This is a genomic window from Nocardioides sp. W7 (genome assembly GCF_022919075.1).
Classification (GTDB): domain Bacteria; phylum Actinomycetota; class Actinomycetes; order Propionibacteriales; family Nocardioidaceae; genus Nocardioides.
This window is the reverse complement of sequence record NZ_CP095078.1, coordinates 3,458,312-3,570,465: the sequence shown is the minus strand read 5'-3', so window position 1 is coordinate 3,570,465 and position 112,154 is coordinate 3,458,312. Positions and strand designations below refer to the sequence as shown.

Annotated in this window: 112 protein-coding genes and 1 riboswitch (2 of these 113 running past the window's edge); of the genes, 56 read left to right on the top strand and 56 right to left on the bottom strand. The window is 72.4% G+C overall.

Going from position 1 to position 112,154, the window contains the following annotated elements; genetic code table 11:
• Window positions 1–118 carry the final stretch of an alkaline phosphatase D family protein gene (locus MUB56_RS16915; protein ID WP_244928185.1) on the top strand. The gene continues 1,559 nt to the left of window position 1, outside the view, so the window shows 118 of its 1,677 coding nt (coding positions 1,560–1,677); its start codon lies off the left edge, out of view; its stop codon occupies window positions 116–118.
• Window positions 119–486: 368 nt separating this feature from the next.
• Here the strand turns inward: MUB56_RS16915 and MUB56_RS16910 are convergent, their stop codons facing one another.
• On the bottom strand, window positions 487–885 hold the full coding sequence (locus tag MUB56_RS16910; protein WP_244928184.1) for a hypothetical protein: 399 nt from the start codon (window positions 883–885) through the stop codon (window positions 487–489).
• Window positions 886–995: 110 nt separating this feature from the next.
• Here MUB56_RS16910 and MUB56_RS16905 point away from each other — a divergent pair, with 110 nt between their 5' ends.
• From MUB56_RS16905 to MUB56_RS16890, 4 genes are all read left to right on the top strand, one after another.
• Window positions 996–1,565: a hypothetical protein gene (locus tag MUB56_RS16905; RefSeq protein ID WP_244928183.1), complete on the top strand. Its 570-nt coding sequence runs from the start codon at window positions 996–998 to the stop codon at window positions 1,563–1,565.
• 214 nt (window positions 1,566–1,779) lie between these two features.
• The gene (locus MUB56_RS16900) at window positions 1,780–2,025 is read left to right on the top strand and encodes a type II toxin-antitoxin system prevent-host-death family antitoxin (RefSeq protein ID WP_244928182.1); all 246 of its coding nucleotides are present in this window, start codon (window positions 1,780–1,782) and stop codon (window positions 2,023–2,025) included.
• The gene (locus tag MUB56_RS16895) at window positions 2,022–2,279 is read left to right on the top strand and encodes a Txe/YoeB family addiction module toxin (protein ID WP_244928181.1); all 258 of its coding nucleotides are present in this window, start codon (window positions 2,022–2,024) and stop codon (window positions 2,277–2,279) included. The genes MUB56_RS16900 and MUB56_RS16895 overlap by 4 nt, the downstream gene beginning before the upstream one ends.
• Before the next feature lie 113 nt (window positions 2,280–2,392).
• A complete protein-coding gene (locus tag MUB56_RS16890) occupies window positions 2,393–2,926 on the top strand; it encodes a GNAT family N-acetyltransferase (protein WP_244928180.1) in 534 nt (177 codons plus the stop codon).
• A 187-nt stretch (window positions 2,927–3,113) separates the two neighbouring features.
• Here the strand turns inward: MUB56_RS16890 and MUB56_RS16885 are convergent, their stop codons facing one another.
• The 6 genes from MUB56_RS16885 to MUB56_RS16860 all read right to left on the bottom strand — a co-directional run bounded on the left by MUB56_RS16885 (window position 3,114) and on the right by MUB56_RS16860 (window position 6,079).
• Window positions 3,114–3,374 carry a type II toxin-antitoxin system RelE/ParE family toxin gene (locus MUB56_RS16885; RefSeq protein WP_244928179.1) on the bottom strand — a complete coding sequence of 87 codons (261 nt, stop codon included), beginning with the start codon at window positions 3,372–3,374 and terminating at the stop codon, window positions 3,114–3,116.
• 47 nt (window positions 3,375–3,421) lie between these two features.
• Window positions 3,422–3,688 carry a type II toxin-antitoxin system Phd/YefM family antitoxin gene (locus tag MUB56_RS16880; RefSeq protein WP_244928178.1) on the bottom strand — a complete coding sequence of 89 codons (267 nt, stop codon included), beginning with the start codon at window positions 3,686–3,688 and terminating at the stop codon, window positions 3,422–3,424.
• A 102-nt stretch (window positions 3,689–3,790) separates the two neighbouring features.
• Complete coding sequence (locus MUB56_RS16875) at window positions 3,791–4,240, bottom strand: TA system VapC family ribonuclease toxin (RefSeq protein ID WP_244928177.1); 450 nt, start codon at window positions 4,238–4,240, stop codon at window positions 3,791–3,793.
• The gene (locus MUB56_RS16870; RefSeq protein ID WP_244928176.1) at window positions 4,218–4,442 is read right to left on the bottom strand and encodes a DUF2191 domain-containing protein; all 225 of its coding nucleotides are present in this window, start codon (window positions 4,440–4,442) and stop codon (window positions 4,218–4,220) included. The genes MUB56_RS16875 and MUB56_RS16870 overlap by 23 nt, the downstream gene beginning before the upstream one ends.
• A 52-nt stretch (window positions 4,443–4,494) precedes the next feature.
• Window positions 4,495–4,992 carry a sortase gene (locus tag MUB56_RS16865; protein ID WP_244928175.1) on the bottom strand — a complete coding sequence of 166 codons (498 nt, stop codon included), beginning with the start codon at window positions 4,990–4,992 and terminating at the stop codon, window positions 4,495–4,497.
• Between the two features lie 217 nt (window positions 4,993–5,209).
• A complete protein-coding gene (locus tag MUB56_RS16860) occupies window positions 5,210–6,079 on the bottom strand; it encodes an LLM class F420-dependent oxidoreductase (RefSeq protein ID WP_244928174.1) in 870 nt (289 codons plus the stop codon).
• 43 nt (window positions 6,080–6,122) lie between these two features.
• On the opposite strand from MUB56_RS16860, the gene MUB56_RS16855 reads away from it, so the two are divergent.
• Window positions 6,123–6,344 (top strand): hypothetical protein, encoded by a 222-nt coding sequence (locus MUB56_RS16855; RefSeq protein ID WP_244928173.1) that lies wholly within the window; start codon window positions 6,123–6,125, stop codon window positions 6,342–6,344.
• Window positions 6,341–6,784 carry a hypothetical protein gene (locus MUB56_RS16850; RefSeq protein WP_244928172.1) on the top strand — a complete coding sequence of 148 codons (444 nt, stop codon included), beginning with the start codon at window positions 6,341–6,343 and terminating at the stop codon, window positions 6,782–6,784. Before MUB56_RS16855 ends, MUB56_RS16850 begins: the two co-directional genes overlap by 4 nt.
• On the opposite strand, the gene MUB56_RS16845 is transcribed toward MUB56_RS16850, so the two are convergent.
• Window positions 6,781–7,551, bottom strand: coding sequence for a pentapeptide repeat-containing protein (locus MUB56_RS16845; protein ID WP_244928171.1), 771 nt, complete (start codon window positions 7,549–7,551; stop codon window positions 6,781–6,783). The two genes, MUB56_RS16850 and MUB56_RS16845, sit on opposite strands and share 4 nt — an antisense overlap.
• A gap of 28 nt (window positions 7,552–7,579) precedes the next feature.
• Between MUB56_RS16845 and MUB56_RS16840 the strand changes: the two genes are divergently transcribed.
• Genes MUB56_RS16840 through MUB56_RS16830 form a run of 3 tightly spaced genes read left to right on the top strand, consistent with a single transcriptional unit; the run spans window position 7,580 to window position 10,210 of the window.
• Entirely contained in the window at window positions 7,580–8,416 is an 837-nt protein-coding gene (locus tag MUB56_RS16840; protein ID WP_244928170.1) for an aldo/keto reductase, read from the top strand.
• Window positions 8,413–9,471 carry an alanine racemase gene (locus MUB56_RS16835; protein ID WP_244928169.1) on the top strand — a complete coding sequence of 353 codons (1,059 nt, stop codon included), beginning with the start codon at window positions 8,413–8,415 and terminating at the stop codon, window positions 9,469–9,471. Before MUB56_RS16840 ends, MUB56_RS16835 begins: the two co-directional genes overlap by 4 nt.
• Window positions 9,472–9,493: 22 nt before the next feature.
• Entirely contained in the window at window positions 9,494–10,210 is a 717-nt protein-coding gene (locus MUB56_RS16830; protein ID WP_244928168.1) for a peptidylprolyl isomerase, read from the top strand.
• A 12-nt stretch (window positions 10,211–10,222) separates the two neighbouring features.
• Here the strand turns inward: MUB56_RS16830 and MUB56_RS16825 are convergent, their stop codons facing one another.
• The gene (locus MUB56_RS16825; RefSeq protein ID WP_244928167.1) at window positions 10,223–11,101 is read right to left on the bottom strand and encodes an oxidoreductase; all 879 of its coding nucleotides are present in this window, start codon (window positions 11,099–11,101) and stop codon (window positions 10,223–10,225) included.
• Window positions 11,101–11,541, bottom strand: coding sequence for an OsmC family protein (locus MUB56_RS16820; protein WP_244928166.1), 441 nt, complete (start codon window positions 11,539–11,541; stop codon window positions 11,101–11,103). The genes MUB56_RS16825 and MUB56_RS16820 overlap by 1 nt, the downstream gene beginning before the upstream one ends.
• A gap of 110 nt (window positions 11,542–11,651) precedes the next feature.
• Between MUB56_RS16820 and MUB56_RS16815 the strand changes: the two genes are divergently transcribed.
• Window positions 11,652–11,930, top strand: coding sequence for a Fe-S cluster assembly protein HesB (locus MUB56_RS16815; RefSeq protein ID WP_244928165.1), 279 nt, complete (start codon window positions 11,652–11,654; stop codon window positions 11,928–11,930).
• Between the two features lie 131 nt (window positions 11,931–12,061).
• On the top strand, window positions 12,062–13,060 hold the full coding sequence (locus MUB56_RS16810; RefSeq protein ID WP_244928164.1) for an NADP-dependent oxidoreductase: 999 nt from the start codon (window positions 12,062–12,064) through the stop codon (window positions 13,058–13,060).
• A gap of 52 nt (window positions 13,061–13,112) precedes the next feature.
• Here MUB56_RS16810 and MUB56_RS16805 read toward each other — a convergent pair whose 3' ends face one another.
• Both MUB56_RS16805 and MUB56_RS16800 read right to left on the bottom strand, forming a co-directional pair.
• The gene (locus MUB56_RS16805; RefSeq protein WP_244928163.1) at window positions 13,113–14,897 is read right to left on the bottom strand and encodes an aminotransferase class V-fold PLP-dependent enzyme; all 1,785 of its coding nucleotides are present in this window, start codon (window positions 14,895–14,897) and stop codon (window positions 13,113–13,115) included.
• A gap of 75 nt (window positions 14,898–14,972) precedes the next feature.
• The gene (locus tag MUB56_RS16800) at window positions 14,973–16,763 is read right to left on the bottom strand and encodes a SpoIVB peptidase S55 domain-containing protein (RefSeq protein ID WP_244928162.1); all 1,791 of its coding nucleotides are present in this window, start codon (window positions 16,761–16,763) and stop codon (window positions 14,973–14,975) included.
• A gap of 131 nt (window positions 16,764–16,894) precedes the next feature.
• Here MUB56_RS16800 and pepN point away from each other — a divergent pair, with 131 nt between their 5' ends.
• From pepN to MUB56_RS16760, 8 genes are all read left to right on the top strand, one after another.
• Complete coding sequence (gene pepN / locus MUB56_RS16795) at window positions 16,895–19,351, top strand: aminopeptidase N (protein ID WP_244928161.1); 2,457 nt, start codon at window positions 16,895–16,897, stop codon at window positions 19,349–19,351.
• Window positions 19,348–20,175 carry a formate dehydrogenase accessory sulfurtransferase FdhD gene (locus MUB56_RS16790; RefSeq protein ID WP_244928160.1) on the top strand — a complete coding sequence of 276 codons (828 nt, stop codon included), beginning with the start codon at window positions 19,348–19,350 and terminating at the stop codon, window positions 20,173–20,175. The genes pepN and MUB56_RS16790 overlap by 4 nt, the downstream gene beginning before the upstream one ends.
• Window positions 20,176–20,234: 59 nt before the next feature.
• Window positions 20,235–21,401, top strand: coding sequence for an exonuclease SbcCD subunit D (locus MUB56_RS16785; protein WP_244928159.1), 1,167 nt, complete (start codon window positions 20,235–20,237; stop codon window positions 21,399–21,401).
• Window positions 21,401–24,322, top strand: coding sequence for an SMC family ATPase (locus tag MUB56_RS16780; RefSeq protein ID WP_244928158.1), 2,922 nt, complete (start codon window positions 21,401–21,403; stop codon window positions 24,320–24,322). Before MUB56_RS16785 ends, MUB56_RS16780 begins: the two co-directional genes overlap by 1 nt.
• Before the next feature lie 25 nt (window positions 24,323–24,347).
• A complete protein-coding gene (locus tag MUB56_RS16775) occupies window positions 24,348–25,016 on the top strand; it encodes a DUF4440 domain-containing protein (RefSeq protein ID WP_244928157.1) in 669 nt (222 codons plus the stop codon).
• Window positions 25,017–25,178: 162 nt separating this feature from the next.
• The gene (locus MUB56_RS16770; RefSeq protein ID WP_244928156.1) at window positions 25,179–26,717 is read left to right on the top strand and encodes a TldD/PmbA family protein; all 1,539 of its coding nucleotides are present in this window, start codon (window positions 25,179–25,181) and stop codon (window positions 26,715–26,717) included.
• Window positions 26,717–28,108 carry a TldD/PmbA family protein gene (locus tag MUB56_RS16765; protein ID WP_244928155.1) on the top strand — a complete coding sequence of 464 codons (1,392 nt, stop codon included), beginning with the start codon at window positions 26,717–26,719 and terminating at the stop codon, window positions 28,106–28,108. Before MUB56_RS16770 ends, MUB56_RS16765 begins: the two co-directional genes overlap by 1 nt.
• Window positions 28,109–28,207: 99 nt before the next feature.
• Window positions 28,208–28,723: a hypothetical protein gene (locus tag MUB56_RS16760; RefSeq protein WP_244928154.1), complete on the top strand. Its 516-nt coding sequence runs from the start codon at window positions 28,208–28,210 to the stop codon at window positions 28,721–28,723.
• 77 nt (window positions 28,724–28,800) lie between these two features.
• Here MUB56_RS16760 and gcvP read toward each other — a convergent pair whose 3' ends face one another.
• The 14 genes from gcvP to MUB56_RS16690 form a co-directional block, all read right to left on the bottom strand.
• On the bottom strand, window positions 28,801–31,692 hold the full coding sequence (gene gcvP, locus MUB56_RS16755) for an aminomethyl-transferring glycine dehydrogenase (protein WP_280637295.1): 2,892 nt from the start codon (window positions 31,690–31,692) through the stop codon (window positions 28,801–28,803).
• 75 nt (window positions 31,693–31,767) lie between these two features.
• Window positions 31,768–31,867: riboswitch (glycine riboswitch) on the bottom strand.
• A gap of 88 nt (window positions 31,868–31,955) precedes the next feature.
• Window positions 31,956–32,528 (bottom strand): MerR family transcriptional regulator, encoded by a 573-nt coding sequence (locus tag MUB56_RS16750; protein WP_348536730.1) that lies wholly within the window; start codon window positions 32,526–32,528, stop codon window positions 31,956–31,958.
• A gap of 217 nt (window positions 32,529–32,745) precedes the next feature.
• Window positions 32,746–33,213, bottom strand: a complete 468-nt coding sequence (locus tag MUB56_RS16745; protein ID WP_090860844.1) for a bifunctional nuclease family protein — start codon at window positions 33,211–33,213, stop codon at window positions 32,746–32,748.
• Window positions 33,214–33,254: 41 nt separating this feature from the next.
• Entirely contained in the window at window positions 33,255–34,004 is a 750-nt protein-coding gene (locus tag MUB56_RS16740; protein WP_244928152.1) for a MerR family transcriptional regulator, read from the bottom strand.
• 4 nt (window positions 34,005–34,008) lie between these two features.
• Window positions 34,009–34,545, bottom strand: a complete 537-nt coding sequence (locus MUB56_RS16735; protein ID WP_244928151.1) for an FHA domain-containing protein — start codon at window positions 34,543–34,545, stop codon at window positions 34,009–34,011.
• A 127-nt stretch (window positions 34,546–34,672) separates the two neighbouring features.
• Window positions 34,673–35,059 carry a glycine cleavage system protein GcvH gene (gene gcvH / locus MUB56_RS16730; RefSeq protein ID WP_244928150.1) on the bottom strand — a complete coding sequence of 129 codons (387 nt, stop codon included), beginning with the start codon at window positions 35,057–35,059 and terminating at the stop codon, window positions 34,673–34,675.
• Between the two features lie 51 nt (window positions 35,060–35,110).
• Window positions 35,111–35,863, bottom strand: coding sequence for a DUF881 domain-containing protein (locus MUB56_RS16725; RefSeq protein ID WP_244928149.1), 753 nt, complete (start codon window positions 35,861–35,863; stop codon window positions 35,111–35,113).
• Window positions 35,856–36,188, bottom strand: coding sequence for a DUF1290 domain-containing protein (locus MUB56_RS16720; protein ID WP_244928148.1), 333 nt, complete (start codon window positions 36,186–36,188; stop codon window positions 35,856–35,858). The genes MUB56_RS16725 and MUB56_RS16720 overlap by 8 nt, the downstream gene beginning before the upstream one ends.
• A complete protein-coding gene (locus MUB56_RS16715; RefSeq protein ID WP_244928147.1) occupies window positions 36,185–37,057 on the bottom strand; it encodes a DUF881 domain-containing protein in 873 nt (290 codons plus the stop codon). Before MUB56_RS16715 ends, MUB56_RS16720 begins: the two co-directional genes overlap by 4 nt.
• Window positions 37,050–37,652, bottom strand: coding sequence for a CDP-alcohol phosphatidyltransferase family protein (locus MUB56_RS16710; RefSeq protein WP_280637294.1), 603 nt, complete (start codon window positions 37,650–37,652; stop codon window positions 37,050–37,052). Before MUB56_RS16710 ends, MUB56_RS16715 begins: the two co-directional genes overlap by 8 nt.
• 58 nt (window positions 37,653–37,710) lie before the next feature.
• Window positions 37,711–38,760 carry a hemolysin family protein gene (locus MUB56_RS16705; protein ID WP_244928145.1) on the bottom strand — a complete coding sequence of 350 codons (1,050 nt, stop codon included), beginning with the start codon at window positions 38,758–38,760 and terminating at the stop codon, window positions 37,711–37,713.
• The gene (locus MUB56_RS16700) at window positions 38,757–40,169 is read right to left on the bottom strand and encodes a hemolysin family protein (protein WP_244928144.1); all 1,413 of its coding nucleotides are present in this window, start codon (window positions 40,167–40,169) and stop codon (window positions 38,757–38,759) included. Before MUB56_RS16700 ends, MUB56_RS16705 begins: the two co-directional genes overlap by 4 nt.
• A gap of 205 nt (window positions 40,170–40,374) precedes the next feature.
• Complete coding sequence (locus MUB56_RS16695) at window positions 40,375–40,875, bottom strand: hypothetical protein (protein WP_244928143.1); 501 nt, start codon at window positions 40,873–40,875, stop codon at window positions 40,375–40,377.
• A 128-nt stretch (window positions 40,876–41,003) separates the two neighbouring features.
• Entirely contained in the window at window positions 41,004–41,855 is an 852-nt protein-coding gene (locus MUB56_RS16690) for a hypothetical protein (protein WP_244928142.1), read from the bottom strand.
• Window positions 41,856–41,920: 65 nt separating this feature from the next.
• Here MUB56_RS16690 and MUB56_RS16685 point away from each other — a divergent pair, with 65 nt between their 5' ends.
• Window positions 41,921–43,072 carry a CDP-glycerol glycerophosphotransferase family protein gene (locus MUB56_RS16685; RefSeq protein WP_244928141.1) on the top strand — a complete coding sequence of 384 codons (1,152 nt, stop codon included), beginning with the start codon at window positions 41,921–41,923 and terminating at the stop codon, window positions 43,070–43,072.
• A 163-nt stretch (window positions 43,073–43,235) separates the two neighbouring features.
• Here the strand turns inward: MUB56_RS16685 and MUB56_RS16680 are convergent, their stop codons facing one another.
• From MUB56_RS16680 to MUB56_RS16665, 4 genes are all read right to left on the bottom strand, one after another.
• Window positions 43,236–43,697 carry a GreA/GreB family elongation factor gene (locus tag MUB56_RS16680; protein ID WP_244928140.1) on the bottom strand — a complete coding sequence of 154 codons (462 nt, stop codon included), beginning with the start codon at window positions 43,695–43,697 and terminating at the stop codon, window positions 43,236–43,238.
• A 214-nt stretch (window positions 43,698–43,911) separates the two neighbouring features.
• Entirely contained in the window at window positions 43,912–44,946 is a 1,035-nt protein-coding gene (locus MUB56_RS16675; protein ID WP_244928139.1) for a PP2C family protein-serine/threonine phosphatase, read from the bottom strand.
• A gap of 92 nt (window positions 44,947–45,038) precedes the next feature.
• Entirely contained in the window at window positions 45,039–46,220 is a 1,182-nt protein-coding gene (locus MUB56_RS16670) for an alcohol dehydrogenase catalytic domain-containing protein (RefSeq protein WP_244928138.1), read from the bottom strand.
• A gap of 85 nt (window positions 46,221–46,305) precedes the next feature.
• Entirely contained in the window at window positions 46,306–47,088 is a 783-nt protein-coding gene (locus MUB56_RS16665; RefSeq protein WP_244928137.1) for a sulfite exporter TauE/SafE family protein, read from the bottom strand.
• A 131-nt stretch (window positions 47,089–47,219) separates the two neighbouring features.
• Here MUB56_RS16665 and MUB56_RS16660 point away from each other — a divergent pair, with 131 nt between their 5' ends.
• Genes MUB56_RS16660 through MUB56_RS16645 form a run of 4 tightly spaced genes read left to right on the top strand, consistent with a single transcriptional unit; the run spans window position 47,220 to window position 51,269 of the window.
• Window positions 47,220–48,347, top strand: a complete 1,128-nt coding sequence (locus tag MUB56_RS16660; protein ID WP_244928136.1) for a glycosyltransferase family 1 protein — start codon at window positions 47,220–47,222, stop codon at window positions 48,345–48,347.
• Window positions 48,344–49,426, top strand: coding sequence for a glycosyltransferase family 4 protein (locus MUB56_RS16655; protein WP_244928135.1), 1,083 nt, complete (start codon window positions 48,344–48,346; stop codon window positions 49,424–49,426). The genes MUB56_RS16660 and MUB56_RS16655 overlap by 4 nt, the downstream gene beginning before the upstream one ends.
• Window positions 49,423–50,433, top strand: coding sequence for a glycosyltransferase (locus MUB56_RS16650; protein ID WP_244928134.1), 1,011 nt, complete (start codon window positions 49,423–49,425; stop codon window positions 50,431–50,433). The genes MUB56_RS16655 and MUB56_RS16650 overlap by 4 nt, the downstream gene beginning before the upstream one ends.
• Window positions 50,430–51,269, top strand: a complete 840-nt coding sequence (locus MUB56_RS16645; RefSeq protein ID WP_244928133.1) for a galactosyltransferase-related protein — start codon at window positions 50,430–50,432, stop codon at window positions 51,267–51,269. The genes MUB56_RS16650 and MUB56_RS16645 overlap by 4 nt, the downstream gene beginning before the upstream one ends.
• Here MUB56_RS16645 and MUB56_RS16640 read toward each other — a convergent pair.
• Window positions 51,266–53,860, bottom strand: a complete 2,595-nt coding sequence (locus MUB56_RS16640) for a SpoIIE family protein phosphatase (protein WP_244928132.1) — start codon at window positions 53,858–53,860, stop codon at window positions 51,266–51,268. The two genes, MUB56_RS16645 and MUB56_RS16640, sit on opposite strands and share 4 nt — an antisense overlap.
• A gap of 218 nt (window positions 53,861–54,078) precedes the next feature.
• On the opposite strand from MUB56_RS16640, the gene MUB56_RS16635 reads away from it, so the two are divergent.
• The 4 genes from MUB56_RS16635 (at window position 54,079) to MUB56_RS16620 (ending at window position 57,861) form a co-directional block, all read left to right on the top strand.
• A complete protein-coding gene (locus MUB56_RS16635) occupies window positions 54,079–54,447 on the top strand; it encodes a phage holin family protein (RefSeq protein ID WP_244928131.1) in 369 nt (122 codons plus the stop codon).
• Window positions 54,448–54,555: 108 nt separating this feature from the next.
• Window positions 54,556–54,945, top strand: coding sequence for an SHOCT domain-containing protein (locus MUB56_RS16630; protein ID WP_244928130.1), 390 nt, complete (start codon window positions 54,556–54,558; stop codon window positions 54,943–54,945).
• 16 nt (window positions 54,946–54,961) lie between these two features.
• Window positions 54,962–56,926: a phage holin family protein gene (locus MUB56_RS16625; RefSeq protein ID WP_244928129.1), complete on the top strand. Its 1,965-nt coding sequence runs from the start codon at window positions 54,962–54,964 to the stop codon at window positions 56,924–56,926.
• A complete protein-coding gene (locus MUB56_RS16620; RefSeq protein WP_244928128.1) occupies window positions 56,923–57,861 on the top strand; it encodes an AI-2E family transporter in 939 nt (312 codons plus the stop codon). The genes MUB56_RS16625 and MUB56_RS16620 overlap by 4 nt, the downstream gene beginning before the upstream one ends.
• A 93-nt stretch (window positions 57,862–57,954) precedes the next feature.
• Here MUB56_RS16620 and cls read toward each other — a convergent pair whose 3' ends face one another.
• Together cls and MUB56_RS16610 are read right to left on the bottom strand one after the other, a co-directional pair.
• A complete protein-coding gene (cls, locus tag MUB56_RS16615; RefSeq protein WP_244928127.1) occupies window positions 57,955–59,412 on the bottom strand; it encodes a cardiolipin synthase in 1,458 nt (485 codons plus the stop codon).
• A gap of 98 nt (window positions 59,413–59,510) precedes the next feature.
• Entirely contained in the window at window positions 59,511–60,959 is a 1,449-nt protein-coding gene (locus MUB56_RS16610) for a DUF2804 domain-containing protein (RefSeq protein WP_244928126.1), read from the bottom strand.
• A gap of 155 nt (window positions 60,960–61,114) precedes the next feature.
• Here MUB56_RS16610 and MUB56_RS16605 point away from each other — a divergent pair, with 155 nt between their 5' ends.
• The gene (locus MUB56_RS16605; RefSeq protein ID WP_244928125.1) at window positions 61,115–62,479 is read left to right on the top strand and encodes a hypothetical protein; all 1,365 of its coding nucleotides are present in this window, start codon (window positions 61,115–61,117) and stop codon (window positions 62,477–62,479) included.
• Window positions 62,480–62,844: 365 nt separating this feature from the next.
• Here the strand turns inward: MUB56_RS16605 and MUB56_RS16600 are convergent, their stop codons facing one another.
• Together MUB56_RS16600 and MUB56_RS16595 are read right to left on the bottom strand one after the other, a co-directional pair.
• On the bottom strand, window positions 62,845–64,491 hold the full coding sequence (locus tag MUB56_RS16600) for a HAMP domain-containing sensor histidine kinase (RefSeq protein ID WP_244928124.1): 1,647 nt from the start codon (window positions 64,489–64,491) through the stop codon (window positions 62,845–62,847).
• Window positions 64,492–64,597: 106 nt separating this feature from the next.
• The gene (locus tag MUB56_RS16595) at window positions 64,598–65,341 is read right to left on the bottom strand and encodes a hypothetical protein (protein WP_244928123.1); all 744 of its coding nucleotides are present in this window, start codon (window positions 65,339–65,341) and stop codon (window positions 64,598–64,600) included.
• A gap of 120 nt (window positions 65,342–65,461) precedes the next feature.
• On the opposite strand from MUB56_RS16595, the gene MUB56_RS16590 reads away from it, so the two are divergent.
• The 3 genes from MUB56_RS16590 to MUB56_RS16580 all read left to right on the top strand — a co-directional run bounded on the left by MUB56_RS16590 (window position 65,462) and on the right by MUB56_RS16580 (window position 67,255).
• Window positions 65,462–65,902, top strand: a complete 441-nt coding sequence (locus MUB56_RS16590; RefSeq protein WP_244928122.1) for a pyridoxamine 5'-phosphate oxidase family protein — start codon at window positions 65,462–65,464, stop codon at window positions 65,900–65,902.
• 9 nt (window positions 65,903–65,911) lie between these two features.
• Window positions 65,912–66,352, top strand: coding sequence for a hypothetical protein (locus tag MUB56_RS16585; protein WP_244928121.1), 441 nt, complete (start codon window positions 65,912–65,914; stop codon window positions 66,350–66,352).
• A 126-nt stretch (window positions 66,353–66,478) separates the two neighbouring features.
• Window positions 66,479–67,255 (top strand): hypothetical protein, encoded by a 777-nt coding sequence (locus MUB56_RS16580; protein ID WP_244928120.1) that lies wholly within the window; start codon window positions 66,479–66,481, stop codon window positions 67,253–67,255.
• Between the two features lie 82 nt (window positions 67,256–67,337).
• Here the strand turns inward: MUB56_RS16580 and MUB56_RS16575 are convergent, their stop codons facing one another.
• From MUB56_RS16575 to MUB56_RS16540, 8 genes are all read right to left on the bottom strand, one after another.
• Window positions 67,338–68,054, bottom strand: a complete 717-nt coding sequence (locus MUB56_RS16575; protein ID WP_244928119.1) for a class I SAM-dependent methyltransferase — start codon at window positions 68,052–68,054, stop codon at window positions 67,338–67,340.
• Window positions 68,051–68,854, bottom strand: a complete 804-nt coding sequence (locus tag MUB56_RS16570) for an ABC transporter ATP-binding protein (protein WP_244928118.1) — start codon at window positions 68,852–68,854, stop codon at window positions 68,051–68,053. The genes MUB56_RS16575 and MUB56_RS16570 overlap by 4 nt, the downstream gene beginning before the upstream one ends.
• Window positions 68,851–69,846, bottom strand: coding sequence for an ABC transporter substrate-binding protein (locus tag MUB56_RS16565; protein ID WP_244928117.1), 996 nt, complete (start codon window positions 69,844–69,846; stop codon window positions 68,851–68,853). The genes MUB56_RS16570 and MUB56_RS16565 overlap by 4 nt, the downstream gene beginning before the upstream one ends.
• Before the next feature lie 19 nt (window positions 69,847–69,865).
• Window positions 69,866–70,948: an iron ABC transporter permease gene (locus MUB56_RS16560; RefSeq protein ID WP_244928116.1), complete on the bottom strand. Its 1,083-nt coding sequence runs from the start codon at window positions 70,946–70,948 to the stop codon at window positions 69,866–69,868.
• A gap of 83 nt (window positions 70,949–71,031) precedes the next feature.
• Window positions 71,032–72,189, bottom strand: coding sequence for a SpoIIE family protein phosphatase (locus MUB56_RS16555; protein ID WP_244928115.1), 1,158 nt, complete (start codon window positions 72,187–72,189; stop codon window positions 71,032–71,034).
• Entirely contained in the window at window positions 72,173–72,976 is an 804-nt protein-coding gene (locus tag MUB56_RS16550; RefSeq protein WP_244928114.1) for an alpha/beta hydrolase, read from the bottom strand. The genes MUB56_RS16555 and MUB56_RS16550 overlap by 17 nt, the downstream gene beginning before the upstream one ends.
• A 97-nt stretch (window positions 72,977–73,073) precedes the next feature.
• Window positions 73,074–73,370 carry a DUF4193 domain-containing protein gene (locus MUB56_RS16545; RefSeq protein ID WP_244928113.1) on the bottom strand — a complete coding sequence of 99 codons (297 nt, stop codon included), beginning with the start codon at window positions 73,368–73,370 and terminating at the stop codon, window positions 73,074–73,076.
• Window positions 73,371–73,454: 84 nt separating this feature from the next.
• Window positions 73,455–74,948, bottom strand: a complete 1,494-nt coding sequence (locus MUB56_RS16540; RefSeq protein WP_244928112.1) for an MFS transporter — start codon at window positions 74,946–74,948, stop codon at window positions 73,455–73,457.
• A gap of 99 nt (window positions 74,949–75,047) precedes the next feature.
• Here MUB56_RS16540 and MUB56_RS16535 point away from each other — a divergent pair, with 99 nt between their 5' ends.
• Window positions 75,048–75,512, top strand: coding sequence for a MarR family transcriptional regulator (locus MUB56_RS16535; RefSeq protein ID WP_244928111.1), 465 nt, complete (start codon window positions 75,048–75,050; stop codon window positions 75,510–75,512).
• A 70-nt stretch (window positions 75,513–75,582) separates the two neighbouring features.
• Here the strand turns inward: MUB56_RS16535 and MUB56_RS16530 are convergent, their stop codons facing one another.
• Window positions 75,583–76,857 carry a serine hydrolase gene (locus tag MUB56_RS16530; protein ID WP_244928110.1) on the bottom strand — a complete coding sequence of 425 codons (1,275 nt, stop codon included), beginning with the start codon at window positions 76,855–76,857 and terminating at the stop codon, window positions 75,583–75,585.
• Window positions 76,858–77,009: 152 nt separating this feature from the next.
• Here MUB56_RS16530 and MUB56_RS16525 point away from each other — a divergent pair, with 152 nt between their 5' ends.
• The 7 genes from MUB56_RS16525 (at window position 77,010) to MUB56_RS16495 (ending at window position 89,202) form a co-directional block, all read left to right on the top strand.
• Window positions 77,010–77,786: an SDR family oxidoreductase gene (locus MUB56_RS16525; protein ID WP_244928109.1), complete on the top strand. Its 777-nt coding sequence runs from the start codon at window positions 77,010–77,012 to the stop codon at window positions 77,784–77,786.
• The gene (locus MUB56_RS16520; RefSeq protein WP_244928108.1) at window positions 77,783–78,949 is read left to right on the top strand and encodes a chorismate-binding protein; all 1,167 of its coding nucleotides are present in this window, start codon (window positions 77,783–77,785) and stop codon (window positions 78,947–78,949) included. Before MUB56_RS16525 ends, MUB56_RS16520 begins: the two co-directional genes overlap by 4 nt.
• A complete protein-coding gene (locus MUB56_RS16515) occupies window positions 78,946–80,586 on the top strand; it encodes an AMP-binding protein (RefSeq protein WP_244928107.1) in 1,641 nt (546 codons plus the stop codon). The genes MUB56_RS16520 and MUB56_RS16515 overlap by 4 nt, the downstream gene beginning before the upstream one ends.
• Before the next feature lie 33 nt (window positions 80,587–80,619).
• Window positions 80,620–81,507 (top strand): isochorismatase family protein, encoded by an 888-nt coding sequence (locus MUB56_RS16510; protein WP_244928106.1) that lies wholly within the window; start codon window positions 80,620–80,622, stop codon window positions 81,505–81,507.
• Window positions 81,504–85,409: an amino acid adenylation domain-containing protein gene (locus MUB56_RS16505; RefSeq protein ID WP_244928105.1), complete on the top strand. Its 3,906-nt coding sequence runs from the start codon at window positions 81,504–81,506 to the stop codon at window positions 85,407–85,409. The genes MUB56_RS16510 and MUB56_RS16505 overlap by 4 nt, the downstream gene beginning before the upstream one ends.
• Window positions 85,382–86,005 (top strand): hypothetical protein, encoded by a 624-nt coding sequence (locus MUB56_RS16500; RefSeq protein WP_244928104.1) that lies wholly within the window; start codon window positions 85,382–85,384, stop codon window positions 86,003–86,005. The genes MUB56_RS16505 and MUB56_RS16500 overlap by 28 nt, the downstream gene beginning before the upstream one ends.
• A gap of 89 nt (window positions 86,006–86,094) precedes the next feature.
• A complete protein-coding gene (locus MUB56_RS16495) occupies window positions 86,095–89,202 on the top strand; it encodes a M14 family metallopeptidase (RefSeq protein ID WP_244928103.1) in 3,108 nt (1,035 codons plus the stop codon).
• Between the two features lie 15 nt (window positions 89,203–89,217).
• On the opposite strand, the gene MUB56_RS16490 is transcribed toward MUB56_RS16495, so the two are convergent.
• Window positions 89,218–89,874: a class F sortase gene (locus tag MUB56_RS16490; RefSeq protein ID WP_244928102.1), complete on the bottom strand. Its 657-nt coding sequence runs from the start codon at window positions 89,872–89,874 to the stop codon at window positions 89,218–89,220.
• Window positions 89,871–90,911, bottom strand: coding sequence for an ice-binding family protein (locus MUB56_RS16485; RefSeq protein WP_244928101.1), 1,041 nt, complete (start codon window positions 90,909–90,911; stop codon window positions 89,871–89,873). Before MUB56_RS16485 ends, MUB56_RS16490 begins: the two co-directional genes overlap by 4 nt.
• Window positions 90,912–91,152: 241 nt before the next feature.
• On the opposite strand from MUB56_RS16485, the gene MUB56_RS16480 reads away from it, so the two are divergent.
• Together MUB56_RS16480 and MUB56_RS16475 are read left to right on the top strand one after the other, a co-directional pair.
• Window positions 91,153–91,557, top strand: a complete 405-nt coding sequence (locus tag MUB56_RS16480; protein WP_244928100.1) for a BLUF domain-containing protein — start codon at window positions 91,153–91,155, stop codon at window positions 91,555–91,557.
• Between the two features lie 50 nt (window positions 91,558–91,607).
• Window positions 91,608–92,012, top strand: a complete 405-nt coding sequence (locus tag MUB56_RS16475; protein WP_244928099.1) for a nuclear transport factor 2 family protein — start codon at window positions 91,608–91,610, stop codon at window positions 92,010–92,012.
• 1 nt (window position 92,013) lies between these two features.
• On the opposite strand, the gene MUB56_RS16470 is transcribed toward MUB56_RS16475, so the two are convergent.
• Window positions 92,014–92,835 (bottom strand): hypothetical protein, encoded by an 822-nt coding sequence (locus tag MUB56_RS16470; RefSeq protein WP_244928098.1) that lies wholly within the window; start codon window positions 92,833–92,835, stop codon window positions 92,014–92,016.
• Between the two features lie 10 nt (window positions 92,836–92,845).
• Window positions 92,846–94,540: an FAD-dependent oxidoreductase gene (locus MUB56_RS16465; protein ID WP_244928097.1), complete on the bottom strand. Its 1,695-nt coding sequence runs from the start codon at window positions 94,538–94,540 to the stop codon at window positions 92,846–92,848.
• 178 nt (window positions 94,541–94,718) lie between these two features.
• Here MUB56_RS16465 and MUB56_RS16460 point away from each other — a divergent pair, with 178 nt between their 5' ends.
• Window positions 94,719–95,198 (top strand): universal stress protein, encoded by a 480-nt coding sequence (locus tag MUB56_RS16460; RefSeq protein WP_244928096.1) that lies wholly within the window; start codon window positions 94,719–94,721, stop codon window positions 95,196–95,198.
• A 28-nt stretch (window positions 95,199–95,226) separates the two neighbouring features.
• On the opposite strand, the gene MUB56_RS16455 is transcribed toward MUB56_RS16460, so the two are convergent.
• Window positions 95,227–95,421 carry a hypothetical protein gene (locus MUB56_RS16455; RefSeq protein ID WP_244928095.1) on the bottom strand — a complete coding sequence of 65 codons (195 nt, stop codon included), beginning with the start codon at window positions 95,419–95,421 and terminating at the stop codon, window positions 95,227–95,229.
• 57 nt (window positions 95,422–95,478) lie between these two features.
• Window positions 95,479–96,150 carry a GAP family protein gene (locus tag MUB56_RS16450; protein WP_244928094.1) on the bottom strand — a complete coding sequence of 224 codons (672 nt, stop codon included), beginning with the start codon at window positions 96,148–96,150 and terminating at the stop codon, window positions 95,479–95,481.
• Between the two features lie 243 nt (window positions 96,151–96,393).
• On the opposite strand from MUB56_RS16450, the gene MUB56_RS16445 reads away from it, so the two are divergent.
• The 5 genes from MUB56_RS16445 (at window position 96,394) to MUB56_RS16425 (ending at window position 101,514) form a co-directional block, all read left to right on the top strand.
• Window positions 96,394–96,891 carry a DUF1269 domain-containing protein gene (locus tag MUB56_RS16445; RefSeq protein WP_244928093.1) on the top strand — a complete coding sequence of 166 codons (498 nt, stop codon included), beginning with the start codon at window positions 96,394–96,396 and terminating at the stop codon, window positions 96,889–96,891.
• A gap of 38 nt (window positions 96,892–96,929) precedes the next feature.
• A complete protein-coding gene (locus tag MUB56_RS16440) occupies window positions 96,930–97,364 on the top strand; it encodes a hypothetical protein (RefSeq protein WP_244928092.1) in 435 nt (144 codons plus the stop codon).
• A 219-nt stretch (window positions 97,365–97,583) separates the two neighbouring features.
• Window positions 97,584–100,250, top strand: coding sequence for a LuxR C-terminal-related transcriptional regulator (locus tag MUB56_RS16435; protein WP_244928091.1), 2,667 nt, complete (start codon window positions 97,584–97,586; stop codon window positions 100,248–100,250).
• 87 nt (window positions 100,251–100,337) lie between these two features.
• Window positions 100,338–100,988, top strand: coding sequence for a DUF308 domain-containing protein (locus MUB56_RS16430; protein ID WP_244928090.1), 651 nt, complete (start codon window positions 100,338–100,340; stop codon window positions 100,986–100,988).
• Between the two features lie 10 nt (window positions 100,989–100,998).
• Complete coding sequence (locus tag MUB56_RS16425) at window positions 100,999–101,514, top strand: potassium channel family protein (protein WP_244928089.1); 516 nt, start codon at window positions 100,999–101,001, stop codon at window positions 101,512–101,514.
• Here MUB56_RS16425 and MUB56_RS16420 read toward each other — a convergent pair.
• Complete coding sequence (locus MUB56_RS16420; protein WP_244928088.1) at window positions 101,511–101,873, bottom strand: DUF1622 domain-containing protein; 363 nt, start codon at window positions 101,871–101,873, stop codon at window positions 101,511–101,513. The two genes, MUB56_RS16425 and MUB56_RS16420, sit on opposite strands and share 4 nt — an antisense overlap.
• Window positions 101,874–101,951: 78 nt before the next feature.
• Window positions 101,952–103,292 (bottom strand): hypothetical protein, encoded by a 1,341-nt coding sequence (locus MUB56_RS16415; protein WP_244928087.1) that lies wholly within the window; start codon window positions 103,290–103,292, stop codon window positions 101,952–101,954.
• A gap of 216 nt (window positions 103,293–103,508) precedes the next feature.
• Between MUB56_RS16415 and MUB56_RS16410 the strand changes: the two genes are divergently transcribed.
• From MUB56_RS16410 to MUB56_RS16400, 3 genes are read left to right on the top strand one after another with little or no spacing between them, the layout of a single operon-like run.
• Window positions 103,509–103,748 carry a hypothetical protein gene (locus MUB56_RS16410; RefSeq protein ID WP_244928086.1) on the top strand — a complete coding sequence of 80 codons (240 nt, stop codon included), beginning with the start codon at window positions 103,509–103,511 and terminating at the stop codon, window positions 103,746–103,748.
• A complete protein-coding gene (locus tag MUB56_RS16405; RefSeq protein ID WP_244928085.1) occupies window positions 103,745–103,990 on the top strand; it encodes a hypothetical protein in 246 nt (81 codons plus the stop codon). The genes MUB56_RS16410 and MUB56_RS16405 overlap by 4 nt, the downstream gene beginning before the upstream one ends.
• Before the next feature lie 51 nt (window positions 103,991–104,041).
• Window positions 104,042–105,469: a LuxR family transcriptional regulator gene (locus MUB56_RS16400; protein WP_244928084.1), complete on the top strand. Its 1,428-nt coding sequence runs from the start codon at window positions 104,042–104,044 to the stop codon at window positions 105,467–105,469.
• Here MUB56_RS16400 and MUB56_RS16395 read toward each other — a convergent pair whose 3' ends face one another.
• The 4 genes from MUB56_RS16395 to MUB56_RS16380 all read right to left on the bottom strand — a co-directional run bounded on the left by MUB56_RS16395 (window position 105,470) and on the right by MUB56_RS16380 (window position 108,780).
• A complete protein-coding gene (locus MUB56_RS16395) occupies window positions 105,470–105,919 on the bottom strand; it encodes a hypothetical protein (protein ID WP_244928083.1) in 450 nt (149 codons plus the stop codon). It lies immediately after the preceding gene.
• A gap of 42 nt (window positions 105,920–105,961) precedes the next feature.
• On the bottom strand, window positions 105,962–106,516 hold the full coding sequence (locus MUB56_RS16390; protein WP_244928082.1) for an LURP-one-related family protein: 555 nt from the start codon (window positions 106,514–106,516) through the stop codon (window positions 105,962–105,964).
• 105 nt (window positions 106,517–106,621) lie between these two features.
• Window positions 106,622–107,743, bottom strand: a complete 1,122-nt coding sequence (locus MUB56_RS16385; protein WP_244928081.1) for a class II histone deacetylase — start codon at window positions 107,741–107,743, stop codon at window positions 106,622–106,624.
• Entirely contained in the window at window positions 107,740–108,780 is a 1,041-nt protein-coding gene (locus MUB56_RS16380; protein WP_244928080.1) for an AbrB family transcriptional regulator, read from the bottom strand. The genes MUB56_RS16385 and MUB56_RS16380 overlap by 4 nt, the downstream gene beginning before the upstream one ends.
• A gap of 176 nt (window positions 108,781–108,956) precedes the next feature.
• Here MUB56_RS16380 and MUB56_RS16375 point away from each other — a divergent pair, with 176 nt between their 5' ends.
• The 4 genes in view from MUB56_RS16375 to MUB56_RS16360 are tightly spaced (each overlapping or abutting the next) and all read left to right on the top strand, a layout consistent with a single transcriptional unit that may run on beyond the window.
• Complete coding sequence (locus tag MUB56_RS16375) at window positions 108,957–109,820, top strand: carbon-nitrogen hydrolase family protein (protein ID WP_244928079.1); 864 nt, start codon at window positions 108,957–108,959, stop codon at window positions 109,818–109,820.
• A complete protein-coding gene (locus MUB56_RS16370; RefSeq protein WP_244928078.1) occupies window positions 109,817–111,163 on the top strand; it encodes an amidohydrolase in 1,347 nt (448 codons plus the stop codon). Before MUB56_RS16375 ends, MUB56_RS16370 begins: the two co-directional genes overlap by 4 nt.
• The gene (locus tag MUB56_RS16365) at window positions 111,163–112,089 is read left to right on the top strand and encodes a winged helix-turn-helix domain-containing protein (protein WP_244928077.1); all 927 of its coding nucleotides are present in this window, start codon (window positions 111,163–111,165) and stop codon (window positions 112,087–112,089) included. Before MUB56_RS16370 ends, MUB56_RS16365 begins: the two co-directional genes overlap by 1 nt.
• On the top strand, window positions 112,086–112,154 hold the start of the coding sequence (locus tag MUB56_RS16360; protein ID WP_244928076.1) for a hypothetical protein. 909 nt of this gene lie beyond the right edge of the window; only the first 69 of its 978 coding nucleotides appear in the window; the start codon lies at window positions 112,086–112,088; the stop codon falls past the right edge of the window. The genes MUB56_RS16365 and MUB56_RS16360 overlap by 4 nt, the downstream gene beginning before the upstream one ends.

Genomic DNA, 112,154 nt, shown 5'->3' with positions numbered 1-112,154 from the left:
GGTGCTGGAGGTGCTGCCGGACGGACTGCGGGTCCGCTGGTGGTGCGGCGAGGTCGACGGGGACGACGTACGACGACCCCGGCTGCGGATGGTCGCCGACATCGACGGGATCGGCTGACCGGACGCCCGGCTCAGCCGGCCCTCAGGCGGCCCGGCGCTCCGGGCCCGGCTGTGGGGCCGGCTGGCAGCTGCAGCCGTCGCCGCAGGCCAGGAACGTGTGCATCCCGTGCCCGCAGCGCGGGCAGGGGCGATCGTGCGACAGGTGCTCGTCGCTCGACTGGACGGTGTCCCACATGGCTCGACCTCCCCTCGCGTGCGCTCCGTCGGCTCTCACCCGAACGTACGGACAACGCACCCCAGATCGTCGGAGAACGCACCGGTAACGCGCAGGTGGGTCACCAGACTGACCCGAGCGGACGTCGCCGGCATGACCCGGACGGGCCAGACCGGCGCTGTGCGGACGGGCCGCGGTCGAGCGTCGGGCGCTCAGGCCTCGCGGCGACCGGAGGCGCAGAGCAGCGCGCCGAGCAGGATCAGCACGCCGCCGCCGAGCTCGGTGACGAAGATGCTCGTGGTGTCGTCGTACACCAGCGCGAAGAGGATGAGCAGCGCGCCGCCGAGGCCGATGACGGCGATCGCCGGTGCGTGGTTGACCCGGGTGCGCAGCACGAAGGACGCCACGACGACCACGGTCGCGACCATGCCGCCGCGGTAGCCGGCCCACATCGCCTCGGCGTCCTGCGGATAGACGTACCAGGTCGAGATCACAACCAGGAGGCCGGTGATCAGCACCAGCACCCAGCCGAGGGGAGCGAGCACGGGGACCGGCTCGTAGGCCGCGGCGGCCGGGGCGGTCACGTCGGAGGGCTTGGCAGGAGTCGTCATGGTGGCGACATCCTATTCACTCGCCGCCTCTCGAGGCGTGGTGGGCCGGTGGTTCGCCCCGGGGGTTACATTGCCCGGGTCAGTTCAACGGCCCAGCCCTGGAGGATCCGATGACCGAAGAGACCCGCACCGGGTCGTCCCGGACACCCTTCCTCGCGGCACTCGCCGTCGTGGTCGTCATCGTCGGGGCGGTCGTCATCGGGCAGCTCGTCCGCGGTGACGACGAAGGTTCGGCAGACTCGTCGCCGCCCGCCACCGGGAGCAGTGCCTCCGCGACGGGCGATGCGTCCGCGCGACCGGAACGGCTGCTGGTGCCCGCGGTCGCCGAGGCCTGGGGGACTCAGACCGTGGCGGACTGCGCGGCGTACCAGCCTGGCGAGGGGCCGGAGGTCGTCTACGTCGCCCAGGTCAGCTACGAGTGCGTGAGCAAGGTCCCCGAGGACGCGAGCGCGATCTTCTCCGCCACCGACGCCGAGACGATCGGCGGCGTCAGCTGGGAGAAGGCATCCGAGCCCTGGGTGCAGGTGCAGGGTCACCAGGTCATGAAGAAGATCGAGGGCGACGAGTTCAACCTCACCAGTCGGGTGATCCAGGGCATCTGGGTCGACGCACCGCGTGAGTACGCCGTCTTCGTCGGGCCGGAGAGCCCGGACGCGCTGGCTGCACTCGCCGCTCCCTGAGGCACTCCGCCGGCACAGCGCTCGACGCGGGACCTACCGCGTGGTCTTCCGGATCGATGAGGAGCAGCACCTGGGCACGGTCGTCGCCGTCGTCCATCGAGCTGACGCCTGTCGATGACCTTGGATTCTGGCCACCCGGTCACCGTGAGCCGGGGTCGATCGCTCGGCGATCACAGAGTGGGACCGTAAAGTCGTACCAGTCGAAGGAGATCCCATGTCCGTCACTGCGAGCGAGGCCCGCAAGCAGCTCCTCCCGCTGATCGAGATGGTCAACAACGACCGCATTGCCGTGGAGATCACCTCGCGGCGCGGCAACGCGGTCCTGATCTCGGCCGACGAGTTCGCCGCTCTCGAAGAGACGGCACACCTGCTCCGGGTGCCGGCGAACTCGAAGCGGCTCCTCGAGAGTCTCCAGCAGGCGAGGTCCGGCGATCGGCACGAGCACGATCTCGTCGAGTGAGGCTCGCCGTCACCCCGAACGGCTGGGACGACTACACGTACTGGCTGCAAGCCGACCGGCAGATCCTCAAACGGATCAACCGACTCATCGACGACGCGGTGCGGGATCCGACGCAGGGCATCGGCAAACCCGAGCCGCTCAAGCACATGCTGGCGGGCGCCTGGTCGCGACGCATCACCGATGAGCACCGGCTGGTCTATCTGGTCGACGATGACGACCTGGTGATCCTGCAGGCGCGGTTGCACTACACGTGATGGTCAGTGGGAACAGTCATCGGAGCCGGTGTTCAGGGCGGGTCCAGATGGCCGATCCGGCTAGGGGAGTGAACGCCCTGAGGGTCACGCGTGGAGCCTGCAAGAATGGCGTTGTGGAGCGTGGCGCCCGTCGGATCGAAGCCCAGCGCGAAGTCGTTCTGAGGACGCCGAGATTGACACTGACCTCGTGGGTTGTCGACGACGTCGGGGCATTGCACGAGGTGCACTCCGATCCAGAGACGATGGAGTTCGTACGCCATGGGCGTCCTGAGTCGCGCCCGGAGGTCGAGCAGCTGGTCGATCGATACATCGCCGAGCACGCGGCCCGTGGGTGGACCAAGTGGCGCTTGGCGGACCTCGATGACCGGTTGGTCGGTAGGGCAGGCTTCGGTGGAACGTCCGACAGCCGGGGACTGAGCTATCTCATTCGGCGAAGCCGTTGGGGTCGCGGTCTTGCCACGGAGATCGCCGAAGCCTTGGTGGGCTGGCACCTGTTGCACACCGTTGCTGTCCCGCTGCGGGCCATCGTCGCCGTCGGCAACGACGCGAGCGCCAGGGTGCTGGAGAAGATCGGCTTCGACGAGGACGGGAAGGAAGACTTTGACGGCACGATGTGTCGTGCGTTCGTGCACCCGGATACCGCCTAGCTTTCGCGTTACGGGAGCTCCTGGATCCCATGCCGACTCTCGGTAGATATCGCCGATAACTGACATTATGTCAAGTAGTCTAGATTTGCACCAGCTGAGCCAATGCGGCTGGAACTGATCCACTTCCCCGCTGGGTGGCCCGAGCCCGCATCGACACGAGTGTGATTCCCGACCTGCCCAACGCGGGCTACCCCCGGTAGATGTCTCGGCGGTGCCCGACAGCAACGACGAGCACCAGCAGGATCGTGTCGTGGATCTCGTAAACGATGCGGTAGTCACCGGTGCGCACGCGCCACTCGCCCTCTCCGCCGACGAGCTTCTTCGCCCCGGCGGGCCGTGGTTCGGTGCTCAGCAGCTCGAGGACGGTGACGATGCGACGACGCGCCTGCGGGTCGAGCTTGCGCAACTGCCGGGCCGCCGACGGTGAGAGATCAACGCTGTGAGTCATGGGGGCCCTATGCCGCGAGGTCCTGAATCGGCGATCGTCTCGCCGATTCAGGCCATACCGAGCTCGGCCTTGAGGTCGGCCAACGACACCGCAGACTCGCCGGAGACCGCCATCTCCTCGCGTGCCGATTGGGCGGCCCGGATGTCCGCCAGGTCCTCGGCGGCCTCCAAGAGCTGACGCAGGTCGTCGGCGTCGATCACTGCGGCGACCTGTCGTCCCCGACGTGTGAGGAAGACCGGGTCGTGCCCGACCCGAGCCTCGTCGATGACGTCGGCGAGCCGACTGCGGGCCTCGGTCAGGGACATCTCCGGCATGGTCCCACTTTAGTACGAAAGCGCCGAAACGTACATCTCGGTCAAGATTGACGGGAGAACCGCCGTCGGACATCTCCCCCGGTGCCTGAACGGGCACTCCGGTCAACCGATCGACAGGACACGGGCCGCGTCCGCCGGCATGACCGCTCGGGCGAGCCTGCGGTCGAAGGTGACCAGAGCGGCTTCGTACCGCGCCGCCAGGTTCACCAGGTGCCAGTCCGTCACCTGGCGGTAGCCGGCAAGGCCGGTGGTGTCGATCCCCGCGTCGGCGAGGCTGGTGTCGTCGGCGACGAACTCGGCACGGGCGTCGGCGCGGATGCCGGCAAGGACGGCCAGCGCCTGCTCGATCGACACGGCCTGACCAGCGACCGCCGGGTTCAGCAACATCCGGACCAGGCCGCTCTCCGTCACGGGTGTCGTTGCGAAACGCGTGACTCCCCCGAGCCAGCGGTGTGCCTCGGCATGGAAGACGTGGGACGGGTTCGTGAGCGCGACCAGGACGTTGACGTCCGGGAGGGCGAGCCTCTCGTCACTCCTCAGCGAGGGCGTCATCCACCATCTCGACCGTGATGACGTGTCCGGCCACGGGGGCGAGCATCGGGAAGCCGGCCGGTGGAGCGACCGCCGAGGTCTCGGTCTCGTAGCCGATCAGCGCCAGCTCCGAGAGTGCGTCACCCACGGAGATCCCCCGACGCTGCGCCCGGCTGCGGGCCGCGGCAAGCACCCGGTCGTCGATGGTCAGGGTCGTCCGCACGCGGCCAGGCTACCTCCGAAGACATCACGCATCAAGCATCAGCCGGGGAAACTCAGCCCGCGGGCGCGACTGCGACGAGCACACCGATCTTGTCGATGCGGTGCTCGGGGTTGTCGAACTCATCCGACCAGTAGTTCCCGGCGGCGTGGTCCTCGAGCGTCGCGCAGGTCGAGAGCGTGATCATCGCGGTGGTCGGCTCGACTCCCGGCCGCCCGGGGACGGCGGCGCGCTGCTCGCGCAGTGACCGGGGTGATCGGAACGACGTCTCGCGGGTGCCGGTGATCCGGTAGGTGTAGCGGACTCCCCCGGCCTCGACCCGCACGCGATCACCGCGGCCCAGCCGAGGCAGGAACTCGAAGGCCCGCGTGGAGGAGAGCTGGTGCGCGGTCACCTGGTAGTTGCCGACCCCGCCCGGGCCCGTCCCGCCGCGTGGGCCGTGCGGGCTGGCCGCCCGGCCGCGGTTCTGGATCTCGGTGCCGGGGGCGTCGTCGGTGAAGCCGACGTACGGAACCACCACCAGGTCCCGGATCTCCAGCGCCGGGATCGTCAATCGAGCCCGCCGTGGGGTCCCGTCACTGGGTGCCGGGCCGCTCGGGGTCTCCGCCGGTGTCCCGGTGGGCGAGGTGGGAGGCTCGCTCGGCACCGTCGGCGCGGCGCTGGATGCCGTCCGACCGGGCTCGCGAGACGAGGGCCCGGACCCGGTGTCACCGGCGGAGCACGCCACCAGCACCGGCGCGATCAGGAGCAGCGCGCGGCGAGGCAGGCGCTCAGAGCCCGGCAAGGCGGGGCAGCACCTTCTCGCAGACCGCCGTGGTCCACGCGACGGGGTCGTCTCCGGGGGGCACCAGCGTGACGAGGCCGATCCCGAGGGCGGCGTACCGCTCCAGGTCGGCGACGAAGCCGTCGACGTCGACGAGCGGGTCGACCGAGCCGATCATCGTCTTCTCGATGGTGTCGTAGTCGCGACCGACGTCGTCGCAGTGCCTGCGCAGCACGTCCAGCTTGTGGGCGACCTGCTCCGGCGACTCGCCGAACAGGTTGCAGGCGTCGGCGTACTCCGCGACCAGGCGGAGCGTCTTGCGCTCCCCCGATCCCCCGATCAGCACGGGCGGGTGCGGCCGCTGCACCGGCGGTGGGACGTTGACGGTCTCGGCGAGCCGGTAGTGGTCGCCGTCGTACGGGCCGTCGTCGTCGCTCCACATCTGCCGGCAGATCTGCAGGGTCTCCTCGAGCCGCTCGAAGCGCTCCTTCAGCGGCGGGAACGGCACGCCGAGGCCGAGGTGCTCGCGCTCGTACCAGGCCGCGCCGAGGCCGAGCATCGCCCGGCCGCGCGAGAGGACGTCGAGGGTGGTGACGGTCTTGGCCAGCAGGCCGGGGTGGCGGTACGTCGTGCCGGTGACCAGCAAGCTGAGCCTGATCCGCTCGGTGACGGCCGCGAGGTAGCCGAGGGTGGTATAGCCCTCCAGCATCGGCTCTGCCGGACCGCCGAGATCCTCCATCTGGAACCAGTGGTCCATGACCGTCAGCAGCGACACTCCGCCCTGGTCCGCGACGCGGGCGGTCTCGGTGAGGCGATCCGCGAGCCGCCGGTCCCATTCGGGGTGGGTGAAGTTCGCGTAGTGGAGGCCGAGGTCCATACGGGCGAGATTAGCCCCGGGGGCGAAGGGATACCGCCGCATCATGAGCACCGAACGCACCGAGAAGCTGGAGGCCGTGCAGGCCGTCGTCGACCGGGTCAGCTCCTGGCAGGACGGAGCCACCGAGAGCACCGTCGCCAGCGAGCTCCGCAAGGGCGCCGGTGAGGTCGGCGTCGACCTCACCGAGGCCGAGATCGAGAAGCTCGCCGACGCCATCGAGAGCCGCCACGGCGCCGTCTCGGCGACCGACGTCCTCTCCTCATGACCGTGTCGGGCCCGGATGCTGCGCACCAGCGGCCCGACGGCGTCTCGGACGCCACGATCAGCGCGCTCGGCAGGCTCTCCGAGGCATTGGAGGCGGTCGAGGTCGCCCGGGGCTTCCTCTACTCCTTCCACCGGCTCAGCGGCACAGCCGACCTGACCCTCGGCGACGCGGTCGCCGAGCTGCGCGAGGAGGGCCACACCGAACTTGCCGACCGGATCGAGCGTGAGCTGGTGGGCCGCAACGTGATCCGCGGTCGGTGGACGTTCCAGATCGTCGAGGAATACGACGACGGCTACTACTCGGTCTTCCGTGAGCTGGAGCGGGCCGCTCGCGACGAGCTGGTCGACGGCCGGCGTCACCTCTACGAAGCCGACATGAAGGAGCACCGACGCACCCACGGCGCCGAGCGCCACGCGGCAACCCCCGACGAGGGCAGCTAGACCCAGTGGCCCGGCCGGTTCAGCCGAGCCGGCAGCCGGGTCGCAGCGCTCCCCCGGGCCGCGTTCGCCTGCGGCTGGGTGAGGAAGAGCGCCGCCGACAGGTCGGCACCCGCGACGTCGGCCCCGCGGAGGTCCGCACCGAGCAGGTCGGCACGGGTGAGTACGACGGCGCGCAGGTCGGCTCCGACCAGGAGCGCCCCCCGCAGGTCGGCGTCGCGCAGGACGCGGTCCCGCAGGTCGGTGCCGGCGAGATCGGCGTGCCGCAGGTCGGCCCCCGTCCCGCGGACCTGCCGGCTCACGCGCTCCAGCACCGGGCCGACCTCGTCGCGGAGCGCGAACGGGTCGACCGCGAGCACGCCGGCGGGATCGGCGGCGGCGAGGCTCGCGACCCGCTCCCGCAGACCATCGACGTCCGGGTCGGGGACCAGCGCGGCGGCCTCGTCGAGCAGCACCAGCAGCTCGTGCAGATCGCGCACCCGCGCGAAGACCGCGAACATCTCCGACGCCGTCCCGGGCTCGTCGCGCCAGGAGACGCCGCCGTACGTCACCTGGGAGACGTGCTGCCCGGCGCCGAAGCACTCGAAGACCGTGCACCCGGTCATACCGTCCGCGCGGAGCGTCAGGTGGATCGAGCACGCGAAGCCCGCGTCGAGGTGCTGGCACGGGGTGTCGGGACGCTTGTCGAAGGCGAAGTCGGAGGAGCGCTGGAACGGCAGCGCGGTGCAGCACAGCCCGAAGCAGCGCGAGCAGTCGGAGGTCAGGTCCACGGACCCATGGTGCTCCTAGGCTGGCGCCATGACCGTCCCCACCCGCACTCTCCATGACGGCCGGGCGATCCCCGGGATCGGCTTCGGCACCTACCCGCTCACCGGCGACGACGGGATCGCGGCCGTCGTCAGCGCCCTCGAGGTCGGCTACCGGCTGATCGACACGGCGGTGAACTACGGCAACGAGAGCGAGGTAGGCGAGGCGATCCGGCGCTCGGGCGTCCCCCGGGAGGAGCTGTTCGTCACGAGCAAGCTGCCCGGCCGCGACCACGGGTACGACGACGCGATCGCCAGCGTGCACGGCTCCCTGGAGCGGCTCGGGCTCGACCACCTCGACCTGCACCTCATCCACTGGCCGAACCCGAGCGTCGACAGGTACGCCGAGGCCTGGCGCGCGCTGGTCGACCTGCGCGAGCAGGGCGTGGTGCGCTCGATCGGGGTCTCGAACTTCACCGAGGCGCACCTGGAGCGGATCATCGCGGAGACCGGCGTGACGCCCGTTGTCAACCAGATCGAGCTGCACCCGTACTTCCCCCAGCGCGAGATGCGCGCCGTCCACGACCGGCTCGGGATCCAGACCGAGTCGTGGAGCCCGCTCGGCAAGCGGCAGGCGCCGTTCACCGAGCCGCCGGTCGTCTCGGCGGCCCGGAGGTACGACGTCTCGGCGAGCCAGGTGATCCTGCGCTGGCAGCTCCAGCTGGGGTCGATCCCGATCCCCAAGTCCGCGACGCCGGAGCGGCAGCGGTCCAACCTCGACGTCTTCTCCTTCGACCTGACCGAGGCCGAGGTGGAGGCGATCACCGCACTGGGCCGGCCCGACGGGCGGCTCTTCGACGGTGACCCCGACACCCACGAGGAGCCGTGAGGAGCCCCCGCACGCCGTACCTCCGGGTCGACGTCGAGCGGCTCACCGCCAACCTGGCGCGGGTCGCGAACCGAGCGACGGCGGCGGGGGTCGCGCTGCGCCCGCACGCGAAGACGCACAAGTCTCCGGAGGTGGCGCGGCTCCAGCTCGACGCCGGGGCCGTCGGGCTGACCGTCGCGACCATCGGTGAGGCGGAGGTGTTCGTCGACGCCGGTTGCCCGGACGTGTTCGTGGCCTTCCCGCTGTGGGTCGACAGCGAAGCCGCCTCCCGGCTCCGGGCGCTCGCCGAGCGGGCAGTGGTGGCGATCGGCGTCGACTCCCTCACGGGAGCGGAGCAGGCGGCCCGGCTGCTCGCCGGCTCGGGGGTCGAGGCGCTGGTCGAGGTCGACTGCGGACACCATCGATCCGGGGTCCGTGCCAGCGACGCCGGCCCGGTGGCCCTCGCCGCAGCGCGGGCCGGGCTGGTGGTGCGCGGGGTCTTCACCTTCCCCGGCCACAGCTATGCGCCCGACGCCCTGACCTCCGCGGCCGCTGACGAGTCCGCAGCGCTGGCGGAGGCGGCCGCCTCGCTCCGCTCCGCCGGCCTCGAGGTCCGGTTGCTCAGTGGCGGGTCGACCCCGAGCCTGGACGCATCCGACCTCGGCCTGCTCACCGAGCTGCGGCCCGGCGTCTACGCCTTCGGTGACGCCCAGCAGTGGGAGCTCGGCGTGAGCGACCCGGCCGACATCGCCCTGACCTGCCGGACCACCGTCGTCAGCCACGCCGGCGGGCGACTGGTCCTCGACGCCGGGAGCAAGGCGCTCGGCGCGGACCGGGCGCCGTACGCCACCGGTTGGGGCCGGCTCCCGGCGTACGACGACGCCCGCGTCGTACTGCTGTCCGAGCACCATGCCGTGGTGGACCTGGCCGGCGCGACCCTGCCGCCGTTGGGCTCGGTGGTCGACCTGGTGCCCAACCACGTCTGCGCTGCGGTCAACCTGCACGACACCCTCTGGGCCCGCCGGAGCGGGTCGCTGGAGCCCTGGCCGATCGCGGCCCGTGGCCGGAATTCGTGACCCCTCCCCTACGATCGGCCGCATGTCGTCCTTGAAGCGTCCCTTCGCCGTACTCGCCGTCCTGGCCTCCGTGTCCCTCCTCGCCGGGTGCGGCGACGACGAGTCCAGCAGCGCCGTGGACTCCGGCAGCAGCGACTCGTCGTCGTCGCCGTCAGCGTCGTCGGAGCGGGAGGGCACCGGGGTGGCGTGCGACTACCCCGAGGACTCGGCGGGCGCCGCCAAGGAGGTCGAGCCCCCGCCGACCGAGGCCGACGTCAGCGGCGACGTGCCAATCACCATCGCCACCAGCATCGGCGACCTCCAGGCGACCCTGGACGCCGCCGCGGCCCCCTGCACGGTCAACTCGTTCGTCTCGCTGGCCGAGCAGGCCTACTTCGACTCGACCACCTGCCACCGGATCACCTCCAGCCCCGGCTTCGGCGTCCTGCAGTGCGGCGACCCGACCGGCACCGGCACCGGCGGCCCCGGCTACACCATCCCCGACGAGCTGGAGGAGACGAAGTCCTACCCGGCCGGCACCCTCGCGATGGCCAACACCGGCCAGCCCGACACCGGCGGCTCGCAGTTCTTCATCTGCTACACCGACACCCAGCTGCCGCCGTCGTACACGGTGTTCGGCACGCTCGACGAGGCGAGCAACGGGCTCGTCGCGGACGCGGCCGCGGCTGGCACGGCCGACGGCAGCGAGGACGGCGCGCCGAAGACTCCCGTCGAGATCAAGTCGGTCACCCTCGACTGATCCGCTCGCAGCTCAGAGCGGGAAGCCCACGCCGGTCAGCTCCTCCGAGCGCGCCCACAGCGCCTTCGCGAGGTCGGGATCGAGCGCGCGTCGGCTGCGCCGGACCGCGGTCGGCCAGCCGCGCAGCTCGCTGAGCCCGTGCGGGCCGATGTAGGTGTTGCCGGGCACGTCCATCGTGGCGGCGTACAGGATCGGGAGCGCCCCCCGGGTGGCCGGCATGCCGACCAGCGGGTGGCCGTAGCGGCCGACGAGGGTCTTGACCGGGCTGCCGGTGTGGGCGGTGATCTGGGTGACGGTCGAGCCCGGGTGGGCTCCGGTGACACGCAGCGTGGAGCCCGCGGCCGTGAGCCGGCGCTGCAGCTCCGCCAGGAAGAGCATGTTCGCGAGCTTGGAGGCGGCGTACGCGGCGTACGGCTGGTAGCGCCGGCGCTCCCACAGCAGGTCGTCCACGTCCAGCTCGCCGCTCAAGTGGGAGCGGGACGAGACCACCACGACTCGGTCGGTGATCCGCGGGAGCAGCAGGTCGGCCAGCGCGAAGTGGCCGAGATGGTTGGTCGCGAGGTGCAGCTCGAAGCCGTCGACGCTGCGGGAGTACGGCACGCCGAGTACGCCGGCGTTGTTGACCAGGACGTCGATCTCACCGGTGGCCTCCGCGAACGCCCGCACCGACGCGAGATCGCTGACGTCGAGCAGCCGCACCTCGACGTCCCCGGAAAGCTGCGCCGCGACCCGTTCGCCCTTGGCCACGTCGCGGACGGCGAGAGTGACCCGGGCACCGCGCGCCGCGAGCGCCCGCGCGATCTCCAGGCCGATGCCGCTGCTGGCGCCGGTGACGACGTACCGCCGGCCGTGCTGGGCGGGCACGTCGCTCCAGCGGGGTACCTCCCCCATCAGGGCTCGACCGGGCCGACGACGTAGCGGACCGGGTCACCGAGCTGGACCGTCCGACCGACCGCGCACAGCCGATCCTCGATCTGGGACAGGGCACGCGGCAGGAACTCGCGCGCCCGGTCGCCGCCCTCCCCCTCGGGGAAGGACACGTCGAAGGTCACCCGCAGGTCGACGAGGTGGTTGCCGCGCTCGTCGCGCACCTTGTGCCCGTCGCTGCGGGCGGCGAAGGAGGCGAACGGTGCGCGCTTGCCGGTCAGGTGCTCCAGGTCGATGGCCCCGCATCCCGCGAGGGCCGCCAGCAGCAGCTCGACGGGAGTGAAGGAGTCGTCCTCCCCGCTGCCCATCGGCAGCACTCCCCCACGCTCGTTGGTGGCCGCGAAGGTGAAGTCGCCGGTGCGCTCCAGCCTGACGCTGCGATAGGTCTCCGGGGTGTCGCTCATGGCGGTCAGCCTGCCAGACCGACACGCCCGGGATGCGTCTCGACTTGAACGAGCGGCCCTCGTCGGGTTGCGTGGAGGCTGACCTGCCCGCCAATCGGAAAGGCGAGTTCATGCTCACCCTCACCGAGAACGCCAGCACGATCGTCAAGGACATCTCCACCCAGCCCGGCCTCCCCGAGACCGCCGGCCTGCGCATCACCTCCGAGAGCCAGTCGGAGCTCGCCGTCAGCGCTGCCGACCAGCCTCAGCCCGGCGACCAGGTCGTCGAGCAGGCGGGGGCGACGATCTACCTCGACGAGACCGCCGCCGTCATGCTCGACGACAAGGTGCTCGACGCCGCCGTCGATTCGTCCGGGAAGGTGGAGTTCGCGGTGGGCCTCCAGGGCTGACCCGCGCAATTCTCCGTCGGCCCCGGGGGCTGCCGTTTGGTCACCAACGGCAGCCCCCGGGGCTCTTTCGGTGCGGTTGGTGACCAAACGGCACCCCCTGCGGCCCACCACCCGCCTGTCAGGATCGCCCCATGACGACCACGACCCGCGAGATCCACCTGGCCTCACGACCGCAGGGCTGGCCGACACCCGAGAACTTCCGCACCGTCGAGGTCGAGCTCCCCGATCCCGGGCCCGGCGAGGTCCTGGTTCGCAACACCGTGATGTCGGTCGACCCCTACATGCGGGGGCGGATGAACGACGTGAAGTCGTACGTCCCGCCGTTCCGGCTCGACGCCCCGCTCGACGGCGGGGCGGTCGGCGAGGTCGTCGCCTCGGGAGACGACTCGCTCCAGCCGGGCGACACCGTGCTGCACCAGCTCGGCTGGCGCGAGCACGCCCACGGGCCCGCCCGGTCGTTCCGGAAGGTCGACGTCTCCCGGGTGCCGGCCTCGGCGTACCTCGGGGTGCTCGGCATGCCGGGCTTGACGGCGTACGTCGGGCTGACCCGGATCGCGGAGGTGCGCGAGGGCGACACGGTCTTCGTCTCGGGCGCCGCCGGGGCGGTCGGCTCGATCGCCGGTCAGCTCGCGCGCAAGCTCGGGGCCGCGAAGGTGATCGGCTCGGCCGGCTCGCCCGAGAAGGTCGCCTGGCTCACCGACGAGCTGGGGTACGACGTCGGCCTCGACTACAAGGCGGCCAAGATCGGCCGCCAGCTCGCCGAGCACGCGCCGGTCGACGTGTACTTCGACAACGTCGGCGGCGACCACCTCGAGGCGGCGATCTCCTCGATGGCCGACTTCGGCCGGATCGCGGTCTGCGGGATGATCGCCGACTACAACGCCGAGGTCCCCTCGCCCGGTCCGCGGAACCTGATGATGCTGGTCAGCAAGCGACTCTCGCTGCGCGGGTTCATCGTCAGCGACCACGGCGACGTCGCCGCGGAGTTCTTCGAGCGTGCGGGCGCCTGGCTCGCCGAGGGCGAGCTGTCCTACCGCGAGACCTACGAGGACGGCCTCGACCGTGCCGTCGACGCCTTCCTGGGGGTCCTCTCCGGCGCCAACACCGGCAAGATGCTCGTCCGCCTCTGACTCGGCCCGCTACTTCTGCTGACTCGGCAAGGGTTGCGGGCGATCGGTCTGCTTAGGGATCCGTGGTCTCGATACGCCGGTCGCGAGCTCCTTCGTCGCTCGCGCGGCTACTCGACCCGACCTCCTCGTCGGCTTCTCGCAGGCTCGAAGCCGGGAGGTCGAACCAGCGCAGGTGCTCGAAGTCGGCACTGATCACCCCCGGCCGCAGGGCGGGGTGCGAGGTCAGGTCGGGGCCGGTCGCGGCGGCGAGGATCGCCTGGCCGTCGCGCAGGTGCGCGGCCAGCAGCTCCTCGCCTCCGGTGGCCCGGTTGGTGGGGAACGACGGGAGGCCGCCGGTGTACGACACGTCGTGCAGCGAGAGCGGCGGGGCCACCACCCCGTCGCGGTGCCGCCACCGGCCGGTGGAGGGGTCGAAGCGGTAGTCGCCGAGGAGCCGCCACCCGTCACGAGCCACCAGCCGCACCGCCTCGACCAGGTAGTCGACGATCGCGTCGGAGACGAAGTAGTTGAGGTTGACCCGCACCCAACCGGGCTTGATCCCCTCGCAGCCGCCGGCGATCTCGCGCTCGAACTCGTGTGAGCGCTCCAGGTCGATCCCGAGGAGCCGGTGGCCGTACGGGCCCGCACACGAGCACCCGCCCCGCGACTGGATCCCGAACAGGTCGTTGAGCAGCGCGACGACGTAGTTGTGGTGCAGGAAGCGGCCCGACGGGGAGCGGACCACGAACGAGACGATCGAGAGCCGCCGGGCCTCCAGGTTGCCGAGCAGCTCCAGGGCTGGCTCCCCGCGCCAGGCGGCGACCGCCCGCTCCAGGTGCCGGTCCTCGCGCTCCCGGATGATGTCGGTGCCGACCGCCTCTTTGAGCTGGAAGACCAGCCCGGCGCGCACCGCCTCGATGATCGCCGGCGTGCCGCCCTCCTCGCGGTGCGTGGGGTCGTCGAGGAACCGGTGGTCGTCGTCGTTGACGTAGGCCACCGTGCCGCCGCCGGGCACGTCGGGCACCCGGTTGGCGAAGAGCTCGCGGCGCGCGACCAGCACGCCGGGCGTCTGCGGGCCACCGACGAACTTGTGCGGGGAGATGAAGACGGCGTCCTTGTACGACGCGGGCCGGCCGGGCAGGGCGCGCATCGAGATGTCGACGTACGGCGCCGCCGCGGCGAAGTCCCACAGGCTGAGCGCCCCGTGCTCGTGCAGCAGCTCGGCGATCCCGGCGGTGTCGGAGATGATCCCGGTGACGTTGGAGGCCGCCGAGAAGGTGCCGATCTTCAGGGCCCGGTCGGCGTGCTTCTCCAGCTGGGCCCGCAGGTCGTCGACGTCCACTCCCCCGTCCGCGTCCTGGCGGATCACCACCACGTCGGCGATCGACTCGCGCCACGGCACCTCGTTGGAGTGGTGCTCGTAGGGGCCCAGGAACACCACCGGTCGCTGGGCCGGCGGGACCAGCGAGGACAACCCGTAGGCGTCCTCGAGCACCGAGGGCACCCGCAGCCCGAGCACGCCGATGAGCTTGGCGATCGCGCCGGTGCAGCCGGAACCCGCGAAGACCACGACCGTGTCGGCGTCACCGCCCACGGCCGCGTGGATGATCGCGCGGGCGTCCTCACGCAGCCGGGTGGTCTGCAGCCCGGTGCCGCTGGACTCGGTGTGGGTGTTCGCGTACGACGGCAGCACCTCCTCGCGGATGAAGTCCTCGAGGAAGGTCAGGGCCCGGCCGGAGGCCGTGTAGTCGGCGTACGTGACCCGGCGCGCGCCGTACGGCGTCTCCATCAGGTGGTCCTCGCCGATCACGGACTCCCGGATCAGCGCGAGCAGAGCCTGTGCGTCGTCGGCACCCATGGACCGACGATACGACCGCGCGAACGCCCGTGCGCGGGTCGCCGGTCCTGCCGGCGACCCGCGGTCAGGTCGTCGTCAGCGGACGAAGACGCTGAGGGTCTTGGAGCCGGCGACCACGTGGCCCAGGGGCGCGCTCGTCTGGGACTGCACGAACGAGGCCCGACGCCGGCCCAGCATCTCGAGCAGCTCGTCGAGGTCCGAGCCGCCGAGGTCGACCTTGTTCGGAGTCCCGACCTGCACGCGGATCTGGTCGTGGCGCAGCTGCTTCGCGAGCGCGGCGCCGACCTGGGAGGTCCGGGTGCCGGACGGGCTCGCCCACGCGCCGTCGCCGCCCTCGGCGACGAGCATGAGCACGCCCCGGGCCCGCTTCGGCAGGCTGATCGGCTTCAGCGGCACCACCTGCTTGCCTGCCCGGCCACCGACGACCGCGCGCAGCCGGATCGTCTTGCCGGCGCGACCGATCGCGGGCGCCCGCCGGGTGACTCGCACCCACTGGCCCCCGCGCCGCTGCTCCACGGCCGCGAGGGTGTGGCGCCGCAGGTCGTCGGTCAGGTTCGCCGTCGCGGTGACCGACCCGATGGTGACGTCGTCGAGCGAGCGCAGGTAGGCCACCAGCTCGGCGACCCCGAGGGCGCTCTCGAAGGACAGGTCGCTGCTGGTCCAGCGGTCGGTGTACGACAGGGAGAACGGCTTGCCGCCCTCGGCGCCGGTGACCTGCCAGGTCAGCAGCGAGGAGCCCTTCGCGGCACCGTCGACGACCCGGTCCTGGTTGGCGACGAGCTGCATCAGGGTCACGTCGGGGGCGAAGTCCTGGACCGAGACCGCCGTGCTCCCGGTGCGCGAGCGCGTCCCGTAGGTGACGTTCGAGGTGATGGCAGCCGAGGCGGGCGCTGCCCCGAAGGTTCCGGTCACGCCGGTCAGCCGGTCGTCGGTGACGGTGCCGACCGCCGGACCGATGTTGGCGACCTTGAACGGGGCCGCGACCGGGTCCGGCTGCACGTAGACCGCGTCCGCGGGGTGCAGCCCCATCGTGGTCGCGCCGAAGAGCGCCATCGGGTGCCCGAAGCCGACGACCCGGCCCGCACAGACCGAGGTCACGGTGCCGATCCCGGCCATCGTCACGTCGCCGTACGCCGCGGACACCGCGAGGTTGCCCCCGGCGACCATCGTCTCGGCGCCGGGGGCCGCAGCGGCGGCGCGACCCAGGACGTAGCTGCTCTTCTCGACCAGGGCCGGGGCCTTGGCCTGGAGGTGGGCCAGCCGCCGGGCGGAGAGGCCGGAGATGCCCATCGGCATCGGGAGCTCGCGGAAGCCGCGGGCCGCCTCCCCGGTGCTGATGCCCGCCCGAGCCGCGACGGTGCGCGCGGCGGCCTTGCCCAGGGCCACCCGCGTCGGGGCGGCAGGGGCGTCCGGGAAGTAGTCGTTCATGTGCTCGAACGGCGTGATGCCCGCGATCGGCGACGGGCCGGTCGCGAGGCCGTAGCCCACGGCGCCGAGGAGCCGGCCGTCGGCGGTGTACACCGGCGAGCCGGACATGCCCTGCCAGATCCCGCCGGTGCTCGCGAACTCGGGCATGTCGAGATCGACCATCACCATCGGGATGTCGGGCCCGATACCGTCCTCGACGACCCCGAGCACCTCGCCGGTGAAGGTCGTGGGGGTGGTGCCCCGCACGACGGTGAGGCCGTTGACGGCGTCGCCGGCCGCGATCTCGTCGACGGGGAACGGCGCCTTGCAGTCCGCGGCCGGGTCGGCCGACTGGGCCGGGCCCGCGAGGAGGGTCGCGCCGACCGCCGGGAGGCCGAGGGCCAGGGTGGCTGCGGTCGCCAAGGACACCAGCCGGTGGCGGCGGTGGAGCAGAGACATGGGGAACCCTTCCGAGGGCGAGGGCGGGGCGACGTGCGTCGCGCCGACGGGGGCCTCAGCCTAGGCACCGCGACCCCTCCTGACCGGGGAACACGCGAAGAGGTCGCGCGGTGCGTCCTACAGTTCGAGGGGTGACCGCACCCTCTCGAAGTCTTCAGCACACGGAGGCCCGGGCCCGGGCCGCCCTCCTCACCGTCGAGGGGTACGACGTCCGGCTCGACCTCGCCGCCGACGAGGCCACCTTCGGGTCGGTCACCACGATCGCCTTCACCAGCCGGGGCGGCCCGACCTTCGTCGACCTCAAGCCGGTGCGGGTCAACGCGATCCGGTTCAACGGCTCCCCGGTCGACCCCGACCTCCTCGACCGCGGCCGGCTGCCGCTGGAGTCCGTCGAGGGGTCGAACGAGCTGGTCGTCGACGCCGTGATGCCGTTCCGCAACGACGGCGAGGGCCTGCACCGCAGCGTGGACGCCGCCGACGGGCGCCACTACGTCTACGGCATGTCGTTCATGGACGCCGCCCCCACGATCTTCGCCTGCTTCGACCAGCCGGACCTGAAGGCGCCGTACACCTTCCACGTCACTGCGCCGACCGACTGGACGGTGCTCGGCAACGGCGCGGCGAACCAGGTGGAGCCGGGGGTGTGGGAGCTCGCGACGACCCACCCGCTGTCGACGTACTTCGTCACCCTGGTCGCCGGGCCGTACCACCTGATCGAGGCCGAGCACGACGGCATCCCGCTCGGCCTGAGCGCCCGGCAGAGCCTCGCCGGCGCCCTGGAGAAGGAGGCCGACGAGCTGCTGACCCTGACCCGGCAGTCGTTCGACGAGCTGCACCGGCTGTTCGGGATCCGCTACCCGTTCGGCCGCTACCACCAGGCCTTCGTGCCGGAGTTCAACGCCGGGGCGATGGAGAACCCCGGCTGCGTGACCTTCCGCGACCCGATGGTCTTCGACACCCGGGTCAGCCGCGGCCAGCGCATCACCCGGGCCACCACGGTCGCGCACGAGATGGCGCACCAGTGGTTCGGCAACATCGTGACGCCGCGCTGGTGGGACGACCTGTGGCTCAACGAGTCGGTCGCGGAGTACCTCGGCAACCGGGTCGTCGCCGACGCCACCGAGTACGCCGACGCCTGGGCGGACAACACCTACGCCCGCCGGCAGTGGGGGCTGGGCGCCGACCAGGGGCCCGGCACCCACCCCGTGGCCGGCAACGGAGCGGTCGACGCGGTCGCCGCGCTGCAGGACTTCGACGGGATCTCCTACGCCAAGGGCGCGACCATCCTGCGCCAGCTCAACACCTCGCTCGGAGACGAGGTGTTCCTCGGTGGCATCGTCGACCACCTGGAGCGGCACCGCTTCGGCAACGCGACCATGCACGACCTGCTCGGCAGCTGGGAGCGCGCCGGCGCCGGCGACCTCGGCCCGCTCACCGAGCAGTGGCTGACGACGGCCGGCGCGGACACGATCGGCCTGGACCGGCCGGCCGGCCTCCTGCGTCGTACTCCCCCGGCCGGCAGTGCCGCCGACCGCACCCACACCCTCCGGGTGGCGATCGGCGGGCCGGACGGCTGGACCGACGAGCAGGTCGTCCTCACCGGCTCGGAGACGTCGTACGACGCGGGCGCCGCGCCGCTGCTGATCGACCCGTACGGCGACACCTGGGCGGTCACCCACCCGGACGAGGTGACGATCGCGGCGCTGAAGGACAGACTCGCGGACGTCACCGACCCGCTGCTGCGCGCCGGCATCTGGGACACCGTCCGCTCCGCGGTCGTCGACGCCGTGCTCGACCCCGCCGACGCCGTCGACCTGGCGGTCGCGTCGTTCCCCGTCGAGGACACCGAGGACACGCCGCACCGCAGCAACGCCCGGCGCACCCAGCCGTGGGTCTTCCAGTTCCTGCTGCCGGTCTCCCCGGCCGGGTCGCTGGAGCGGTTGCACGGCGCGACGACCGGCCTCCTGGCATCGCTCGCCCCGGGCTCCGAGCACCAGCTCGCGGCGTTCCGCGCCGCCGTCAAGTCGGCCACCGACCCCGCGGTGCTGCGTGGCTGGCTGGCCGAGGCGCCGGCCGGCATCGAGGCCGATCTCGACGTCCGCTGGCGGGTGCTGGTCCGGCTGGCCGTCCTCGGTGGCACCGACGCCGCCGAGCTGGACGCCGAGCTCGCCTCCGACCCCACCGGCCTCGCCCGGGTCGAGCACACCCGGGCCCGGGCGTCGCTGCCGACCCCGGAGGCCAAGGAGTTCGCCTGGGCCCGGCTCACCGGTGACGTCACCGCCAGCAACTACGAGATCGAGGCGGCCGGCCTGGGGCTCTGGCAGGCCGACCAGCCCGAGCTCACCGGGCCCTACGTCGACCGTTACCTCGCCGCCGTCCCCGGGCTCGCCGCCGTGCACAAGGGCTGGGTGCTGGGCGAGGCGACCGAGGCGTTCTTCCCGATCACCGTGCTGGACGCCGGTCTCGTCGAGCGGGCGCGCGCGGCCGCCGACACGCCCGGCCTCGAGCCCGCCGTACGACGCCGGCTGCTCGACGTCACCGACCGGCTGCGGCGGATGCTCGACGTCCGCGCGGCGTACCCCTCGTGACGGCCCGCCGTCCCGGCCCGACGGTCCGCACCCGGGTCCGGGAGTTCGACGAGAAGGCCGAGCGCGAGCGCGAGGACCGGCTGGCGACCGAGGAGCCGCTCGAGATCCGGCTGGCCTGGCCGGGAGCCGCCGCGCGGCGGGTGTGGGTGACGATGCGCACCCCTGGTCACGACTTCGAGCTCGCGGCCGGCTGGCTGCGGCACGAGGGGATCGTCGAGGCGGGCGCGGCGATCCGTGGGGTCGCCTACTGCACCGACGAGGCGCTGACTGCCGAGCAGGAGTTCAACGTCGTCACGGTGACGCTCGCCGGGCCGCCCGCGCGCGACCCGGGCCACCGCCACGACGCCGCGTCCAGCGGCTCGTCCGCGTGCGGGGTCTGCGGCAAGGACAGCGTGGCCGCGGTGCTCGACGTACCTCGTGGGGAGCGCTGGGCCGGGCCGGTCCCGCCGCCCGAGGTCGTCCGGACCCTGCCCGACCGGCTGGGCGAGCAGCAGCAGGTCTTCACCCGCACCGGCGGGGTGCACGCCGCGGCCCTCGTCGACGCGGACGGCGTGGTGCTCGTGGGCCGCGAGGACATCGGCCGGCACAACGCCGTCGACAAGGTGACCGGTGCCCGGATCCTGGGGGCCGCGCCCGAGGCCGGTGCCTGCCTGGTGGTCAGCGGTCGGGCCGGGTTCGAGCTGGTGCAGAAGGCCGTCGCCGCCGGCACCGGCTCGCTGGTCGCGGTCGGGGCGCCTTCCAGCCTGTCGGTGCGCCTGGCCGAGGAGGCCGGACTGGTGCTGTACGGCTTCGTCTCCGCCGACCGCTGCGTGCGCTACGCCTGATCCGTCACGTCCCGGCGTGGGTACGCCGCCCTGTCGGTGCCGCCTCCTAGGTTCGTCCTGTGCGCATCCTCCATACCTCCGACTGGCACCTGGGCCGGTCGTTCCACCGCGAGGGGATGCTCACCCACCAGGCGAGCTACATCGACCACCTGCTGGAGGTGGTCGCGGCCGAGCGGGTCGACCTGGTCGTGGTCGCGGGCGACGTCTACGACCGGGCACTCCCCCACGTCGACGCGGTCCGGCTCGCCGACGAGACCCTGGCCCGGCTGGCCGCGTCGCGCGCGCAGGTCGTGCTGACCAGCGGCAACCACGACTCCGCCCAGCGGCTCGGGTTCAGCTCCCGGCTGATCGACGCGGCCGGTGTCTACATCCGCACCGACGCCGGCCGCGTGGGCACCCCGGTGCTGCTGGAGGACGAGCACGGTCCGGTCGCCGTCCACGGCATCCCCTACCTCGACCCCGACGCGGTCCGCGAGCCCTGGGGGCTCGCCGGGCGCTCCCACGAGGCCGCCCTGACCGAGGCGATGCGTCGGGTCCGCGCCGACCTGGCCGACCGCTCGGCCGCGACCCGGTCGGTGGTGCTCGCCCACGCGTTCGTCGCGGGCGCGCAGCCGAGCGACTCCGAGCGCGACATCAGCGTCGGTGGCGTCTCCCGGGTGCCGACCTCGGTCTTCGACGGGGTCTCCTACACCGCGCTCGGCCACCTGCACGGTCCGCATACGCTCACCGAGTCCGTCCGCTACAGCGGCTCGCCGCTGGCCTACTCCTTCTCGGAGGCCGACCAGCACAAGGGGTCCTGGCTGGTCGACCTCGGCGCGGAGGGCGTCATCTCGACGACCTTCGTCGAGGCCCCGGTGCCGCGGCCGCTCGCCCGGCTGCGCGGCGAGCTGGAGTCGCTGCTGGGCGACCCCGGCCTGGCGGCCCACGAGAGCGCCTGGTTGCAGGTCACGCTGACCGACGCAGCGCGCCCGACCGGGGCGATGGAGCGGCTGCGCAGCCGGTTCCCGCACACGCTCGTGCTCGGCTTCGAGGCGGCCGTCCCCGGGCTCGGCAGCCTGCCCGCCGAGCGCACCCACGGCCGCACCGACCACGACGTCGCCCGCGAGTTCATGACCGAGCTCCGGGGCACGGAGCCGTCCGACGACGAGACGGCACTGCTCTTCCGGGCGGTCGACGCCTGCTGCGACGACTCCGACGTCGACACGGTCCTCACGGAGGGCGACTGATGCGCCTCCACCACCTCGAGATCACCGCCTTCGGGCCGTTCGCCGACACCGTCGAGATCGACTTCGACCACCTGTCGGGCGCCGGCCTGTTCCTGCTCTCCGGTCCCACCGGCGCCGGCAAGACCAGCGTCCTCGATGCCGTCTGCTTCGCGCTGTACGGCGACGTCCCCGGCGACCGCAGCACCGCCCGGCGGCTGCGGTCCGACCGGGCCGCGCCCGGCGTCGCGCCGCGGGTCACGCTCGAGGCGACCCTGTCCGGCCGCCGGTTCCGGCTGGTCCGCTCGCCCGCCTGGGAGCGACCCAAGAAGCGGGGCGCCGGCACCACCAGCCAGCAGGCGTCGGTGACCCTCTCCGAGCGGGTCGCCGGTGGGTGGGTGCCGCTGTCCAGCCGGCTCGACGAGGCCGGCCATCTGATCAGCCGACTGGTCGGGATGAACCTCACCCAGTTCACCCAGGTCGCGATGCTGCCGCAGGGCCGGTTCCAGGCGTTCCTGCGCTCCCGGTCCGAGGAGCGCCACCAGCTGCTCCAGCAGCTCTTCCGCACCGGTCGGTTCGAGGACGTCGAGCGCTGGCTGCGTGATCGGAGGATCGACCTGCGCCGCTCCTCCGAGGGCGTCCACCAGGACGTCGCCGACCTGGTCAGCCGGTTCTCCGAGTCGGCGGACACCCCGCTCCCGGACGACTGGGACGTCCGCGACCTCACCGCCCATGCCGACGACGGGACCCTCGCGTCCTGGGCGGCCGAGCTGGTGGCCGAGGCCCGCGGCTCACTCTCCGCCGCCACCGCCGCGACCCGGGTCGTCGCCCAGGCCGAGCAGGGCGCCCGGGCCGCGCTGGACGCCGGCCGGGCGACCGCTGATCAGCAGGCCCGGGTCGAGGCCGCCGCCGCCGAGCACGGCCGGCTGCTCGCCGCGGCCGACGAGCACGCCGGCGCCCGGGTCCGGGTCGAGGCGGCCCGTCGCGCCGCCACCGTCGTACCTCTCCGGCGCGTCGCGCAGGACGCCCGACGCGCCCACGAGCAGGCGCTGACGCAGGTGCCACCGGGCACCGTCCGGGCGAGCGTCGAGTCCGACACCGCCGAGGTCGTCGAGAGCGTGGCCCGGGTCCGGGCCCTGCAGCCCCGGGCCGAGCGGCTGGCCGTGCTCGACCGGGAGCTGACCTCGCTCGAGACCCGGCGTGACCGCGTGGCCGCAGCCCTCCAGGTCTCCTGTCGGCGTGCCGACGAGCTGCCCGCGTTGGTCACCGACCTGCGCGCCCGGCTCGAGACCGCCCGGGTCGCCGCGGCCGAGGTCGACTCGGTGGCGGCGCGGCTCGCGGCGCACGAGGAGGTGGCCGCCCTCACCGTCGCCCTCGAGCGGGCGCGCGTCGTCCACGCCGAGGCGCGCGAGCTCACCCTGGACCTCCGAAGCCGGGCGCTCGACGTCCGCCAGGCCCGGCTCGAGGGCATGGCGGCCGAGATCGCGCACGGGCTCGCGGTCGGAGCCAGCTGTCCGGTGTGCGGCTCGCACGAGCATCCCCACAAGGCCGCGCGATCCGCGAGTGCGCCCGACGCCGCCGCCGAGCGGGCCGCCCAGAAGGCCGCCGACACGGCCGCGGCCGACGAGCACCTGCGCGACGTGGAGGCCCGCGACCTGGCGACCCGGCTCGGGCACGCCATGTCCCGTGCGGGCGATCCGACCGATCTCGACGACCTGCGTTCGCGTCACGCCTCCCTCGCCGACACTGCGGCCGTCGCCCCCCAGATCGAGGCGTCACTCGGCGTTGCCGAGGCCGAGCGCACCACGGTCTCCGAGGCGGTCCGTCGCCAGGAGGCCGAGGCCGCCGAGACCGCCGCCTCGCTCCGGCTGCTCGGCCAGGAGGCGACGATGCTCCGGGCTGAGGTCGACCGGGTGCTCGACGAAGCGCCCCACGGCACGCTCGCCGACCTGCTGGCCGATCTGATCGGCCGGGAGCGGTCCGGGCGGGCGCTGCTCCGCTCACTCGACGCCCGCGACGCGGCGGCCGCCGCCGCCAGCGAGGCGGACCGCCGGTCCGAGGAGGCCGCCGCCGAGGCCGGCTTCGACGACGCCGCCGCCGCAGTCGCCGCCGCCCTCCCCCGCGACGAGCTCGACCGGCTCGCAGCCCGGGTCGCCGACCACGAGCGGCGGCTGGCCAATGCGGAGGCGGTCCTCGCCGAGCCCGGTGCCGACCAGGTCGGCCTGTTCCCCGCACCCGACCTGCGGGCGCTGACCCGCGCCCACGCCCGCTCGCTGACCGCACTGACCGCGGCCCGCACCACCGAGGCCGCCTGGGCCAACCGGGTCGAGCGGCTCACCCTGCTGGCGGCCGAGCTCGCCCTCGCGCTCGAGCGCTGGGCGCCGGTGCGCTCCGAGCTGGAGCTGACCACCCGGCTGTCGAGCTTCGTCGAGGGCAAGTCCGCCGACAACCGGCTGCAGATGCGGCTCTCGGCGTACGTCCTGGCCTACCGACTCTCCCAGGTGGTCGCCGCCGCCAACGAGCGACTCGCGCGGATGAGCGACCAGCGCTACTCGTTGGAGCACACCGGCCGCAGGGGCGCCGGCGAGACCCGAGGGGGCCTCAGCCTGCTGGTCCGCGACGACTGGTCCGGCGAGTCACGCGACCCTGCGACGCTGTCGGGCGGCGAGACCTTCGTCGTCTCGCTTGCCCTGGCGCTGGGTCTGGCCGACGTGATCACCCAGGAGACCGGCGGCGCCGACCTGGACACCCTCTTCGTCGACGAGGGCTTCGGCGCGCTCGACGCCGACACCCTCGACGACGTCCTCGACACTCTCGACTCGCTGCGTGACGGCGGTCGGGTCGTCGGCGTCGTCAGCCACGTCGCGGAGATGCGCGACCGAATCCCGACGCAGCTGGTCGTCAGCAAGTTTCGCACCGGCTCGGCGGTCTCAGTGGTCGGTTGAGCGTCGGTCCGCCAGACTGAGCGCCATGGCGACCGGCAAGGTACTGGAGTGGCACGACGATGAGGGCTGGGGCGTTCTCTCGAGCGAACGGACACCCGGTGGTTGCTGGATGCACTACTCGGCCCTCGTGGAGGACGGCTACCGCCGCCTCGCTGCGGGCGAGCAGGTCCGCTTCGTCTGGGAGTCCGTCGACCAGGACGACTACTCGTTCCGGGCCGAGGCCGTGTGGCCCGCGGGCACCGAGCCGTTCGACGAGCGGTGCCCCGACCCCGATCCGCTCGTCGAGGAGGCGCCCGGCTGGTACGCCTACGTCCCGGACCCCGCCGACGCCGCGCGGCACGGCGTCCTGGCGTCGGCCGAGCAGCGATCGGCGGCCCTGGTGTCGGGCGACCCCGACAACCTGCTGCACCTGCTCCACCCGAACTTCACCTGGACCACCCACCGCGGCGACGTGCTCGACCGGGCGTCGTACGTCCGCGCCAACACCGAGGGCTCCTTGCGCTGGCTCGAGCAGCGCCTCGACGACCCCCGGGTCGTGATCGTGGGCAGCACCGGCGTGCACACCTGTGTCGTCCACGACCGGGTCGTCTGCGACGGCGTCGAGCTGACCTTCGCGATGCCGGTCACCCAGATCTGGGTGGAGGAGCAGGACCGCTGGCGCTGCGTCGCCGGCCACGCCGGGCCCGCGCGCTGAGGGACCCGGGACCCGGGCGCTGACCGACCGGGGTCCGCTGAGGCGTGCCGTTTGGTCACCAACCGCAACAAATGCGACCCCGAGCGTGCCGTTGGTGACCAAACGGCAACGCCGGGCACCGACCCCGAAATCCGCTGGCCCTGGTCCGGTAGGTTCGCGGACATGAGTGGCCAGCAGGTCGACCCCAGCTTCCTCTCGCTCCCCTACCGCCGCCTCGGCGACACCGCGTTGGCGCGGGCCCAGGAGCTCGGGGCGAGTCATGCCGACTTCCGCTTCGAGCGGGTCCGCTACCAGGACCTCGCGGTGCGAGACGCGGTGCTGCAGAGCGCCAGCGACCGCGAGGACCTCGGCTTCGCGGTCCGAGTCCTCCACGGCGGCGCCTGGGGCTTCGCCGCCGGCGTCGTGCTCACCGACGAGGAGGCCGTCCGGGTCGCCGAGACCGCCGTCGCCGTCGCCCGAGTGGCCGCGAAGATGACCCCGGTCCCGGTCGAGCTCGCACCCGAGCCGGTGCACGCCGACGTCACCTGGGTCTCGGCGTACGACCTCAACCCGCTCGACGTCCCGGTCGCCGAGAAGGCCGCGGTCCTGGTCGGCTGGACCGATCGGCTGCGCGTGGGCGCGGCGGTGGACCACGCGTCGGCGTACCTGATGCAGGTCCAGGAGAACAAGTACTACGCCGACCTGACCGGCACCCGCACCACCCAGCAGCGGGTCCGGATGCAGCCCGGCTTCGAGGCGATGGGCGCCGGCGCGGACACCTTCGACTCCATGTCGAGCATCGCGCCGCCCGTCGGCCGCGGCTGGGAGTACGTCGTCGGCGGCGCTCCGGACAGCTGGGACTGGGACGCCGAGGTCGCCGAGGTCCCCGAGCTGCTGGCCGAGAAGCTGAAGGCGCCGAGCGTCGAGGCGGGCAGCTACGACCTGGTGATCCACCCCAGCAACCTGTGGCTGACCATCCACGAGTCCATCGGCCACGCCACCGAGCTCGACCGCGCGCTCGGCTACGAGGCCAACTACGCCGGCACCTCGTTCGCGACCTACGACAAGCTCGGCAGCCTGCGCTACGGCAGCGGCGTGATGAACGTGACGGGCGACCGCACCCTCCCGCACGGCCTGGCCACGGTCGGGTACGACGACGAGGGTGTCGAGACCCAGTCGTGGGACATCGTCCGCGACGGCGTCCTGGTGGGCTATCAGCTGGACCGGGCGATGGGCCGGATGAAGCCCGAGCTCGCCGGTCCCGATCTCCCGGATGGTCGCTCCAACGGCTGCGCGTACGCCGACTCCCCCGGCCACATCCCCATCCAACGGATGGCCAACGTCAGCCTCCAGCCGGCACCCGACGGGCCGAGCACCGAGGAACTGATCGGTCGCGTCGAGCGCGGGCTGTACGTCGTCGGCGACAAGAGCTGGTCGATCGACATGCAGCGCTTCAACTTCCAGTTCACCGCCCAGCGCTTCTACCAGATCCAGGACGGCGAGCTGGTCGGCCAGGTCCGCGACGTCGCCTACCAGGCGACCACCACCGAGTTCTGGGGCTCGTTGGAGGCGGTCGGCGGACCCGAGACCTGGGTGCTGGGGGGCGCGTTCAACTGCGGCAAGGCCCAGCCCGGTCAGGTCGCCTCCGTCAGCCACGGCTGCCCGACGTCGCTGTTCCGCGGCGTCAACATCCTCAACACCACCGACGAGGCGGGCCACTGATGAGCACCCTGTCCCCGCAGTCCTTCGTCGAGCACGCCGTGGCGACCAGCATCGCCGACGACTGCGTCGTACTCGTGCACGACAAGACCGGCGCCAACCTGCGCTGGGCCAACAACACCCTGACGACCAACGGCGTGATGCACGGCGTGACGGTCACGGTCATCTCCTTCGTCCGCACGTCCGCGGGAGTGTCGACGGGGTCGGTCAGCGGAAGCGCGACGACCCAGGCCCAGGTGACCGCGCTCGTGGAGGCCGCCGATGCGGCCGCCCGGGCCGGCACCCCCGCCGAGGACGCCGCCGACCTGCCCCGCGACCGGGTCTCCCCCACGTGGGCCGAGGAGTCGGTCCCCACCGACGTGCACGTGTACGACGCGTTCGCGCCCGCGCTGGGCGAGGCGTTCGGCCGGGCCACCGCCGCCGACCGGGTGCTCTACGGCTTCGTCAACCACGAGGTCACCACGATGTACCTCGGCTCGACCACGGGCCTGCGGCTGCGCCACGTCCAGCCGACCGGCCACTACGGCTGCACCGGCAAGACCGCCGACCTCACCCAGAGCGCCTGGGTGGGCGGTGCCACCCGGGACTTCACCGACGTCGACGCGCTGACCATGGACGCCGCGCTCGAGCAGCGGCTCGGCTGGGGCGCCCGCCAGGTCGCGCTGCCCGCCGGCCGCTACGACACGATCCTGCCGCCGACCGCGGTCGCCGACCTGATGATCGACGCCTACTGGTACGCCGGCGCCCGCGTGGCCTGGGAGGGCCAGTCGGTCTACAGCCGCCGGGGCGGCGGCACCCGGATCGGCGAGCGGATCGCCCGTCCCGGCGTCGACCTGTTCTCCGACCCGGCGTACCCCGGTCTGGAGTGCGCGCCGTTCGTCGTGGCCTCCCGGTCCGGCAACGAGTCGAGCGTCTTCGACAACGGTCTGCCGCTGGAGCGGACCGACTGGATCCGCGACGGCGAGCTGACCTCGCTGCTGCAGACCCGGCACTCGGCCGCCATGACGAGCCAGCCGGTGACCCCGGCGGTCGACAACCTGGTGCTCTCGGTCGACGGCGCCGGCGGCAGCGTCGAGGACCTGGTCGCGGGCACCGAGCGCGGCCTGCTCCTGACCTGCCTGTGGTACATCCGCGAGGTCGATCCGCAGACCCTGTTGCTGACGGGCCTGACCCGCGACGGCGTGTACCTGGTCGAGAACGGCGAGATCACGGGATCCGTCAACAACTTCCGGTTCAACGAGAGCCCGGTCGACCTGCTCAACCGGTTCACCCACGCCTCCGCGACGGTGCCGAGCTTCAGCCGGGAGTGGGGCGACGACTACTTCTCCCGCACCGCCACCCCGGCGCTGCGGGTGCCGGACTTCAACATGTCGAGCGTCTCGCAGGCCCAGTAGCCGAGAACCGATGGCCGCGGTGGTGCAACCGGGAGCCGGGCAGGAGCGTATCCCTCCCGACAACCACGACCGAGCACGATCAGCAGCAGGAGCACCACCATGCACATCACCACCCGCCTCGCCCTGACCATCGCGACCCTGATCGGGATCGCCGGCCCGGTCCTCGCCTCGCCGGCCACGGCCGCCGCCGAGACCACCCGGGAGCGCGGCGTCGTCCTCGAGTGCTCCGGCACCCTCCGCGGCCAGCAGGTCCACGCGAGCGTCTACGAGAACAGTGCCTACGGCAACGTCGTCAGCGTCGTCGTCGGTGACCCGAAGCGCGGCGGCGCGGCGGGCAGCCGGCACACCGAGGCCGGCCTGTGGACCGGCCGGACGGTCGACGCTCGGGTCCGGGTCGACGGCCTGCGCGCGCGCATCACCGGCCCGGCCCGGCGCGTGGGCCCGCGCATCGCCGTCCACGAGGAGCTCGACGACGCCGGCCAGCACGTCGTCTCCGACGGCTTCCACCGCCGGCTGCGCAACGACCTGGTGCTCCGCTACCGCAGGCAGCAGACCCCACTGACCTGTGAGACCGCGTTCTTCTACGACCTCACGGTCACCAGGCGAGACGCCTGACTCCGTCCGGCCGCCGGGACGTCAGACGGCCCGGACCGCCACGGCGTACGACGTCAGCCCGCGCGCCGCGACGTGACTCACTCGGCGAAGGCCTCCGGCGGCGGGCAGGCGCAGACCAGGTTGCGGTCGCCGTACGCCTGGTCGATGCGTGCGACGGGGGGCCAGTACTTGTCCCCAGATCCGTTGGGCCCAGCGATGCCGGACGGGAAGACGGCCAGCTCGCGGGAGTACGGCCGGTCCCAGTCGCCGATCAGCGCGCGCGAGGTGTGTGGGGCACCGCGCAGCGGGGACTCCTCGGGGCTCCACTCCCCCGCGCCGACCCGGTCGATCTCGGCCTTGATCGCGATCATGGCGTCGCAGAACCGGTCGATCTCGGGCAGGTCCTCGGACTCGGTCGGCTCGACCATCAGGGTGCCCGCGACCGGGAACGACATCGTCGGTGCGTGGAAGCCGTAGTCGACGAGCCGCTTGGCGACGTCGTCGACGCTGACGCCGGTCTCCTTGGTCAGCCCGCGCACGTCGAGGATGCACTCGTGGGCGACGAGGCCGCCGTGGCCCTGGTAGAGCACCGGGAAGTGCTCGCCCAGCCGCGCGGCGATGTAGTTGGCCGACAGCACCGCGATGGCGGTCGCCCGGGTCAGCCCCTCCGCGCCCATCAGCCGGATGTAGGCCCACGAGATCGGCAGGATGCCCGCCGAGCCGTACGGCGCCGCGCTGATCGGGCCGATCCCCGCGCGCTTGTCGGCCTCGGGGTGCATCCCGTGGGTCGGGAGGTACGGCGCCAGGTGGGCGCGCACCGCGACCGGTCCGACACCGGGACCGCCGCCGCCGTGCGGGATGCAGAAGGTCTTGTGCAGGTTGAGGTGCGAGACGTCGCCGCCGAACTCGCCGGGCTTGGCGTAGCCGAGCAGCGCATTGAGGTTGGCGCCGTCGACGTAGACCTGCCCGCCGTGCCCGTGCACGATCTCGCAGAGCTCGGTGATGGTGTCCTCGTAGGCCCCGTGCGTCGACGGGTAGGTCACCATGATCGCGGCCAGGTCGTCGGCGTGCTTGTCGCACTGGGCGCGCAGGTCGTCCAGGTCGACGGTGCCGTCGGCGGCGGCCTTCACGACCACGACGCGCATGCCGGCCATCACCGCGGAGGCGGCGTTCGTGCCGTGTGCGGACGACGGGATCAGGCAGATGTCGCGGGCGACGTCGCCGTTGGCGCGGTGGTAGGCGCGGATGGCCAGCAGACCCGCGAGCTCGCCCTGCGAGCCGGCGTTGGGCTGGATGGAGACCCGGTCGTACCCGGTCACCTCGGCCAGCCAGGCCTCCAGCTCGGTGACCAGCTGCAGGTAGCCCGCGGCGTCCTCGGCCGGCGCGAACGGGTGCAGGTCGGCGAAGCCCGGCAGCGACACCGGCTCCATCTCGGTGGTGGCGTTCAGCTTCATGGTGCACGAGCCGAGCGGGATCATCCCCCGGTCGAGCGCGTAGTCGCGCGCCGAGAGGCGGCGCAGGTAGCGCAGCATCGCCGTCTCGCTGTGGTGGGTGGAGAACACCTCGTGGGTGAGGTACGGCGTGCCGCGCAGCAGCGCGTCCGGCAGCGCGTCGGCGGTGGCGGCGTCGACCGCCTCGAGGTCCACGGACCCCGCCGGGAGCGCGAAGGCCTCCAGCAGCCGGACCAGGGTGGACCGGGTCGTGCACTCCGAGGTGGAGATCCCCACCCGGTCGGCGTCGACGAGCCGCAGCTGCAGGCCGAGGTCCCGCGCCTTCGCCACGACGTCCGCGGCGCGTCCGGGGACCCGGACCTCGACGGTGTCGAAGAACTCCGCGTGGCTCAGCTCCAGACCGGCGCCGCTCAGCGCGGCGGCGAGCACCGCGGCGTACCGGTGGGTGCGGGTCGCGATCGACCTCAGCCCGTCGGGGCCGTGGTAGACGGCGTACATCGAGGCGACCACGGCGAGCAGCACCTGGGCGGTGCAGATGTTCGAGGTCGCCTTGTCGCGGCGGATGTGCTGCTCGCGGGTCTGCAGCGCGAGCCGGTACGCCGGCCGCCCCTCCGCGTCGACCGAGACCCCGACCAGCCGGCCCGGCAGGTGGCGCTCGAGCCCGGCGCCGACGGCCATGTAGCCGGCGTGCGGGCCGCCGTAGAACAGCGGGACGCCGAACCGCTGGGTGGAGCCGACCACGACGTCGGCGCCGAGCTCACCGGGCGACTCGAGCAGGGTCAGGGCGAGCAGGTCGGCGGCGACGACGGCCAGCGCGTTGCGCTCGTGGGCCGTCTCGATCACCCGCCGCGGGTCGAGGATCCGGCCCGACGCGCCGGGGTACTGCACGAGCACCCCGCACAGCTCGCCGTCCGGCAGACCGTCGGTCAGGTCGGCGACGACGACGTCGATGCCCATCGCCTCGGCGCGGGTGCGCACCACCTCGATGGTCTGCGGGAGCGCGTCCGAGTCCACGACGAACGGGCCACTCGCCTTCCGGTTGCCCCGGCGTACCAGCGTCATCGCCTCGGCGGCGGCCGTGCCCTCGTCGAGGAGCGAGGCGTTGGCGGTCGGCAGCCCGGTCAGGTCACCGACGACGGTCTGGAAGTTCAGCAGGGCCTCCAGCCGGCCCTGGGAGATCTCCGGCTGGTACGGCGTGTACGCGGTGTACCAGCTCGGGTCCTCCAGCACGTTGCGGCGGATCACCGGCGGGGTGAGCGTCGCGTGGTAGCCGAGCCCGATCATCGCCTCCCCCGGGCGGTTCGCCCCGGCCAGGGCCCGCAGCTCGCGCGCGGTGTCGTCCTCGCTGAGCGCCGGGGGCAGGTCGAGCTCGGCGGCCGTGCGGATGCCGCCCGGCACCGCCGCGGCCATCAGCGCGTCCAGTGAGTCGAACCCGAGGCGCACCAGCATGGTCTCGACGTCGGCGGGACGCAGCCCCACGTGGCGTTCGACGAACGGAAGGGCAGCATCGAGCGCGGCGAGCGATGGCACGTGGGACAAAGGGGCTCCTCGAATCCAGAAATGGGTCGATCGGCCTCCCCCTCTGTCGGAGCGCCGTCGCTCCTCCAGAGTCGCCTGCTCCACGCGGTCCGGTGGCCTGAGAGGTTCCGGGGAGGAATTGCCCCTTCGGCGCCCCGCCCGGCGAACCGGTCGAGGACTCTCCCGCGCGGGATGGTCAGCGCCGCCGAATCTACCAGCCGGCAGGCGAACGGCCCGCCACCCCTCAGGGGGTGGCGGGCCGCTCGCGAGTCGATCGGTGCGGACTACCCGGCGTTGCGGGCCGCTCGCCGCGCTGCGAGCTCGTCGCTGGCGCTCGGGGCAGGCGCCGGGTCGGCGGTGCGCTCGCTGGGCAGCTCGGCGAGCGTGCCCTCGATCTCGCGCCACACGCCGCCGATGGCGATACCGAAGACACCCTGGCCGCCCTGGAGCAGGTCGATGACCTCGTCGTTGCTGGTGCACTCGTAGACCGAGGCGCCGTCGCTCATCAGCGTGACCCGGGTCAGGTCCTCGGTGCCGCGCTCACGCAGGTGCTGCACGGCGGTGCGGATCTGCTGCAGCGAGATGCCGGCGTCGAGAAGCCGCTTGACGACCTTCAGCAGCAGGATGTCCTGGAAGGAGTAGAGCCGCTGCGACCCGGATCCCTTCGCGCCCCGGACCGTCGGCTGGATCAGGTCGGTGCGCGCCCAGTAGTCGAGCTGGCGGTAGGTGATGCCGGCGGCGGCGCACGCGGTCGGACCGCGGTAGCCGGTGTCGCTGGGCAACGGCGAGACGTCGTCGGTGAAGAGGAGCCCTTGCTCGTCGGCGACCGACGCGGCCGCGGCCGCCTCGGTGTTCAGCTCCTGCTCGTGCTCGTTCACACGGTCCTCCGGGGGTCTACTCCGTTTGCACGTAACTTCCGGGGGAAGGTCCGGTGCGGCGCACGGGACGCAAGCACAGCGGTGGAGTTACAACAGAGACAGTTCAAGGTAAGCCCCAGCGGGAGGGCGGTCAAAGAGGTGCGCGGCGTGTCGCCACCATCAACTATCAACCTCTACTTGAGGGTGAGAGTCGTCCTCACTGGGCCTCGAAGTCCTCCGGCGTGACCTGGTCGAGGAACTCGCGGAACTTCTCGACCTCGTCCTCCTGCTCGGCCGGCACCGCGAGGCCGGCCTCGTCGAGCACCTCCTCGGCGCACACGATCCGGGTGCCGGTGCGCAGGGCCAACGCGATCGAGTCCGACGGGCGGGCGCTCACCTCGGCTCCCGAGCCGAAGACCAGGGTCGCGAAGAAGACCCCGTCCTTGACGTCGGTGATCCGGACCTCGGTCAGCTCGTTGCCGGTCGCCTCCAGCACGTCCTTCATCAGGTCGTGGGTCAGCGGTCGCGGCGGCACCACGCCCTGCTGGGCGAAGGCGATCGCGGTCGCCTCGACGGCCCCGATCCAGATCGGCAGGTAACGCTCCCCCGAGACCTCCCGCAACAGCACGATGGGCTGGTTCGACGGCATCTCAACCCGGACACCCATGACATCGACTTCGCGCACGTCGCCACCCTACTCCGGCCCGCTGCGGGGTCCAGGTGGCCCTACGACGACCGCAGACCGGCCTTGACCAGGGTCGCGTGCAGCCGCACGGACAGCGCGGCGATCTCGCTGACCGCCTCCTCCGCACGGGCCTTGGCCCCGGCGTCGCGACCGCGCTTGTGCGGGGCGACGACCTGCTCGACCAGGCCGACCTCACGGTCCGCGGCGGTCTTGAAGGCGCGCAGGTGGCGTGGCTCGAAGCCGAAGTCGGCGAGCTCGCGGGCCGTCCGGGCGATCACCAGGCAGTCGGTGTCGTAGTGGCCGGTGCCCAGGCGCGGCGTGATCAGCCCGAACTGCTCCAGCTGGTCGAGCAGGTCCTCGGAGATCTCCGCGATCTTGACCAGCTCGCGCCGGGACAGCCGCAGCTGGTCGGAGCGCCGGAACGACTCCGGCGACGGCAGCCCGTCGGCGGCGAGCGCCACCTGGGGCACGGTCGGTACGACGGCGTCGATCGGCGGCGGCTCGAGTCCGCGGTCGATGGCGTCGAGGTGCTCCCCGATGACCTTCAGCGGGAGGTAGTGGTCACGCTGCATGCGCAGCACGTATCGCAACCGCTCGATGTCCTCGGCCGCGAACTTGCGGTAGCCCGACGGGGTGCGGTCGGGCTTGATCAGACCCTTGTCCTCCAGGAACCGGATCTTGGGGATCGTGATGCCCGGGTAGTCCGGGCGCAGGAGGTCGAGGACCTCCCCGATGTTCATCCGCCCCCGAGACGCCCCGGACGCGGCGCCCGCGGGCTGCGTCACGGCCATCGGGTCAGACGCTCTCGTGCCCGGAGAAGAACACCAGCCGGTACTTGCCGATCTGCACCTCGTCGCCGTCGGTCAGCTGCACGTGGTCGATCCGGTCGCGGTTGACGTAGGTGCCGTTGAGGCTGCCGACGTCGCTCACCGTGAAGGACGCGCCGTCCCGGGTGAACTCGGCATGCCGGCGGGAGACGGTCACGTCGTCGAGGAAGATCTCGCTGTCGGGGTGCCGGCCGGCCTTCACGACGTCGGCGTCGAGCAGGAACCGGCTGCCGGAGCCCGGGCCGCGCTGCACCACCAGGAGCGCGTGGCCGGTGGGTAGGGCGTCGACCGCCGCGGCGTCGACCGGGTTGAGCTGACGGTCGGAGGTCTCGGCCTTGTCACCCACGCCGATCTGGATCGTCGCCGTCGACTCACCCACGGGCTCACCGACCGTGGTGTCGTCGGTGGCGGGCGCCGGGTCCGCGCTCAGCAGGCGGGTGCCGCACTGGGAGCAGAATCGGGCGTCGTCGGGGTTCTGCCTGCCACACGCTGTGCAGAACGGCATCGGTCATCCTCCGAAGTCGGGCTTATCGATACCCCAGGTCCCTCAAGGCAGAACCCTCAAGGCCGGGCTGAGGTTGACGGTTGTCCGAACCTATCAGCCCCGGCCCGCGGCTCAAGCCGAACCGGGCTCAGGCGTCCAGGGACGCGACGTACTCCACCGCGCCCATCAGCTCGTCGAGCTGCGTGGGGTCCGAGGGGACCACTTCGAAGAGCCAGCCGGCGGCGTACGGGTCGTTGTTGACCAGCTCCGGCGTCGCGTCCAGTGTCTCGTTGCGGGCGACGACCTCGCCGGTGACCGGCGCGTAGACATCACTCACCGACTTCGTCGACTCCAGCTCGCCGCAGGTGCTGCCGGCCTCGATGGTGTCGCCGACCTCGGGGAGCGACACGTAGACGATGTCGCCGAGTGCGTCCTGGGCGAAGTGGGTGATACCGACCCGGACCGAGCCCTCCTGCTCACCGGGAGACCGCAGCCACTCGTGCTCGGAGGTGTACTGAAGGTCGTCGGGGTACAAGATGTCTCCTCTGGTGCGAGCGGTCGGGTGGTGCGGTGCTGCCCCGGCAGGTTACTGCCCGGAGGCTTGCTGGGCGTACACCGGATCCTCGGGGTCGCGGACCGCGGTGATCTCCAGCGGCCCGTCGTCCTTGAAGGTGAGCCGGCCGCCGTCGACCGTCTCGACCTGGTAGCGCGGGCCGAGCGGGAAGGTGAGCGCACCCTCCAGGCTGTGCGGGTCGCCGATGACGTCGAAGACGTACGGCGGCTCGAGCTGCTGGCCGTCGATGATGACGCCCCCGTCACCCTCGGAGAACGAGCTCTGGGCGATCAGCCGGACCCGGCCGTTGACCTGGATCGCCTCGGCACTGCCGGTGCGCAGCTCCTGCACCATGTCGAGCAGGGTCTCCGCGCTGACCTGCGAGGTGACCTCCTTGATCGTGATCCGCAGCCCGGGTCCGGTGACCGGCACCTGGCCGGCCAGGATCCGCAGGGTCTCGGCCTCCGTGCGGGCCTGGCTCAGCGCCGCCTGACGGCGGTCGGAGTCGGAGAGCAGGTCGTCGCGGGTGTCCTCGAGGCGCGAGATCTCGGCCTCGGCCCGCTGGCTGGTACCGGCCAGCCCGGTGAGCACGTCGATCAGGTCCTGCTCGCGGTAGCCCGCGAAGTCGGCCTCGTCGACCTGGGTGTCGCGGACCTGGGTGATCCCCGCGAAGGCCAGCACGCCCAGCAGGACGCCCACGATGGCCTGCCCACGGGAGGGCCGGCTCATCGCCCGGAGCAGCCGCTGGCGCCCGGACAGGGGCACGGGAGTCGGGTCCTCAGGCATGGAACAGGTGCCTCCGGATCGCGGCGGCGTTGGAGAAGATCCGGATCCCGAGGACGACGATGACGCCGGTCGAGAGCTGTCCGCCGACACCGAGCTGGTCGCCGAGGTAGACGATCGAGGCCGCGATGACGACGTTGCTGACGAACGAGACGACGAACACCTTGTCGTCGAAGATGCCGTCCAGGTAGGCGCGCAGGCCGCCGAAGACCGCGTCGAGGGCAGCCACCACCGCGATCGGCAGGTACGGCTCCAGGCTCTGGGGCACGTCGGGCTCGAACACCAGTCCGAGGACGATTCCCACGAACAACCCGAGTGCGGCGATCACGGTGTGGTCCCCTCGTTGGTGCGTCGGTCCGGTGCGATCGTCGGCAGCGAGGCGTTGCGCAGGCGCTTCGCCCGCGCCGCCGCCAGCACGATCGCGTCATCATTGTCCATGTCGAAGCCAAAGCCGTAGCGATCCTGCAGCGCGTCGAAGGTCGCGAAGCTCGACGTGTCGAGCAGGTCGGCGCCGAGGGTGCCGACGTTGCCGATCGCCTCCAGGGTGTACGGCGGCAGCAGCGCGGACGACTCGACGTTGATCGCGACGTCGGAGTTGTTGATCGAGGTCAGCACGCCCAGCCGGTGGCCGTTGAGCGAGATCGCCTCCGCACCCGACTCCCACAGGCCGTTGATCAGCAGGAACAGGTCCTCCTTGCGGATCCGCTCCTCGCCCTGGTCCGGGTCGTCGACCGTGATCCGGACCCCGGGGCCACGGACGGCGACGCGACCGGTGCGGACCTGGAGACGCTCGTTGGCGGCCTCCGCCGACTGCAGGGCGGCGTCCGTGGCGACGAGCCTCTCGTCGAGCTTTGCGTTCTGCTCGCGCAGCTCCGCGATCTGCTCCTGCTGTCTCGCGACCGACTCACGCTGGGTCCGGTTCCGCTCGATCAGGCTCGCCCGGCTGGCGTCGACGGTGTCGGCGTTGCGGTTCGTCTGCACCGCGGCGATCGTCACCAGGATCCCGAAGACGGCGGCGACCACGACCACCGCGGCCGTACGACGGGACCGGCGAGCGGGCGGCTCGACACCTCCTTGCGCGATCCGGCGCTCGGCGGCATGGAGGTAGTCCTCGTCGAGCGACTGCTGCGTGATCAGGGTCAGCAGCGGCATCGTGACCCGGGCCGGCAGCTGGTCCCGCTCGCGGGTCTCAGGCATCGCGGACCGCCGTTCGCCGCTCGGTCGTCGCCAGCAGCCGGCGTACCTGCCAGGCGTAGAGGACGCCGGCCCACCAGTAGAGGCCGATGCCCCAGAACGCGAACGCCCAGCCGAAGACCTCGGCCAGGGTGGCGACGGTGCCGTCCCCGTCGCCGAGCAGCAGGAGCGGGAAGGCGTAGAGCAGGTTGAACGTCGCGGCCTTGCCGAGGAAGTGCACGGGCAGTGCGCTGTAGCCGCGGGTGCGCAGCAGCGGCACCAGCCCCCACATCAGGAGGTCGCGCAGCGGCAGCGAGACCGCCATCCACCACGGGATGACGTCGCGCAGGGCCAGCCCGACGACGACGGCCAGGATGTAGAGCCGGTCCGCCACCGGGTCCAGGATCTGGCCCACCAGCGTCGTCTGGTTGAGGCGGCGGGCGAGCCAGCCGTCGGCGAAGTCGGTGAACCCCGAGACCATCAGCAGGGCCAGGGCCCAGCCGTCCGCCTCCGGGCCGAGGACCAGCCACAGGAAGACCGGGACACCGGCCAGACGGAGCATGCTCAAGACGTTGGGCAGCGTCCATACGCGGTTGGTACGCGTCGTCTCGTCTGCCACTTACTGCCTTCGTTCCAGGTCGGGGGTCACTGGGCGTTCACCCTAGAGCGTGCGGCGCTCAGACCTGTTCCTCGAGGTGGGCCGCGTCGCGGATCTCTCCGATCAGCTCCTCGATCACGTCCTCGAGCGTCGCCAGTCCGAGGGTCACGCCGTCCGCGTCGACGACGCGCGCCATGTGCGCGCCGCGCCGCTGGAGCTGCTCCAGGACGTCGTGCAGCGCGTCCTCGCGGGTGACCGGCGCGAACGGTCGGATCCACTTGTCCTCGATCGGGCGCTGCCGTCGCTCCTCGTCGGGCTCGAGCACGTCCTTGATGTGCAGGTAGCCCAGCAGCTCGCCGTCCTCGTCCTCGACCGGGAACCGGCTGAACCCCGTGGCGGCGCAGAGGGCCTCGACGTCGGCCGGCGACGACCCGCGAAGCACGGTGGAGAGCGTGTCGCGCGGCATCAGCACCGCCGAGACGGTCTTCTCGGTGAAGCCGAGCGCGCCGGCGAGCCGGTCGTACTCGTCGGCCTCGAGCAGCCCCTCGCCGCGCGACTCCTCGACCAGGGCGGCGACCTCCTCGCGGGTGAAGCTGGAGCTGATCTCGTCCTTCGGCTCGACCTTCAGGAGCCGCAGCGTGCCGTTGGCGATCGCGTTGAGGGCGACGATGACCGGACGCAGGACCGTGACGACGCCGAGCATCGGCGGGCCGAGCACCAGGGCCGCCCGGTCCGGGCCGGCGATCGCGATGTTCTTCGGGACCATCTCGCCGAGCACCACGTGCAGGAACACCACGACGGCGAGGGCGATCACGAACGAGATCGGGTGCACCAGTCCGTGCGGGACGTGCAGCGCCTCGAACACCGGCTCCAGCAGATGGGCGACGGCGGGCTCGCCGACCGCCCCGAGGCCGACCGAGCAGATCGTGATGCCGAGCTGGGCGCCCGCCATCATCAGCGAGACGTTCTCCATCGCGCGCAGCGTCGTGCGGGCCATCCGCGAGCCGGCGAGCGCACGCGGCTCGATCTGACTGCGGCGGGCCGAGATCAGCGCGAACTCGGCACCGACGAAGAACGCGTTGAAGGCCAGCAGCAGCACACCCACGAGCAGGCCGGTGTAGTCACTCATCGGCGGGCCCCCTTGGCGGCGTCGTTGGCGGTGTTGTTGGCGGGGTCGTCGGCGGCGGCCTCCCCGGCGGGGATGCCGTCGAAGAGGCGCAGCGAGAGCCGGTCGACGCGCAGGCCGTCCATGTGCTCGACGGTGAGGATCGCCAGCTGCTCGCGCGGCTCGTCCGGGTCGGAGCGGTCCGGCACGGGCACCTCGGCCAGGTCACCGCGCTCCGGGATCCGTCCGAGGACCTTCAGCACCAGGCCCGCCACCGTGTCGTAGTCCTCGTCGTCGGGGAGCTCGACGCCGGTGAGGTCCTCGACCTCGTCGGGGCGGAGCAGGCCGGAGATCGACCAGGACCCGTCGCGACGGCGCCGAGCCCGCGAGCCGGTCCGGTCGTGCTCGTCGGAGATGTCACCGACGATCTCCTCGATCACGTCCTCGAGCGTGACGATGCCGGCGTGCCCGCCGTACTCGTCGAGGACGACGGCCATCTGGAAGCCGTCCTCGCGCAGCAGGGCCAGGAGCGGGTCGAGGCGCAGTGAGTCCGGCACCACGATCGGCTTGACCATCAGGTGCTTGATCTTCGTGGTCGACCGCTCGTGGAGCGGCAGGGCGACGGCGTGCTTGACGTGCACGGTGCCGACCACGGCGTCGTCGGCGTCGAGCACCGGGAAACGGGAGTGCCCCGTCTGGCGGGCCGCGTCGATGACCGCGCTGGCTCGATCGTTGGCCTCCAGGGAGCGCGTGCGGACCCGCGGCGTCATGATCTCGCCGGCCGAGCGGGTGCCGAACTCGACGGAGCGCTCCATCAGCCCTGCGGTCTCGGCGTCGAGGGTGCCCTCGTCGGCCGAGCGCTGGATCAGGGACGCGAGCTCGGTCGAGCTGCGCGCCGAGCGCAGCTCCTCCTGCGGCTCGATGCCGAGGCGTCGGACCAGGGCGTTGGCCGAACCGTTGAGGAACCGGATCGGGACCCGGTTGACGGCGGTGAACAGGCGCATCGGCCGCTGGGTCGCCCGGGCGGTCTCCAACGGGAGCGCGATCGCGTAGTTCTTGGGGACCAGCTCACCGAAGAGCATCGTCAGCACGGTGCCGAGCACCAGGCCGATGGTGATCGCGATCGGTCCGACCGCGCCCGACGGCGTCCCGACGGACTCCAACGGGCCCCGCACCAGGTCGGCGATCGCCGGCTCGGCGAGGAAGCCGATGCCGAGGTTGGTGAGCGTGATGCCGACCTGCGCGCCGGAGAGCTGGGTCGAGAGGCTCCGCAGCGCGGTCTGCACCCCCTGGGCGGCGACGTCGCCCTCGGCAGCCGCCTGGTCGACCCGGTTGCGGTCGACGGTGACGAAGGCGAACTCGGCGGCGACGAAGAGGCCGCACAGCAGGACCAGCACCAGCGCGAGCGCCAGGAGCAGCAGAGACGTGATCATCGGGGCTCCGCAGACGGGAGCGAACTACTTTGAGAGCCGTCCATGACGGGGAGCAGTGGTCCTTACGATACGGGGCCGGATGAGCCACTGAGTCTACTGGCCCGGTCCCGAAAACGCCGAGCCCACCCGTTCCCGAGCAGCGGCGACGTACGACGCGCCCGGGTCGTCGACTGACGACGACCCGGGCGCGGTCGGTGCGGTGCGCCTAGCTCGACGGCGAGGGCGAGGGCGACTCGCCGTTGAGGTCGATGTCGCACTCGGACTTGGCGTGCTCGGAGATCTTGTCCGCGGCGCCCTCGACGTCCTCACCGATCGTGCTGAGGCTCTCCTGGACCTTCGCCATGGCCTCCGGGTCGGCGCTCTGCAGGGCGCTCGGGTCGTTCAGGTCGTCGAGCGAGATGCCCGCCTTCTCCAGCTCGGACTCCAGCTGGCCGAGGGCCTCCTCGATCTTCTTCCACTCTCCGGACACCTCGTCGGGTGAGTCCTCGGCGAGGTCCTCGGCGGCGTCCCTGAACTTCTCGAAGCTCGAGGCTTCGTCGGAGCCCTGGAGCGTGTCGCGGAACTCGCCCAGCTCGTCGCAGTACGACGAGCCGCTGTCGCCGTCCGCGTTGTCGCTCCCACCGTCGCTGCTGTCGTCACCGCCGCAGCCGGCGAGCACACCGGCCCCCAGCACGATGGCCGCGGCCCATGTCCCGATTCGTCTCACGTCGTCTCCTCTGCTTGGTGACGCACGCCTTCTCGACGCGCCTTTTCTGCGTTCTCAGCCTCACGGTTCCGACGCCGCATCGGGCGGGTGTCAGCGGAACCGTGCTCCGGAGGGTACGCGCGAATCCCTCACGGGCGGCAGTGCGTCGAGAAGAATGCGCGCAATGCCGCTCGGCGCTCGTCGCCGATCGGCAGGAAGAACGACGCCACCGGACTCAGCCCCGGCGCCCGGGTCCGGACCCCGATGAGCGTGCCCACCTTGTCCTCGGCGAGCGCGTGCGGGTCGCAGCGGGTCGGGACCAGCCGGAGCAGCAGCTCGGCCGGCGGGTCGTCGGGCCCGAGCGGAACCGGCGGGATGTGGTCCGCGGCGGGCGAGCCGTCGGCGTTGCGGAACAGCGGGGTGCCCTCGAACCCGGCGAACGACACGTCGTCGCGCTCGCCGGTCGGCGTGAGCGTCACCGGGACCTCGAAGACCGACGCGCGGCCCACGCCGACGACCCTCGGCTCCCCGAGCTCCAGGGTCGCGGCCTCCCCCAGCACCTCCGCGGCGCAGTCGCGGTCGAGGAAGAGCCCCACGGCGCCGTACCGGTCGGTCGCCGTCGTCTCCGAGATCCGTTCCGGCCCGTCGTCGAGCCGGTAGGTGAGCCGGACCCGGGCGTCCGACCCGTCGCCGCACCGGCCGGGCGGCATCTCGAACGGCAGGTCGGCCTCGTTGACGAACGACTTCTCCCCCGTCCAGGTGACCGTCCCGAACCGGGGCGAGGTGACCTCGGCGCGGGTGACGGTCACGGTGCGGTCGGGCTCGTCGACGAGGCGCACGAAGGCGGTCCGGGTCACCCGCAGCAGCCGCGACTGGTCGACGTACGCCGTGAGTCCGCTGGGCATCTCGACCGTCTCTGGCGCCGGCTCGTCACCCCCGCCACCGCAGCCGAGGAGGGGCAGCGCGAGGACCGCGAGGAGCACTCGGCGCGGCGGTGGCACGGGGCCAACTCTAGGGCCGTTCCGCGAAGTCACGAGTCGCAACATTCCGGCTCTATGATCCGCGCGTGCGCACGCTCGAGACCCTCGCCTACTTCCCCGACGACCCGACCCGGGTCTACCAGCTCCTGCAGTGGCTCCCGGTCCTCGAGCGGCTCGATCTGGAGCATCCGGTCGGCGTCGTCACCCGCGACGCCGAGTCGGCCGCGGTGTGCCGCGAGGAGACCTCGCTGCCGGTGTTCTTCGCGCCGTCGTTCCCCGAGCTGACCGAGCTGTACGCCGACCTGGCGGCCAAGGTGGTCCTGTACTGCAACAACTCGATGCGCAACTTCCAGTCGCTCATCGACGGCCGGATGCTGCACGTGCACATCAACCACGGCGAGAGCGACAAGCAGAGCATGGCGAGCAACAATGCCAAGGCCTACGACCGCGTGTTCGTCGCCGGCGAGGCGGCGGTGCAGCGCCACGAGGCGGGGCTGATGGAGCTCGACACCTCACGCCTGGTGCGCGTCGGCCGGCCCCAACTCGACCTGCGGCCGGCGCCGCTGCTCGCGCCGAGCACCCGTCGTACCGTGCTCTACGCGCCGACGTGGGAGGGCGACGCGGACTACAACGACTACACCTCGGTCGACGTCTTCGGCCCCCGGATCGTCCGCGCGATCGTGGCGCTGCCCGAAGTCCGGCTCGTCTACAAGCCGCACCCCAAGATCCCGACCAGCCTGACCCCGGCCATCCACAACGGTCACCGCGAGATCCTCGCGGTGCTCGAGGAGGCGACCCGCCGCGAGCCGGACGCGGGCCACGAGGCGATCACCGTCGGCGACATCCTCGCGGTGCTGCCCGACTGCGACGCGATGATCACCGACGTGTCGTCGGTCGGGCTGGACTGGCTCTACCTGCGCACCGAGAAGCCGATCTTCATCACCGACCGACACCACGACGCCGAGCGACTGCGCCAGGACGTGCCGGTGAGCCGCTGCGCCGACGTACTCGACGGCGACAACGTCGACGGCCTGACGGCACTGCTGAGCGCCCGGCTGGAGCACGACGAGCACCACCTGGCCCGGGTGGCGATGCGCCACCACTACTTCGACGACCTCCAGGTCGGCGACAGCACGACCCGCTTCCTGGACGCGGTCGGTGGGCTGGTGCGGCTGCGTGACCGGCTGCTCGGGGAGGTGCCGCCCGAGGACGGTGGCGTCGAGGCCGCGACCGCCTGAGGGCTAGGAGCCTGCTGAACAATCCGGCCGGCTACGCGCCGCGATGAACGCACGCCGGCTGCGTTGTCGCCGCTCGACGCACGCCCAGTGTGCCTTCGCGCCTCCGCCTTGCCGGCGCACGTCCCTCACGACGCTCCCTTCGACCGCCTTGTTCAGCAGTCTCCTAGGCGGTCTCGGCGGAGAGCACGACCGCGGTGAGCTTGACCCCCGAGCGCGGCGAGTAGGTCACGGTCGCACCGACCTCGGCGCCGAGGATCGCGCGACCGAGCGGGCTGCCCGGCGTGACGGTGTCGACACCGGCCACGGCCTGCTCGACCGAGCCGATGACGTAGGTCTCCGGGCCGTCGCCCAGGTCGAGGGTGACCCGGTCGCCGACGGACACGACGCCGTCGGTGTGCCGCTGCCGGCCGGCCTCCTCGATCTCGAGCTCGATGGTCGCGATCCGCTCGTCGAGCACCTGGAGCCGGATGGTGGCCTCGACGTTGGTCGCCCGGTCGGCAACGTCACCGACGGACTCGAGCCGGCTCTCGGCCATGACCTGCTCACGCTCGGTGCGCAGTACCTCGAGACGCTCGGCCAGGAGGGCTGTCGCACTGCCGGGGGTGGTGGCGGAAGTGAGGGTCAAGGGTGGCTCCTTCGCGAGGGGGGACAGGTCCCCGGGCCGTCCCTGTGGGGCCGTCCGGGCAGAGCCGCAACCATGCCGACGACGCGGTCATTCCCGCTGCTCCGAGGGGAGCGTAGAGGTCGCCGGCAAACACCGTGACCCGGGTCCGGATGTCGCGGTCCAACGTGAGGTGCGCCACCTCGCGGGGTACGCCGGGCCGCACCTCCGACCAGGGTCAGCCGTTCTGCGCGAGCACCAGCGCGACGTCGTCGCTCGTGCCCTGGTCACCGAAGCTGAGCAGCCGCTCGACCAGCCGGTCCAAGGCCTCGGCGACCGGACCGTCGCCGAGCTCGGCGGCGAAGTCGTCGAGGGGGAAGAACGACCCGGTGCGGTCGCGGGCCTCGACCAGCCCGTCGGTGTAGAAGAGCAGCCGGCTGCCCGACGCCCAGGTGTGCTCGGACAGCACCGGGGCGCTCCCGAGGCCCAGCGGCAGGGTCGGCTCACCGGTGTCCACGAGAACTGCGGTCGAGCCGGAGACCAGGAGGGGCGGGTGGTGGCCACAGTTGGCGAGCAGCACCTGCTCGCCGTTGAACTGCCCGATGATCGCGGTGACGAACTCCTCGTCGCTGAGGTGCTGCATGAGCGACTCGTCGATCCGGCGCGCCAGGCTGGCCGGGTCCGGCTCGGTGAACGCGGCCGCGCGGAACGCACCGAGCACGGCCGCTGCGGTCTGTACGGCCTCCAGACCCTTGCCCCGCACGTCGCCGACGATGACCCGCACGCCGTACGGCGTCGCGGCGACCTCGTACAGGTCGCCGCCGACCAGGGCCTCCTCGCTCGCGGAGACGTAGCGGGCGGCGAGGCCCACCGAGCCGATCGCCGAGGGCATCGCCCGCAGCACGGCCCGCTGGGCGGTCTCGGCGATCACGATCATCCGCCGCAGCCGCGTCTCGCGACGGTCCCGCAGCAGCGCGGAGACGGTCGCCAGCACCGACAGGACCACGCAGATCCCCACCCGGAACCAGTACGACCCGGAGATCGGCAGGTCGAGCCAGAGTCCGCCCAGCACCGAGCACAGCACCGCGCCGACCGCGACGACCGCGGTCCGGCGTGCGTCGGCGAAGAACGACGCGACGATCGGCGCCGCCACCATCGCGGTCGTCAGCTGGATCTGCCCGAGCACCGAGATCGCGGTCAGGCCCGCGAGCAGCACCAACCCGGCCAGCAGCCCGAGATCCTCGCGAGGATGGGTGGACCGGCGCACCTTCACGCGGCGCATCCTGTCAGGCAGCGGGAGGGCGCCAGCACCGAACGGACGGAGATCTAGTCCACCGGCCCCTGACCCGGGACGGTCCGCAGGAATCAGGGCGTGAAGACCACCTTGACCATGCCGTCCTCCTTGGCGCGGAAGGAGGCGTAGGCCTCCGGCGCCTGCGTGAGCGGCAGCCGGTGGGTGGCGAACGACTCGGTGCCGAGCGGGTCGGCGTCATCGAGCAGGAGCGGCAGGATGTCGTCGGTCCAGGCCCGCACGTTGGCCTGGCCCATCCGCAGCTGCAGCTGCTTGTCGAACATCTGCATCAGCGGCATCGGGTCGGCGGCACCGCCGTACACGCCCGACAGCGAGACGGTGCCGCCGCGGCGGACCGCGTCGATCGAGGTGTGCAGCGCGGCGAGCCGGTCGAACCCGGCGTGCTTGATGAGCGGTGCGGCGAGCGAGTCCGGCAGCAGCCCGATCGCCTTGATCAGCTTCTCGGCGATCGGGTTGCCGTGCGCCTCCATTCCGACGGCGTCGACCACTGAGTCCGCGCCCCGACCGGACGTGCGCGAGCGCACCTCGTCCCCCACGTCGTCGACGGCGTCGAGGTCGATGGTCTCCGCACCGAGGGCGCTGACCCGGGCGAGACGCTCGGGCACCCGGTCCACGACGATCACGCAGGCGCCGTCGCGCAGCGCGATCCGCGTCGCCATGTCGCCGATCGGGCCCGCTCCCATCACCAGGAGCGTCCCGTCGGCCGGTACGTCGGCGTACCGCACCGCCTGCCAGGCCGTCGGGATCACGTCGGAGAGGTAAACGAACCGATCGTCGGGCGGGCCCTCGGGAACCTTGACCGGGAGGAAGTCGGCGAACTGCACTCGGAGGTACTCGGCCTGCCCGCCCGGGACGGCGCCGTACAGCTTGCTGTAGCCGAGCAGGCTCGCGCCGGTGCCGTGCTCGCGGTTCTGGGTGGTCTCGCACTGGCTGTACAGCTTGCGCTCACAGGTCCAGCACGAGCCGCAGCTGATGTTGAACGGTACGACGACCCGGTCGCCGACCTTGAGGTCCCGCACCTCGGGCCCGACCTCCTCGACGATCCCCATCGGCTCGTGGCCGACGATGTCGCCGGGGGTCATGAACGGGGCGAGCGGCTCGTAGAGGTGCAGGTCGGAGCCGCACAACCCGGTCGTGGTGACCCGGATGACGGCATCCGTCGGGTCGACGATGGTCGGGTCCGGCACCTCCTCCACCCGAATGTCGCGTGGTCCCTGCCAGGTCGCTGCCAACATGTCGTGCCTCCAGTCCTCGGTGTCCGAGAAACCGTTACCCGCAACCTCTGGAGGCCGACCCACCCGAAGGGGTGGTCGCACGCCCTCAGCCGCTCAGCGACTGCACCAGATAGGCGACCGCGACGGCCACCGCGGCCAGGCCCAGCAGCCGCCGGAGCAGCGGCTCGGGGAGGTGCGGCTGCAGCGTCGCGCCGACGTACCCGCCGACGAGGCCGCCGAGGCCCGACGCGATCCCGATCGACCAGTCGGGAGCGATGTGGTCGTCCGAGCCCAGGGCCAGGAGCGCGAAGGCCACCACGCCGACGACCGACGTCACCATCGTCGAGGCGAGGGCCGCCGGCGCGACCACGGTGACCGCGAGCCCGCTGCCGACGAGCAGCGGTCCCAGGATCGAGCCGCCGCCGATGCCGTACAGGCCGCCGACGATGCCGACGACCAGCGCGAGCACCGAGACCGATCGGCGCGAGAGACCGGCGGTCCGGGCGCCGGCTCCCCCGCGGCGCGGCCAGAGGATGAACAGCCCGGTCGGCAGCAGTACGGCGGCCGCCACCAGCCGGAAGGTCGTCGGGTCGCTGACCAGGTGGACCCGCAGGACGGCGCCCATCACGACCCCCGGCACGCAGCCGAGGAGCAGCGCCCGGACCAGCCCCGGGTCCAGCTGGCGGCGGCGCCAGTAGCGCCACAGCGCACCGGGGCCCGACACCACGTTGAACAGCAGGTTGGTCGGCGTCACCTGCGGGTTCGGCACCTGCAGCACCGAGAGTTGCACCGGCAGCAGGAACACCGCCCCCGAGACCCCGACCGGCGCGGTCAGGGTGGCGACCGTGAAGCCGACCAGAAGCGCCAGTGCGTCGCGCTGCCACTCCATGACCGGATCTTAACTACATCGAAGCACTTGACATTGTGTTATCCGCACCTGAACGCGAGGAATGCCCGAAAGCCGGACGTTCACCCCGACGGGCGAACCTGGGCCTGCGCGCCCACGGGTACCTCATCGGGGTGACCCTTCTCAACCCATCGCCGACGACCGGTCGCGGCGTCGACCAGATCGTCGTCGCCTCGGTGCCGGCCGGCCACGTGTACGTCCGGCACCTCTCCCCGGCGCACGGACCCGGCCCGCGCCGGCTCGCGGATCCCGACCCCGCCGCCCCGGACCGGGCCGCGACCCAGCGATGGTGGCCCCCGGTGATGCTCGACCCCGGGTGGGCGGCCACGGCCGACTTCGACCTCTTCCACCTGCAGTTCGGCTTCGACGCCCGCTCCCCCGAGCACCTCGCCGACCTGGTCGACGCTCTCCGGCGGCGCGGCAAGCCGTTCGTGTTCACCGTCCACGACCTGCGCAACCCGCACCACCCGAGCCGCGAGCTGCACGACGAGCAGCTCGACGTCCTGATCCCCGCCGCCGACGCCCTGGTCACCCTGACCGACGGCGCGGCGGACGAGATCCGCCTGCGGTGGGGCCGCGAGGCCGTCGTACTGCCGCATCCGCACGTGGTCGACCTGAGGACGATGGCGGTGGCCCAGGACGCTCGGGCGCGCCGGCGCAACTGGGGGTTCCGGATCGGCCTGCACGTCAAGAGCCTGCGCGCCTCGATGGACCCGATGGCCGTGCTGCCGACCCTCGTCGAGACCGTCCGGTCCCTCCCGGGGGCCGTGCTGCAGGTCAACGGCCACCGCGACGTGCTCGACGACGACGGTGCGCGACGCGACGCGCCGCTCGGGTCGTACCTGCGCGAGCGCGCGGCTGCAGGCGAGCTGGAGCTGCACGTCCACGACTACTTCTCCGAGCCGGAGCTGTTCAACCACCTCGGCTCCCTCGACGTGTCGGTGCTGCCCTACCGCTTCGGCACCCACTCGGGCTGGTTGGAGGCGTGCCGCGACCTCGGCACCACGGTCGTCGCCCCCACGTGCGGCTACTTCGCGGACCAGGGTCCGGTGTTGAGCTACCGGCTCGACGAGGACGGGTACGACGCGGACTCGCTCGCGGCGGCGATCGTGCTCGCCTACGAGACCCGACCCCGGCTCGGCGCCGCCATCGACGTACGCCGCCACCAGCGGGCCGAGGTCGCCCAGGCCCACGACCTGCTCTACCGGAGCCTGGTCCGAACCTCCCGAGGCCGTCGGTGAGCCTGGTCCGTCCACTCCGCATCTGCCTGGTCGCCTCGACCCGTTTCCCGATCCGGGAGCCCTTCGCGGGCGGGCTCGAGGCACTGACCCACGCACTCGCCGCCGAGCTCGGCCGGCGCGGGCACCAGGTCACGCTCTTCGCGGCACCCGGCTCCGACCCGGAGCTGCACGTCGACGAGCTCCCGGTGCCGGCCTTCGAGCCGAGCCTCGCGGCCCGGCGCGACGTCAACGCGCCACCGGTCCGGTGGATGGCCGAGCACCACGCCTATCTCGGGCTGATGCTCGGGCTCGCCCAGGATCCGGGTCGCTTCGACCTGGTCCACAACCACAGCCTCCACCACCTCCCGGTCGCGATGGCGCCGTCCCTGTCGACGCCGTTGGTCACCACCCTGCACACCCCGCCGCTCCCGTGGCTGGAGTCGGCCGCCTCGCTCGCCCGGGAATCGGTGGTCTTCACCGCTGTCAGCACCAGTACGGCCGCGGCGTGGGCGCACGCCGTGCGCAGCACGCCGATCCTGAACGGGGTCGACGTGCACCGCTGGCTGCCCGGTCCGGGAGGCGGGCCCGCCGTCTGGTCCGGGCGCCTGGTGCGGGAGAAGGCCCCGCACGAGGCGATCGACGCGGCGCGGGACGCCGGCATGCCGTTGGTGCTCGCCGGACCGACGCCGGACGAGGCGTACTTCGAGGCCGAGATCGCGCCCCGGCTCGGGCCCACGGCGGTGCACGTGGGACACCTGGACCACGGCGCGCTGGCCCGCCTGCTGGGCCGGGCGTCGGTGGCGCTGGTGACTCCGGCATGGGACGAGCCGTACGGCCTGGTCGCCGCCGAGGCGATGGCCTGCGGCACCCCTGTGGCCGCCTATGCCCGTGGCGCGCTGCCGGAGATCGTCACCGCCGACACCGGCGCGCTCGCCCGCCCGGGCGACCCGGCCGACCTGGCCCGCGCGATCGGGGTGGCCAGGTCCTGCGACCGCGCCGTCGTACGACGCCACGCCGAGGAGCACTGCTCGCTCACCCGGATGGTCGACGACTACGAGCGCCTCTACGCCTCCCTCGTCAGCGTGGACGCGGCCGCATGATCGGCTACTACGTCCACCACCACGGCAGCGGGCACGTGCACCGGGCAACGGCGATGGCGACGCTCGCCGCCGCCCGCGGCCGGGTCGTCACCGGGCTGTCCTCACTCCCGCGGCCCACGGACTGGCCCGGTCCGTGGGTGCTGCTGCCCCGCGACGACGACGAGGAGTGCAGCGTCCGCCCCACCGCGAACGGCCGGCTGCACTGGGTCCCGGTCGGCGATGCCGGGCTGCTCGGGCGGACGGCCGCCGTCTCGGCCTGGATCGCCGCCACCCGGCCGGCCTGCGTGATCGTCGACGTCTCGATCGAGGTCACCCTCCTGGTCCGGCTGCACGGCGTGCCCGTCGTGGCCGTGGTCCTGCCGGGCTCGCGCGGCGACCTGGCCCACCGGTTCGGACTCGGCGCCGCCGACGCCCTCGTCGGACTCTGGCCGCCCGAGGCCACCGGCATGCTCAGCGACGTGCCCGACGACGTCCACGCCCGGCTGCAGCCCGTGGGCGCGCTGAGCCGCTTCGACATCCGGCCGTCCGGCCGCAGGCGACCCGGGCCCGGGAGGGTGGTCGCCCTCAGCGGCACCGGGGGCGACGACCCCGACGAGGAGCGGCTGGACCGCGCCCGCCGCCAGACTCCGGAATGGGGGTGGACCGCGCTCAGCGCCCGGTCCGGGACCTGGGTCGACGACCCGTCCGGCGTGCTCGCCGACGCCGACGTCGTCGTCACCCACGCCGGGCAGAACGCGCTGGCGGAGGTGGCGGCCCTGCGGCGGCCCGCGGTCGTCGTACCCCAGGCCCGGCCGCACGACGAGCAGCTGACGACGGCCCGGGCCCTGGCCACGGGCGGCTGGCCCGCCGTCGTCGAGGAGACCTGGCCCGAGGACGGCTGGTCGGCGCGGCTGACCCGTGCCGCCGCCCTCGACGGGAGCCGCTGGGCCGGCTGGTGCGACGGCCACGCCGCGGAGCGGTTCTGGTCGGTCGTCGACTCGGTCGCCCGGGAGGTGGTGAGCGCGTGAGCGGTCCGCGGGTCGCGGTCGTCACCCTGGTCCACGGACGCCGGGGTCACCTGGACGCCCAGCACCGGTCCCTGGCCGCCGGGTCACGCCGTCCCGACGACTACGTCGTCGTCGCCATGGACGACCCGGCGGTCCGCTCCGTCGAGCTCGACGGCCTGCGCCGCCGGATCGTGCGGGTGCGCAACGACCCGGGCGGGCTGCCGCTGGCCCGCGCCCGCAACCGAGGCGTCCGCACCGCGCTGGACTCCGGCGCCGAGGTCGTCGTCTGCCTCGACGTGGACTGCCTCGCGGGCGGCACCCTGGTGGCGTCGTACGCCGAACGAGCGACGGCCCACCCCCGGACGGTCTGGCAGGGGCCGGTCACGTACCTGCCCCCGCCGCCGGCCGGTGGCTACCGGCTCGACGGGCTCGACGGGCTCGACGAACCCCATCCCGGCCGGCCCGCCCCCGCTGCGGGGCAACAGGTGTGGGGAGCCGACCCGGACCTGTTCTGGTCGCTGTCCTTCGCGATGTCGGCGAGCGCCTGGCAGGTGTCCGGAGGCTTCTGCCCCGAGTACGTCGGGTACGGCGGCGAGGACACCGACTTCGGCCACACCCTGGTGACCCGGGGGCTCGAGCTGGCCTGGGACGGGTCGGCGCGCGCCTACCACCAGCACCACCCGGTCTCGCGGCCCCCGACCGAGCACCTCGACGACATCCTCCGCAACGCGACGCTCTTCCACCGCCGGTGGGGACGGTGGCCGATGACCGGCTGGCTCGAGGAGTTCGAGCGGCTCGGCCTGGCGACCTTCCGGGAGGGCCGATGGACCCGGGTCAGGCAGACCGCATCCGGCTAGGTGCGTTCCACCCGGACGGCAACCAGGGCCACGTCGTCGTCGGGAGACTCGGGCAGCAGCCCGCGGATCAGGCCGTCGCACAGCTCCTCCAGCCCGACACCTGCCCGCACCAGCTCGGCCAGCAACGCCCGCATCGCGTCGATGCCCTCGTCGAGCGACTGCCCGCGCCGCTCGACGAGCCCGTCGGTGTAGAGCAGCACGGTCGCGCCCCGCGGCAGCGTCACGACCGACTCGGTCCGCTCGGTCGCGGGGTCCAGGCCGAGGAGCAGCTCCGACGTCTCCGCCCACAGGGTCAGCACCTCGACCGAGCCGGGCTCGGAGCCGGGGAACGCGACCAGCGGCGGCGGGTGCCCGGCGTTCGACCAGCACAACCGGGTGACGCCGCGGGCCCGCTCGTCGGCGGTCTGCTCCAGGCGGGCCACGACCGCCGTGGCGGTGGTGTCGACCTGGAGGATCTCCATCGCTTCGTCCACCCGGCGGAGCACGTCGGCCGGACCGTCTCCGGTGGTGACCGCGATGCCGCGGAGCAGGCCGCGGACCTGTCCCATGGCCGCGGCTGCCGCGGTGTCGTGGCCGACCACGTCCCCGATGACCAGGCTGGTGCCACCGTCGGGCTGGAGGAAGGCGTCGTACCAGTCCCCGCCGACCTGCGCCGCCGCGGCCGCGGGCTCGTAGCGGACCTCGAGCTGCAGGCCCGCCGGGTCGGGCGGCGCGGTCAGCAGACTGCGCTGGAGGCCCTCCGCGAGGTCCTGCTGCTGGGAGAACGCCCGCGCGTTGTCGAGCGCTGACCCGGCGCGCGCGGCGACCTCCGTCAGGGTGTCGAGGTCGTCGGTCGTGAACGTCTCGCGCTCCGGACCCCGGAAGACGGTCAGCAGCCCCACCGTGTCCGCCCGACCGCGCAGGGGTACGACGACGGCGGCGTCCGGTCCGAGGGTGCGGAAGAGGTCGCGCGCCTCGCCCTCCTCCAGCACGGCCCCGATCGCGTCGGTGGCCCCGCTCGCGATCACCACCGGCGCGGTCCGCTGGAGCGCCTGGGCGACGAAGGAGGCCTCGGTCAGCGCGGGGATCCGGATCTCGGCGTACCGCTCGACGTCCGCGCGCCGGTGCGGGTCGTGGTGCCACCAGCCGATGTCTCGCAACCGGTGCCGCCAGCCCGGTGCCATCGCCGGTCCCCCACCCTCGGCGAGGGTCACGACGCACCAGTCCCCCAGCACCGGTACGACGAGCTGGGCCAGTCGGGCCACGGCCTCCTCGGCGTCGAGGGTGTCGTTCAGCGCCCGGCTGACCTCGGCGAGCAGCGCCGCGCGACGGGCGGCCCGGGTGACCGTCTCCTGCGCCGCATGGCGGGCGGTGACGTCCATGAAGTAGACCGAGAGCCCGTCGGGGCTGGGCCACGCGTGCACGTCGTACCAGTCGTCGAGGGGCGGCGGGTAGTACGCCTCGAAGCTGCGCGGGTCGCCGGTCTCCATCGCGTGCCGGTAGTGGGTCTCGAAGGTGCTCCCCACGGCCGCCGGGAACAGGTCCCAGATCAGCCCGCCGACGATCGGCATGCCGATGCCGCCGAGCAGCCGCTCCGCCTCGGCGTTCGCGTAGGTGAACCGCCAGCTCCGGTCGAGCTGGAGGAACGCCGTCGGCATCGTCTCCAGGACGCGGGCGACCCGCGCCTCGCCCTCCTGGACGGCGGTGCTGTCGAACGCCGCTCCCAGCAGCCGGACCGCCGCGCCGTCCGGTCCGGCGAGCGCCTGCCCGCGAGCGGCGATCCACCGCACCCCGCCGTCCGGACGCACCACGCGGTACTCGGCCGCGAAGGTCCCGCAGCTGTCGACGGCCTCGTTCAGGGCCTGGGTGACGCGAGCCCGGTCCTCGGGGTGGACCGAGGCCTCGAACGCCTCGATCGTGTCGCCGAAGGTCTCGCGACTGAGGCCGAACAGCTCCAGCAGCCGCTCGTCCCAGCGCAGCTGCCCGGTCTCGAGGTCCCAGTCGAAGGCGCCGACGCCGGCGGCGTCGACCGCCAGCTGCCACAGCAGCTTGTCGTCGTCGTGCTGGGCGGCGAGGACGGCGAGCTCGAGCTCCGCCAGCACCGGGCCGGCCAGCTCCTCGAGCAGGGAGACGTCGCGCTCGCTCCACTCCCGCGGCTCACGGTCGAAGACGCACAGGGCACCGACGGCGTGCCCGTCGACGACCAGCGGGATCCCGAGGTAGGCGCCCACGACACCCGACGCCACGAGCGGCAGGTGCCGGACGCGAGGGTCCCGGAGCGCGTCCGGGACGCCCAGCGGGGCGTTCTCCCGCACCGTGACGGTGCACAGGGACTCCTCGGCCGGTGACGCGGCGCCCACCGAGGCGGCGGCGTCGCCCACGCCGCCCATCACCGTCAGGTCGTCGGCGACGATCGACACCTGGGCGGACCCGGCACCGGTGAGTCGCGCGGCCAGGTCGGCCAGGCGGTTCAGGGCGGGAATGCCCTCCCGGTGGCCGACCACCCGACGCGCGTACTGTGCCCGGGCGGCGGCGACCTCGCCGTCGCCGAGGAAGGGGCCCTCGCCCGACACCGAGGGACTGGTGTCGCCCTCGCGGTGGACGTGGTGCAAGGACACTCCAAGCGTCGCCGTACTACGGACCGTTCTGGCACTGGCCGAACCCGACCGAAGGTGCACGCTGACCGTGGCAACTCTCCCACACGGGCCGGTCCGTGTCCGGACCCAGCCCGAGATCACCCGGCACAGGTGAGGGTGACGGCGTACGACGCTCCTAGCGTGCGGAGCAGACCTCGACCGGTCGTCCCGCCGTCTCGACCCAGGAGCCCACCATGCTGAAGCAGATCATCCTCGTGTGGCTCGTGACGGCGGCCGCCATCGCCGTCGCCGCGGCCCTGGTCCCCTCGGTCGACATCGACGGAGGGGTGCTCTCCCTGCTCGGGGTGGCGCTGGTCTTCGGACTGGTCAACGCGATCATCGGGCCCCTGCTGAGGCTGCTGTCGCTGCCGCTGACCATGGTGACGCTCGGTCTCTTCGCCCTGATCGTCAACGGGGCGCTGCTCGCGATCACCGCCGGCCTGACCGACGCCCTGGACGTGGGCGGCGTGGTCGCCACGGTCCTGGCGGCCGTGGTGATCTCGGCGGTCACCACGCTCCTGCTGCTGCTCACGGTCCGGGTCTTCGAGCCGCAGCCGCAGTAGCCGGGGATTCACCCGACACGGGTGAGTACGCCGCCCCGGGCGCTCGACAGGCTCGGGGCCAGACGGGCCGCGCCAGCCCCGTCACGAGAGCCTGAGGAGAGAGCGACCATGGAGGACTTCGGCCTGTGGGACGTCATCGTCTCGATGTTCTGGTTCACGCTGCTCGTGATGTGGATCTGGATGATCATCTCGATCCTCACCGACATCTTCCGCGACCACGAGCTCAACGGTGCGGCGAAGGCGGCCTGGACGGTCTTCATCCTGGTGCTGCCCTGGATCGGGGCGATCTGCTACATCTTCGCCCGCGGCAACTCGATGAACGAGCGCACGCGACGGGCCCAGCTCGAGCAGCAGGCCAGCATGCGCGCGTTCGCGCAGGAGACCGCCGTCCGGGGCACCAGTGTCTCCGAGGAGCTGCGGGAGCTCGCACAGCTGCGTGACAGCGGCACCATCTCCCCCGACGAGTACCAGCAGGCCAAGGCCAAGGTCCTGACGTGACGCCCGGGCCCGGGTCGTGAGCAGCCGCCGGCTCCGCTGGGTCGACGTACTCAGGCTGCTGGTCACCTGGCTCCTCGCGTTCGGGGCCCTGCTGCTGACGGCCGTCCTGCTCCCCGGGTTCAGCTACACCTCGTGGGCGCCGCTCCTGGCCGCGACGGCGGTGACCGGACTGGTCGGGATGATCGTCCGCCCGGTCCTCGTCGTGCTCGCCGCGACCGCGGGGTGGATCGCCGTCGGGCTCGCCACCCTCTTCGGGCAGGCGGTCGTGATGCAGCTCGCCCTGATGCTCGTGCCCGGCGCCTCGTTCGACTCCTTCTGGACCGCCGTCGCCGCGGCCTGGATCGCGGCGGCCCTCGGCACCCTGCTCGTGTGGCTGTCGAGTGCCGGCACCGACGAGTCCTTCGCCGCCAGCCTCCTCCGTCTCAAGCCGGGCGAGATCGACGACGCGGAGGTCGACGGCGTGCTGTTCGTCCAGCTCGACGGAGTGTCGTTCCCGGTGATGCAGTGGGTGCTCCGCTCGGGCAGCATGCCCACGCTGCGCCGCTGGGTCGACAGCGGCTCGCACGCGGTGCAGGAGTGGACCGTCCAGCTGCCGTGCACGACGCCGGCCAGCCAGCAGGCGATCCTCCACGGCACGGCCCACGGAGTGCCGGCGTTCCGCTGGTACGACCGGGAGCTCGGACGCGTCCTGGTGGCCAACCGTCCCGCCGACGCCGCCGTCATCGAGTCGCGGGCGAGCACCGGCACCGGCCTCCTCGCCGACGACGGGATGTCGGTCTCGAACCTCTTCACGGGCGACGCGCCGAGGGCCTCGATGACGATGAGCCGGCTCGAGGTCGCGCGCGGGTCGCGACGGACGCGGGTGGTCTTCGCCCGCTTCCTGCTCCGCCCGGACGGACTCTCGCGCAGCCTGTCGCGGACCATCGCCGAGGTGGTCCGGGAGCGCTTCCAGGCCAGCCGCCAGCGTCGGCTCGGCGCCCATCCCCGGGTGCACCGCTCCTGGACGTTCGCCGGCTTGCGCGCCTTCAGCAACGGCCTGCTGCGCGACCTGAACACGGTGGTGGTGAGCGAGGAGCTGATGCGGGGCGCGCGCAGCGTCTACGTTGACTACGTCGACTACGACGAGATCGCCCACCACGCGGGCAGCACCCGGGTCGAGTCGCTCGCCTGCCTGACCGGTCTCGACCAGGTGCTGGCCCTGCTCGAGCGGGTGGCCGATCGGGCCCCGCGCCGCTACCACCTGGTCGTCCTCAGCGACCACGGCCAGTCGCAGGGCGAGCCGTTCGCGGCCCGGTACGGCATCGAGCTCAGCGACCTGTGCCGCTCCCTGACGCAGGCGCCGACCACGGGTCTGGAGAGCAGCATCGAGGGCTGGGGCCGGGTCGACTCGGTCTTGGAGGCGTCGGCCCGCGTCGACGAGATCCTCAAACCGGCCTCGGCGGACGGCGATGCGGAGCTGATCGTGCTCGGCAGTGGGAACCTCGGCCTGGTCTACGTCCCCGGTCCGCAGAGACTGACCCTCGACCAGCTGGACGCCCGGTGGCCGGCGCTGGTGGCGGGACTCGTCGCCCACGAGGGCATCGGGTTCGTCAGCGTCCTGGATGCCGACGGGCCCGTCGCCATCGGCCGTGCCGGCCGGCGCCACCTGGACACCGGCGTCGTCGAGGGCATCGATCCCCTGCTGCCCTTCGGGAGGCACGCGGCGACCCGGCTCCTGGCCGCGACCGCCCTGCCGCAGGCGCCCGACATCTACGTCAACAGCGCGCTCGACGCGGACACCCTCGACGTCGCGGCGTTCGAGCCCCTGGTGGGCTGCCACGGCGGACTCGGAGGCTGGCAGGACTCCGCCTTCGTGCTCGCCCCATCGGCCCTGCTCGCGACCGACGACCCGATCGTCGGCGGCGTCGAGCTGCACCGGCACCTGGTCGGCATCCTCGAGGCACTGGGACAGCGGACGAGTCTGCACAGGAGCGCCTCATGACCCCGAGCCGGACGGGCCGGCTCCTCGTCAGTACGGCGGCGGCGGTCGTCGTCGTCGCCGGCCTGCGGTCGGCCAGCGACATCGTCGGCCCGGTCATGCTCGCCCTGGCGCTCACCATCGTCTTCCACCCCCTCCGGGCCGCGCTGGACCGTCGGGTGCCGACGTGGGCCGCGTCGGTCGTCGTCCTCGTCCTGGCGTACGTGCTGATCCTGGGACTCACCCTCGCCCTCGTCGTCTCCGTGGGCCGGCTCGCCGCCCTGCTGCCGACGTACACCTCCGACCTGGACGACCTCGTTGCGGACGCCGGCGACCGACTGGCCTCGCTGGGCGTCTCCCAGGCGCAGGTCGACGCCGTGACCGGGTCCTTCGACGTCGGTGCGCTGCTCGACACCGCCATGTCGATCCTCGCCGGCATGGCGTCGGTGCTCTCCAACCTGCTGTTCATCGTCACCCTGCTGCTCTTCCTGGCCTTCGACGCCGCCCACACCGCCAGGCTGGCCGGCCAGGCGCGCGAGCACCGCTCGCAGCTCGTGGACGCGCTCGCCGGGTTCGCGCGGGGAACCCGCAGCTACCTGGGCGTGTCCGCCGTCTTCGGCCTCATCGTCGCCGTCGTCGACACCGCCCTGTTGTGGGCCCTCGGGGTGCCCGGGGCGTTCGTGTGGGGCGTGTTGGCCTTCGTCACCAACTTCATCCCCAACATCGGCTTCGTCATCGGCGTCATCCCGCCCGCCCTGATCGGGCTGCTGGAGGGCGGCCCCGGCCTGATGCTCACGGTGATCGTCCTCTACTCCGCGGTCAACGTGGTGATCCAGTCGATCATCCAACCGCGGTACGTCGGACAGGCGGTCGGGCTCTCGACCACGCTCACCTTCCTGTCGCTGGTCTTCTGGACCTGGGTGCTGGGCCGCTCGGCGCGCTGCTCGCCGTACCCATGAGCCTGCTCGTCCGGGCCGTCCTCGTCGACGCGGATCCCGAGGCGCACTGGATGCTGCCGCTGATCAGCGGGCACCCCGACGACGTCGGCTCGACTACTGCAACGCCGACGTGAGCCGCATCGTGTTGTCGAGATAGCGCTGGCGCCGGGGCCGCTGCTGCCACTCCGGCAACAGCAGCTCCCGCGAGATCGCGCGGTAGCCGTCCTCGACCTCGCGGAACCGGGCGACGACGTCGCCTCCGGTGACCATCAGCGACACCTCGTAGTTCAGGGCGAAGGAGCGCATGTCCATGTTGCTGGACCCGATGACGGCCACGTCGTCGTCGATGGAGAAGTGCTTGGAGTGCAGCACCCACGGCGCCGGGTAGAGGAAGATCCGCACGCCCGACTCCAGCAGCGCCTGGTAGTAGGAGCACTGGGCGTGGGAGACCATGAACTGGTCGCCCCACTCGCTCACGAAGAGCTCGACGGCCACGCCGCGCCGGGCCGCCGTGGTGACGGCGTACAGCAGCGGCTCGTCGGGCACGAAGTACGGGCTGGCGATCGACACCCGTGCCTGGGCCGAGTAGATCAGGGCGGTGAACAGGCGCAGGTTGTTCTCGGTCGTGTAGCCGGGTCCGCTGGGCAGCACCTGGGCGGCGACCCCGTCGTCGTGGTGGGTCACGCTGGACGGCCGGATCTCCTCGCCCATGCGCTCGTTCGACTCGATGTACCAGTCCTTGGCGAAGACGGCCCGGATGGCGTTCACGCTCGGCCCGTCCACCCGGGCCACCAGCTCGACGTACTCGCGGTTGTCCTGGTGGTTCTTCGCCTTGTTGTAGCCCGGCTCGATGAGGTTCTGCGAGCCCATGAAGGCCACTCGCCCGTCGACCACCAGCAGCTTGCGGTGGTTGCGCAGGTCGGGCCGTTGGAACTGGCCGTGGAGGGGGCGCACGGGCAGCATCCGGTGGAACCGGATCGAGGTCTGCTCCAGCCGCTCGACGAACTCCCGGTGGCCCGGGATGCTGCGCGAGCCCATGTGGTCGAAGAGGAACCGCACCGTGACCCCCCGGTCCGCGGCCGCCACCAGGGCCTCGAAGAACGGCGCGGTCATCTCGTCCCAGGCCGCGATGTAGAACTCCACCTCGACCGACGTGGTCGCGCCCGCCACCGCCTCCGTCATCGCCGTGATCGCCTCGCCGTAGCCGGGGTACAGGTCGATCCGGTTGCCGGTCTGCAGCGGCAGCGCACCGAGGTTGCGGCCCAGCGTGGCGATCGAGGACAGGTACGCCGGTCCCTCGACCGGCGACGGAGCCAGCCGGTCGGTGGCCGCTCTGAGGGCGTCGTCGGCCTCCCGCTGACGCGCCAGCCGCTTGGTGCCCACGAAGGTCCGTCCGAGGAACAGGAACACCACGAATCCCGCCAGCGGGATCACCAGGATCAGGATCAGCCACGCCATCGCCGACGACGGCTTGCGGTTGCCGGGCAGTACGCCGATGGCGGCGAACTTGATGACGTAGTCGGTGACGACCAGGGCGAACCCCGCGACGACGGCGACGTTCTGCAGATCCACTGGGGCCTCCTCGAGCACGACTGCTGCCGTGACGCGAACCTAGGGTCGGGCCCCGCGGCCGGGCATCCCCCGGAACGAGGGAGCCTCGCCCCGCTCCGTCACCACCGGTTCCGGACGTCCTCGGCCCAGCCGACGACGTCCGCGACCCGGACCCAGGTGCCGGTGTCGTCGCGGACCCGGCCGGACCAGTGGCCGAAGCACTGGTGGGTCCGGGACGCGAAGACCTTGACGTCCGTGACCGACCTCTTCAGGTGGAAGGGAGTCAGGGTCAGGTCCACGGACTCCCCGGTGACGCGCCAGGGTGCCATCCAGTCGTCCTGGTCGTAGTCCCAGACCAGCTCCTCGCTGATCTTCGTCAGGTGCCCGTCGACGAGCAGCGAGTTCTCCACCGACCCCGTGCCGTCGGTCCACTGCCCGCCGACCTGGATGCCGACGACCCGGCCGTCGGTGCGACCCGAGCCGGCGCCCCAGTTCCAGCGGACGGCGTACGGCCACCGACCACGGCCGTGGTCCAGGGTCGCCCAGGACTCCCCCGCGGGTACGACGGCCTCGGCGCCGTCGACCCGGATCGTGCCGGTGGCCGGTCGGGCGACGTCCTTGACGGTGTACTGGAAGAGCCGGTCGGTCCACGGGACCACGACGCCGAGCGACTCGTGCCCCTCTGGGCGGTGCGCGACCACGTCGAGCTCGACCCGCTTGCCACGGGCGCGCAGCCGGGTGCCGCCGGCCACCTCGTCGATGTCGATCTCGACCTGCCGGGTGCGCGCCCGGGTCGGACCTGCTCCGAGCGTGCCGGGCAGGGTGGCGCTGCCCCCGAGGACCCCGATGGCGTCGTGGGCGATGGCCTCGCCGGTGCCGCGGTCGAGCAGCCAGATGCCGTGCACGGCCGCGTAGTCGAGGTCGGAGACGACCAGGGCCGCGACGTGGGTCGGGGTCGTCACCGCCCAGTACTCCCAGCGCTTGTTGCGCCCCCGCCCGCGCCGTCCCCGCCCGACCCCGTCGGTATCGATCAGCGGCGTGCGGGTCCAGCCGACCGCCTCGCGGTTGAGCCGGCCGTCGGGCAGGGTGAGCCGCACCGGCTCGGAGATCTCGCGCTCCCGGACGACGATCGGCTGCACGGGACCCCCGACGGCGTGGTCGTGCGTCTGGCGGAGCCGCCGGTCGGGGTCGTAGCTGCCCGCTCGTACGTCGGCGACGAGGTCGGCGACCCGACTGTCCGGATCGACGCCGGCGGCCAGGGTCTCCCGGTGGAGCACCCGCGCCCGACCGGTGTGCCACGAGCTGGCCGCGGGCAGCCGTACGACGCCGACCTTCTGGGGCATCCCGCGGCGGATCCGGGCATGCAGGAATTCGACGACGACCAGGACGACGATGCCGATCAGGCTGCCGTTCGGGTCGAGCCCTCGTCCGGAGAGGCTCTCGGTCTGCTTGACCACGCGGACGTAGTAGACCCAGCCGGCCCGCTCGACGCGGACGTCCTGATCCCCCGGCGTGAAGCCCGCCAGGTCGATGTGCGCCTGGTCCGCCGCCGTCCGATCACCCGCCATGCTCGCAGCGTAGGGACCCCGTCCACTCGGCGGCGGCCGAACCGGACGATCCGCCTCCCGGGGTTTCGAAGTCGTCGAACGGGTACCGGTCGACGGCGCACCCCCTCAGCAAGTGGCGCCTCTCCCTCCGTCCTCCCTCCCCCCTCCGGAGCACCATGCCTGCACTCTCACGCCACCGTCTTGTCACGCCCCTCGTCGCCGGAACCGTGCTGCTTCTCGGCGGCACCCTGCTCTCGACCCCGGCCCACGCCCACCAGGAGGCCGCCGAGCGGCGCAACGCCAACCCCACCGGCACCGCCTCCGGCAGCGCGCGCAACGGCACCGGCAACCTCAAGGTCCACCTGGCCGCCACCAACGACGGCCGGATCAAGGTGACCTGGGAGCGCTCCCGGCGCGTCGCCGGGTTCAAGCGGGTCGCCGTCAAGGTCAGCCCGAGCCGCAAGATGAACGTCAAGGTCAGGTCCTACCGGGTCAGCCGCAAGCGGCACGCCAAGGTCGTGTCGCACGCGTTCGGCGCCGTGCCGGCCTCCGGCAACTACTCCTTCGTGAAGGTCGTCGGCTACCGCCGCGACGGCTCGAAGACGGCGAGCCCGGCGAAGTGGATCCAGGCCCCGATCACCGCCGCGTGCACCGCCGCCCCCCAGGACCAGGTCACGGTCGCGGCCTTCAACGTGCGTAGCTGGGCCGCCGACCGCAACCTGGGTCCACGGCGGAACTGGACGCTCCGCGGCGACAACGTGGTCTCCGAGATCCTCCGCAGCGGCGCGCACGCCCTGGCCATCCAGGAGGCCAGCGGCTCCGAGCGGTTGGGCTTCAGCAACAAGCCCCAGCGACGCTGGATCCTGGACCGGCTCAACGACGTCGACCCCGACCGCAGCGCTCGCTGGGTCGATGCCCTCGACGACGAGGCCTACCGCCCGCCCAAGGGCCGCCGGCCCGGCCTGGTCGGCACCCGGGTGTTCTACGACGCGAGCAAGTTCCGCAAGCTCGACTCGGGTCTCGCTCGGATCGTCGACCCCGGCTTCAACAAGGACTCGCTGATCCCGTGGGCCCGACTGCAGTCCGTCAGCGGCGACCAGGCCCCGTTCGTCCTGACCTCCAACCACCTCCGGGTGGGCGTCGTCGGCAGCCGCAAGGAGTGGAAGATCCGGGCCCGCCAGGTGGTCAAGACGATCCAGATCCTGCGCAGCCTGCAGAGCCGCTTCGGCGACCAGCTGATCCTGGGCGGCGACCTGAACTCGACCGCCAACACGCTGCCCTACAACAACGTCCACCGGGCCCTGATGAGGGCGGGCTTCTACGACGCCTACGCCACCAGGAGGATCGCCGGCGGGAAGTTCCCGACGACGCAGGACTCGAGGTTCCCCGTCTACCGCACTCCCCTGCGTCGCGACTACCTCCTGACGCTCGGCGCGGTGAAGGGCTCCTGCGGCTACCGCAACCAGGTGTACAACCGCCGGTCCCAGATCGCCTCGGACCACTTCCTCCAGGCCGCGACCCTGCCGCTGCCTGCTCGATGACCGGGTGATCGACCAGGGCCCTCTCCGATTCGGTTCGGGGAGGGCCCTGTGCCGTGCGAGCTCACCCCGCGCGGTTGCTCGGACAGTCGGGATTGGTGCAGACCCGCTCGTCCACGGTCGGATCGCCGCCACCGACGACGCCGTCTGGAGGACCGACCGGAGCGTTTGGCTCGACCACGTCCGCACCGTCGCGGGCCCGGAGCCGGACCTCGGAACCACAGACCTCACAGGGCGACTCGTCGAAGTACACGTCCTCAGGTACCCACTGCCGTGCAGCAGCGTTTCCCGGACACCGGACTCGGTCACTTCTGGGCGGGCTTCTCCGGCTACCTCCGCACGATCAGGGCCTGAGCCGGCCGCAGAGGTCAGGAAACCCCGAGACGTACGCGGCCCGGTACCGCCTTGCCGACCGGCTCGTGGTGCGGGATGGTCACGGTCGCGCGCGTGCCCCCGCCCGGCGCCGGGTCCAGGGCCACCTCCCCGCCATGGGCGCGCACGATGTCCCGCACGATGGACAGGCCGACCCCCAGGCCCTGGGTCGCGCTCTTGCGGGCACCGCTCGACCGGTAGAAGCGATCGAACGCCTGATGACGTTCGACGTCGCTCATCCCTCGCCCGGAGTCCGTCACCGTCAGGATGAACCCGATCTCCTGGTCGATGAGGTCGACCTCGACGACGCCACCTGCGGCGGTGTACTTGATCGCGTTGGAGGTCAGGTTGTCGACGACCTGGTCGAAGCGTGAGGAGTCGACCCTGCCGGTCACCCCGTCGGGAACGGTCGCGGTCAGGCTGACTCCGGCGGCGGCCGCGGTGGGCAGGTGCCGTCGGACGACCCCGGCCACGACTGGCCCGATCTCCTGACGCGTCGGCTTGATGTCCTCGGCCAGGTCCTGGTTGGCCACCAGCAGGTTCGAGATGCGGTCGAGCAGGGTCTGCGCGTTGCGCTCGATGACGGCGAGCGACGGCAGCAGGTCCGAGCCAGGGGCGGCCAGGTCCTGGATGATCTCGACGTAGCCCATGATCGACGTCAGCGGGGTCCGGAGCTCGTGGGAGACGGTGGTCAGGAACTCCTCGCGAACCCGGAGGGACTCCACGACGTCGGTGACGTCCCAGGCAGCGACGACGGTGCCGAGGGCGGTGCCGTCGTACCGCCGGACCCGGCGGGCGCCGACGACCAGGGCGACCTGGCCGCCGGGCGGTCCCCACCACTCGAGATGGCCGGGCACCAGCTCCTCGCGCAGCGCGCGGGGCACGATCTGCTCGGTCACCGGGATGCGGGCGGTCCGGTCGTCGTTCCACATGTGACCACCGGCGACGCCCGCCAGGTGATCGGCCGCCTCGTTGCTCATCCGCAGCTGGTCGTCGGCCGAGTAGAACCAGACCGCGGTGTCCACGGTGTCGACGACCCCCTGGGCGATGGTGGCCTGGTCGCGGGAGACCTGCAGGGCGGTGACGAGCTGTTCGCTGCGTTCCAGCAGCTGCTCCCGGTTGCTCCGCAGGAGGTCCCCGACGATCTGGGCGATCACCACCAGGACCAACGCCACCAACGGGAGCAGGAGCACGTTGAGCCACGCCGAGGTCTCGGTCGGCCAGTCGCCCACGTGGAGGTGGGAGTACCCCGCCACGAGCACCGCCCCCAGCACCGCGGCGAAGACGCCGGCCCAGGCGAACTCGAAGCCCAGCCAGACCATCGGCAGGATCGACAGCAAGGAGACCGACGGGAGGACCGTGACGGCCCCGAACTCCATCAGCACGACCGCGGCGACGTCGATGATCGGGACGATCATCCGTCCGGACGGCCCCCACTGCTCCCACGGGAGCACGAACAGAGCCACGCTCGCCAGCAGCATGAGGATCGCGGGGATCACGAGAGTCCGGCCCGGGTGGTCGATCCCCTCGGTCATCGAGAGACCGGTGATCGCGGCACCGGACAGCACGAGAGTCGGCAGCTGCCACAGCGCGAAGACCGTCAGTCGCCCCTTCAGTACTGGAGCGCCATCAGGTCGGAGCATCAAGTTGTTTTCCTCACGAAGAAGACGAGGCCGTGCCCCCTCGCCTCTCCCCACCTCTACCCCGGCGTTCCCATCTGTAACATCGGGCAGGAGACGGAGCCGTCGGTCAGCGGGTGACGAGCCGCTTCCACGGACCCCTGGGGACGTCGCGACCGTCGACGAAGCGCCAGTCCACGCGGTCCCGGTCGCCGTCGAGCGACCGGAAGCCGAGGCAGCCGTTGAGCGCCGGCGAGACGTCCAGGCCGGCGTTGTTGTAGCGCTTCGAGGCCGGACGCGCGTCCCGGCGCCCGAAGACGTACCGCGCGTCGTGGTACCTGCCCGGGCCCGCGTCCTGGATCTGTCCGTAACAGGTGCGCCCGCGCGACCTGATCTGCACCCAGCGGTTCTTCATCAGGCTGACCGTGGGGTCGTCGACCAGGCCGGCGTACCGAGGCCGGGTGGCCCAGGGGACGACCGCGCCCCGGCGGCGGAAGCCGACCCGGTCGTTGAGGTCGTCGAAGGGAAGGTCGAGGTAGAAGGGGTTCTGCTTCGGGGTCATCCGCCGGGGGAACCACCCGTCGCGGCGGTAGCGTCGCTCGGTCGTGCACGTGCCCCCGCGGATCCGGCCGTCACACCCCCCGTAGCTCTCGTACCAGTGGTCGTCGTACGTCGAGATCATCTGACTCCCGTCCGCGGCGTGCGGGTCGAAGACCTCCCCGACCCAGAACGTGGTCGCGACGATCCGGGTGTGCCAGGGGTACGACGCGCGCGCCCGCTCGCCGACGGCGGCCTGCCCGGCCGTGGGCGGCAGTACCGCGGCGACCAGCACAGCGAGCAGGGCCGTGACGAGCGTTCTCCGCAGGCGTGCCATTCGGCCAACCGTAGGTGCTGCCGACTCGATCGCGGCACCGACGGCCTCGCTCTCCTGGTGGCGCTCGACCGGGGACCTTCGCCTCTACCCCTGCGCGCCGTCCCGCACGAGACTGCTGCCATGAACACCGTCCCGATCGGCAATGCCCACCTGGCAGAGCTACCGGCCTTCGAGTGCTGGTCCCTGCTGGAGTCCGCGGAGATCGCCCGGGTCGCCTGGAACGGTCCGCAGGGCGTGTTCATCGTGCCGGTGAACTACACCATCACCGACGGGGCCCTGTGGTTCCGCACCACGGCGTCGGCCGAGGTGGTGAGCGACGGGTCCGGTCAGTGGGTCGCGGTCGAGGTGGACAGCCTCGACCCGGAGACGCGGTCGGGCTGGAGCGTCGTGGTCCGGGGTGCGGTCGAGCTGGTCGACGCCCAGGACGCGCCCGACCGGCTGGCCGAGCTGCGCGTGTGGGCGCCGGGGCTCCGGACGACCTACGCCCGGATCGAGCCCGGCGAGATCTCCGGCCGCCGGCTGCTGCCGCCGCGTGAGGCCGAACCGGCGGCCGGAGCCTGACCCGACTTCGTGGCCGGCGTCCCGCACGTCATCGAGATGGGACCGGTCTGGCAGCCGGGCCTCTCCGGGCACCCGAGCACGCTGGTGGGGCCCGTCGGCGCGCGCTGGCTCGGCCACTCGGCGCTGTTCCGCTACGAGGTCCGCTGCTGGCCCCACGGCACCATCCCCGACGTCGGCGAAGCCGTGGCGAGCCCGCAGCTGCTCAGCCGTGACGAACGTCGGGCCCAGAAGGTGCTGACCCTGGTCCCGGAGGTGCCCGCGCTGACCTGGGGACGCGACGAACGCCGGGTCGGCGAGATGTGGAACTCCAACTCGCTGATCTCGTGGCTGCTGGTGACGAGCGGCGTCGGCCTCGCCGACGTCCGGCTCCCGGCCGGTGGGCGCGCACCCGGGTGGCGAGCCGGCGTCGCGATCGCCCGGACCCGCCGAGACCCGCACCCTTCTGGGTGACAACCGAGAGTGACGGCTTGGAACGCGAGCTGCGTGGGTATCTGCGAGTCCTGTTCCGTTCCCCCCGAAGAACAGTGGCCGCCCCGGGACCGGGAGGCCATTTCTCTTGGACAAGGAGTTTTGCCCATGCCCCACCCCATGAGGCGGATGCTGGTGCTCCTCACCAGCCTGCTGCTCGCCCTCGGCGTCGCAGCCGCCGTGCCGGCCGCCCCCGCCGGTGCCGCCACCAGCTGCTCCACGCTCGACCAGCGGTACGGCCAGACCCAGGTGCACGCCTCCCAGGCGGCCACGGCGAAGAAGAGGACCGCGAAGAAGGTCAAGAAGGCCAAGCGGACCTACGCCAAGCGCCACACGACGGTCAACAAGAAGAAGCTGGTCAAGGCCCGCAAGGCCAACCGCAAGGCCGTCAAGAAGCACCGCACCTGGCAGACCCGCTCCGCCAAGGCCAAGCAGGCGGCGGCCGACTGCAACGCCTCGAACGCATCCGTCCCGACCACCCCGCAGCAGGCCCAGCAGATCGAGCAGGTCCTCGGCCAGCTGTCCGCCGCCGGCCTGGACCCGGCGCAGGTGCAGGGTCTCGCTGACCAGATCACGGGTGCCCTCACCGGCGGCGAGCTGTCCCCGGCCACCCTCATCACGGTGCTGCAGCCGGTCGTCGAGGCCCTGACCGGCGCCGGACTGCCGGCCGACCAGATCGCCGGCGCCCTTCAGCAGCTGCTGGGCAGCCTGGCCAGCGGCAACCTGCCGAGCGACCCGACCGGCCTGGTCGACCTGGTCGTCGGAGCCCTCCAGGACTCCCTGGCCGGAACTCCGCTCGGCGCCCTCAACCCGATCCTGGACCAGGTCGAGTCCGCGCTGGCGACCCTGCTCGGAGCGATCCTGGGCGGCGTCCCCGCCTTGTGAGCGACTGACACCGGACACCACGAGGCCCGGACCCGTCCCGCGACAGGTCCGGGCCTCGTGCTGTCTGCCCGACGAAGGGTGCTCAGGGGCGAGTGCCGCGGATCAGGTACTGCAGCTGCACCTCGTGGTCGGGGGCGACGCCGTACTGCTGGTCCAGCTCGTGCAGCCGGATCAGCTCGACCACCTCGACGTCGACGAAGCCCGCGGCCCGGACCCGCTCGGCCACCGGTTCGATGCTGGCGGCCTCGGCCAGCGGCAGCGCCTGCCGCACGTGCTCGTCGTACGACCGGAGGAACGCGTCGCTCGCGCCCACGTGCAGGCCGTCCGCGAACCAGTTCGAGTCGACGACGGCGAGCGTGCCGCCCGGTCGGAGCAGCGTCATCCAGTTCGCCAGCGCGGTGTCCGGCTCGCGCAGCGTCCAGGCGACGTAGCGGTTCACGACCGCGTCGAACGAGGCGGCCGGGAACGGCGGTGCGACGGCGTCGCCGAGCAGGAACGCCGGCGGGCTCGCCATGCGGTCCGCGTGCGCCCGGGCCCGCTCGAGCATGCCCTCGGCGAGGTCGACGCCGGTGACGCGGTGGCCGAGGTCGGCCAGGACGCAGGCGACGTACCCGCTGCCGGTGCCCACGTCCAGCACGTCGAGCGGCGACTCGCCGAGCGCGGCGGCGTACACCTCCCGCCAGGCGGCGAGGTCGTCGTCGCGCCGGTCCGCGCGCTGCTGGTAGTCGTCGTACGGGCCGGAGCGGACGCTCCAGTACTCGTTCATCACCTGCTGCACGTCGGGGACGGTCTCGGTCATGGGTGGGTCCTCTCAGGGGATCGGGGCTGGGTGGTGCGAGGCCGGAAGGCCAGCTGGAAGCCGTCGTCGAGGTCCAGCCGGCGGACGCCGATCTCGTAGACGGGTTCGAGGTTCTCGGGCACCAGGACGTCGTCCGGGGTGCCGGCGGCGACCACCCGTCCTCGCTGCAGCAGGATCAGCGAGTCGCAGTAGGTGGCGGCCAGGTTCAGGTCGTGCAGGACGACGACGACGGTTCGCCCGCCGTCGACGGCCAGCGAGCGCGCCAGCTCCAGGACCTCGTGCTGGTAGCGCACGTCGAGATGGTTGGTCGGCTCGTCGAGCAGCAGGTGGGTGGACTCCTGGGCCAGGGCCCGGGCGATGAGCACCCGTTGGCGCTCGCCGCCCGACAGCCCGTCGAAGGGCTTGCCGGCCAGCTCCAGAGCACCGACCTGCGCCAGGGCCGCGGCGGCGACCCGCTCGTCCTCGGCGCCGCGACGGGTGAAGCCCGTGCGGTGCGGGGTCCGTCCCAGCAGCACCATGTCCGAGACCAGCAGCGGCAGGTCGCCGGAGGTCTCCTGGACCACGACGGAGACCCGGCGGGCGATCTCCCGGGCGGTCAGCGCGGTGAGCTCGTCGTGATCGATGAGTACGACGCCCTGCCGGGTCCGCAGCGATCCGTACAGGATGCGGAGCAGCGTCGACTTCCCCGACCCGTTCGGCCCGACGAGCCCGAGCACCTGCCCATGCGGGGCCGCCAGGTCCACGGAGTCCAGCACGGCGTGGTCGCCGTAGGCGAAGCCGATCCGGCTGGCGGAGATCATCGGGCGAAGTGCCCCACGATCCGCTCGAGCCCATCGACGGCCAGCGAGCTCGGCGGCTCGGAGAAGTTCAAGAGCTGCACCAGGATCTGGTCGTCCCTGACCGCGGCGAGCGCCTGGGCGCCGTTCATCGTGGTGATCGCGTCCTTCACCCCGGCCCCGTCGCCGTCCGAGTGCAGCAGGACCAGGACGTCGGGGTTGCGGCCGATCAGCTCTTCGAGCGTGACCTCGAAGACCCGCTCGTCGACGTCGGCGAAGACGTTGGTCAGCCCCGCGGCCACGAGCTGCGGATGAGCCATGGAGCGGGTGCCGTAGGCGTACGTGGTGCCCCCGCCGACCGTCGGGTAGAGCACCGCGGCCGTGCGGTCCTCGTCGGCGGCGACCCCGGCCACGATCTCCGCGACCCGCGCCTCGGCGCGCTGGGCCGCCGCCTCGGCCTCGTCCGGGACACCGAAGATCCGGCCGTAGGTGCGCAGCTGCTCGGAGACGTCGTCGAAGGACGCGTCCGCCGGCGGGTCCGGGCAGAGTCCAGGCTCCTCCAACAGCGCGATGTCGACCGCACCCAGCGTGTCGCGGGTCAGGTTGTCGGCCTCGCCGAACACGACGTCGGGCTGCTCGGCCAGCACGACCTCCTTCGAGATCTGCAGGTGACCGGACGAGTCCAGGTCGTCGCTGAGGGTCGGGATGCCCTCCAGCTCCGCCCAGGTCGCGTCGTCGTAGTAGGGACGCGGGTACGCGCCGGCACGGGCCGTGACGACGTCGAGGACGCCGAGCTCGCTCAGGTACGGGACGGTCGCCGACTTGAGCAGGACGGCCTTCTCCGGTGCCCGGTGGAAGGTGACCTCGGCACCGCAGTTCTCGAGCGTCACCGGGTAGCCCGCGGCCGATCCGCCGTCCTGCGCCGCGTCCTCACCCGAGCCGCAGCCGGCGAGGGTCAGCGAGAGTGCCGTCGCGGCGGACAGGGCAGCGAGTCGGGTGACGATGGTTTTGGGCACGGGTTCTCCTGCACGAGGGTCAGCCGGCGGGGTGCTGGCGACGGATCAGGTAGAGCAGGAACGGGGCGCCGACCAGCGCGGTGACGATCCCGATCGGGAGCTCGCGCGGCTGCAGGAGCATCCGGGAGAGCAGGTCGGCCCAGAGCAGGAAGATCGCCCCGAGGAGCGCCGCGGTGGGCACCGACCAGGCGTGGGCCGCGCCGACCAGCCGCCGCGCGAGATGGGGTACGACGAGGCCGACGAAGCCGATGCTGCCCGAGGCGGCGACCACGAAGCCGATGCAGAGCGACACCACGACGAGCAGCTGGGTGCGGAACCGGGTGGGTGAGACCCCGAGCACCAGGGCGGTCTCGTCGCCGATAGCCAGCGCGTCCAGCCGGCGCCCCCACAGGCTCAAGACGGCCACGGTGACGGCGACCACGACGACCAGGGCAGCCAGCGGACCGCCCCACCGGGCGAGGGCGAGCGAGCCCAGCAGCCAGAACATCACCGACCGGGCGCCTTCGGCCGAGCCCGAGGCGAAGATCAGGAAGCTGGTCAGCGCGGAGAGGGCGTACCCGACCGCGACCCCGGCGAGCAGCAGTCGGACCGACGTGATCCGACCCGCCGTCCGGGAGAGGACGAAGACCAGCAGCGACGCGGCCAGCGCCCCGAGGAACGCGCTGCCCGCCAACGCGTGCTCCCCCAGTCCGAGTCCGACGCCGAAGAGGATCGTGGCGGCGGCGCCGCTCGAGGCGCCCGAGTTGATGCCGAGCAGGTAGGGATCGGCGAGCAGGTTGCGCACCATCGCCTGCAACGCCGCGCCGCAGACCGCGAGGCCGGCACCGACGGCGACTCCGAGGAGGACCCGCGGCAGCCGGACGTCCCACACGATGATCTCGGGGGTCGGCGCGACCTCGTCGACCCCCACGCCGCGCAGGCGGGACCACACCACGTCCAGCACCTCGTGCGGTGGGATCCAGACCGGGCCGACCGCGACGCCGATCAGCGCGCTCACCAGCAGGAGGACCCCCAGGATCCCGACCACTCCGGCGTTGCGACGTCGGCGTACGCCCCTGCCCAGAGGATCGTCGACCGACGCCGCCTCGGCACGGGTCGACACGGACACGGATCCCCTTATTGCGAACTGTTGGCAACAACAAACAGCCGGAGACTACCCGACGAGAGCGCCGCCCTCGCCGGGGGCTATGCCGGGCGGGCGGCGAAGGTGACGACGGCGATGTCGTCGCTCGCCACGCCGTGCTGGTAGCGCAGGACCTCGTCGGTGATCCGGTCGGTGATCGCGTGCGGACGATGGCTGCACTGCTCGAGGAGTGACTGGAGCCGCGTCTCGCCGTAGAGACCGTCGTGGCCGCGGGCCTCGGTCACCCCGTCTGTGTACAGCGTGATGGTCTCGTCCCGCAGCAGGTGCGTGACCGTGGTGAACCTTGCCGCGTCGACCAGGCCGACCGGAGTGCCCGGTACGCCGAGCTCCCGGACCCGGCCCGCGGCGTCCCGCAGCAGCGCCGGCGGGTGGCCCGCGAGCGCGAGACGCACGCTCCAGGTGTCGTCCTGGCGGGTCAGGGTCGTCACGACCGCGGTGCAGTAGTGGTCGGTGCCGTGGGCGTGCAGGGCCCGGTCGAGGTGCTGGAGCAGCTCGCTCGGGTCCGGGTGGTCGAGGGCGAGGGCGCGGGTGGTGTAACGGACGAAGGAGGTCACCGCGGCAGCCGACACCCCCTTGCCGCTCACGTCGCCGAGGACGATCCACCAGGCGTCCGGACCGACCTGGAAGACGTCGTAGAAGTCCCCGCCGACCACGCTGCCGTCCCCGGCCGGGCGGTACGCCGCCGCCACGTCCAGGTGTGGGATCCGGGGCGGCGCCGGCGGGATCAGGGTCCGTTGCAGCGTCTGGGCGAGGGCGGTCGCCGCCTCGCGCGCCAGTTCCGCCGCCCGCTTGGCCGCGAGGAGGTCGTGCTCGTAGCGGTGCCGCTCGCGCGCCTCGAAGAGGACGACGCGCAGGGTGGGGTCGTCGGACGAGGTGTTGGCGTTGAGGAGGACCGGGATCCGCGAGCCGTCGGGACGTAGCACGTCGAGGGCGACCTCGCGGATCGCCCGGTCGTGCTCGAGCATCGGCAGCAGGTGGGTCTCGAGGAGGATCCGGCCGCCGACCGTCAGCAGCGAGGCGAGCGTGGCCGTCCCGAGCAGGTCCGAGACCGGACGGCCCACGAGCCGCTCGAACTCGGCGTTCACGTGGGTCAGCGTCCCGTCGGGTGCCGACAGCACGGCGTAGCCGCAGGGGGCGTCGGCGAAGAGGTCGGGGAACGGATCGGCCGGGTTCACGCCGGCCTCACGGGTGAGGCGCACCGAGCGACCGGCGGATCGCCGCGATCGTCTCGGCGGGCGCGGTCAGCTGCGGGCAGTGCCCCCGGGTGTCGATCACCTCGAGGCCGGCGCCCGGGATGGCGTCGCGGACGAAGGTGGCGGCGCTCGGGGGCGCGACGGAGTCATCGGCGGCTTGCAGGACCACCGTCGGGGCGGAGACCTTCGGCAGGTCCGCCCGGTTGTCGCCGCGGAAGGTCACGGCCGCGAACTCGGCGGCGATCTCGGGGCGGGTGCGGCAGAACGCCTGCTCCAGCTCGTCGTGCGCCGCGGACGTCGGGTCGCCGGCGACCAGGGTCGCGAGCGGATCCTGCCAGCCGAGGTGGTTGCGGCTCATCAGCTCCAGCAGGTCGTCGATGTCGCTCGCGGTGAAGCCCCCGACGTACGGCGGGTCGTCGAGGTAGCGCGCCGAGGGGGTGACGAGGACCAGCCGGTCGACCAGCTCCGGGTGCGCGATCTGGACCAGGACGGCGATCATCGCCGAGACCGAGTGGCCCACCAGGGCCACGGGTCCCAGGTCGAGCTCGTGCAGCAGCGCGACGAGGTCGTCGCGGTAGCCCTCGAGCCGTGCGTGCCGGGCCGAGTCGTAGGTCGACGGGTGGGCGTCACCCGAGCCCGGGAGGTCGAGGAGCACCACCCGGTGGTCGGACTCGAAGGCGGGGGCGACGTGGCGCCACATGTGCTGACCGCACCCGAACCCGTGGACGAAGACGATCGCCGGGGCCTCCGGCGGGCCGTCGACGGTCGCGTTCAGCAGCTCAACGTGGCCCATGTCGGCAACCTAGCCGATCGCGGTCCCCCCGGACCCAACCACCTGCGCGCCCGGCCGGGGCATCGCGCTCGCCGGCCGGGCTCGATGAGCGGTGAGCTCAGGCGCAGTCGTTGCAGAGGTCCACAGAGGGCGCGGACCGGCGGGACACGTGCTGGACGAGGAAGCACCCGGTGCAGGTGAACTCGTCGGCCTGCTTCGGGGTCACCTCGATGGTGAGGGTCTCGTGGGACAGGTCCGCGCCCGGCAGCTCGTAGGAGTCGGCGATCTCGGCCTCGTCCTCGTCCACCTTCCCCGAGGTCTTGTCCTGATCGCCCGAGGTGAGGCGGCGAGCCTCCAGGCTCTCTTCCTTCTGTTCGTCTTCCGTCTTGCGGGATGCGTCGTAGTCAGTGGCCATGTGGGATTCCTTCCGGGGCGGAGCGGCGAATGTTAGCCCCCGAAGGCGACAGAACCCTCATGCAGGCTGCCCTTGCCTCCGATCTCACCTCGCGCCTTCGACGACGTCGTCATCCTCGGCGAGCTCGGGGTGCTCGATCCGGTCCTCGGCCTCGAGGCTGGCGCGATTCGGGATCTGGCTGGCGATCAGCGCCGCCAGGGCGGCGACGGCGGCAGCGATGACCAGGCCGGTGCGGAACCCGGACTCGCTCGGGACGGCGTAGCCACCGAAGCCGGTCGTCATCTGGGCGAGGACGACGCCGACCACGGCGGCGGCGATCGACGTACCGACCGAGCGGGTCAGCGTGTTGAAGCTGTTCGCGGAGCCGGTCTCCGAGACGGGGACGGAGCCCATGATCAGGGCGGGCATCGCGCCGTAGGCGAAGCCGACACCGCTGTTGATGATGCAGACCGCGACCAGCAGGCCCCAGGTCGAGCCCATCAGGAGGACGGCGGCCAGGTAGCCGGCGGAGATGACGACCGCCCCCAGGGCGAGGGTGACCTTCGGGCCCCGCAGGTGGGAGATCTTGGCGCCGAGCGGTGAGATCAACATCATCATGAAACCGCCGGGCGCCATCCACAGGCCCATCTGCAGCATGTCCTGACCCAGCCCGTAGCCGGTCTCGGTCGGCAGCTGCAGGAGCTGCGGGATGATGAGCGACGAGGCGTACATCGAGAACCCGATGACCAGCGAGGCGGTGTTGGTCAGCAGCACGACCGGCCGCGCGGTGACGCGCAGGTCGACCAGCGGGTCGTCGGTGCGCAGCTCGAACCAGCCCCAGGCGAGCAGGATGACGACGGCCCCGACGAGAAGGCCGATCGTGGTCGCGCTCCCCCAGCCCCAGTCGGCGCCCTTCGAGACGCCCAGGAGCAGGCAGACCAGGCCCGCGCCGAGACCGACGGCGCCGATCGGGTCGAACCGACCCACCGCGGTGATCGGGGTCGCCGGCACGAAGAGGTAGATCAGGACCCCGACGATCACCGCGAGGACCGAGGCGCCCCAGAAGAGGACGTGCCAGCTGGTGTTGTCGGCGACCGCCGCCGCGATCGGCAGGCCCAGGGCGGCGCCGATGCCCATCGAGGCGCTCATCAGGGCGATCGCCCTGCCGAGCTTCTCGCCCGGCAGCAGGTCCCGCATCGCGCTGACGCCGAGCGGGACGAGTCCCATCTCGGCGCCCTGCAACGCGCGTCCGACGATCATCGGCACGACCGACGAGGACAGCGCGCACAGGACCGAACCGGCGATGAGTACGAGCGCGCAGATCAGCATGATCCGGCGCTTGCCGTACAGGTCGCCGAGCCGGCCACTGACCGGGGTCGCCACGGCAGCGGCCAGCAGCGTCACGGTGATCACCCACGACGCGTTGGAGGCCGAGGTGTCGAGAAGTCGTGGGAGGTCGCCGATGAGGGGCACGACCAGGGTCTGCATCAGCGCCGCGGTGATGCCGGCGAAGGCGAGTACGCCGACGATCGCGTTGCCGGGGGTCGGGATGTCAGGAGCCGGTGGCACGCGGCCGGGCGAGGAGAGCGATGAAGTCACCCATGTACGCTACACATAGTGTGTTATATACACAATCAGTGTGTCGCGCACCACTGAGTTCGTCAGCGCCTAGGCTGGGCCGGGCGAGCAAGGAGACCCATGACGGACCGAGCCATGAACTTCGACGACCTGCAGCTGGAGACCATGCTCTTCGCTCGGCACGTCGTGCCGGTGCGCAGATCTGGCTCGGAGCAGCAGCTCCGACTCGAGCGCAGCGGCTACACCCTCCTGTTGCGGATCCGGGCCGAGCAGCTGATGTCGATCCCGGAGCTGAGCGAGGCACTCGGCCTGGACGTCTCGACACTGAACCGACAGACCGCCGCGCTGCAGAAGTCCGGACATCTCGAGCGGGTCCCCGACCCGGCCGGTGGCATCGCCCGCAAGTTCCGGGTCACGGCCGCGGGGCTGGCCGACCTCGAGGCCGACCGTCAGGCCAGGGCTGCGGGCCTCCAGCGCCTGCTGAGCACCTGGTCGAAGGCCGACATCGACCAGTTCGCCGGGCACCTTCGTCGCTTCAACTCCGATCTGGAGAGCATCGACGGACGGCCCTGGCCGCGCGACTGAGGACCAGCACGAGGACCCGGCCGACGGACGGAGGGTTTCGGCTCGCGCCGAACCCCTCCGTCCGGCCGCGTCAGCGGACCCGGAGCACCTCGGCGCCCGAGGTCGACGCCGCGAACTTCGTGCCGCTCGGGCGGTAGCTCACCTTGATGCGGTGCTTGCCGCGCGCGAGCTTGCGGGGCAACGAGATCCGCACCCGTCCCTTCTTGAGGGTGCCGCGCTTGATCAGCTTCGTGCCGCTGTAGACCGCGACCCTCCCGCTCGGGGTGGTGGCCGCGCTGACCCGGACCGTGACCCGCACGCCGCCCTTGCCGTACGCCACCGTCGACCTGTTCAGCGAGATCGTGGTCTTCGTCGCGGCCGGCGTCGGCAGCGGAGCCGGCGACCCGTCGCCGGTCTCGCGCAGGACGTAGTCGTAGACGATCGCCCCGACCTGCTGGACGTACGGGTCGGCCGCGGCGTACCAGGCGTCTCCCGGGTAGCCACCGGTGTTGCTCGTGAAGACACCGATGCTCACCTCCCGGCCCGACAGCAGCAGGAAGCCGAGATCGTGGCTGACCGTCGCGTTCTCACCGGTCTTGTGGGCCAGGATGTTGCCCGGGATCGTCGCGCCGAGCTTGGTCTTGACGGTCTGTCCACGCATCAGGGCGATGAGCGACGTGGCGCTCGGCCTCCCGAGGAAGCCCGGGGTGATCGTGCCCTGCGAGGTGTCGTAGTACAGGTCGAGCAGCTGCTTGAAGCCGTGCGGGGTGGACCACAGGTCGCCGTCGGGCAGCACGGTCGCCCCGAACATCTTGCGACCGAAGTGCAGGTCGCTCTTCGCGATCCCCGCGGACTCCGTGAGCGTGTTGATCGGGTTGAAGCCGCCGACGACGTCGACGAGCTTGTTGGTCGCGGTGTTGTCGCTGACCTGGATCATCAGGGTCAGCATCTCGCCGACCGTCGTCGCGATCGGCCTGGGCCGGTTCTGCAACACCCCGGACCCCCCGACGACCTCGAGCTCGGCGATCGTGGCCGGGTCGGTCAGGGCGAGCTGGCCGGCCTCGACCTGGTGCATCACGGTCGCCGCGAGGGCGAGCTTGATGGTGCTCGCCGTGGTGAACGAGTCCTGCTTGCCGAGGTACAGCGTCCTGTCGTCGAACGTCCCGCCACTGAGGTCGGAGACGAAGAGCCCGAGGTCGACGCCGTCGGCCTTCGCGTCCGCCACGACCGGCGCGAGTCGTTGGGCCAGCCCCGGCCAGTCCCCGGGATTCGCCGTGGCGGGCGCGGCCTGCGCGGCCGTCGGGGCCAGCAGTCCGGCGGCCAAGGCTCCTGTGGCGAGGAGGGCGGAGAGGTGGATCTTCTTCATGTACGTCCTTTGCGGTGGGGAGGGAGCCACACCGTCGTCCGTGCGGATTTCTCGGAGGTTGCGCGATCGTTTCGGGACACCCCAGGACCTCCTCGGGGCGGAGTTGGGTAGCCTCACCTAACTATCGTCTGACGTTCGAAGGTTGCGCACTGATGAACATGCCGGAGTCCGCTCGACGCGTCGCCCTGGTCACCGGCGGCGCCGGTGGCATCGGGGCCGCCGTCGCCCGACTGCTGCTCGCCGACGGCTACGCCGTGGGTGTCCTCGACCTGGACCAGGACGCGCTGCGCACGCTCGCGGCGTCGCTGACCGAGGAGCACCGTGCGCGCTGCCTGGCCCTCACCGGCGACGTCGCCATCGCGGGTGGCGTGGAGGGTGCGCTCGACCGCATCGTCGTCGAGCTCGGTCCGCTCACCCACGTCGTCGCCGCGGCCGGCGTGCTGAGACCCGGTGGCCTGACCACCACGAGCGACGACTCCTGGGACACCCACCTGGCGGTCAACGCCGGGGGCACCTTCCGCACGCTGCGCGCGGCCGCCGCTCACGCCTCGCTCGAGGCCGTCGTCGTGGTGTCCTCCAACGCCGCCGACGTCCCGCGCACGGGCATGATCGCGTACGCCGCCTCGAAGGCCGCCGCGTCGGCCGTCGCCCGGTGCGCCGCGCTCGAGCTCGCCGAGGTGGGCGTCCGGTGCAACGTCGTCGAGCCCGGGTCGACCGACACGTCGATGCAGCGCGACCTGTGGCCCGACCCCGCAGCCGGCGTCGCCGCCGCGATCGAGGGCGACCCCGCGTCGTACCGGCTCGGCATCCCGCTGCGGCGACTGGCGAGCCCCGACGACGTGGCCGACATGGTCGCGTTCCTGCTCTCCCCCCGCGCGCGGCACGTGACGTTGCAGCGGATCCGGGTCGACGGCGGGGCGAGCCTGTGAGCATCCGGGAGCCCGACCTGAGCCCGCTCGACCTCAACCCGACCGACCGGGTCGCCGGCACCGGTGAGCCCTCCGTCGTCTTCGGCGGCGCCGACTCTGCCATCGTGGGCTGGGGAGTCCGGGACGTCGTCACGACCCGACGCAGCGACGACCCCGATCTCGACGCGGAGGTCCGGGGCCGGCTCGCGGACGACGAGTGCGCCGTCGGCGCGCTCAGCTTCCGCGGCGACGACCCGGCCACCTTCGTCGTACCCGCCTCCCAGCAGCGCCGCGCGGTGACCGGGCTCGGCCCCGGGCCGACCACGCCGCACCGGGTGCGTCGCCACGAGCACCCCTCCGCGACGGCGTACGCACGCTCGGTGGCACGGGCCCTCGAGCATCTCGAGCGCGAGCCGGAGCTCCGCAAGGTGGTGCTCGGCCGCTGGCTCCGGCTCGAGCTGGAGCCGGCGCTGACCCGCTCCGAGGTGGTCGCCGGGCTGGCCCGGACCGCGGGGCTCGCGCGGCTCTTCGCCGTCCCCGTGCCCGCGACCCTCGCCCCCACCGAGGAGTCGTCGTACCTGGTGGGCGCCAGCCCCGAGCTCCTCGTCTCGCGCCGGGGCCGCTCGGTGCGCGCGCTGCCGCTGGCCGGCTCGGCACCCCGCGGCCGTACGCCGGAGGAGGACCGCCTCGCCGCCGAGGAGCTCCTCGACTCGGCCAAGAACCGCGCCGAGCACGGCCTGGTCGTCGAGTCCGTGGCGGCCGCGCTCGGGCCCGCGTGCACGGAGCTGTCGGTGCCGGCCCCGACCCTGGTCGCCACCGACTCGATGTGGCACCTGGCCACCGACGTCCGCGGCCACCTGGACCGGCCCGACCTCGCGCCGGGCGCCCTCGGCCTCGCCCAGCTGCTGCACCCCACACCCGCGGTCTGCGGTACGCCGACCGAGCGCGCCCGCGAGCTGGTCGCGGCGCTCGAGCCGCCGCGCGGTCCGATGACCGGGGCCGTCGGCTGGACGAGCCGGGACGGCGACGGCACGTTCGTCGTCACGATCCGGGCCGGGCTGCTTCACGACCACCGCCTCGACCTGTTCGCCGGAGCGGGCATCGTGACCGGCTCCGATCCCGCCTCGGAGACCGCCGAGACCGGCGCCAAGCTGCGCACGATGCTGCGGGGGGTCGGCCTGTGACGCCCCGCAGCCCGCTGCTCCCGGTGACGCTCTGGCCCGCCGACGCAGCCCTGCGCTACCGCCGGGCCGGCTACTGGCAGCCCGAGACGCTCGACTCGTTCCTGGTCGACCGGGCCGCCCGCTTCGGTGACCGCGTCGCCCTCGTCGGCGCCCGGGCCGCCACGCCCGGGGTCGTCGTCGAGCTGACGTACGACGACCTGGTGGCCGAGGTGGGTGCCTGGGCCGGTTGGTTCGGCGCGCGCGGTGTGGTCGCCGGCGACCGCGTGGTCGTCCAGCTGCCCAACACCGTCGACTTCGTCGTCAGCATCTTCGCCTGCTTCCGCCTCGGCGCGCTGCCGGTGTTCGCGCTGCCCGCGCACCGCGAGCACGAGATCGGGCACTTCCTCCGGCTGACCGACGCCGCGGCCCATGTCGTCGCGGGCACCCGCTGGGGCCACGACTTCGCGGGCATGTCGTCCGCGCTCGGCGCGCACGCCGTCCTCGACGTCGAGGACCCGCCCGCCTCTCCGGCGCCGCACGTGTCCGGGACCGTGCCCACCCAGGACGACGCCGAGCAGGTCGCCTTCCTCCAGGTCTCGGGCGGGACCACAGGTACGCCGAAGCTGATCCCCCGCACCCACGCCGACTACCTCTACTCGGTGCGCGAGTCGGCCACGATCTGCGAGGTCACTGCCGACACGACGATGCTCGTCGCGCTCCCAGCGGCCCACAACTTCGCCATGAGCTCGCCCGGCATCCTCGGGGTGCTCGACCGCGGCGGCTCCGTCGTCCTCGCACCCGACCCGAGCCCCCGCACCGCGTTCGCGTTGATCGAGACCCACGGCGTCACGATGGCCTCACTGGTGCCGCCGCTGCTCCAGGCCTGGCTCTCGACGGCGCGGCGTACCCGCGCCGACCTCGGCACGCTCGACGTCGTGCAGGTCGGCGGCGCCCGCCTGGCCGACAGCGTCGCCGCCCGCGTGGCGCCCGTCCTGGGGGCACGCGTGCAGCAGGTCTTCGGCATGGCCGAGGGGCTGGTCAACTACACCCGACTCGACGATCCCGACGAGCTCGTCACGACCACCCAGGGTCGGCCGATCTCGCCGGACGACGAGGTGCTCGTCGTCGACGACCACGACGTGCCCGTCGCGGCCGGCGAGGAGGGACACCTGCTGACCCGGGGGCCGTACACGATCCGCGGCTACTACGGTATCGACGCCGAGCACGACCGGTCGTTCACCTCCGACGGCTTCTACCGGACCGGCGACCTCGTGCGCCGGCTCCCGAGCGGGCACCTCCAGGTGACCGGGCGGGCCAAGGACCAGGTCAACCGCGGTGGCGACAAGATCGCCATCGAGGAGATCGAGAACCTCCTGCTCACGCACCCGGCCGTCCACGACGCGGCCCTCGTCGGGGTGCCCGACGAGTACCTCGGCGAACGCAGCTGCGCCTTCGTCGTCCCCGAGGACGGCACGGACCTGACGGCCGACGAGCTGCGGCGACACCTGCGCGGTCTCGGGCTCGCGGCCTACAAGATCCCCGACGACGTCCGCCTGGTCGCGTCGTTCCCCAGCACCGGCGTCGGTAAGACCAGCCGCCAGGCCCTGCGCCGCTCCCTGCTCGACCACCTCCCGTCCGCGACCACTGCCCCTCACTGACCCCCACTGACCTTCACCGAACGGAGTCCGACGATGCCGCTCCCCCACGCCATCAGCTACGAACGCCCGCTACGACAGCGCGTCAACCGCGCACCCTGGCAGATCGACCCCGCGCGCGCCGTGCTGCTCGTGCACGACATGCAGCGCTACTTCGTGCGTCCGTACGCCGCCGACTGCCCGGCGTACGTCGAGGCCGTGGACGGCACGGCCCGGCTCCTCGAGCAGGCCCGGCGGGTCGGCGTACCGGTGGTCTTCACCGCCCAGCCCGGTGCCCAGGATCCGGCGTCGCGCGGTCTGCTGACCGGGCTGTGGGGGCCGGGGATCGGGGCGTCGGCGGCCGACGTCGACATCATCGACCCGCTTCGACCGCTGGCCGGCGAGCAGGTCCTCGTCAAGCACCGCTACAGCGCGTTCGTGCGCAGCCCGCTGGAGGAGTGGCTCGCCGCCGAGGGTCGCGACCAGCTCGTCGTCACCGGCATCTACGCGCACATCGGGGTGCAGGCGACGGCGCTGGACGCGCTGATGCGCGACATCGAGCCGTTCGTTCCGGAGGACGCCGTGGCCGACTTCGGCGCGATCGAGCACGACCGCGCGCTCGACCAGGTCGCCAGTACCGGCGGCGTCGTCACCTCGGTCGACCGGCTGCTCGAGGGGCTGGGTGTCGCCATCGCTCCGCCGGCCCTGGGCTCCCCCGAGGCGTGGCTGGCCCCGCGCCTGGCCGATCTGCTCGGCGACCCGGCCGTCGGGCTCGCGCTGGTCGCCGACCCGTCGAGCAACCTCTTCGAGTCCGGGCTCGACTCGCTGCGGTGCTTCACCTTGCTCGACGAGCTCGCCGACCACGGGATCGACGTCGACTTCGGCGAGCTCGCCGCCGACGGCACGGTCGGCTTCCTGCTCGACCGGATGTCCGTGCTCGCGTGACCGACCGCTGGCTCCCGCTCACCTCCGCCCAGCGCGGACTGTTCTTCGCCCACGAGCTCGACCCGGGCAGTCCCGCGTGCACGAGCGCCGAGGTGGTCCGCGCCTCCGGCCGCCTGGACGCCCGGGCCGTCGCCGACGCCCTGCGGGCGACGTACGCCGAGCACGAGCAGCTGCGCGTGCGCCTGCGGTCCTCCCCCGACGGTCCCGTGCAACAGGTCCTGTCCGGGTCGCCGTCGGTGACCGAGGAGGTCGCCGTCGCGGACGCCGCGGAGGCGGAGGCCTGGATGAGGCGACGGATCGCCCAGCCCATGGAGCTCGACGCCGGAGACGTGGTCCGGTCGGCGGTCCTGCACGTCGCTGACCAGGGGACGAGCTGGTGGTTCCACGCCGCCCACCACGTCGTCACCGACGGGTTCGGCTTCCTGATGCTCGCCCGCCGGGTGGCCGAGCACCTGCGTGGCACCCCGAAACCGGTCTCCCCGCCCCGGCTGGCGGACCTGGTCGGCGAGGATCTCGCCCGCCCGGTCGACCCCGCCGTGTGGGACGCCCGGCTCGCCGCGATGACCAGCCTCACCTCCCTCGCCGGCGCCGTCGCCGATCCCGCACCGGTCCCGCTGCGCCACCGGCTCGCCGTGCCCGACGACGTCCAGGCGGCGTGGGTCGGGGCCGGCCGACGCGGTGGCGGGGCGTGGACGGACGTCCTGCAGGCGGCGTTGGCGGCGTACCTCGCCCGGCTCTGTCCGTCGCGCCCCGAGGCGGTGCGGATCGGCGTACCCCTGATGAACCGCTTCACGGTCGGCACCGGGAGCCACCTCACCGCGAGCACGGTCTGCACGGCGATGAACGTCCTTCCCCTGCAGGTCGGTGCGCGCGGGCTGACGATCGCCGAGACCGTCGCCCAGGTGCGCGACGGCCTGGCCGACCTGCGCGTCGGCGCCCACGTGCGCCAGGAGGACCTGGCCCGGACGCTCCGGTCCCGGCCGGGTGAGCCGACCCAGCTCTTCGGGCCGCAGGTCAACCTGATGCCCTTCGACACCGTCCTCGACCTGGGCGGCGGCGTCACCGGCGCCGTGGCCAACCTGGTCCCGGGTCCCGTCGAGGACATCACCTGGACCGTGCGCGGGATGCCCGGCCGGGGTCGTCCGGTGTGGCTCGAGGTGGACGCGAACCCCCGCCTGTACGACGCCGACGTCGTCGCGACCACCGCGCGCCGGCTCCTCACCTGGACCCGCACCTTCGCCGCGGCCGACTCGTCGACGCTCGTGGCCGACCTGCCGCTGCTCGACGACGAGGAGCACGCGCTCGTCGTCCACGGCTTCAACGCGTCGGCTCCGCCGTCGGGGCGGGCCCGCACCCTGCCCGAGGCGTTCGCCGAGCAGCGTGACCGCACGCCCGACGCGGTGGCGCTCAGCGCCCCCGAGGGCACGTGGACCTACGCCGACCTCGACCGCGAGGCGGACCGGCTCGTGCCGCTGCTGCTGGCCGCCGGTGCCGGGCCGAGGCGCCACGTCGGCGTCGCGCTCCCCCGAAGCCTGGACCTGTTCGCCGCGATCTCGGCCGCCCACCGGGTCGGGGCCGCCTACGTGCCGATCGACCCCGAGACTCCCGAGCAGCGAGTGACCGACCTGGTCGCGGACGCCGGTGCGGTCGTCGTACTGACACCCGAGCTGCTCGCCGCGCACCGGGCCGAGGACGTGGCTCCGGACTCCGCGCACCGGCCACTTCCCGGCGGGCCGCCGGCGCTCGACGACCCCGCGTACGTGCTCTTCACGTCCGGCTCGACCGGCCGTCCCAAGGGCGTCGTCGTGACGCACCGCGCGATCGACAACCGGCTGCGCTGGATGCAGGACCGCTACCCCGTCGGCGGCGGCGACACCGTGCTGCACAAGACCCCGACGACCTTCGACGTGTCGGTGTGGGAGCTGTTCTGGCCGCTCCAGGTGGGCGCCCGGATCGTGGTCGCCGAGCCCGGAGGGCACCGCGACCCCCGCTACCTGGCCGACCTGATCGTCGACGAGAGGGTCGACGTCCTGCACTTCGTGCCGTCGATGCTGCGGGCCTTCCTCGACGACGACACCTCGGTACGGCGGCTCGCGGGGCACCCGCGGCGCGTGCGCCACCTGGTGTGCAGCGGTGAGGCGCTGACCCACGATCTCGTCGTCCGGTCGGGGGCGGCGTTCGGGGTCACCCCGGCCAACCTCTACGGGCCGACCGAGGCCGCGGTCGACGTGACCGCCTGGGAGACGTCCGTGGACGACGAGGTCGTGCCGATCGGCCGGCCCACGCCCGGCACCCGCTGCTACGTGCTCGACGAGGACGACGCCCCGGTGCCCGTCGGAGTCGTCGGCCACCTGCACCTCGCCGGGGTCCAGCTCGCCGAGGGGTACGCCGGCCGGCCGGACCTCACGGCAGAGGTGTTCGGGCCCGACCCGTTCCACCCCGGCGAGCGGATGTACCGCACCGGCGACCTCGCCCGCTGGCGCTCCGACGGGGCGCTGCTCTACGAGGGCCGCCGCGACCAGCAGGTGAAGATCCGCGGCCAGCGGGTCGAGCCCGGCGAGGTCGAGGCCGCCCTCGCCCTCGACCCGGGGGTCCTCTCCGCCACGGCGCTCGCCGTCACGGTCGGCGACGACGTGCGGCTCGAGGCGTTCGTGGTGCCGCGCCCGGGAGCCAGGCTCGACACCGATGCTCTGCGGGAGGCGACCCGTACGCGACTGCCGGCGTACCTGGTCCCGAGCGTGGTGCACGAGATCGCCGAGCTCCCGCTGGGCGGCAGCGGCAAGGTCGACCGGCGGGCGCTCGAGGCGCTGCGCCCGTCCCCCACCGCGACGCCGCGGACCAGCGTGCCCGGCGACCTCGTCGAGCAGCACGTGGTGGCGTGTCTCTCCGACCTCCTCGGGCTCCCGGCCGGGCTCGACGACGACGTGTTCACCCTCGGCGCGCACTCACTGCTCGTGCTGCGCCTCGTGGCCCGGCTCGAGCCGCTCGTCGGCGTGCCGCTCCGGCTCGCGGACGTCTTCGCGGCTCCGACCGCGCGCTCCCTGGCCGCGCTGGTCCGCGCGCGACGCTCGGGCACGCACTCCAGGGGTCGCGACACGGACCCCGTGCTCACCCTGCGCCCCGGCCCCGGTCGGCCGCCGCTCTTCGCGCTGCCGCCGGCCGGCGGTCTCGGCTGGTGCTACTCGGCGCTGCTGCCGCACCTCTCCCCCGATCGGCCCGTGCACGCGCTCCAGGCCGAGGGACTCGACGGCTCGACCGCGCCGCCGCCCGCCGACCTGCGCGACCTCGCGCGCGCCCAGCTCGCCCTGATCCGCGAGGTCGTCGGTGACGGCGCGTTCCACCTCGTCGGCTGGTCGATCGGCGGGATGGCGGCCCACACCGTCGCGGCGATGGCGTCCGAGGAGGGGCAGCACGTCGGGGTCGTCGCCCTGATGGACTCCTACCCGAGCGACCAGTGGCGCTCGCTGCCGGTGCCGGACGAGGCCGAGACGCTGCGGGCCCTGCTGCGGATGGCGGGCGCCGAGCACCGGGTCACCGCCGACGAGCTGCTCGACCGCACCCGGGTGGCGACCCTGCTGGCCGAGGAGGGCAGTGCGTTCGCGGCACTGCCGGGCGAGGTCGTCGAGGCCACGATGCGCAACGTCGTGACGAGTGCCACCCTGGTGCGCACCTCCGAGCACGGCGTGCTGGCCGGCGACGTGCTGGCCTTCGTCGCCGGCGCCCCGCGCAGCGAAACCTGGCTCGACGTCCAGGGCTGGGCGCCGTACGTGAAGGGCACGCTGGACGTGCGCGTGCTGCCCGGGACCCACCCCGACCTGGTCCGCGAGCCGCTGGTCGGCGAGGTGGCCCGGGCCCTCCGCGAGAGCATGGACCTATGGGACCGGTCCACCGACACGCGCTGATCGCGACGTCGGTCGACGTCCTCGCGGCCGGCCCGGTCGCGACCACCCCCGAGGAGCGAGCCCGCGCCGACCGCCTCCACCGTCCCGAGGACCGGCGCGACTACCTGGCGAGCCGGGTGCTGGCGCGAGCGCTGGTCGCGCACCACACCGGCGCCGAGCCGGACGACGTGCGGTTCTCCCAGACCTGCGCCCGCTGCGCAGGTCCGCACGGCCGCCCGGTGGTGGTCGGCCTGGACGTGCACGTCGCCTGGTCACACTCCGCCGGCCTGGTCGCCGCCATCGTCGACGATGATCCGTGCGCCGTCGACCTCGAGTCCCTGGCCGCACTGCGCACCGGCGCGCTGCCGCTCGGCGCGCTCGCCGCCGGCGAGCGGGTCTGGCTGGACGACCAGGCCGATCGTCCGCGCGCCTTCGCCGAGCTGTGGGTCCGTAAGGAGGTGCTGGTCAAGCTGGGCGACCTGACCCTCGACCAGACCGCCGGCGTCGACGTCACCCCGTCGTTCTCGGGCCGTCCGGTCCGGGGCAGGTACCTGGTCGCCCTCGACCCCGGACCGCACGACGCCGTGGCCGCATGGAGCACCACGGGCCGCGTCTGACCCGGCGCCAGATACCGCATTTGTGCTCTTCCCGGCCCCGCCCCGGCGGTGGCATTGTGTCGTGGGTCACATCCACTCGGGAGGTCCTCATGCGTCGACTCGCGTCCTGTCTCATTGCAGCGGCGGTCGTCGCCGCCCTCGGGGTCGGCCTGGCGCCTCCCTCGGCTACCGCCGCAGCGACGGCCGCGGCCAGCGATCAGCGGCTGGACGCGTACACCGCCCGGCAGGTGACGGCCGACCAGCTCGGCAGCCTGGCCCAGCAGGGCTACGACCTCACCGAGGCGCACCCGACCGGTGAGACCTCGCAGGTCGAGCTGGTCCTGACCGCCCAGGAGGCGGAGGACCTGAGCGGGCAGGGCATCGACCTGCGCCTGACCAAGGTCAAGGGCGGTCAGACGGTCCGGCAGTTCGCCGCCGCCCAGGCGGTCAACGGCTACAACGTGTGGCGGTCGTACGACGAGCCCGGCGGCATCCGCGACCAGCTGGTCCGGGCCGCCAGGCGCAACCCCCGCGTCGCGAAGCTCGTCAAGCTCGGCACCACCTACCAGGGCCGCGAGATCCTCGCCCTCAAGGTGACCGACGGCGCGCGGCGCAAGCGGGACGGGGCCCGCCCCGCGGTGATCTACAGCGCCACCCAGCACGCCCGCGAGTGGATCGCGACCGAGGTCACCCGGCGGCTGATGAACGACTACCTCGACGGCTGGCGGTCCGGCGACCGCAAGGTGCGGAGGCTGCTGAGCCACACCGAGCTGTGGTTCGTGCCCGTGCTCAATCCCGACGGCTACCAGTACACGTTCGACCACGAGCGGCTGTGGCGGAAGAACCTGCGAGACAACAACGGCGACGGGGTCACCCAGGTCGGCGACGGCGTCGACCCGAACCGCAACTTCCCCTCTCACTGGGGCTACGACAACGAGGGCTCCTCCCCCATCCCGTCGAGCGACACCTATCGCGGCCCGTCGGCGGCCTCAGAGCCGGAGACCCGGGCGGCGATGCGGCTGTTCAAGCGGGCCCGCGCCGAGTTCATGGTCAACTACCACTCCAACGGCCGCTGGCTGCTCTACAACGACGGCTGGCAGATCGGTACCCCGACCGCGGACGACCCGATCTATTACGCGCTCTCCGGCAACCTCGACAACCCGGCCATCGAGGACTTCCACCCCGGCCTCTCGTCCGACGTCCTCTACGTCACCAACGGCGAGATCGACGGCTACGCCCAGGAGGCCACCGGCACCCTCGCGTGGACGCCCGAGCTCTCCCCCGGCTGCCCGACCTGCGGCTTCGTCTTCCCCGACGACGAGGCGCTGGTCCAGGAGGAGTTCGAGCGCAACCTGCCCTTCGCCCGCTCCGTGGCCGCCTCGGCGAAGGACCCCGACGACCCGAAGTCGACGGTCGGCATCGAGACCAAGCCCTTCTACCTCGACAGCGACGACGCCTACAAGGCCGGCCTCCCGGCCGTCCAGCTGAGCTTCGCCAAGTCGTACGGCGACCCCCAGCCGGTCGCCGTACTGGCCAAGCGCAGCCTGGGCCGGGTGACGGCGAAGTGGAGGGTCAACGGCGGTCGTACCCACTCCTCCCGCACCCGTGAGTGGGACGGCGGCGAACGTTTCGGCATGACCTCGACCCACTACCACCAGGTCCGCGGCACCGTCCGGGGCACCAAGCCCGGCGATTCGGTCAAGGTATGGTTCGAGGCGCGCGGGAAGCGCAGCCCGTCCTTCACCTACCGGGCAGTGTCCGAGTCCAAGAAGCGCGTGCTCGTGGTGGCCGCCGAGGACTACACGGGCGCCTCCCCCGTGCAGACCCCCGGTCCGCACTACCTGGACTACTACCTCGACGCCCTGGCAGCGAACGGCCAGCAGGCCGACGTGTACGACGTGGACGCGCAGGGCCGCGTGGCCCCCGACGCCCTGGGCGTGCTGAGCCACTACGACGCGGCGATCTGGTACACCGGCGACGACGTCGTGACCCGCACCGCGGGCCGTGGCGCCGGCAACGTGGACCGGCTCGCGCTCGACCAGATGCTGGAGTTCCGCGCCTTCATGAACGAGGGCGGCAAGGTGATGTACACCGGCAACCAGGCCGGCGAGCAGTTCACCGGGAACCTCGGCACCCAGCTCTACGACCCGCAGGGGACGATCGCCTGCGCGCCGCTGCCGGCCGATGTCGATCCGCGGCGGTGCCTGCAGCTGCGCGGCTCGGGTGACGGCACCAACGACGTGCTGCAGTACTGGTTCGGCGGCTACCTCGCCATCCCGGGCGACGGGTTGGACGAGGAGGGCAACGTGCACGACGTCGCCGGCCTCGACACCCCGTTCACGGACCTCGCCTGGTCGATGAACGGACCCGATTCGGCCGACAACCAGGACGCCACGTCGTCGTTCATCGCGACCAGCGGCATCCTGCCGAAGGAGGAGTTCCCGCAGTTCGAGAGCTGGCCGTCGGCGCGGTGGAGCAAGCCGGGCGGGCCCTTCGAGCCGCACACCGGCGAGCAGTTCGTGTACAGCCAGATCGCCGACGTGTCGTACAAGCGGCTCACCCGGACGGTGACCGTGCCGGCCGGCGGCGGCTCGCTGGACTTCTGGACCTCCTTCGACACCGAGGGCGCCTGGGACTTCGCGTTCGTCGAGGCCCGCACGCCCGGCGGCGACGACTGGACGACGCTGCCCGACGCCAACGGGCACACCACCCAGGAGACCGGCGACAGCTGTGCCGCGGGCTGGCGCGAGCTGCACCCGCAGCTCGACCACTACCAGACCTTCGACGAGGCGACCGAGACCTGCACCCCCACCGGTACGACGGGCGTCTGGCACGCGGCATCCGGCAACTCCGCGGGCTGGCAGAACTGGAGCGTCGACCTCGCCGCGTGGGCAGGGTCGGAGGTGGAGCTGTCCATCACCTACGCCAGCGACTGGGGCACCCAGAACCTCGGTGCCTTCGTCGACGACGTGACGTATCCGGATGGGACGACCACGTCGTTCGAGACCGGCCTGGACGGCTGGGCCACGCCGGGCGCACCTGCCGGCAGCGCTCCGAACGCCAACGACTGGATCGCCACCGACGCCAGCGGCTTCCCGGTCGGAGCCGCGATCACGACGCCCGACTCGCTGCTGATGGGCTTCGGGTTCGAGGGGATCGCGACGCCGGCGGCCCGCAACGAGGTGATGGGGAGGGCCCTGGACCACCTGCTCGACTGAGGGACGCCGGCGTCCCTAGGTGCGGGCGCCGGCGACCCAGTGGGCGTTGACGACGACGTTGGCCTGGTAGCCACCGCGGCTCGCGTCGTACGCGCCGCCGCAGGTGATCAGGTTCAGCTCGCGGCGGCCGTGCGAGGTGTAGACGCGCTGGGCCGGGAAGTCCTCGTTCGCGTACGTCCGCACCGACCGGACGGCGAACGTGGCGGTGGTGCCGTCCTCCAGGGCCACCTCGATCCGGGCGCCCCGGCTCAGCTGCTTGAGCCGGAAGAACACGGCCGGGCCGTCCACGGAGTCGACGTGGCCGAGGATGACGGCCGACCCGACCGCGCCCGGACGGGTGCCGAGCCGGTACCAGCCCGCATCCTGCGGTTCCTGGGGAACCTCGACCTCGCCACTGTCCTGCAGGCCCAGTCGCACCAGCGCCGAGCTGACGTCGATGTCGGGGATCGTGACCCGCACCGGGGCCGGAGCAACCACCGGAGCGCTGTCGACCGGCGCCGGGGCGGCGACCGCGGGTGTGCTCACGGAGCCCTGGTCCGCGTCCGGATCCGTGTCCGGGTCGGACGACCGGTCGGCCCAGATGACCATGCTCACCGCACCGGCCAGCGCAAGCCCGGCCGCGAGGACCCGCCAGGTGGTGGACGACCGCCCGGCGGGCCCGCGGACGCTCATACCCGTCTACGCCGAGTGCTGCGGGAGCCGACGATCGCGGTGGCGCCGGCGCCACCGAGGCACAGCAGGCCGAGCATCAGCCAGCCGTCACCCGACACCGGAGTCGGGTGGCTGCCGGTCCCGGGATGTCCCACCGGCACCCAGGGAGTGTCGCCTCCGGGGGTGTCGCCACCGGGGGTGCCGTCACCGGGGGTGCCGTCACCGGGGGTGCCGTCACCGGGGGTGCCGTCACCGGGGGTGCCGTCACCGGGGGTGCCGTCACCGGGGGTGCCGTCGCCCGTGGACGGGGTCGTCGAAGGCGTGGCACCGGGGGTCGCGCTCGGCCCACCCGAGGGCGTCGCGGTCGACACGACCGTCGGCGCGGCGCACCCCGGTCGGGTGATGGTGTTCGTGTCCAGCGTGACGGCGCCGTTGCGCGCGAGCAGCCGACCGAGGACCACCGCCCTGGTCTGCGCACTGATCGAGGTCAGCGCGAGGACGGTGCCGACGAAGTCGCTCGAGGTGCCCAACGTGGCCGAGCTCCCGACCTGCCAGAACACGTGGCACGCCTGGGCCCCGCCGACCAGGGCGACTCGGCTGCCGCTGGCGGTGATCAGGGTGGAGCCTGCCTTGAACACGAAGACCGCGTCGGGGTCTCCTTGCGCGTCCAGGGTCACGGTGCCGGTCAATGCCATCGCGCTCGCGGCGTCGTAGACGCCGGGGATCAGGGTCTGACCGCCGAGGTCCTGGCTGGTCTGGTCCACGACCGGGCCGCGGCCGGCGGCGTCGTCGTACGCGGTGGTGAGGTCGTCCTGGGCCAGCGCTGCGACCGCGTCCGCGGCGTGGATGGTGCCGTCGTTCACGATCCCCGGGGGGAAGCCGACGACCTGGGAACCCGCGCTGACACCGACGTCGCCGGAGATCACCGACGGCCCGGTGTTGGTGACGGTGCTGCCCGCGAGCACGGCGAACGGCGCCGCGGTCCCGAGACCGACCTGGGGCTGGGCAGCCGAGGCGGGGCCGTTCATCGCGAGGACCAGGGCGGCGGTCAGAGCCACGACCGCGAAGGGCGTTGTTGTACGGATTCGACGGAACATAGGCACTCTCCGAGTAGAGCCGGAGCGGCGTCACAGCCTGGTGAGTACGAGTGCCACGAAGTCCGGGGGTGAGGTAGACAGGAGGAAACCCCCCCGGGTGTCTGGCCCGAGTGTTGCAGTCGCCGGTCACATCTGCTAATCGGCTCACGTGTGGGTGCGCGACCACCACCGCCGTACGGCGACCAGGCATGATCGAGTCACCATGCTCTCGCTTACCTACCTCAGCTCTGCCACCCGCCTGATGTCGGCCACCCAGCTGGTGGAGCTGATGGCCGCCGTCCGCCCCCGCAACGTCGAGCTCGGCCTCACCGGGCTGTTGCTCTACAGCGGCGGGAACATCATCCAGACCCTGGAGGGCCCCGACGACGCGGTCGACCGGGTCTACGGGGCGATCCGGACCGATCCTCGCCACACCGGGTTGATCGAGGTGCTCCGCGACCCCGTCACCGAGCGGGCCTTCCCCGACTGGTCGATGGGCTTCACCGACGTCGACCTCGACGACGTCGACGGCTTCAACGGCTTCCTGCAGCTGCCGGCCGACCACGCCGCACCCGGTCACCGTCACGTCCGGACGATGCTGCGCGTCTTCAAGGAGGTCAACCGCTGACGACGGCTACGCTCCTGCTCAAGCACGAGCCAGCATCTGGGAGAGCGCAGATGACCCGCACACGTAGGACGCCCAAGCCGGTCGGGGCGGTCATCGTCCCGGCGGAGCGGATCCACGCCCTGGTCGACGCCTACCTCCGCGCCTGGAACGAGACCGACGGCGAGGCCCGTGCCTCCCTCCTGGCCCAGTGCTGGGACGAAGCCGGCGTCTACCTCGATCCGACCGTGAGGACCCGGGGCCGGGACGCCCTGTCGGACCACATCGGCGGTGTCATGTCGAGGCGGCCGGGCGCCCACCTCGAGCTGGTCGGCGGCCTCAACCACCACCACGGCGTCGTGCTGTTCCAGTGGCGTCTGGTGCGGCCGGGGCAGGATCCGGGGAAGGTCTCGACGGACATCGGCGAGGTCGGTGACAGCGGCCTCCTGGTGCGGATGACCGGGTTCTTCGGCACCTGAGCTACGCCGCCGGGCGCCGATCGGGTCGCAGCAGGAGGATCCAGAGGGCCGCCGTACCCACGGCGAGCAGACCCACGACGTACCCGGCCGCGGCGGCTCCCCGGGAGAGGTCGCCGCCGTGCCGGGCGAGGGCCACGGCCTGGAGGACGACGAACGTGACCCCGGTCCACCCGACCGGCCGGACCGAGACCGCGTCGTCGACCAGGCCTGCGTGCCCGGCGGCCCACCCGAGCCCGACGAGCCAGGCGCCGACGGCGCGGGCGGTCAGCGGGGTCAACGGCCACGACCACAGGGTCGACGCGGTGTCGGGCGCGACGAGCAGCGTCACCCCGACGCCGGTCAGCACCACCCCGAGCGCGATCAGGAGCGTCCGCAACGCCCTCGGCAGCGGCGTGCGCGCCGGGGCGTCCGTGCCGTCGCGCGCACGCGCGAGCTCGCGCACCCCGACCGCCGTCAACGCCACCGGGACCACCGTGTAGATCGCCAGCCAGCCCCAGGTGATCGCCCGAGCGCCGCTCGGGTGGTCCGAGCCGAGGTGGAAACGGTCGAGGTGCATCAGCGTGACGACCAGCGTGAGGGTCGTGAACACCAGCACGCTCCCGACCGCCAGCCGGGCCTGCGCCCAGCCGGCGGCCCGTGCACCGGCGACCTCCAGCACCGCACTCGACCAGTACGCCGCCCCGAGGAACACCGCCGTCATCGGGGGCGCGATGGTCCAAGCGAACCAGTCCGCGGTGCGGAGGGGGAACACGAAGAGCTGGAGACCCGCGAGGAAGACCAGGGCGGCGGCCACCAGGAGCAGGCGTCGCAGCGCCGGTGACACGACGGCCCGCTCACTCGGCGGCCGCATCACCGCTCGCGCTCGTCACGACCGGTCGGGGGTGCTCGGCGAGGTACCTGTGCAGCACCGAGATCACGGTCGCCCCGTCACCCACCGCGGTGGCGACGCGCTTGATCGAGCCGGACCTGACGTCACCGATGGCGAAGGTGCCGGGCAGGCTGGTCTCGAGGGCCAGGCTGCTGTGCCCGTCGGTACGCACGAACCCGGCCTCGTCGCGGTGCACGGCGTCGGGCAGCCAGGTCGTCCGAGGGATCGAGCCGATGAGCACGAAGAGCCCGGCGGCCTCGAGCTGCTCGGTCTCGGCCGGATCGGTAGCCCGGGTGTCGCCCACCGTGATCTCCGCGAGGCAGCCGTCGACGCTGCGTGCTCCGACGACGGCCCCGTGGTAACGGATGCTGAGGTTGCGCGTCGCCTTCATCTGGGCGATCAGGTAGTCGGACATGCTGGCGGCCAGGCTCGCGCCCCGCACCAGCAGCGTCACGTGCCGTGCGTAGCGGGCCAGGTGGAGCGCGGCCTGCCCGGCGGAGTTCCCGCCCCCGACCACCCACACCTGCTGGCCGACCATCGACGGCGCCTCGGACACGGCGGCGCCGTAGTAGACGCCCCGACCGATGAGCTCGTCGACCTCGGGAAGGTCGAGCCTGCGGTAGTCGACCCCGGTCGCCACGACCACGCTGCGGGCTCGGACCGCGCTGCCGTCCGACATCGTCACGCGATGCAGCGGGCCGTCGGCCTCCAGACCCTGGACCTGGCGCATGAAGGAGTACTCGGTGCCGAACGCCCAGGCCTGCTGGAAGGAGCGGTAGGCCAGGTGGGCCCCGCTCACCCCACGCGAGAACCCGGGGTAGTTGCGGATCAGCGAGCTCGTGCCCGCCTGCCCGCCGACGGCCTGCTGCTCGATCACCAGGGTCGACAGGCCCTCCGAGGAGGCGTACACCGCCGCGGCGAGACCGGCCGGGCCGGCACCGACGACGACCACGTCGAAGACCCGGTCGAGCGGAAGCGGGGCCATCAGGCCGAAGGCATCGGCGATCTCCAGGTCCGTCGGGTCGACCAGCACGGTGGGCGGGCTGGTGAAGGCCAGTACGACGACCGGCAGCTCCGGGTCGTGGAGGTCGAGCGACTCGAGCATCCGCCGGGCCGCGTCGGTGCCGACGGGGTAGAACCCGACCGGGATGTGGTTGCGCCCGAAGGAGTCGCGCAACGAGAAGGTGCGCTCGTCGCGGGCCTCGCCGATGAGCCGCACCGCCTCGAAGCCGAGCCCCTGGGCGAGGTTCCAGTCGTCGAGGGCGTCGGTGACCGCGCCGTGGAACTCCTCGTCCCGAGGTCGTTCCGGGCGCACCAGCGAGAGCTCCGCGTGGCCGTGAGCGATCGCCGCGAAGACCGGCGCGGCGCTGGCGAAGTCGCCCCAGGTCACGGCCGCGGCCCGCTTCGCGGAGGGCTGCAGGGCATAGGCCCGGCGCAGGAAGTCGAGGCCGTCGCGGTCGTCCGGCCCGTAGTAGCCGATGACCAGCGCGACCGCTCTCCCCCACCGGCGCAGCCCCTCGAGGATCGCGCGAGCGTGCGCGTAGTCCGCGCACACGATCACCTCGTAGTCGCCGCCGTAGCGGCGACGCAGCTCGCCGCCGAGGATCTCGCGCGAGACCGGGTCGGTCGTCGCCAGCAGGATGACCGGGTCGGGGTCCATGGCCGCACTCCCTCGCAGGGGCCGTCGATGCGCAGCACGCTACTCCCGCTGCCGGGCGACGGCGAGCGGGATTTCGCCCCTACCCGGACGACGGGTCAGTCGGTCGGCCTCGGCCCGTGGGTCGGGTCACCCGAACTAGGTGACCCCGCTACGGGTGGATCGCGCGGACCATCGGGGCATGGACATCAGGCGGCCCCTCATCGTCGTCAGCCACGACGGGTCCCGGCCCGCCGACGCCGCCTTCCGGTGGGCGTTGAACCACGCACGAGCCGTCTCGGGACGACTCCGGGTCGTGCGCGCCTGGACCATGAAGACCGCACCTCGCCCCAGCTCCCAGACCCTCGGCTACGTCCCACCGCTGGAGGACTTCGAGGCTGCCGTCGTCGATGACCTGCGCGCCGACTGCGCTCGCCTTGCCGCGGAGGTCGACGACGTGGACATCGAGTGTTCCGCCGTCCGCGGGCCGGCCGCGAACAAGCTGCTCGAAGCCGCTGCCGATGCCGACCTGCTGGTCGTCGGAGCCCGCGGCCTGGGTGGCTTCCGCGGCCTGGCGCTCGGCTCGGTCAGCGACCAGCTGGTCCGGCACTCGCCGTGCCCGGTCGTCGTGGTGCGCGACGCTCACACGGCCGACACCGACCGCACCCTGCCCTCCGAGTGACCGAGTGACCCTGGTCATCTGCCGCGGATCAGTCGTTGGGGATGGTCAGCACCTCGATGACGGGGATCCCCAGTGAGCTGAGGAGATTCAGGACGCCCTGCAGCTCCTCCTGATCGGCGAGCTCACCGACCAACGTCGTCTGGGCCCGGTGGTGGCGAGGCGTCAGGTACGGGAAGGCGCTGGCGAGCTCGTCGGACACCTCCGCGTCCACCCGGATCATCATCCTCGCCATCGTGCTTCCCTTCATCGATCCCCGGCCCGGTCAGAGCTCCGCCGATGCTCAGAGTCCAGCGACGCCCTTGCCGACGACGGCGACGCCGATGACGAGCAGGAGGACGGCCATGACAGCCGCGTTGTGGGCGGTCAGCCACTGACGTAGGTCGTCGAGCGGCTGCTGCATCCTCTGTTGCGCCGTCAGGTAGCCGAGCACCGGAAGGGCGACCGTGCAGGAGCCGATGACGACGAAGACGACGACGGCGGCGACCTGCTCGCCCGCCGAGAGTGCCCCGCACCCGATCATGACGCCGCCGGTCAGGCACAGGGTGAGGTTCTTCGGGTTCACCGCGGACAGCAGCGCGCCGAGCCCCAGGGCCCTGGTGGCCGTGAGGGTGTCGACGGCGCTCATCCACTTCGGCATCGTCGGCTCCTCGTCCCCCCGCGGCCGGGAGCGCCAGCTCTTGACGGAGAGCAGGACCGCCGCGGCGCCGAGGACGATCTTCAGCACGCTCGCCAGGGTTGACGGGTCACCGGACTCGGAATCGTCGACCGGGTCGACGGCCACGGCGACCATGGTGACGACGGCACTGATGCCGAGCACCCACCCGGCGCAGAACGCGACCGATGCGGCCTTCGCGTGCGGTGCCAGGAGCATCAGGATGACGGCGATGATGGGCACCGGCGAGATGGCCACCCCCAACGCGACGGGGAGCAGTTCACCGATGACCTCGCCCACCGCTCCTCCTGCCCAGCTGCCGCCCTCGGGTGGCGGCCGTCGCCGCCAGCCCGGGAGCCGTGACGCTAGGGGTGCCGCGGCCGCTGGTGGTCACCCCTTCCGGGGGAACTGCGGGCGCAGCGCGCGCTCCTAGCTCCGCCGCGAGATGTTCTCTACGCCGTTCACCAGGAACGGGTGAGCCGCCCAGCCGGGCCCCGGCGTGAACTCGGCGTGAACCCGACACCCGACACCAGGAGCGCGGTCATGGCCCAAGCCACCCTCACGGTCTGGAAGTTCGACAGCCCCGACGGGGCCGAGCAGGCCTCGCAGACCCTTCAGGACCTCGCCCGCGAGGGCATCCTCACCCTTCACGACGCCGCGACGGTCTCGTGGGCGGAGGGCCAGAGGAAGCCGAAGACGCGCCAGCTCGCCTCGACCACCGGCGCCGGTGCGTTGGGCGGAGGGTTCTGGGGTCTGCTGTTCGGTCTCATCTTCTTCGTCCCGCTGCTCGGAGCCGCGCTCGGTGCCGCGACCGGGGCGCTGGCAGGGTCGCTGAGGGACGCGGGCATCGACGACGCGTTCATCACCAAGGTCCGTGACCAGGTCACCCCCGGCACGTCCGCCCTCTTCGTGATGACCTCCGACGCGGTGGTCGACAAGGTCAAGGCCGCGTTCGCCGACCACCAGCCCGACGACCTCATCTTCACCAACCTCAGCGATGACCAGGAGGCCGCCCTGCGGGGGGTCTTCGCGACCGAGTGACCCGACCGCCGCTCGTCGACCACCACGAAGGAGAAGCCATGACCACGCACGCCACCGGACGGGCCTACGAGAAGTCGACCAAGGGCCTGGTCGCGGTCGGCGCCACCGCCTTCGCCGGCGTCATGCTGGCCACCGTCGCGATCTTCCAGATCCTCCAGGGCATCGCTGCCCTTGCCGAGGACACCGTCTTCGTCAGCGGCGTCGAGTACACCTACGAGTTCGACATCACCACCTGGGGCTGGATCCATCTCATCCTCGGGGTCATCGGACTCGTGACCGGAATCGGCATCCTCGCCGGACAGACCTGGGCGCTGTTGCTCGGCGTCGCCATCGCCACGCTCAGCGCCATCACGAACTTCGCCTTCCTGCCGTACTACCCGTTCTGGTCCATCGTCGTGCTCACGTTCGACGTGTTCGTGATCTGGGCGTTGTGCAGCCAGGTCATGGCCACCGACCGCGCGTCAGGGCGCTGAGCACCGACCGAGGACTTCACCTGACGCAGGGGTGACTTCGACGCGGAACCGTCCTACTCTCGGGAACATCAGGGATGGGGCCCTGGCTGGCGACGGCTCGGGGGCGGGAGTCGTGACCATGTGTGACCACTGTGTTGACCCGGCATGTGGCGGGCTCCGACGCACTGGGGGGACGCATCGGGCAGTTGCGTGCCGGCCGGCGACGGCGAAGGGCTTCCCGTGCACATTTCCCCACCCACCCAGACGCCGCTTCACCGCGGACCGCGACTGCCCCGGACCTACGTCCCCCGCCCCGCTTTCTGGGCCCAGCTGGACCAGGGCACCCAGGCTGCGGCCACCCTGGTGGTCGCGCCCGCCGGCGCCGGAAAGACCCTCGGCGTCGGCGGCTGGCTGCAGCAGCATGCCGTACCGGAGGCACCCCCCGGTGAGGCACTGTGGGTCACCGGCGACTCCAGCTGGCACGGCGACCGCCTAGCGGGTCTCCTGGAGCTCGCCGCAGCTCCGCAGCGGGCCTCCTCCGACGTCGAAGCACCGCCGACCAGGCCCCGGCTGCTGGTGATCGACGACGCCCACCAGCTGCCGCCGTCCGCCGTACGCCTGCTCGACGAGCGCCTGAACCAGGAGCCGGACTCACTGCATGTCCTGCTGCTGAGCCGGTGGGACCTCGCGCTGAGCCGGCTGCTGCCCGAGCTGCTCGGCCACCTCACCGTCCTGCGCGGCGACGTCCTGCGCATGGACGAGACGGAGTCCGCGGCGATGGTCGCCGCGCACGCCCGGTCCGACGACCCCGAGGTCATCGAGACCATCACCGAGCACGCCCACGGATGGTGTGCCGCCGTGGTCCTGATGGCGCGAGCCGTCGCCGCCACCCCCGATCCGGCGGCCGCGGCCCGCCGGTACGCCGGAGTCGACGCCCGGGTCGCCGATCGGGTGGCCAGCGAGGTGTTCTCCGCCCTGGGGCCGAGAGAGCGCCACGTGCTGCTGTGCATCGCGCACGAGAAGGAGGTCTCGGTCTCGACCGCCCGTCACCTGTCTCACGACCCGCACGCCGGGGAGGTCCTCGACGACCTGGAGACGACGGGCCTCCTGGTGACCCGCGTCTGGCCCGACGGTCACGACGACGGTGGCGGCCGTCGTACCCCGCTGGGAGCGGCTGCCGTCGATGACCCGCGCTACCAGATCCACCCGTTGCTGGCCGAGGTGATTCGTCGGCGTCTGGTCGTCGGGGGCGTCGACGTCGCCCAGGCGCGCTCCACCGTCGCGCGTGCCGTCAACCTCGACATCGAGCGAGGCGAGACCAGTCGCGCCTTCGACCGTCTGGTCGCCATCAACGAGCCCGGCCGAGCCGCCGACCTCCTCGCCGGCGAGGGCATCACCATGGTGATGCGCGGGCAGGGTGTCGCCATCGCCGGCTTCGTCCGCGCCCACCCGGCCGCCGTGGCCGACCGCCCGGGAACCTGGTTCCCGGTCGCCGTCGAACGCTGGTTGAACGGCGACGTCGAGTCCGCCCGGCACTGGATGGACCGCACCCTCAAGGACCAGGGAGCAAGCAGCGGGCGGGTCGCGTGCATCCGCCTGATGCGCGCCCGGCTCGGCCTCGAGTCGCTCTCCGCGGCGGTCGGCCACGCGCAGCGGGTCGTGCTGGAGTCCCACCGAAACGGCGGCAACGACGAGGTCATGCCGCACCTGCTCACCGAGCTCGGCATCACCCAGAACTGGACCGGGGACCTCGTCCACGCTCAGGTGAACCTGACCACGGCCGTCGGACTGAGCCGGACCCGGAGCCTGCCGGCGTTGACGATCGCTGCCGCCAGCCATCTCGCCATGACCGAGTACATGGCCGGCCGGGAGCAGTCCGGGAGAGAGCTGGCCACCGAGACCATGGGGATGCTCGGAGCGGCGTTGCCGTGGCGACCGCAGTTCGCGTTCTCACGGGCCAGCCTCGTCATGCTCTTCGCCGGGCTCATCGACCTGCCGTGGAACGACGGACCCATCGAGCCGGCCGCCCCACCGACACCGGTGCACGCGGCCGACCTGTGCACCCGGTTCTGGATGCGGATGCGCGACGCGCGCCTGGCCCTGCAGGCCGGCTCCGCGTCGCAGGCCGAGCAGATCCTCGAGGCACCTCTGGACCTGCCCACGGGGTTGGACCAGCTGCCCGACCACCTGAATGCGGTGACGCTGATCGAGCGCTCCTTCATCGCAGCACTGGCGTCGGACAGCGACACCCTGAGGAATCTCGAAGCCGAGCTCCTGGCGCTGCGAGCCTTGGGTGAGGCGTCCCTGGTCGCCGGGCTGCGCGCGGACCTCGCCGGTGACCTGCGCAAGGCCGCGTCCCTGTTCGGGACAGCGGCCGGGGACATGGCCTACGCCCAGCCGGCCAGTCGCGAGCTCGCGTTGGTCTGTGAGGCACAGACCCTCGACGCGCTCGGCGAGCACGAGACCGCCCTCCGCCGGATCCAGGAGGCTGCCACCGCGACGGCCGTCCGGCGCAACGCCGTGCCGTTCCTCGGTTGGACCAGGCACGGCACGCCCGTCGCCTCCCTCCTGACCCAGGCCGTCGAACGGTCGACCTCGGCCTGGCTCCGCGAGCTCGCGGAGGCCGCGGCCACCCGTCCGGACGTCACCTCCGTCTACGCCGTCAGCACGGCCACCCCACGCGAGCGGGACCGCGTCTCCCGGTCCCGGGTGCGCCCGGTCCTGAGTCCTCGGGAGCGTGACGTTCTCCACGAGCTCGCCCGCGGCTCCACCTACGCCGACATCGCCGCGAACCTGTTCGTCTCGGAGAACACCGTGAAGACGCACGTGTCCAGCCTGTACGCCAAGCTCGCGGCCGGCCGGCGCAGCGAAGCCCTCGCAGTCGCCCGCGCTCTGCACCTGCTCTGATCGGTCCACCCGTTTCGGGCGAAGTGACCCGATCGACCGGAGGGCACGATGACCGCAACCCCGTCGCCACGCCTCCGGGAGGCCGCCATGTCACAGTCCCCGCTCGACGTCGCGTCATCGCAGGCCCAGGCGGCGTCCCCGGACGAGACCCGGTCGCTCCCGTACGGCGCGGTGCCGCCGGGCCTGAACCGGCTCGCGGACCACTGGGGCCTGGTGCTGGCCTACGGCGTCATGACGCTCGGCATCGGAGTCGTCCTGGCCGCCTGGCCGGACGAGACACTCAAGGTCTGCGCGGTCCTGGTCGGCATCCAGTTCCTCGTCTCGGGCGTCGTACGGATCGTCGCCGCGGTCGGGACCAGCTCGCTCGACGGCGGCATCCGAGCGCTCATGGGGCTGTCCGGTGCCCTCGCCCTCATCGTCGGCCTGCTGTGTCTGCGGGACCCGCTGCAGACAGTCGTGGCCATCGGCATCCTCCTGGGCGCCTGGTGGCTGGTCTCGGGGGTCATCGACATCATCGGCGCGCTCGTCTCGCCGGTCCCGGGCCGGCGCGGCTGGGACCTCACCACCGGCCTCCTCAGCGTCCTCGCCGGCGGGTTCCTGCTCATCTACCCGGAGCTGTCGCTCGGAGTGTTCGTCCTCGTCGCCTGCCTCTGGCTGTTCGCGATCGGCCTGCTGGCCGTCGTCGCCGCGTTCACGCTCCGCTCGGCCCGTGGACGGCATCCGGCGTCAGCGGGATAGGACCCGGGCCGTGGGGTTGGCACGCTGGCTGCGGCTGCTGGGCATCCTCGGGTTCATCCTGGCCCTGTACTTCCTGGTGCCGGTGAACACGGAACCGCCGACCCAGGTCGTCGTCCGGGGTCTTCTCGGGGTGCTGCTGCTCGTCGCTCTCGCCGCCGGGCTGCGGGCTCAGCTCCGGCTGGCCGCTCTCGACGGGGACCGCCGCATCGACGGACTGGTCGCGGCCATCGTCACCGTCCTGGTCGCGTTCGCGTTCGCGTTCTACGCCCTCCAGGTCCACCAGCCCGACCAGGTCGAGGGCCTGCACACGAGGGTCGACGGCCTGTACTTCTCGGCCTCCACGATGCTCACGATCGGGTACGGCGACGTGCACGCCGTCGGGCAGGCGGCTCGCATCGTGGTGCTCGTCCAGATGGTCTTCGACGTCGTCTTCGTCGCCACCGCCGCGTCCCTGCTCGCCTCGAAGGTCCGACGCGCGGCCGCTCGGCACGCGGCCGCGGCCGGGCCGGACTGGCCGCCGAGCTAGGTGGACTCGCTCTGCTCGACGGCCTTGCGCCGCCAGGGTGGGACGCCCTCCAGCTCGATCGCGAGGGAGAAGCTGAGGAAGGTGCGCACCAGGACGATGAGGCCGAGGGCGACGGCACTCTCGAGCGTGGGCTCGATGGTGATGGTCAGCACGATGTCGGCGATGATCAGGAACTCCAGGCCGAGCAGGATCGCGCGACCGACCCCCTGTCGCGCCCGCTGGTAGGCCACCGATCCGCCGGACCGGCGCCAGGCCACGGCGGCAGAGGCCAGCGCGACCAGCGAGCCGACGACGAGGACGAGCACTCCCCCGGCCTCGAAGCCCTGGACGACCCACTCCATCGCTTCGTCGAAGTGCATCCGACTACCGCCCGCTCGAGACCCGCGTGGCGCAGGCAGCCCGGAGGACGAGCCTGACGCCGACCACTCGTGCGGTCCTCATCCCGGGGGGATGACCTTCTCGTCGCCCAGGGACGGAGCCTTCTCGCCCGAGGCGAGGAACTCCAACACGACGAGGACCACGACGATGACGACGATGAGCGTCAGCGCGTCTGCGCCGGTGGGGTGGCTCAGGGACAGGTAGACCAGGGCGCCGAGCCCGACGACGACGGACCGCGTGAACGCGCGGTACGTCGACAGGAAGGTGCCGACCGGCCCGGTGTCCATCCCCGCCCGGGTGGCGCGTCGACGGATGCGGCCCAGGACGGCCGAGGCGCCGCCTCGGCAGGCCGCACCTGCGCCGGACGGCGCGAACCAGAACGCCGCAGCCGCGATGGCGAGGGCGACGAAGCCGACGGCACGCAGCGCGGTGCGGATGAAGCGGACCAGCTCGTCGTAGATGACAGCCGCCGCGTCGGAGGGGATCGCCGAGGCCGGCACGGCGTCGAGGTAGGCCGGCCGAACGAGGTTGAGCGTGAGGCCGAGCAGGATCATCGAACCGGCGATGCACAGGCCCGCGGCGAGCAGGGCCCGGCGACGGCTGCGAGCGATCAGCACCGCACCGAAGACCAGGAGCAGGGTCAGGACCGGCAGCACTCGAGCGATGGTGTCGAGCCACGAGAACCACTTCTGGGCGGTCCCGATGTTCTTGGCCTCGAAGATGGTGAAGGTCGCGGTGACCTCGGGGATGCGGTTGGCGAAGGCGAAACCCTCGTCGAGGAGCCGTTGCTTCACGGCGGCGACCAGGCTGGCGATGCTCACTCGGACCGCACCGTCCTCGACACTCACCGTCCCGTCCACCTCTCCGGTCAGGACGGCCACCAGCTGGGCGTGGGCCTGGCGGTTGGCCTCCACCCAGGCGTCCTCGAAGATCTCCGAGCTGACGACCGCGTCGATGCGGTCGCCGATGAAGCTCTCGATCGCCGAGCTCAGCGGAACGGCGAGCGACGGCAGGAGGTCCCCGGCGCGCTCGGGCACGAAGGGCTGGCCGGCGAGTGCGGTGAGCACCTCCGTGGTGACCTCGTCGACGGCGATGTAGGCGAAGATCTCCTCGGAGATCCGGGTCGCGATCGCGCTCTGCACGGCCGGGTCCGAGGCGAGCGGTGCCACGGTCTCGACGTACCGGTCGGTGTCCCCGATCTGGTCGTGCGCCCAGGTCGCGACGACGGTGATGGGCGCCAGCACCGACGCCAGCACCAGCATCACCGTGACCAGCGAGGTGCGGACGAGACCCCCGGTCCTCGAGCCCGACGGCCGCTCCGTGCCGGCCCCGCCGGCCTGCTGCTGCTCGAGCTCTCGGACCCGCGCTCGTAGCGACTCCACGTCCTCTGCCGGTGGCATGGGTTCCTCCCTGGTCGAGTCCACGGGGTGTCGGGCGCTCGCAGACCGGGCGACCCGCACCCTGCACGCTGCCGGGGCGGAGCACGGTCCGCGTCCTTCGGTGGGGATGATCTGTCCCGGCTCGGCGTCGCGACGTTCATGCGCGCCGGATGACGACGATCGCGGGCGAGCGAGGTGGGATGGCCACGGTCCGGGTGAGCGCCGAAGGGACGTCTGATGGCCGTTACGACGTACGAGATCCTGGTCACGGGAACGGTGTCGCGTGAGCTCATCCGAGGGTTCGGGAACGTGACCGCGACGCCCCAGGAGTCACGGACCGTGCTGCGTGGCCGGTTCGCGGATCAGGCTGCGCTGCAGGGCCTGCTGCGCCGCCTGGTGGCGCTGAACCTGGACCTGGTGGAGCTCCGGGCCGTGCCCGAGACCGAGCCCTGGCAAGACGGCGGCGGATCGCCATGACCGGCGTCGAGCGGAGTCCTGGTCGCACCTACGAGATGACGGTGGCCGGCCGGATGGGCCCCGTGCTGCGTGCGGCGTTCGCCGACCACCGCGTTCGCGAGCTCCCGGCCTGCACCGTGCTCGTCGTGCGCGACGACGCGGACCAGCGTCTCGGTGAGATCGTCGAGCTCCTGGCGCGCGCCGACCTGCTGGTCCGGGAGGTCCGCCGCATCGACCCGCCGCCGCAGCCTGGTAACCCGTAGCGGGTGATGACGCGCGCGGGCGTCTGCGCCAGGGTCGCGAACATGGCGACGATGGCGCAGGAGCCAGACCCGGGCCGCGACAGTCCCCTGCTCCGGGCCCGCTGTGCGGTGCCCGCCGCTCCGCGGTGCTACGTCGAACGGCCACGCCTCGACGAGGCGCTGGAGGCCGGCACCGGGCGAGGTCTGACCCTGGTCTCGGCCCCGGCGGGCAGCGGGAAGACGGTCGCGGTGGCCGCCTGGGCGACCGGTCGGCTCGCTCGACAGGTGCCGGGCGAGCGGATCGGCTGGGTCACGTTCGAGGCGGGCGACGACCGGCCGGCGATCTTCTGGCCCCTCGTCGTGGACTGCCTGCGTCGATGCGGTCTCCGGGTCCCGGGGGGACCCCCTGGATCCGGGCGCACCAGCCGCACGCTCCTCGCGCGCATCGGCACGGCCCTCGCCGAGCTGGACGGCCCGCTGACGCTCGTGCTGGACGGCTACGAGGTCGCGGATCGGCAGCTCGCCGAGGGACTGGAGTTCCTGCTCGCCCACAGTGGCGAGCACCTCCGACTGGTCATCGTGAGTCGCACGGACCCGATCCTCCCGGTGCACCGGTGGCGCCTGTCGGGCGACCTGGCCGAGGTCCGCCTCGCGGACCTGGCGTGGAACCAGCAGGAGACCGAACGACTGCTCCAGCAGGCGGGGGTCGTGCTGAGGCCGGAGACCATCCGGGCGCTGGTCGACCGCGTCGGGGGGTGGACCGCCGGGCTGCGGTTCGTGGCGACGACGCTCGCCCAGTCCCAGGACCCCGACGCCGAGGCCGACCGGATCACCGGTGCCACCGGCAACATCGCGGAGTACCTCATCAACGAGATCCTGATGGCCCAGCCGGTCGATGCCCGCGACGTACTCCTCCGCACCAGCGTGGTCGAGCTCCTCCAACCGGGTCTGATCGAGGAGCTCGGCGGTCGTGCGGCGTCGCGGACGCTCGCCGTACTGGCGCACGCGAACGTGCTGGTCGAGGAGGTCGCGACCAAACCGGGCTGGTACCGCTACCACGCCCTCTTCCGGGAGCTGCTCTGTGCCGAGCTGGCCTACGCGTCGCCGGCTCGCCTCGCCGGCCTGCAGCGCAGGGCGGTGCGGTGGTACGCCGCGCACGGCGTCGTCGCCGAGCTGCCGGTGGGGGCGGGGCCCACCGCCGCCGTACGCACCCGCGCGGCGTGCCGCGGTGCCGCCCAGGAGGCGGGCCGACCGGCGCGCGCTCCGGAGCTGGTCGGGCCCGGGCTCACCGGGGTCGTCCTCGAGCCGCTGACCACCAGGGAACGCGAGGTGCTCGGGCACCTCTCGGAGCTGCTGACCACCGAGGAGATCGCGGCGACGATGTTCGTGTCCGTCAACACGGTCCGCACCCACGTCCGCCACATCCTGAGGAAGCTCGCGGTCACCCGCCGGAACGAGGCGGTACGCCGGGCGCGCGCCCTCGAGCTCCTCGGCGCCTGATCAGCGTCGCGCCTTGATGTCGGCGCCGTGCACGGTCAGCGCCATGATCACGACGATCCCCAGCGCGATCATGGTCAACGACCAGAAGGGGTAGGCCGCGAGGAACGCAACGTTGATCAGCACGCTGACGACGGCCACGATCACCCCGACGACCCGTGCCCACATCTGGCCGGCGAGGACCCCGAAGCCCGCGAGGATGACCAGCGCCCCGCCGATCAGATGGGTCCAGCCCCAGGCGGTGAAGTCGACGTTGACCGCGAGCCCGTTCGAGGTGACGAGGAAGTACTCGTCCTTGACGAGCGCGACGATGCCCTGGAAGACGTGCAGGCCCCCGAGCAGGATCATCATGACGCCGGCGAAGGCGATCCATCCGACCCAGCCGGAGGTGCCGGGGTCGGGCTCTCGCGCGATCGCGGACTGTGAATGGCGGTGCTGGTCAGCAGCGGTCATCGTCGCTCTCCTTGACGCTTGTCGGTCGTGTGTCGTTCGTGCTCACTTGCTCGGATGTGCCATCGCGTCCACCGCGACGGTCACGGCGAGGACGAGTACGGCGTCCACGCCCGGGGCGACCTGGACGCCGTACGTGTCGCGCGCCCGGAACCACTTCTTCGAGACCTCGGCGATCTTGGTGTCGTCTTCCTCGATCTCGTACTCGTGGTCGGCGATGCTGCCCTGCACCGACCAGTCGGGCCCGGCGGGCCGGTCGACCTTCCAGCGCTCCCGCAGCGGGGAGATCAGCGCCTTGTGCACCAGGGCGAGCCGCTCGCCCGCCGGATCCTCGATGGCCATCGAGTCGCGCAGGTGCAGGACCCGGGTCTGGATCCGGCACAGGACGGCCCCGCTCGGGTCCTCCAGGTCCAGGGTGTCGCGCAGCCTGAGGGCCTTGCCGTTCACCCGGAACTGCCGCGCGCCCGCGTCGTCCTCGATCCAGAAGTCGTCCCCCACGGAGACCAGCTTCTGGCGCAACTGGAAGCGGGTGGCCGCGCCGTGACGACCGAAGTTCTCGCGCTCGTCCCGCCGCCGCTGGCCCCTGTCGCGCAGCCCCATCGCGTCTCCCACTCGAACTCGGCACTCGATTCGCCCGTACTCGGACGTGACCGATGCTGGTCCGACCGGGGAGTCGGCGCGTCATCCGCGGCAGACGATTTCGGCTCAGCCCGCCGGCACCCCGACCACCTGCGCGACGGCCCGGGCGACGGCGGCCGCCTGGTGCGGGAGCAGACCCTGGCCGTACCCCTCGAGCGCGGCGAGGTACGGGTCCACCACCGGGGTGCGGACGCCGCTGAGCTCCTCGACGATCGCGAGCCCGCAGAACGGCACGATCCACGGGTTGTAGCCGCCCTCGTGGGCCAGCACCAGCCGGCCGCCGCAGAGCTCCTCGGCGACCTGGCGGGCGTGCCGGGCCAACATCCGGAAGCCCTCGGAGCTCAGCAGCTGCCGGGCCATCGGGTCACCGCCGTTGCCGTCCAGGCCGGAGGCGACGAGCAGCAGGTCGGGTCGGAAGCGGGCCAGCGCCGGCCGCACGACCTCGGTCATCGCGTGCTCGTAGGCGCCGGATCCGGACCCGGGCGGCAGCGGCACGTTGAGGTTGGCGCCGAGACCGGCGCCCTCCCCGACGTACGACACCGGGCCCGAACCGGTCGGGTACGCGCCGTCCTGGTGCAGCGAGATCGTCAGCACGCTCGGGTCGGCCGCGAAGATCGACTCGGTGCCGCTGCCGTGGTGGACATCCCAGTCGAGGATCGCCACCCTCGCCAGGCCGCGCGAGCGAGCGTGCCGGGCCGCGATCGCGACATTGTTGAACAGGCAGAAGCCCCAGCCCGTCTCGGCGGAGGCGTGGTGGCCCGGCGGCCGGACCAGCGCGTAGGCGTTGTCGACCTCGCCGTCGAGGACGGCGTCCACGGCCGCGACCACGCCGCCGGCCGCCAGCAGCGCGATGTCGTACGACGCAGCGCCGAACGGGCTCGCCCCGTCACCGGCATCACCGCGACCGCTCGCGGCGGCGGCCTGGATCCGGCGCCGCAGCTCCGGGGTGTGCACCGCCTCCACCTGCGCCTCGGTGGCCGGCCGCGGCCGCACCTGGTGCAGCTGCTCGAGCAGGCCGGAGACGGTGAGCAGGTTGAGGAGGCGGCGCTTGGAGGGCGGCGACTCGACGTGGTCCATCGGCTCGATCCACGGGCTCAGGCTCGCGGGCAGCGGCCCCGCCCCGGTGCCGGTGTCGTGCCACAGGTAGCGCTCGTCGAACACCCAGCCGGTCCGGCGGCTCGCGCTCACTCGAATCTCCTCAGGTAGGCGGCCACGAAGGGCGCGCTGCCGAGCACGATGAGGAGCCGGAGCACCTGGGTGGCGGCCACGAAGGTGACGTCGCCGCCGGTGGCGGCGGACATGCCGAGCACGGCGTAGATGCCGCCGGGGTTGGTCGCCAGGTAGGCGTCGAGCGGCTCGGCGTCGGTCAGCGCGACCAGCAGCCAGCCGAGGCCGGCGCAGGAGACCAGGGTGGTCACGATGGTGAGGAGCGCGGTGGGCAGCATCCGGCCGATCTGGCGGAGGCTGGCGACGGTGAACTTCAGGCCGACCTGGATCCCGATGACGGCGTACCCGACGGCAGCGACCACCCACGGCACCTGGGCGTCGCCGAAGGCGGGCACCAGGGTGAGCAGCGCGGCGGCGGCGAGCGGGCCGAGGATCGCCGGCGTCGGGAAGCGCAGCAGCCGCCCGCCGACCAGCCCGACGACGATCGCGAGCAGCGCGAAGGCCAGGTCGGTGGGCAGCGAGTGAGCGGCGACGTCGAGCGGGTCGGCGTCCTCGCGGGCGTCGAAGACCAGGGTCGCGACCAGCGGCATCGTGACGAGTACGACGAGCAGCCGGAGGTACTGCAGGCTCGCGACGACCCGGGAGTCGGCACCGAGCTCGTCGGAGACGGCGGTCAGGCCGGCCGCCCCGCCGGCGATGGAGGCGAACGTCGCGGTCACCCGCGAGACGCCGTGCCGCATCAGCAGCTGCCCGGCCAGCACGGAGACGACCAGCGAGAAGCAGGACACCAGCGCGACGACGAGCCAGCTGACGCCGAGCGAGCGCAGGCTGCCCCAGTCGACGGACGCGCCGACGAGCACGCCGACGACCGCCTGGCCGGTGGTGAACCATCGGTCCGGCAGCCGCAGCGGCACGGTCGGCCGGGTCACGGCGTACACGAGCGCCCCGACCAGGCCGCCGAAGAGCAGCGGCGTGGGCAGGTGGGCAAGGGTGAAGGCCACCGACACGCCCGCGGCCAGCGCGAGCAGCAGCAGCCAGGGGCGCAGGGACCTCGGCACGGGCACACCGTAGACCCGTCCCGACGGGTCGGACGGACGATGCGGGCCACGTCACACGAGTCTCTGCTGTCCCCCTGTCCCCGCTCATGTAACACAGTCGAGAAGATGTCGGGAGGGCCGTAAACAGCCAGTTACGGGGCCGTTCTGCGCCTTCCGGCGTCCCTACGCTCCCGGCCATGACCCGCTCCTCCTTCACCCTCGCGATGGCCCAGCCCCGCCGCATCCCGGGCGACGACGGCAGCCCCAACATCCAGCACGCGGTGGCGCTCGTGGAGCAGGCCGCAGCAGCAGGCGCGGACCTGATCTGCTTCCCCGAGTTCAGCCCCGGGCCGGTCGACCTCACGATCCCGTCGTACGACGCGGGGCCGGCACTCACGGCCGCCGCGAAGGCCGGTGACCTGAACGTCGTCTGGTCGCGCAACGAGATCTGCGAGGACGGACTCAACCGGCTCGTGGTCTACGTGACCGGCCGCGACGGCGCCACCCTGCTGCGCTACGAGCGCACCCACCCGGCCACCATCCCCGCCGAGCAGACCAGCGGCGTGCTGACCTCGCCGGGCCAGGTGTTCGGCAACGTCGAGATCGACGGGGTGCCGTTCGGCATCGTCGTCTGCTCGGAGATGTGGACCCCGGAGGTCGCCCGGATCGTCGCGCTGCGCGGCGCCGAGGTCATCCTCTCCCCGGCCGGCGGCGGGTTCACCAACCTGACCCGCAACTGGCAGGTCATCAACCAGGCCCGGGCGATCGAGAACCTCTGCTACGTCGGCCTCACCAACAACCTGTGGGGCGAGGAGCAGGGCGCCGCGATGATCACCGGCCCCGAGCACGTGCTGGCCCAGGCCGGCCGGCGCGAGCTGGTCGTCGCCACCCTCGACCTGGAGCGGGTCCGCTGGCTGCGCGACCACGACGACTCGATCACCGAGCCGAAGCCCTTCGACTCCGTCCCCGGCCTGCTGCGCGCTCGCCGACCGGAGCTGTACGCCGACCTGGTCGCGCCCCGGCCGGACGCGTTCGACTACGCGAGCGGCCGGCCCGCATGACGGTGCTCATCCGGGGTGCGTGGGTGCTCGCACCCGAGCCGATCGCCGACGGCGGGGTCGTCCTGGACGGCGACCGGATCACGGCCGTCGGGACGTACGACGAGCTGGTCGCCGCGCACCCGGACGCCGAGGTGCACGGGTCGGCGTACGACATCGTCTCCCCCGGCTTCGTCAACACCCACGGTCACTTCTCCGAGGGGCTGATCACCGGCATCGCCAGCGACTACACCCTGTGGGAGTGGATCTGCGCCCTGATCAACCCGGTCAGCCCGCACCTGGACCGGCGCTCGGCGTACCTCGGCACCATGCTCAGCGGCATCCAGATGCTGCGCAGCGGCGTCACGACCGCCAACGACATGTTCGTCTGCCACCCGGGCGCCGACGCCCCACCGGTGACCCCCGGGGTCGTCGACGCGCTCGAGGAGCTCGGCCTGCGCGGCGTGCTCTCCTTCGGCGCGGGCGACCGCGGCGGCCGTCCGATCCAGCGCCAGATCGAGGAGCACGACGCGCTGCGGGAGGCGGTGGGCGGCAGCCGGCTGCAGACCTTCCGGGTCGGCATCGGCGCGCTCGGCGGCCAGAGCGACGAGCTGTTCGCCCGCTCGATCGAGTACGCCGCCGGCGGCGGGCACGGTGTGCACATCCACGTGCAGGAGATCCGCGAGGAGGTCACCGCGACCTTCGAGCGGACCGGTCGCACGGTGGTCGGGCACTGCGCGCACGAGGGGCTGTTCGCGGCCCCGACCCTGGCCGCGCACTGCGTGTGGATGGACCGCGCCGACCGACAGCTGATGGCCGAGCACCGGGTCGGCGTCGCCCACAACCCGGTCGCCAACATGATCCTGGCCAGCGGCGTCGCGCCGGTCGCCGAGCTGCGGCAGCTCGGCGTCGACGTCGGGATCGGCGTCGACGGGGCGGCCTCCAACGACTCCCAGGACTTCCTGCAGGCCATGAAGTCCGCGGCCCTGCTGGCCCGGGTGCACCACCAGCAGGCGACGGCGATGAGCGCCTTCGAGGCCTGGGAGATGGCGACCGTCGGCGGGGCCCGTGCGCTGCGGATGGAGGACTCCATCGGCAGCCTCGAGGTGGGCAAGAAGGCCGACGTCGTCGTCCTCGACGGCACCGGCCCGACGCTGGCCAACGTCCACGACCCGTACCAGGCGGTGGTGTTCGTGGCCGGGACGCGCGAGGTCAAGGAGGTCTGGGTCGACGGCCGGGCCAGCGTCCTGGACTTCGAGGTGACGCAGGTCGACCCGGCCGAGCTGGCCGCGCAGTCGCGGCCGGTCGCCGCCGAGCTGGTCACCAGGGCCGGTCTCCCCCACCTGTCGCGACTGGCGAGCAGCTGATGGAGGTCGCACCGGGCGTCGACGAGATCTACCGCAGGCTGCTGGACCGGGTGCTCACCGGCTTCTACCCGGTCGGGTCCCGGCTGCCGTCGTGCCGCGCGCTCGCCACCGAGCTCGGCTCCAACTCCTCGACCGTCGACCGGGCGATCGGCCGGCTGGCCAGCGGCGGCCGGGTCCGCACCGTCCCGCGGCGCGGCACCTTCGTGCTGCCGCCCGACTCGGCGACCGTCGACCCGCGCGACGTGGTGTCCGCGGAGCTCGACGAGATGCTGCTCCGGGCCCGCCGGCTCGGGTTCTCGGCCGCCGACCTGACCTCGATGGTCGAGGTCGCCCTGCACCGGGTCGACTCGATGCGGCGGATCGCGGTCGTGGAGTGCAACGAGCGGGACCTGCGGCACGTGCAGGACCTGGTGCAGCGGGCCAGCGGCGTCGAGGTGCAGCCGGTGCTGCTCGCCGACGCCCGGGGCCGACTGCTCGACGAGGAGTTCGACGCGGTCGCCGTACCCATCTTCCACCTCAACGACATCGACGGGCTGGTCCGCGACCTCGACCAGGTCATCGAGCTCAACCTGGTCGCCTCGCCCTCGGCCCTGCGGCGCCTGATCGACGTCCGGGACCGCGAGAGGATCGTCGTGGTCGCCCCGAGCCGCCGCGGCGTGCAGTGGATGACCGCGATCGTGGGCCAGTACTACCCGGGGGTCATCGAGGGCATCGAGTTCGACCCGGACGCCCCGCCCGACCTGGACGGCGACCCTCGTCTCGACGATGCGGCCGTGGTCGTCGTCAACAACGCCGTTCCGCTCCCCGCCGGGCTCGAGGAGCGCGTCGGCCAGGTCATCGCCATCGAGTGGGAGCTCGACGGCCGCTTCAGCACCGCTCTCCGCTCCCGCGTCGAGAGCGTCATCAGCAGCAGAGGAGAGGCATGAGGATCACGATCGGGCTGTCCGACTCCGCCCGCACCCGCCCACTGGCCGCCGGCCGGGTCATCGTC

Bases quoted from the DNA above. Each gene is read 5' to 3' on its own strand.
- MUB56_RS16910 (WP_244928184.1), bottom strand. From the start codon at position 885: ATGACGACTCCTGCCAAGCCCTCCGACGTGACCGCCCCGGCCGCCGCG.
- MUB56_RS16905 (WP_244928183.1), top strand. From the start codon at position 996: ATGACCGAAGAGACCCGCACCGGGTCGTCCCGGACACCCTTCCTCGCG.
- MUB56_RS16900 (WP_244928182.1), top strand. From the start codon at position 1,780: ATGTCCGTCACTGCGAGCGAGGCCCGCAAGCAGCTCCTCCCGCTGATC.
- MUB56_RS16885 (WP_244928179.1), bottom strand. From the start codon at position 3,374: ATGACTCACAGCGTTGATCTCTCACCGTCGGCGGCCCGGCAGTTGCGC.
- MUB56_RS16880 (WP_244928178.1), bottom strand. From the start codon at position 3,688: ATGCCGGAGATGTCCCTGACCGAGGCCCGCAGTCGGCTCGCCGACGTC.
- MUB56_RS16875 (WP_244928177.1), bottom strand. From the start codon at position 4,240: ATGACGCCCTCGCTGAGGAGTGACGAGAGGCTCGCCCTCCCGGACGTC.
- MUB56_RS16860 (WP_244928174.1), bottom strand. From the start codon at position 6,079: ATGGACCTCGGCCTCCACTACGCGAACTTCACCCACCCCGAATGGGAC.
- MUB56_RS16855 (WP_244928173.1), top strand. From the start codon at position 6,123: ATGAGCACCGAACGCACCGAGAAGCTGGAGGCCGTGCAGGCCGTCGTC.
- MUB56_RS16850 (WP_244928172.1), top strand. From the start codon at position 6,341: ATGACCGTGTCGGGCCCGGATGCTGCGCACCAGCGGCCCGACGGCGTC.
- MUB56_RS16840 (WP_244928170.1), top strand. From the start codon at position 7,580: ATGACCGTCCCCACCCGCACTCTCCATGACGGCCGGGCGATCCCCGGG.
- MUB56_RS16830 (WP_244928168.1), top strand. From the start codon at position 9,494: ATGTCGTCCTTGAAGCGTCCCTTCGCCGTACTCGCCGTCCTGGCCTCC.
- MUB56_RS16825 (WP_244928167.1), bottom strand. From the start codon at position 11,101: ATGGGGGAGGTACCCCGCTGGAGCGACGTGCCCGCCCAGCACGGCCGG.
- MUB56_RS16820 (WP_244928166.1), bottom strand. From the start codon at position 11,541: ATGAGCGACACCCCGGAGACCTATCGCAGCGTCAGGCTGGAGCGCACC.
- MUB56_RS16815 (WP_244928165.1), top strand. From the start codon at position 11,652: ATGCTCACCCTCACCGAGAACGCCAGCACGATCGTCAAGGACATCTCC.
- MUB56_RS16810 (WP_244928164.1), top strand. From the start codon at position 12,062: ATGACGACCACGACCCGCGAGATCCACCTGGCCTCACGACCGCAGGGC.
- MUB56_RS16805 (WP_244928163.1), bottom strand. From the start codon at position 14,897: ATGGGTGCCGACGACGCACAGGCTCTGCTCGCGCTGATCCGGGAGTCC.
- MUB56_RS16800 (WP_244928162.1), bottom strand. From the start codon at position 16,763: ATGTCTCTGCTCCACCGCCGCCACCGGCTGGTGTCCTTGGCGACCGCA.
- MUB56_RS16780 (WP_244928158.1), top strand. From the start codon at position 21,401: ATGCGCCTCCACCACCTCGAGATCACCGCCTTCGGGCCGTTCGCCGAC.
- MUB56_RS16775 (WP_244928157.1), top strand. From the start codon at position 24,348: ATGGCGACCGGCAAGGTACTGGAGTGGCACGACGATGAGGGCTGGGGC.
- MUB56_RS16770 (WP_244928156.1), top strand. From the start codon at position 25,179: ATGAGTGGCCAGCAGGTCGACCCCAGCTTCCTCTCGCTCCCCTACCGC.
- MUB56_RS16765 (WP_244928155.1), top strand. From the start codon at position 26,717: ATGAGCACCCTGTCCCCGCAGTCCTTCGTCGAGCACGCCGTGGCGACC.
- MUB56_RS16760 (WP_244928154.1), top strand. From the start codon at position 28,208: ATGCACATCACCACCCGCCTCGCCCTGACCATCGCGACCCTGATCGGG.
- MUB56_RS16740 (WP_244928152.1), bottom strand. From the start codon at position 34,004: ATGGCCGTGACGCAGCCCGCGGGCGCCGCGTCCGGGGCGTCTCGGGGG.
- MUB56_RS16735 (WP_244928151.1), bottom strand. From the start codon at position 34,545: ATGCCGTTCTGCACAGCGTGTGGCAGGCAGAACCCCGACGACGCCCGA.
- MUB56_RS16725 (WP_244928149.1), bottom strand. From the start codon at position 35,863: ATGCCTGAGGACCCGACTCCCGTGCCCCTGTCCGGGCGCCAGCGGCTG.
- MUB56_RS16715 (WP_244928147.1), bottom strand. From the start codon at position 37,057: ATGCCTGAGACCCGCGAGCGGGACCAGCTGCCGGCCCGGGTCACGATG.
- MUB56_RS16705 (WP_244928145.1), bottom strand. From the start codon at position 38,760: ATGAGTGACTACACCGGCCTGCTCGTGGGTGTGCTGCTGCTGGCCTTC.
- MUB56_RS16700 (WP_244928144.1), bottom strand. From the start codon at position 40,169: ATGATCACGTCTCTGCTGCTCCTGGCGCTCGCGCTGGTGCTGGTCCTG.
- MUB56_RS16670 (WP_244928138.1), bottom strand. From the start codon at position 46,220: ATGTTGGCAGCGACCTGGCAGGGACCACGCGACATTCGGGTGGAGGAG.
- MUB56_RS16665 (WP_244928137.1), bottom strand. From the start codon at position 47,088: ATGGAGTGGCAGCGCGACGCACTGGCGCTTCTGGTCGGCTTCACGGTC.
- MUB56_RS16650 (WP_244928134.1), top strand. From the start codon at position 49,423: ATGATCGGCTACTACGTCCACCACCACGGCAGCGGGCACGTGCACCGG.
- MUB56_RS16635 (WP_244928131.1), top strand. From the start codon at position 54,079: ATGCTGAAGCAGATCATCCTCGTGTGGCTCGTGACGGCGGCCGCCATC.
- MUB56_RS16630 (WP_244928130.1), top strand. From the start codon at position 54,556: ATGGAGGACTTCGGCCTGTGGGACGTCATCGTCTCGATGTTCTGGTTC.
- MUB56_RS16620 (WP_244928128.1), top strand. From the start codon at position 56,923: ATGACCCCGAGCCGGACGGGCCGGCTCCTCGTCAGTACGGCGGCGGCG.
- MUB56_RS16610 (WP_244928126.1), bottom strand. From the start codon at position 60,959: ATGGCGGGTGATCGGACGGCGGCGGACCAGGCGCACATCGACCTGGCG.
- MUB56_RS16605 (WP_244928125.1), top strand. From the start codon at position 61,115: ATGCCTGCACTCTCACGCCACCGTCTTGTCACGCCCCTCGTCGCCGGA.
- MUB56_RS16600 (WP_244928124.1), bottom strand. From the start codon at position 64,491: ATGCTCCGACCTGATGGCGCTCCAGTACTGAAGGGGCGACTGACGGTC.
- MUB56_RS16595 (WP_244928123.1), bottom strand. From the start codon at position 65,341: ATGGCACGCCTGCGGAGAACGCTCGTCACGGCCCTGCTCGCTGTGCTG.
- MUB56_RS16590 (WP_244928122.1), top strand. From the start codon at position 65,462: ATGAACACCGTCCCGATCGGCAATGCCCACCTGGCAGAGCTACCGGCC.
- MUB56_RS16580 (WP_244928120.1), top strand. From the start codon at position 66,479: ATGCCCCACCCCATGAGGCGGATGCTGGTGCTCCTCACCAGCCTGCTG.
- MUB56_RS16575 (WP_244928119.1), bottom strand. From the start codon at position 68,054: ATGACCGAGACCGTCCCCGACGTGCAGCAGGTGATGAACGAGTACTGG.
- MUB56_RS16570 (WP_244928118.1), bottom strand. From the start codon at position 68,854: ATGATCTCCGCCAGCCGGATCGGCTTCGCCTACGGCGACCACGCCGTG.
- MUB56_RS16550 (WP_244928114.1), bottom strand. From the start codon at position 72,976: ATGGGCCACGTTGAGCTGCTGAACGCGACCGTCGACGGCCCGCCGGAG.
- MUB56_RS16545 (WP_244928113.1), bottom strand. From the start codon at position 73,370: ATGGCCACTGACTACGACGCATCCCGCAAGACGGAAGACGAACAGAAG.
- MUB56_RS16535 (WP_244928111.1), top strand. From the start codon at position 75,048: ATGACGGACCGAGCCATGAACTTCGACGACCTGCAGCTGGAGACCATG.
- MUB56_RS16530 (WP_244928110.1), bottom strand. From the start codon at position 76,857: ATGAAGAAGATCCACCTCTCCGCCCTCCTCGCCACAGGAGCCTTGGCC.
- MUB56_RS16525 (WP_244928109.1), top strand. From the start codon at position 77,010: ATGAACATGCCGGAGTCCGCTCGACGCGTCGCCCTGGTCACCGGCGGC.
- MUB56_RS16510 (WP_244928106.1), top strand. From the start codon at position 80,620: ATGCCGCTCCCCCACGCCATCAGCTACGAACGCCCGCTACGACAGCGC.
- MUB56_RS16500 (WP_244928104.1), top strand. From the start codon at position 85,382: ATGGGACCGGTCCACCGACACGCGCTGATCGCGACGTCGGTCGACGTC.
- MUB56_RS16495 (WP_244928103.1), top strand. From the start codon at position 86,095: ATGCGTCGACTCGCGTCCTGTCTCATTGCAGCGGCGGTCGTCGCCGCC.
- MUB56_RS16490 (WP_244928102.1), bottom strand. From the start codon at position 89,874: ATGAGCGTCCGCGGGCCCGCCGGGCGGTCGTCCACCACCTGGCGGGTC.
- MUB56_RS16480 (WP_244928100.1), top strand. From the start codon at position 91,153: ATGCTCTCGCTTACCTACCTCAGCTCTGCCACCCGCCTGATGTCGGCC.
- MUB56_RS16475 (WP_244928099.1), top strand. From the start codon at position 91,608: ATGACCCGCACACGTAGGACGCCCAAGCCGGTCGGGGCGGTCATCGTC.
- MUB56_RS16465 (WP_244928097.1), bottom strand. From the start codon at position 94,540: ATGGACCCCGACCCGGTCATCCTGCTGGCGACGACCGACCCGGTCTCG.
- MUB56_RS16460 (WP_244928096.1), top strand. From the start codon at position 94,719: ATGGACATCAGGCGGCCCCTCATCGTCGTCAGCCACGACGGGTCCCGG.
- MUB56_RS16455 (WP_244928095.1), bottom strand. From the start codon at position 95,421: ATGATGATCCGGGTGGACGCGGAGGTGTCCGACGAGCTCGCCAGCGCC.
- MUB56_RS16445 (WP_244928093.1), top strand. From the start codon at position 96,394: ATGGCCCAAGCCACCCTCACGGTCTGGAAGTTCGACAGCCCCGACGGG.
- MUB56_RS16440 (WP_244928092.1), top strand. From the start codon at position 96,930: ATGACCACGCACGCCACCGGACGGGCCTACGAGAAGTCGACCAAGGGC.
- MUB56_RS16430 (WP_244928090.1), top strand. From the start codon at position 100,338: ATGTCACAGTCCCCGCTCGACGTCGCGTCATCGCAGGCCCAGGCGGCG.
- MUB56_RS16420 (WP_244928088.1), bottom strand. From the start codon at position 101,873: ATGCACTTCGACGAAGCGATGGAGTGGGTCGTCCAGGGCTTCGAGGCC.
- MUB56_RS16415 (WP_244928087.1), bottom strand. From the start codon at position 103,292: ATGCCACCGGCAGAGGACGTGGAGTCGCTACGAGCGCGGGTCCGAGAG.
- MUB56_RS16410 (WP_244928086.1), top strand. From the start codon at position 103,509: ATGGCCGTTACGACGTACGAGATCCTGGTCACGGGAACGGTGTCGCGT.
- MUB56_RS16405 (WP_244928085.1), top strand. From the start codon at position 103,745: ATGACCGGCGTCGAGCGGAGTCCTGGTCGCACCTACGAGATGACGGTG.
- MUB56_RS16400 (WP_244928084.1), top strand. From the start codon at position 104,042: ATGGCGCAGGAGCCAGACCCGGGCCGCGACAGTCCCCTGCTCCGGGCC.
- MUB56_RS16395 (WP_244928083.1), bottom strand. From the start codon at position 105,919: ATGACCGCTGCTGACCAGCACCGCCATTCACAGTCCGCGATCGCGCGA.
- MUB56_RS16390 (WP_244928082.1), bottom strand. From the start codon at position 106,516: ATGGGGCTGCGCGACAGGGGCCAGCGGCGGCGGGACGAGCGCGAGAAC.
- MUB56_RS16375 (WP_244928079.1), top strand. From the start codon at position 108,957: ATGACCCGCTCCTCCTTCACCCTCGCGATGGCCCAGCCCCGCCGCATC.
- MUB56_RS16370 (WP_244928078.1), top strand. From the start codon at position 109,817: ATGACGGTGCTCATCCGGGGTGCGTGGGTGCTCGCACCCGAGCCGATC.
- MUB56_RS16365 (WP_244928077.1), top strand. From the start codon at position 111,163: ATGGAGGTCGCACCGGGCGTCGACGAGATCTACCGCAGGCTGCTGGAC.